Origin of the sequence: Faecalibacterium sp. DFI.5.82 (assembly GCF_029076575.1) — a bacterium.
Taxonomy (GTDB): domain Bacteria; phylum Bacillota; class Clostridia; order Oscillospirales; family Ruminococcaceae; genus Faecalibacterium; species Faecalibacterium duncaniae.
Genome location: NZ_JARFIS010000002.1, coordinates 1 through 112951 on the forward strand (window position 1 = coordinate 1; position 112951 = coordinate 112951).

General features: G+C 60.4%; 103 protein-coding genes, 6 tRNA genes, 1 rRNA gene, 1 other RNA gene and 3 riboswitches (1 of these 114 cut by a window edge). Of the genes, 35 read left to right on the forward strand and 76 right to left on the reverse strand.

Annotated features, from left to right (window positions below):
• From P0G09_RS03630 to pta, 6 genes are all read right to left on the reverse strand, one after another.
• A 16S ribosomal RNA gene (locus tag P0G09_RS03630) occupies positions 1 to 278 on the reverse strand; the annotation flags it as partial.
• A gap of 519 nt (positions 279 to 797) precedes the next feature.
• A complete protein-coding gene (gene recR, locus P0G09_RS03635; protein ID WP_005931596.1) occupies positions 798 to 1397 on the reverse strand; it encodes a recombination mediator RecR in 600 nt (199 codons plus the stop codon).
• Between the two features lie 18 nt (positions 1398 to 1415).
• Entirely contained in the window at positions 1416 to 1754 is a 339-nt protein-coding gene (locus tag P0G09_RS03640; RefSeq protein ID WP_005931599.1) for a YbaB/EbfC family nucleoid-associated protein, read from the reverse strand.
• Between the two features lie 18 nt (positions 1755 to 1772).
• Positions 1773 to 3629, reverse strand: a complete 1857-nt coding sequence (gene dnaX, locus P0G09_RS03645) for a DNA polymerase III subunit gamma/tau (protein WP_275251957.1) — start codon at positions 3627 to 3629, stop codon at positions 1773 to 1775.
• Between the two features lie 75 nt (positions 3630 to 3704).
• An RNA gene (gene ffs, locus P0G09_RS03650) (signal recognition particle sRNA small type) lies at positions 3705 to 3804 on the reverse strand.
• A 227-nt stretch (positions 3805 to 4031) separates the two neighbouring features.
• Positions 4032 to 5057, reverse strand: coding sequence for a phosphate acetyltransferase (gene pta / locus P0G09_RS03655; RefSeq protein WP_186851360.1), 1026 nt, complete (start codon positions 5055 to 5057; stop codon positions 4032 to 4034).
• A 197-nt stretch (positions 5058 to 5254) separates the two neighbouring features.
• Here pta and P0G09_RS03660 point away from each other — a divergent pair, with 197 nt between their 5' ends.
• From P0G09_RS03660 to P0G09_RS03670, 3 genes are all read left to right on the forward strand, one after another.
• Positions 5255 to 5821 (forward strand): uracil-DNA glycosylase, encoded by a 567-nt coding sequence (locus P0G09_RS03660; protein WP_156070311.1) that lies wholly within the window; start codon positions 5255 to 5257, stop codon positions 5819 to 5821.
• 208 nt (positions 5822 to 6029) lie between these two features.
• A complete protein-coding gene (locus P0G09_RS03665) occupies positions 6030 to 7115 on the forward strand; it encodes a hypothetical protein (protein WP_275251958.1) in 1086 nt (361 codons plus the stop codon).
• A 59-nt stretch (positions 7116 to 7174) separates the two neighbouring features.
• Complete coding sequence (locus P0G09_RS03670) at positions 7175 to 9679, forward strand: ATP-dependent DNA helicase (RefSeq protein ID WP_275251959.1); 2505 nt, start codon at positions 7175 to 7177, stop codon at positions 9677 to 9679.
• A gap of 63 nt (positions 9680 to 9742) precedes the next feature.
• On the opposite strand, the gene P0G09_RS03675 is transcribed toward P0G09_RS03670, so the two are convergent.
• The 3 genes from P0G09_RS03675 to yfcE all read right to left on the reverse strand — a co-directional run bounded on the left by P0G09_RS03675 (position 9743) and on the right by yfcE (position 11769).
• Positions 9743 to 10684: a 2-dehydropantoate 2-reductase N-terminal domain-containing protein gene (locus P0G09_RS03675; protein WP_275251960.1), complete on the reverse strand. Its 942-nt coding sequence runs from the start codon at positions 10682 to 10684 to the stop codon at positions 9743 to 9745.
• 52 nt (positions 10685 to 10736) lie between these two features.
• Positions 10737 to 10994, reverse strand: a complete 258-nt coding sequence (locus P0G09_RS03680; protein ID WP_117504919.1) for a cation transporter — start codon at positions 10992 to 10994, stop codon at positions 10737 to 10739.
• A 226-nt stretch (positions 10995 to 11220) separates the two neighbouring features.
• Positions 11221 to 11769, reverse strand: a complete 549-nt coding sequence (gene yfcE / locus P0G09_RS03685) for a phosphodiesterase (RefSeq protein ID WP_275251961.1) — start codon at positions 11767 to 11769, stop codon at positions 11221 to 11223.
• Positions 11770 to 12033: 264 nt separating this feature from the next.
• Here yfcE and P0G09_RS03690 point away from each other — a divergent pair, with 264 nt between their 5' ends.
• On the forward strand, positions 12034 to 13365 hold the full coding sequence (locus P0G09_RS03690; protein WP_275251962.1) for an MATE family efflux transporter: 1332 nt from the start codon (positions 12034 to 12036) through the stop codon (positions 13363 to 13365).
• 76 nt (positions 13366 to 13441) lie between these two features.
• Here the strand turns inward: P0G09_RS03690 and P0G09_RS03695 are convergent, their stop codons facing one another.
• The 11 genes from P0G09_RS03695 to P0G09_RS03745 form a co-directional block, all read right to left on the reverse strand.
• Positions 13442 to 14287, reverse strand: coding sequence for an HAD family hydrolase (locus P0G09_RS03695; RefSeq protein ID WP_275251963.1), 846 nt, complete (start codon positions 14285 to 14287; stop codon positions 13442 to 13444).
• Between the two features lie 15 nt (positions 14288 to 14302).
• The gene (locus P0G09_RS03700) at positions 14303 to 15118 is read right to left on the reverse strand and encodes a hypothetical protein (RefSeq protein WP_275251964.1); all 816 of its coding nucleotides are present in this window, start codon (positions 15116 to 15118) and stop codon (positions 14303 to 14305) included.
• 59 nt (positions 15119 to 15177) lie between these two features.
• The gene (locus P0G09_RS03705; protein WP_275251965.1) at positions 15178 to 16269 is read right to left on the reverse strand and encodes a hypothetical protein; all 1092 of its coding nucleotides are present in this window, start codon (positions 16267 to 16269) and stop codon (positions 15178 to 15180) included.
• An 18-nt stretch (positions 16270 to 16287) separates the two neighbouring features.
• On the reverse strand, positions 16288 to 18354 hold the full coding sequence (gene ftsH / locus P0G09_RS03710) for an ATP-dependent zinc metalloprotease FtsH (protein WP_275252172.1): 2067 nt from the start codon (positions 18352 to 18354) through the stop codon (positions 16288 to 16290).
• Between the two features lie 95 nt (positions 18355 to 18449).
• A complete protein-coding gene (hpt, locus tag P0G09_RS03715; protein WP_275251966.1) occupies positions 18450 to 18995 on the reverse strand; it encodes a hypoxanthine phosphoribosyltransferase in 546 nt (181 codons plus the stop codon).
• The gene (gene tilS / locus P0G09_RS03720; RefSeq protein ID WP_275251967.1) at positions 18982 to 20445 is read right to left on the reverse strand and encodes a tRNA lysidine(34) synthetase TilS; all 1464 of its coding nucleotides are present in this window, start codon (positions 20443 to 20445) and stop codon (positions 18982 to 18984) included. The genes hpt and tilS overlap by 14 nt, the downstream gene beginning before the upstream one ends.
• Complete coding sequence (gene dnaB, locus P0G09_RS03725; RefSeq protein ID WP_275251968.1) at positions 20445 to 21848, reverse strand: replicative DNA helicase; 1404 nt, start codon at positions 21846 to 21848, stop codon at positions 20445 to 20447. The genes tilS and dnaB overlap by 1 nt, the downstream gene beginning before the upstream one ends.
• Positions 21849 to 21931: 83 nt before the next feature.
• Positions 21932 to 22387, reverse strand: a complete 456-nt coding sequence (rplI, locus tag P0G09_RS03730; protein ID WP_097770524.1) for a 50S ribosomal protein L9 — start codon at positions 22385 to 22387, stop codon at positions 21932 to 21934.
• A 252-nt stretch (positions 22388 to 22639) separates the two neighbouring features.
• Positions 22640 to 23743 (reverse strand): UDP-galactopyranose mutase, encoded by a 1104-nt coding sequence (gene glf, locus P0G09_RS03735; RefSeq protein WP_275251969.1) that lies wholly within the window; start codon positions 23741 to 23743, stop codon positions 22640 to 22642.
• Complete coding sequence (locus P0G09_RS03740) at positions 23740 to 25749, reverse strand: DHH family phosphoesterase (RefSeq protein ID WP_275251970.1); 2010 nt, start codon at positions 25747 to 25749, stop codon at positions 23740 to 23742. The genes glf and P0G09_RS03740 overlap by 4 nt, the downstream gene beginning before the upstream one ends.
• Before the next feature lie 49 nt (positions 25750 to 25798).
• Positions 25799 to 27601: a ribonuclease J gene (locus P0G09_RS03745; protein ID WP_098925128.1), complete on the reverse strand. Its 1803-nt coding sequence runs from the start codon at positions 27599 to 27601 to the stop codon at positions 25799 to 25801.
• 403 nt (positions 27602 to 28004) lie between these two features.
• Here P0G09_RS03745 and rnhA point away from each other — a divergent pair, with 403 nt between their 5' ends.
• On the forward strand, positions 28005 to 28469 hold the full coding sequence (gene rnhA / locus P0G09_RS03750) for a ribonuclease HI (RefSeq protein ID WP_035393761.1): 465 nt from the start codon (positions 28005 to 28007) through the stop codon (positions 28467 to 28469).
• Complete coding sequence (locus P0G09_RS03755) at positions 28466 to 28978, forward strand: hypothetical protein (protein WP_005931873.1); 513 nt, start codon at positions 28466 to 28468, stop codon at positions 28976 to 28978. The genes rnhA and P0G09_RS03755 overlap by 4 nt, the downstream gene beginning before the upstream one ends.
• Before the next feature lie 110 nt (positions 28979 to 29088).
• On the opposite strand, the gene P0G09_RS03760 is transcribed toward P0G09_RS03755, so the two are convergent.
• The 18 genes from P0G09_RS03760 to P0G09_RS03845 all read right to left on the reverse strand — a co-directional run bounded on the left by P0G09_RS03760 (position 29089) and on the right by P0G09_RS03845 (position 46721).
• Complete coding sequence (locus P0G09_RS03760) at positions 29089 to 29958, reverse strand: CAP domain-containing protein (RefSeq protein WP_275251971.1); 870 nt, start codon at positions 29956 to 29958, stop codon at positions 29089 to 29091.
• A gap of 132 nt (positions 29959 to 30090) precedes the next feature.
• Positions 30091 to 30166, reverse strand: a riboswitch (cyclic di-GMP riboswitch).
• A 125-nt stretch (positions 30167 to 30291) separates the two neighbouring features.
• Positions 30292 to 30367: riboswitch (cyclic di-GMP riboswitch) on the reverse strand.
• 119 nt (positions 30368 to 30486) lie between these two features.
• Positions 30487 to 30990, reverse strand: a complete 504-nt coding sequence (gene bilS, locus P0G09_RS03765; RefSeq protein WP_097770529.1) for a flavodoxin family protein BilS — start codon at positions 30988 to 30990, stop codon at positions 30487 to 30489.
• A 27-nt stretch (positions 30991 to 31017) separates the two neighbouring features.
• Positions 31018 to 32145 carry a bilirubin reductase gene (bilR, locus tag P0G09_RS03770; protein WP_275251972.1) on the reverse strand — a complete coding sequence of 376 codons (1128 nt, stop codon included), beginning with the start codon at positions 32143 to 32145 and terminating at the stop codon, positions 31018 to 31020.
• A 1-nt stretch (position 32146) separates the two neighbouring features.
• Positions 32147 to 32563, reverse strand: a complete 417-nt coding sequence (bilQ, locus tag P0G09_RS03775) for a bilirubin utilization transcriptional regulator BilQ (RefSeq protein WP_099357313.1) — start codon at positions 32561 to 32563, stop codon at positions 32147 to 32149.
• 131 nt (positions 32564 to 32694) lie between these two features.
• The gene (locus tag P0G09_RS03780; protein ID WP_275251973.1) at positions 32695 to 33741 is read right to left on the reverse strand and encodes an ATP-binding cassette domain-containing protein; all 1047 of its coding nucleotides are present in this window, start codon (positions 33739 to 33741) and stop codon (positions 32695 to 32697) included.
• Positions 33738 to 34412, reverse strand: a complete 675-nt coding sequence (gene modB, locus P0G09_RS03785; protein ID WP_154277332.1) for a molybdate ABC transporter permease subunit — start codon at positions 34410 to 34412, stop codon at positions 33738 to 33740. The genes P0G09_RS03780 and modB overlap by 4 nt, the downstream gene beginning before the upstream one ends.
• A gap of 20 nt (positions 34413 to 34432) precedes the next feature.
• Positions 34433 to 35320, reverse strand: coding sequence for a molybdate ABC transporter substrate-binding protein (gene modA, locus P0G09_RS03790; protein WP_275251974.1), 888 nt, complete (start codon positions 35318 to 35320; stop codon positions 34433 to 34435).
• A gap of 88 nt (positions 35321 to 35408) precedes the next feature.
• Positions 35409 to 36341 (reverse strand): MOSC domain-containing protein, encoded by a 933-nt coding sequence (locus P0G09_RS03795; protein WP_097773733.1) that lies wholly within the window; start codon positions 36339 to 36341, stop codon positions 35409 to 35411.
• 4 nt (positions 36342 to 36345) lie between these two features.
• Complete coding sequence (gene moaA, locus P0G09_RS03800) at positions 36346 to 37326, reverse strand: GTP 3',8-cyclase MoaA (RefSeq protein WP_275251975.1); 981 nt, start codon at positions 37324 to 37326, stop codon at positions 36346 to 36348.
• Complete coding sequence (gene moaC, locus P0G09_RS03805) at positions 37319 to 37816, reverse strand: cyclic pyranopterin monophosphate synthase MoaC (RefSeq protein ID WP_275251976.1); 498 nt, start codon at positions 37814 to 37816, stop codon at positions 37319 to 37321. Before moaC ends, moaA begins: the two co-directional genes overlap by 8 nt.
• A gap of 71 nt (positions 37817 to 37887) precedes the next feature.
• Positions 37888 to 38907, reverse strand: a complete 1020-nt coding sequence (locus P0G09_RS03810) for a molybdopterin-binding protein (protein ID WP_275251977.1) — start codon at positions 38905 to 38907, stop codon at positions 37888 to 37890.
• 18 nt (positions 38908 to 38925) lie between these two features.
• Positions 38926 to 39444 carry a molybdopterin-guanine dinucleotide biosynthesis protein B gene (gene mobB / locus P0G09_RS03815; protein ID WP_005931907.1) on the reverse strand — a complete coding sequence of 173 codons (519 nt, stop codon included), beginning with the start codon at positions 39442 to 39444 and terminating at the stop codon, positions 38926 to 38928.
• Positions 39434 to 40672, reverse strand: a complete 1239-nt coding sequence (gene glp, locus P0G09_RS03820) for a gephyrin-like molybdotransferase Glp (protein ID WP_275251978.1) — start codon at positions 40670 to 40672, stop codon at positions 39434 to 39436. Before glp ends, mobB begins: the two co-directional genes overlap by 11 nt.
• Before the next feature lie 429 nt (positions 40673 to 41101).
• The gene (locus P0G09_RS03825) at positions 41102 to 42019 is read right to left on the reverse strand and encodes a hypothetical protein (RefSeq protein ID WP_275251979.1); all 918 of its coding nucleotides are present in this window, start codon (positions 42017 to 42019) and stop codon (positions 41102 to 41104) included.
• Positions 42020 to 42045: 26 nt separating this feature from the next.
• Entirely contained in the window at positions 42046 to 44202 is a 2157-nt protein-coding gene (locus tag P0G09_RS03830; protein ID WP_117476945.1) for an aldehyde ferredoxin oxidoreductase N-terminal domain-containing protein, read from the reverse strand.
• Positions 44203 to 44214: 12 nt separating this feature from the next.
• Positions 44215 to 44859, reverse strand: coding sequence for a ferredoxin-like protein (locus P0G09_RS03835; protein WP_097770542.1), 645 nt, complete (start codon positions 44857 to 44859; stop codon positions 44215 to 44217).
• A 22-nt stretch (positions 44860 to 44881) separates the two neighbouring features.
• Positions 44882 to 45793 (reverse strand): FMN-binding protein, encoded by a 912-nt coding sequence (locus tag P0G09_RS03840; protein ID WP_275251980.1) that lies wholly within the window; start codon positions 45791 to 45793, stop codon positions 44882 to 44884.
• A 190-nt stretch (positions 45794 to 45983) separates the two neighbouring features.
• Positions 45984 to 46721 carry a formate dehydrogenase accessory sulfurtransferase FdhD gene (locus P0G09_RS03845; RefSeq protein ID WP_275251981.1) on the reverse strand — a complete coding sequence of 246 codons (738 nt, stop codon included), beginning with the start codon at positions 46719 to 46721 and terminating at the stop codon, positions 45984 to 45986.
• A 181-nt stretch (positions 46722 to 46902) separates the two neighbouring features.
• Between P0G09_RS03845 and P0G09_RS03850 the strand changes: the two genes are divergently transcribed.
• Positions 46903 to 48855, forward strand: a complete 1953-nt coding sequence (locus P0G09_RS03850; protein ID WP_275251982.1) for a glycerophosphodiester phosphodiesterase family protein — start codon at positions 46903 to 46905, stop codon at positions 48853 to 48855.
• 103 nt (positions 48856 to 48958) lie between these two features.
• On the opposite strand, the gene P0G09_RS03855 is transcribed toward P0G09_RS03850, so the two are convergent.
• The 4 genes from P0G09_RS03855 to P0G09_RS03870 all read right to left on the reverse strand — a co-directional run bounded on the left by P0G09_RS03855 (position 48959) and on the right by P0G09_RS03870 (position 52609).
• A complete protein-coding gene (locus P0G09_RS03855; RefSeq protein ID WP_097773724.1) occupies positions 48959 to 49789 on the reverse strand; it encodes an energy-coupling factor transporter transmembrane component T in 831 nt (276 codons plus the stop codon).
• Positions 49779 to 51500, reverse strand: a complete 1722-nt coding sequence (locus P0G09_RS03860) for an ABC transporter ATP-binding protein (RefSeq protein WP_275251983.1) — start codon at positions 51498 to 51500, stop codon at positions 49779 to 49781. Before P0G09_RS03860 ends, P0G09_RS03855 begins: the two co-directional genes overlap by 11 nt.
• A gap of 85 nt (positions 51501 to 51585) precedes the next feature.
• Positions 51586 to 52140 (reverse strand): ECF-type riboflavin transporter substrate-binding protein, encoded by a 555-nt coding sequence (locus P0G09_RS03865; RefSeq protein ID WP_275251984.1) that lies wholly within the window; start codon positions 52138 to 52140, stop codon positions 51586 to 51588.
• Between the two features lie 226 nt (positions 52141 to 52366).
• A complete protein-coding gene (locus P0G09_RS03870) occupies positions 52367 to 52609 on the reverse strand; it encodes a hypothetical protein (protein WP_005931949.1) in 243 nt (80 codons plus the stop codon).
• Between the two features lie 466 nt (positions 52610 to 53075).
• Between P0G09_RS03870 and P0G09_RS03875 the strand changes: the two genes are divergently transcribed.
• From P0G09_RS03875 to P0G09_RS03885, 3 genes are all read left to right on the forward strand, one after another.
• The gene (locus P0G09_RS03875) at positions 53076 to 53996 is read left to right on the forward strand and encodes a MoxR family ATPase (protein WP_097770548.1); all 921 of its coding nucleotides are present in this window, start codon (positions 53076 to 53078) and stop codon (positions 53994 to 53996) included.
• Complete coding sequence (locus P0G09_RS03880; RefSeq protein WP_275251985.1) at positions 53996 to 55750, forward strand: hypothetical protein; 1755 nt, start codon at positions 53996 to 53998, stop codon at positions 55748 to 55750. The genes P0G09_RS03875 and P0G09_RS03880 overlap by 1 nt, the downstream gene beginning before the upstream one ends.
• A gap of 208 nt (positions 55751 to 55958) precedes the next feature.
• Positions 55959 to 56696, forward strand: coding sequence for a hypothetical protein (locus P0G09_RS03885; RefSeq protein ID WP_275251986.1), 738 nt, complete (start codon positions 55959 to 55961; stop codon positions 56694 to 56696).
• A gap of 50 nt (positions 56697 to 56746) precedes the next feature.
• Here P0G09_RS03885 and P0G09_RS03890 read toward each other — a convergent pair whose 3' ends face one another.
• Genes P0G09_RS03890 through P0G09_RS03900 form a run of 3 tightly spaced genes read right to left on the reverse strand, consistent with a single transcriptional unit; the run spans position 56747 to position 58790 of the window.
• The gene (locus P0G09_RS03890; RefSeq protein WP_275251987.1) at positions 56747 to 57592 is read right to left on the reverse strand and encodes a bifunctional 5,10-methylenetetrahydrofolate dehydrogenase/5,10-methenyltetrahydrofolate cyclohydrolase; all 846 of its coding nucleotides are present in this window, start codon (positions 57590 to 57592) and stop codon (positions 56747 to 56749) included.
• A 12-nt stretch (positions 57593 to 57604) separates the two neighbouring features.
• Positions 57605 to 58228: a cyclodeaminase/cyclohydrolase family protein gene (locus P0G09_RS03895; RefSeq protein ID WP_197036292.1), complete on the reverse strand. Its 624-nt coding sequence runs from the start codon at positions 58226 to 58228 to the stop codon at positions 57605 to 57607.
• Entirely contained in the window at positions 58203 to 58790 is a 588-nt protein-coding gene (locus tag P0G09_RS03900; RefSeq protein WP_275251988.1) for a 5-formyltetrahydrofolate cyclo-ligase, read from the reverse strand. Before P0G09_RS03900 ends, P0G09_RS03895 begins: the two co-directional genes overlap by 26 nt.
• Before the next feature lie 133 nt (positions 58791 to 58923).
• Between P0G09_RS03900 and P0G09_RS03905 the strand changes: the two genes are divergently transcribed.
• Together P0G09_RS03905 and P0G09_RS03910 are read left to right on the forward strand one after the other, a co-directional pair.
• Positions 58924 to 59520 carry a histidine phosphatase family protein gene (locus P0G09_RS03905; protein WP_035393775.1) on the forward strand — a complete coding sequence of 199 codons (597 nt, stop codon included), beginning with the start codon at positions 58924 to 58926 and terminating at the stop codon, positions 59518 to 59520.
• Positions 59517 to 60032 carry a cob(I)yrinic acid a,c-diamide adenosyltransferase gene (locus P0G09_RS03910; protein ID WP_275251989.1) on the forward strand — a complete coding sequence of 172 codons (516 nt, stop codon included), beginning with the start codon at positions 59517 to 59519 and terminating at the stop codon, positions 60030 to 60032. Before P0G09_RS03905 ends, P0G09_RS03910 begins: the two co-directional genes overlap by 4 nt.
• 50 nt (positions 60033 to 60082) lie before the next feature.
• Here P0G09_RS03910 and P0G09_RS03915 read toward each other — a convergent pair whose 3' ends face one another.
• Together P0G09_RS03915 and P0G09_RS03920 are read right to left on the reverse strand one after the other, a co-directional pair.
• Positions 60083 to 61411, reverse strand: coding sequence for an MATE family efflux transporter (locus P0G09_RS03915; RefSeq protein WP_275251990.1), 1329 nt, complete (start codon positions 61409 to 61411; stop codon positions 60083 to 60085).
• 225 nt (positions 61412 to 61636) lie between these two features.
• The gene (locus tag P0G09_RS03920) at positions 61637 to 62581 is read right to left on the reverse strand and encodes a phospho-N-acetylmuramoyl-pentapeptide-transferase (RefSeq protein ID WP_275251991.1); all 945 of its coding nucleotides are present in this window, start codon (positions 62579 to 62581) and stop codon (positions 61637 to 61639) included.
• A 227-nt stretch (positions 62582 to 62808) separates the two neighbouring features.
• Here P0G09_RS03920 and P0G09_RS03925 point away from each other — a divergent pair, with 227 nt between their 5' ends.
• Positions 62809 to 64215 (forward strand): MATE family efflux transporter, encoded by a 1407-nt coding sequence (locus P0G09_RS03925; RefSeq protein WP_275251992.1) that lies wholly within the window; start codon positions 62809 to 62811, stop codon positions 64213 to 64215.
• A 63-nt stretch (positions 64216 to 64278) separates the two neighbouring features.
• Here the strand turns inward: P0G09_RS03925 and P0G09_RS03930 are convergent, their stop codons facing one another.
• On the reverse strand, positions 64279 to 64878 hold the full coding sequence (locus P0G09_RS03930; RefSeq protein WP_156059873.1) for an ECF transporter S component: 600 nt from the start codon (positions 64876 to 64878) through the stop codon (positions 64279 to 64281).
• Positions 64879 to 65019: 141 nt separating this feature from the next.
• Positions 65020 to 65139, reverse strand: a riboswitch (FMN riboswitch).
• Between the two features lie 126 nt (positions 65140 to 65265).
• On the opposite strand from P0G09_RS03930, the gene P0G09_RS03935 reads away from it, so the two are divergent.
• Complete coding sequence (locus tag P0G09_RS03935) at positions 65266 to 66348, forward strand: mechanosensitive ion channel family protein (protein WP_275251993.1); 1083 nt, start codon at positions 65266 to 65268, stop codon at positions 66346 to 66348.
• 60 nt (positions 66349 to 66408) lie between these two features.
• Here P0G09_RS03935 and P0G09_RS03940 read toward each other — a convergent pair whose 3' ends face one another.
• Entirely contained in the window at positions 66409 to 68052 is a 1644-nt protein-coding gene (locus P0G09_RS03940) for an ABC transporter ATP-binding protein (RefSeq protein WP_275251994.1), read from the reverse strand.
• Positions 68049 to 69788, reverse strand: a complete 1740-nt coding sequence (locus P0G09_RS03945; RefSeq protein ID WP_275251995.1) for an ABC transporter ATP-binding protein — start codon at positions 69786 to 69788, stop codon at positions 68049 to 68051. The genes P0G09_RS03940 and P0G09_RS03945 overlap by 4 nt, the downstream gene beginning before the upstream one ends.
• A gap of 35 nt (positions 69789 to 69823) precedes the next feature.
• Between P0G09_RS03945 and P0G09_RS03950 the strand changes: the two genes are divergently transcribed.
• The gene (locus P0G09_RS03950) at positions 69824 to 70063 is read left to right on the forward strand and encodes a DUF454 family protein (protein WP_317332389.1); all 240 of its coding nucleotides are present in this window, start codon (positions 69824 to 69826) and stop codon (positions 70061 to 70063) included.
• A gap of 63 nt (positions 70064 to 70126) precedes the next feature.
• On the opposite strand, the gene P0G09_RS03955 is transcribed toward P0G09_RS03950, so the two are convergent.
• The 3 genes from P0G09_RS03955 to P0G09_RS03965 form a co-directional block, all read right to left on the reverse strand.
• A complete protein-coding gene (locus P0G09_RS03955) occupies positions 70127 to 70897 on the reverse strand; it encodes a TraX family protein (RefSeq protein WP_275251996.1) in 771 nt (256 codons plus the stop codon).
• A gap of 528 nt (positions 70898 to 71425) precedes the next feature.
• On the reverse strand, positions 71426 to 72064 hold the full coding sequence (locus P0G09_RS03960; RefSeq protein WP_207684112.1) for a hypothetical protein: 639 nt from the start codon (positions 72062 to 72064) through the stop codon (positions 71426 to 71428).
• Between the two features lie 156 nt (positions 72065 to 72220).
• Positions 72221 to 72296: transfer RNA gene (locus P0G09_RS03965), tRNA-Gly, on the reverse strand.
• Between the two features lie 142 nt (positions 72297 to 72438).
• Here P0G09_RS03965 and P0G09_RS03970 point away from each other — a divergent pair.
• From P0G09_RS03970 to P0G09_RS03985, 4 genes are read left to right on the forward strand one after another with little or no spacing between them, the layout of a single operon-like run.
• Entirely contained in the window at positions 72439 to 72813 is a 375-nt protein-coding gene (locus P0G09_RS03970) for a hypothetical protein (protein WP_097770564.1), read from the forward strand.
• A gap of 8 nt (positions 72814 to 72821) precedes the next feature.
• The gene (locus P0G09_RS03975) at positions 72822 to 73748 is read left to right on the forward strand and encodes a DnaD domain protein (protein WP_275251997.1); all 927 of its coding nucleotides are present in this window, start codon (positions 72822 to 72824) and stop codon (positions 73746 to 73748) included.
• A 9-nt stretch (positions 73749 to 73757) separates the two neighbouring features.
• Positions 73758 to 74729: an ATP-binding protein gene (locus P0G09_RS03980; protein ID WP_275251998.1), complete on the forward strand. Its 972-nt coding sequence runs from the start codon at positions 73758 to 73760 to the stop codon at positions 74727 to 74729.
• An 18-nt stretch (positions 74730 to 74747) separates the two neighbouring features.
• A complete protein-coding gene (locus P0G09_RS03985; RefSeq protein ID WP_275251999.1) occupies positions 74748 to 76106 on the forward strand; it encodes a carboxylesterase family protein in 1359 nt (452 codons plus the stop codon).
• Between the two features lie 99 nt (positions 76107 to 76205).
• On the opposite strand, the gene P0G09_RS03990 is transcribed toward P0G09_RS03985, so the two are convergent.
• Genes P0G09_RS03990 through P0G09_RS04005 form a run of 4 tightly spaced genes read right to left on the reverse strand, consistent with a single transcriptional unit; the run spans position 76206 to position 77957 of the window.
• Positions 76206 to 76400 carry a hypothetical protein gene (locus P0G09_RS03990; protein ID WP_156070624.1) on the reverse strand — a complete coding sequence of 65 codons (195 nt, stop codon included), beginning with the start codon at positions 76398 to 76400 and terminating at the stop codon, positions 76206 to 76208.
• A complete protein-coding gene (locus tag P0G09_RS03995) occupies positions 76384 to 76755 on the reverse strand; it encodes a BrnT family toxin (RefSeq protein ID WP_317393588.1) in 372 nt (123 codons plus the stop codon). The genes P0G09_RS03990 and P0G09_RS03995 overlap by 17 nt, the downstream gene beginning before the upstream one ends.
• A 51-nt stretch (positions 76756 to 76806) precedes the next feature.
• Positions 76807 to 76986, reverse strand: a complete 180-nt coding sequence (locus tag P0G09_RS04000; RefSeq protein WP_275252000.1) for a hypothetical protein — start codon at positions 76984 to 76986, stop codon at positions 76807 to 76809.
• 35 nt (positions 76987 to 77021) lie between these two features.
• Positions 77022 to 77957 carry a helix-turn-helix domain-containing protein gene (locus tag P0G09_RS04005; RefSeq protein WP_215697626.1) on the reverse strand — a complete coding sequence of 312 codons (936 nt, stop codon included), beginning with the start codon at positions 77955 to 77957 and terminating at the stop codon, positions 77022 to 77024.
• Between the two features lie 262 nt (positions 77958 to 78219).
• On the opposite strand from P0G09_RS04005, the gene P0G09_RS04010 reads away from it, so the two are divergent.
• On the forward strand, positions 78220 to 78471 hold the full coding sequence (locus tag P0G09_RS04010) for a hypothetical protein (RefSeq protein ID WP_154277306.1): 252 nt from the start codon (positions 78220 to 78222) through the stop codon (positions 78469 to 78471).
• Positions 78472 to 78564: 93 nt separating this feature from the next.
• Here P0G09_RS04010 and P0G09_RS04015 read toward each other — a convergent pair whose 3' ends face one another.
• Entirely contained in the window at positions 78565 to 78942 is a 378-nt protein-coding gene (locus P0G09_RS04015; RefSeq protein WP_035393789.1) for a PH domain-containing protein, read from the reverse strand.
• Between the two features lie 160 nt (positions 78943 to 79102).
• On the opposite strand from P0G09_RS04015, the gene P0G09_RS04020 reads away from it, so the two are divergent.
• Positions 79103 to 80092 carry a nucleoid-associated protein gene (locus tag P0G09_RS04020; protein WP_005932044.1) on the forward strand — a complete coding sequence of 330 codons (990 nt, stop codon included), beginning with the start codon at positions 79103 to 79105 and terminating at the stop codon, positions 80090 to 80092.
• 122 nt (positions 80093 to 80214) lie between these two features.
• Here P0G09_RS04020 and P0G09_RS04025 read toward each other — a convergent pair whose 3' ends face one another.
• The 8 genes from P0G09_RS04025 to P0G09_RS04060 all read right to left on the reverse strand — a co-directional run bounded on the left by P0G09_RS04025 (position 80215) and on the right by P0G09_RS04060 (position 85444).
• The gene (locus P0G09_RS04025) at positions 80215 to 81069 is read right to left on the reverse strand and encodes a GGDEF domain-containing protein (protein WP_275252001.1); all 855 of its coding nucleotides are present in this window, start codon (positions 81067 to 81069) and stop codon (positions 80215 to 80217) included.
• A gap of 185 nt (positions 81070 to 81254) precedes the next feature.
• Complete coding sequence (locus P0G09_RS04030) at positions 81255 to 83144, reverse strand: ABC transporter ATP-binding protein (RefSeq protein ID WP_275252002.1); 1890 nt, start codon at positions 83142 to 83144, stop codon at positions 81255 to 81257.
• Positions 83141 to 84925, reverse strand: a complete 1785-nt coding sequence (locus P0G09_RS04035; protein WP_275252003.1) for an ABC transporter ATP-binding protein — start codon at positions 84923 to 84925, stop codon at positions 83141 to 83143. Before P0G09_RS04035 ends, P0G09_RS04030 begins: the two co-directional genes overlap by 4 nt.
• A 99-nt stretch (positions 84926 to 85024) precedes the next feature.
• Positions 85025 to 85100: transfer RNA gene (locus P0G09_RS04040), tRNA-Gly, on the reverse strand.
• A gap of 8 nt (positions 85101 to 85108) precedes the next feature.
• Positions 85109 to 85181, reverse strand: a tRNA-Phe gene (locus P0G09_RS04045).
• A gap of 28 nt (positions 85182 to 85209) precedes the next feature.
• Positions 85210 to 85283, reverse strand: a tRNA-Asp gene (locus P0G09_RS04050).
• A gap of 3 nt (positions 85284 to 85286) precedes the next feature.
• Positions 85287 to 85362: transfer RNA gene (locus tag P0G09_RS04055), tRNA-Val, on the reverse strand.
• A 6-nt stretch (positions 85363 to 85368) separates the two neighbouring features.
• A tRNA-Gly gene (locus P0G09_RS04060) sits at positions 85369 to 85444 on the reverse strand.
• 324 nt (positions 85445 to 85768) lie between these two features.
• Between P0G09_RS04060 and P0G09_RS04065 the strand changes: the two genes are divergently transcribed.
• Positions 85769 to 86614 (forward strand): sulfide/dihydroorotate dehydrogenase-like FAD/NAD-binding protein, encoded by an 846-nt coding sequence (locus tag P0G09_RS04065; protein ID WP_035393563.1) that lies wholly within the window; start codon positions 85769 to 85771, stop codon positions 86612 to 86614.
• A gap of 1 nt (position 86615) precedes the next feature.
• Positions 86616 to 88010: an NADPH-dependent glutamate synthase gene (gene gltA, locus P0G09_RS04070; protein WP_156058277.1), complete on the forward strand. Its 1395-nt coding sequence runs from the start codon at positions 86616 to 86618 to the stop codon at positions 88008 to 88010.
• A 55-nt stretch (positions 88011 to 88065) separates the two neighbouring features.
• Here gltA and P0G09_RS04075 read toward each other — a convergent pair whose 3' ends face one another.
• Positions 88066 to 88839: a Cof-type HAD-IIB family hydrolase gene (locus P0G09_RS04075; RefSeq protein WP_117504836.1), complete on the reverse strand. Its 774-nt coding sequence runs from the start codon at positions 88837 to 88839 to the stop codon at positions 88066 to 88068.
• 221 nt (positions 88840 to 89060) lie between these two features.
• On the opposite strand from P0G09_RS04075, the gene P0G09_RS04080 reads away from it, so the two are divergent.
• From P0G09_RS04080 to P0G09_RS04090, 3 genes are all read left to right on the forward strand, one after another.
• The gene (locus tag P0G09_RS04080; protein WP_156058279.1) at positions 89061 to 89816 is read left to right on the forward strand and encodes a DeoR/GlpR family DNA-binding transcription regulator; all 756 of its coding nucleotides are present in this window, start codon (positions 89061 to 89063) and stop codon (positions 89814 to 89816) included.
• Positions 89813 to 90718, forward strand: a complete 906-nt coding sequence (gene pfkB, locus P0G09_RS04085; protein WP_156058280.1) for a 1-phosphofructokinase — start codon at positions 89813 to 89815, stop codon at positions 90716 to 90718. The genes P0G09_RS04080 and pfkB overlap by 4 nt, the downstream gene beginning before the upstream one ends.
• Before the next feature lie 169 nt (positions 90719 to 90887).
• Complete coding sequence (locus P0G09_RS04090) at positions 90888 to 92813, forward strand: fructose-specific PTS transporter subunit EIIC (protein ID WP_275252004.1); 1926 nt, start codon at positions 90888 to 90890, stop codon at positions 92811 to 92813.
• Between the two features lie 82 nt (positions 92814 to 92895).
• On the opposite strand, the gene P0G09_RS04095 is transcribed toward P0G09_RS04090, so the two are convergent.
• Positions 92896 to 93306, reverse strand: coding sequence for an SseB family protein (locus tag P0G09_RS04095; RefSeq protein WP_275252005.1), 411 nt, complete (start codon positions 93304 to 93306; stop codon positions 92896 to 92898).
• A 237-nt stretch (positions 93307 to 93543) separates the two neighbouring features.
• On the opposite strand from P0G09_RS04095, the gene P0G09_RS04100 reads away from it, so the two are divergent.
• The 3 genes from P0G09_RS04100 to P0G09_RS04110 are packed head-to-tail and all read left to right on the forward strand — an operon-like array spanning position 93544 to position 100618.
• Complete coding sequence (locus P0G09_RS04100) at positions 93544 to 94968, forward strand: extracellular solute-binding protein (protein WP_275252006.1); 1425 nt, start codon at positions 93544 to 93546, stop codon at positions 94966 to 94968.
• Positions 94969 to 95006: 38 nt separating this feature from the next.
• Entirely contained in the window at positions 95007 to 98045 is a 3039-nt protein-coding gene (locus P0G09_RS04105) for an EAL domain-containing protein (protein ID WP_275252007.1), read from the forward strand.
• A 59-nt stretch (positions 98046 to 98104) separates the two neighbouring features.
• A complete protein-coding gene (locus P0G09_RS04110) occupies positions 98105 to 100618 on the forward strand; it encodes an excinuclease ABC subunit UvrA (protein WP_275252008.1) in 2514 nt (837 codons plus the stop codon).
• Between the two features lie 55 nt (positions 100619 to 100673).
• Here the strand turns inward: P0G09_RS04110 and prfB are convergent, their stop codons facing one another.
• On the reverse strand, positions 100674 to 101795 hold the full coding sequence (gene prfB, locus P0G09_RS04115; protein WP_005930411.1) for a peptide chain release factor 2: 1122 nt from the start codon (positions 101793 to 101795) through the stop codon (positions 100674 to 100676).
• Positions 101796 to 101973: 178 nt separating this feature from the next.
• Between prfB and P0G09_RS04120 the strand changes: the two genes are divergently transcribed.
• The 6 genes from P0G09_RS04120 (at position 101974) to P0G09_RS04145 (ending at position 108863) form a co-directional block, all read left to right on the forward strand.
• Positions 101974 to 102957 carry an RING finger protein gene (locus P0G09_RS04120; protein ID WP_156060817.1) on the forward strand — a complete coding sequence of 328 codons (984 nt, stop codon included), beginning with the start codon at positions 101974 to 101976 and terminating at the stop codon, positions 102955 to 102957.
• Positions 102958 to 102997: 40 nt separating this feature from the next.
• A complete protein-coding gene (locus P0G09_RS04125) occupies positions 102998 to 103873 on the forward strand; it encodes a UTP--glucose-1-phosphate uridylyltransferase (protein WP_035393570.1) in 876 nt (291 codons plus the stop codon).
• A gap of 169 nt (positions 103874 to 104042) precedes the next feature.
• Positions 104043 to 105419: an MATE family efflux transporter gene (locus tag P0G09_RS04130; RefSeq protein ID WP_275252009.1), complete on the forward strand. Its 1377-nt coding sequence runs from the start codon at positions 104043 to 104045 to the stop codon at positions 105417 to 105419.
• A gap of 121 nt (positions 105420 to 105540) precedes the next feature.
• The gene (locus tag P0G09_RS04135; RefSeq protein ID WP_275252010.1) at positions 105541 to 107169 is read left to right on the forward strand and encodes a DUF5046 domain-containing protein; all 1629 of its coding nucleotides are present in this window, start codon (positions 105541 to 105543) and stop codon (positions 107167 to 107169) included.
• A 12-nt stretch (positions 107170 to 107181) separates the two neighbouring features.
• Positions 107182 to 108174, forward strand: a complete 993-nt coding sequence (locus P0G09_RS04140; protein WP_117504815.1) for a substrate-binding domain-containing protein — start codon at positions 107182 to 107184, stop codon at positions 108172 to 108174.
• A gap of 113 nt (positions 108175 to 108287) precedes the next feature.
• A complete protein-coding gene (locus tag P0G09_RS04145) occupies positions 108288 to 108863 on the forward strand; it encodes a transporter (protein ID WP_098924978.1) in 576 nt (191 codons plus the stop codon).
• Between the two features lie 55 nt (positions 108864 to 108918).
• Here P0G09_RS04145 and P0G09_RS04150 read toward each other — a convergent pair whose 3' ends face one another.
• From P0G09_RS04150 to P0G09_RS04180, 7 genes are all read right to left on the reverse strand, one after another.
• A complete protein-coding gene (locus P0G09_RS04150; RefSeq protein ID WP_275252011.1) occupies positions 108919 to 109182 on the reverse strand; it encodes a Txe/YoeB family addiction module toxin in 264 nt (87 codons plus the stop codon).
• Positions 109175 to 109441: a type II toxin-antitoxin system RelB/DinJ family antitoxin gene (locus tag P0G09_RS04155; protein ID WP_035393578.1), complete on the reverse strand. Its 267-nt coding sequence runs from the start codon at positions 109439 to 109441 to the stop codon at positions 109175 to 109177. The genes P0G09_RS04150 and P0G09_RS04155 overlap by 8 nt, the downstream gene beginning before the upstream one ends.
• Positions 109442 to 109582: 141 nt before the next feature.
• Positions 109583 to 110458 carry a transporter substrate-binding domain-containing protein gene (locus P0G09_RS04160; protein WP_342760519.1) on the reverse strand — a complete coding sequence of 292 codons (876 nt, stop codon included), beginning with the start codon at positions 110456 to 110458 and terminating at the stop codon, positions 109583 to 109585.
• Positions 110459 to 110577: 119 nt separating this feature from the next.
• Positions 110578 to 111336 (reverse strand): amino acid ABC transporter ATP-binding protein, encoded by a 759-nt coding sequence (locus P0G09_RS04165; RefSeq protein WP_275252013.1) that lies wholly within the window; start codon positions 111334 to 111336, stop codon positions 110578 to 110580.
• A gap of 5 nt (positions 111337 to 111341) precedes the next feature.
• Complete coding sequence (locus P0G09_RS04170; protein ID WP_097786525.1) at positions 111342 to 112016, reverse strand: amino acid ABC transporter permease; 675 nt, start codon at positions 112014 to 112016, stop codon at positions 111342 to 111344.
• Positions 111997 to 112656, reverse strand: coding sequence for an amino acid ABC transporter permease (locus P0G09_RS04175; RefSeq protein WP_275252014.1), 660 nt, complete (start codon positions 112654 to 112656; stop codon positions 111997 to 111999). Before P0G09_RS04175 ends, P0G09_RS04170 begins: the two co-directional genes overlap by 20 nt.
• Positions 112657 to 112882: 226 nt before the next feature.
• A protein-coding gene (locus tag P0G09_RS04180) for a leucine-rich repeat domain-containing protein (RefSeq protein WP_275252015.1) crosses the window boundary here: on the reverse strand, positions 112883 to 112951 show its final stretch. 738 nt of this gene lie beyond the right edge of the window; only the last 69 of its 807 coding nucleotides appear in the window; its start codon lies off the right edge, out of view; it ends in the stop codon at positions 112883 to 112885.

Here is a 112951-nt window from a genome sequence, read left to right on the forward strand (position 1 = left end):
GCCTTGGTGGGCCATTACCTCACCAACTAGCTAATCGGACGCGAGGCCATCTCAAAGCGGATTGCTCCTTTTCCCTCTGGTCGATGCCGACCTGTGGGCTTATGCGGTATTAGCAGTCGTTTCCAACTGTTGTCCCCCTCTTTGAGGCAGGTTCCTCACGCGTTACTCACCCGTTCGCCACTCGCTCGAGAAAGCAAGCTCTCTCTCGCTCGTTCGACTTGCATGTGTTAGGCGCGCCGCCAGCGTTCGTCCTGAGCCAGGATCAAACTCTTTATAAATGATATTTATCACTTAAAAAGTGTTAAATCTTCTTCGCTCAGCACGCAATCGCTTGCGTCCTGTGTGAATTACTTTGTTTGGAATTGTTTAACGTGTTTTTCCAACACGAAAATAGGTTCCGTTACAAGTTTTTCGATATTGTTCAATTTTCAAGGTCCTGTGCGCCTCAGCCTTAGCGGCTGACGACTTAATTATTTTACCACAGAAGTGATTTTTTGTCAAGCACTTTTTTTCAGAAGCTTTTCGATCTTTTCGAACTTGTGGTTCGTTTTTCAACGTATCCATATTGGTTCTTTCGTTTTGCTTCCGCCGCTTTCAGAAGTCATTCTTTTCGGCGGCCCTTGGCGCTCAAGTATAATACCACATCCCCAGCCTTCTGTCAACACTTTTTTGCATCTTTTTTGAGTTTTTTCTATATTTCTTGAATTTGTTTCATTTCCCCGGCCGGGTGTTTCTTTTTTATCCCATAAACAGCACAAAGCCCCGCGCGCAAACGCAGGGCTTTGAAATACAAATGATCACAGTTCTCCCCGGCCAGACAGCGCCCGATACAGGGTCGTCTCATCGGTATACTCCAGGCTGGCACCCACGGGCAGGCCATAGGCCAGACGGGTGGTCTTGATGCCCAGGGGCTTGATGAGCTTTGCCAGATACATGGCCGTTGCCTCACCTTCAACGGTGGGGTTCATGGCCATGATCACTTCCTTCACTTCACCATCTCCCAGACGGGCCAGCAGTTCCTTGACCGTCAGCTGTTCGGCACCGATGCCATCCATGGGGCTGATGAGACCGTGGAGCACATGGTACATTCCATGGTACTCCCGGGTGCGCTCAAACGCCTGCACATCACGGGGCGTTTCCACCACACAGATGACAGAGCGGTCCCGCTTGGCACTGGCACAGATGGGGCAGAGCTCGGCTTCGGTATAATTCTGGCAGACACGGCAGCGGTGGAGCTTGGTGTGGGCGTTCTGGATCGCACCCGCCAGTGCGGCGGCATCCTGATCCGACATGCTCAGTACCTGATAGGCCATCCGGGTCGCACCCTTCCGCCCAATGCCCGGGAACTTGCTGAATTCTTCGATCAGCTTTTCCAGCGGGGCTGCATTATAACCCATGGTGCTCCTCCACTTTGATCAAAGACCGGGAATGTTCAGGCCGCCGGTCAGTTTGCCCATTTCGGCCTCGGCAGTCTCATCCACCTGCTTGACGGTTGCATTGACAGCAGCAGCCACCAGGTCTTCCAGCATCTCGATATCATCGGGGTCCACGGCCTCAGGCTTAATGGTGATGCTCAGCACCTCGTGCTTACCGTTCATCTTTACAGTGACCATCTCACCGGATGCACTGCCGGTGTACTCAGCAGCTTCCAGCTCTGCCTGCTTGGCCTTCATATCTTCCTGCATCTTCTGGGCCTGACGCATCAGGGAGTTCATATCGGGGCGGCCGAAGCCTGCGGGCATTCTTGCTTTCATGGTTGGTTCTCCTTTTATTTATCGTTTTTTGCGTTCACTATCCTCAATCGACACCTCCAGCCCCAGCTGTTCCAGCCTGCGGAGGGATTCCTCGGCGTTGGCCGAAGCGCGATTGACCGTCTTGGATTCATAGGGGCCGATGGGCACCGCCACACCGGACACCTGCGCGATCAGCTTTTTGATGAGCTTCTGGCTTTCCTTGTTGGCGCGGATAAAATCCCGGAAGGTCTTTCCGCCATCGATGAGCACCCGGGTACCATCAAAGTAACCCTTGGACTTTTTCAGGTAGGTATAGAGCATGGGATCCTGCTCCTGCAGGAGCTTGATGACCTCTGCCCATTGCGGGAAGGGATTGATTCCCTCTGCCGCCACCTTGCGGGGCTTGTTCAGCGCCGGGTCTGCCGTATATTCCGGCTTGGGCTCCGGCTGAGGCTGGACCGCAGGCACTTCCTGCGCAGGAGCCGCAGGCGCTTCTCTCTGCGGCGGCGCAGCCGGGGCCGGCTCGTCCCAAGGGGGCGGGGCCTCCGAAGTCACCGGCGGTTCCTCCGGCAGGGGCGGCAGCTCTTCTTCCGCAGAAGCTGCTGCTTCTGCCTTGGGCGGTTCCACGGGCTGAGGTGCCGGTTCCGGCTCAGACTGCTGCATCGGTGCCGGTTCCACAGAGGGTTCCTGCACGGGAGCCGATGCCGTCGGTGCACATACAAAAGGTTTGACCGGTGCCGACGCAAACGGTCTGGGGGCCTCCTGTGCAGGGACCACAGGCCGGGCAGTGGGCACAGCCTGTACCGCCACCTGCTGGGGCGGCTCCGAAAGGCTGAACAGGGCCAGTTCCAGCTCTATCCGCTGGTCGCTGCCCCGGGTCATGTGCTCCAGAGCGTTGCCCAGAGCCCGGATGGCCCGGATCGCCTCCCGCTGCCCCATCCGGGGGCCTTTTTCCAGATAGAGCTTTTCCTCTTCCGGGGATACACCCGAGAGCAGTGCCTGCCCGCCGGGCAGGGCCACCAGCATCAGCGCACGGTAATGGGCAATGAGCTCCTCGGTCAGCCGCTTCACATCCACCGACTGCTGGCGCAGCTGAGCCAGCTGTGCCAGTGCCGCGGCGGCATCCTGCGCTTCCAGCGCATCTGAAATATGGAACAGATAGCTCCGGTCGGTCACACCTGCCATCCGGCGGACAACGTCCGCATCGATCTTTGCCGTGACACCGGCACAGGTATCCAGAATGGACAGCGCGTCTCGCATGGCACCATCGGCAAGGCGGGAGATGAGCTCCGCTCCCTCGCCGGACAGCTCCAGTCCCTCCTGCCCGGCGATGTACTCCACACGCTGGGCGATGTCCTCGGGGCCGATGCGGGTAAAATCGTACCGCTGGCACCGGGAAAGGATGGTGGCGGGAACCTTCTGGATCTCCGTGGTCGCCAGAATAAAGATGACGTGAGCGGGCGGCTCCTCCAGCGTTTTCAGCAGGGCATTGAACGCTGCCGTGGAGAGCATGTGCACCTCGTCGATGATATATACCTTATAATGACAGGCGCTGGGGGTGTAGGCTGTTTCATCACGCAGATCACGGATATCGTCCACGCCGTTGTTGGAGGCCGCGTCCATCTCCACCACGTCCAGAATGCTGCCGTTGTCGATGCCCCTGCAGATCTCGCACTCACCGCAGGGGTCACCGTTCTGGGGATGCAGGCAGTTGACTGCCTTGGCAAAGATCTTGGCACAGGTGGTCTTGCCGGTGCCGCGCACGCCGGTAAACAGATAAGCGTGGCCCACACGGCCTGTGGCGATCTGGTTGCGCAGTGCGGTCACGATGCCGCGCTGGGCCACCACATCCTCAAACCGCTGGGGCCGCCACTTGCGGTACAGGGCTCGATACATCTGCTTCTCCCCTTTCAACAAAAAAGCCGGGCAGCGCTGACGGGGTTTGACCCCCGCCTTGCGTAACTCGGCATACGGATGCAGGCTGACTGAAACGCACGGGACACACCGCTTAAGGCTGCTTGGTTCCCCACCTGACCTGGTTCACAGCGGCCCCATCGTACAGGGCCCGCATCCGTATGCCGAACCACGCAGCAGGCGCTGTCCGGCATGGCACATTTTGTGCTTGATTATTATAGCATGTTTTTGGGGAGATTGCAAGCCCCGGCAGCGGGCTCACCCTCTCAGGCGCTTTGCGCCAGCTCCCCCAAAGGGGGAGCCTTTGGCAAAACCATCAAACAACATGCAAAACAAAAGCCCCTTCCGGCATTACACCAGAAGGGGCAGAGTGCTGAATAAAAGTTAGGACTGGCAGGCAGTGATCAGGCTCATCTTGTAGACCTCGTCAGCGTTGCAGCCACGGGACAGGTCGTTGATGGGTGCGTTCAGGCCCTGCAGGATGGGGCCGTAGGCAGCGTAGCCGCCCAGACGCTGAGCGATCTTATAGCCGATGTTGCCGGCCTCGATGCAGGGGAAGATGAAGGTGTTGGCCTGGCCAGCGACCTTGCTGCCCTTGCACTTGACCTGTGCAACTTCGGGAGCAACGGCAGCGTCAAACTGCAGCTCGCCGTCCACAGCCAGCTCGGGGTCCATCTCCTGAGCCTTGATGGTAGCGTCATGGCTCAGAGCAACGGTGCCGCCCTTACCGGAACCCTTGGTGGAGAAGCTCAGAACTGCGACCTTCGGATCGATGCCGAACAGCTTTGCGGTCTTGGCAGTCTCAACGGCCACCTCAGCCAGCTTTGCGGATGCAGCGAGCTTGACCTCGCCGGTAGCCTTATCAACGGTATCGGTGTAATCAATGTTGACAGCGCAGTCGCCCATGGCAATGCGCTTCAGGCCCTCTTCGCCAAAGTCACGGTCCAGAATGAAGCAGGAGCTCACCAGGTGTGCGCCCTTCTTGGTCTTGACCAGCTGCAGAGCGGGGCGGATGGTATCGGCGGTGGAGTAAGTAGCACCGCCCAGCAGGCAGTCAGCCTTGCCCATCTTGACCAGCATGGTGCCGAAGTAGTTGGACTTCTTCAGCATTGCGGTACACTCTTCAGCGGTCTGCTTGCCCTTGCGCAGCTCGACCATGGTGTTCACCATCTCGTCGAAGCCTGCGTAGTTCTCAGGGTCAATGATCTCAGCAGCGGAAATATCAAAATTGCCTGCGGCAGCAGCAGCCTTGCACTCAGCCTCGTTGCCCACCATGACAACCTTCAGAACGCCCTCGGCCAGCAGCTTGCTGGCTGCCTCCAGGATGCGGGGGTCATTGCCCTCGGTAAAAACGATCGTCTTGGGGTTTGCCTTCAGCTGTGCTACCAGCGGTGCGAACATATCAGCCATTGTTGATTACCTCCGAATTAACTATCCAATATTCACATCCGGGTGCCTGTTGGACACAAGGATGCCTTTCTCTTTTATTCTAGCACACCCGGCAAAAAGTTCAAGACAAAATTGGCTTTTTGTGCTATTATTTTAGGAGAAAACCATTTTTTATTTGTGAATAAATTATCATTCAGCTGCAAGGAGATCGAACTGCTATGGATTGGGATACATTAAAGGCCGAGTGCCTTGCCTGCCGCAGATGTGAGCTGTGCACTGACCGCACCCATGTGGTGTTCGGGCAGGGTGTCCAGACTGCTGAGGTGCTGTTCGTGGGCGAAGGCCCGGGCCAGAGCGAGGACGAGCAGGGCCTGCCCTTTGTGGGCCGCAGCGGCCAGCTGCTGGACAAATACCTGTTTGCCATCGATCTGGACCGAAGCAAAAACTGCTACATTGCCAACATCGTCAAGTGCCGCCCGCCCCACAACCGTGACCCGCTGCCCACCGAGAGCGAGGCCTGTATGCCTTGGCTCCGGGAACAGTTCAAGCTGCTGCAGCCAAAGATCGTGGTCTGCCTGGGCCGCATCGCCTCCCAGCGGATGATCCGCACCGATTTCTCCGTGACCAAGGAGCACGGCACCTTTGTGCAAAAGAACGGCGTATGGTTCATGGGCACCTTCCACCCCGCTGCCCTGCTCCGGCAGGCACAGAACAAACCCGCCGCCTTTGCGGATTTTGTGGCCCTGCGGGAGAAGATCCACGAGGTGTGCGGGCACACATATTAACAAGCTCACCCTCTCCGTCATTGCTGTCGCAATGCCACCTCTCCCGAAGGGAGAGGCCTTGGCAGAAAGATGAAGCTCACAAAAACTGCCAAGGGCTCCCACTTTGGGGGAGCTGGCGAGCGGAGCGAGACTGAGAGGGCAAGGCCGTTTCCAAGTATCATCTTCCTTCATTTTTGCATACCCTAAAGCAAAAGTGAGGTGTTCTGATATGAAAACGATCCAAAGCCGTTCCCCCGATTTCTTTCTGGGGGCCACCACACCGGCGGGCTTCAAGGGTTATTTTGAGCCGCTGCGCCGGGAGCCCGGGATGCAGATGCTTCTCATCAAAAGCGGGCCGGGATGCGGCAAATCTACCTTAATGAAGCATCTGGCCCAGGCCGCCGAGCAGCAGGGCCAGCGCATCGAAAAGATCCACTGTGCCAGCGACCCGGACAGTCTAGACGGGGTCATCTTCCTCGACCAGAAACGCGCCATCATCGATGCCACCGCGCCCCATGTGGTGGAACCGGACGCGCCCGGGGCTGATGAGCTGGTGGTGAGCCTGTACCACACCATCGATGCCGGAAAGCTGGCTCCCCACCGGGACGAGGTCAAGGCCCTGTTTTCCCGGAATGCCGCCCTGCGGGGCCGGGCAGCCCGGTATATCGCATCGGCGGGCAGCCTGATGCTGGACAGCCGCCGGGCCGAAGCCTGCAGCGCCAACTTTGAAAAGGTGCGCCGCTACGTCAAGCGTCTCTGCACCCGGCTGCTTCCCCGCACCGAGGGCACCGCCAGCGAGGAGCTGCGGCTGCTCTCAGCCATCACCCCCAAGGGGATGGTATTCTACCGGGGCACGGTAGAAGCGCTGGCCGACCGGTATGTGGTATTCCGGGATGATTACGGGGCGGTCTCCCGCCTGCTGCTGGAACTCATCCGGGCCGAAGCACTGGCCCGGGGCTACCACATCATCACCTGCCCCTGTGCCATGCACCCTGAAGATCAGATCGACCACATCTTCATCCCGGCCCTGCGGCTGGCTTTTTTGACCGACAACCTCTGGCATCCCATCCAGCTGCCCGGCGTGCAGGCCGTGCGCTGCACCCGCTTTGTGGACCGGGAGAACCTGTCCGGCTTCCGCGCCCGCCTGCGCTTCAACGACCGTGCTGCCTCTGAGCTCATCGACCAGGCTGTAGCCCTGATGGCTCAGGCCAAGAACTGCCATGATGAGCTGGAGACTTATTACCGGACTGCCGTGGATTTTGACCAGGTGAATGCTGTTGCAGCAAATTGTCAAAAGATCCTGGGTCTCGGGTAGGCCCTGCTCTGTACAGCCTGACCGAAGCGCAGAATTTCAAGAGAAAGGAAGTGAACCCCATGCCAACCATCCGTCTCTCTGTCCGGGAGCTGGTGGAGTTCCTGCTCCGCACCGGCAGTATCGACAGCCGCTTTACCGGCTTTGACCGGGCCAACGAGGGCGCACGCATCCACCGCAGGCTCCAGAAGGCGGCGGGTGAAGGCTACTCCGCTGAGGTGTTCCTCACGGCAGAGCGGACGATGGAGGGAATCGGGTTCACCATCGAGGGCCGTGCCGACGGCATTTTTACCGATGAGGACGGCACGGTGGTCATCGACGAGATCAAGACCACCGCCGCGCCCACCGATGCCATCACGGAGGACATGAACCCCTGCCACTGGGCACAGGGCATGGTCTACGGGGCCATCTGCGCCGAACAGCGGGAGCTGGAAACACTGGATGTCCGGCTGACCTATTACCAGATTGACACCGATGAGATCATCCGCTATCCCCGGCACTTCTCCGCCGCTGAGCTGGATGCGTTTCTCAACGACCTGCTGCGGCAGTATCTTCCCTGGGCACGACGGCAGCTGGACTGGGTGGAAGCCCGGAACCGGAGCCTTGGGGCCCTGCAATTTCCGTTTCCGGCCTACCGTCCCGGGCAGCGCGCCCTTGCCGGGGAGGTCTATCGCGCCTGTGCTGCGGGCAAGGCAGAGCAGAAGGGCGGTACCCGGCTGTTCTGCCAGGCACCCACCGGCATCGGCAAAACGATGAGTGCCCTCTTCCCTGCCCTGAAAGCCATGGGCGAGGGCAAGGGGGAAAAGATCTTCTACCTGACCGCCCGCAACACGACACAGGCCGCTGCTGAGGATGCACTGGTCCGTCTGCGGGCGGCAGACCCGGCGCTTTCCCTGCGCAGCGTGACCCTTTCTGCCAAGGAGAAGGCCTGCCTGTGCAAGGATGCTGAGGGTCGTCCCTCCTGCCTGCCGGAAGCCTGTCCCTACGCCAACGGCTACTACGAGCGACTGAAGGATGCGCTGGCCGACCTGCTGGACAGCGCCGTCCCCTATGACCGGGCCGCCCTGACCGAGACTGCCCGGCGGCACAGGGTCTGCCCCTTTGAGCTGGGGCTGGACCTGAGCGAGTGGTGTGACGTAGTCATCGGGGACTACAATTATCTGTTCGACCCCACTGTGCACCTGCGGCGCTTTTTCGATGCGGCGGGCGACTACATTTTTCTCATCGACGAAGCCCACAACCTGCCGGATCGGGCCAGAGCCATGTACTCGGCGCGGTTCTGCAAGAGCAGCCTGACCGATGCCAGACGGGCCATCGGCAAAGGAAAAAGCGCACTGAAAACTGCGTTGACAAAGGCAGACAGGGGCTTTCTGGAAGCGCGCCGGGCGGTAACGAAGCTGGCCCCCCGCCGGGGTTCAGCGCCCACCGAATCGCCGGCAGAGGATCTCACCCAACAGACCAGCCTTCTGGACACCGAGCCGGCAGAAGCCGCCTTTCCGCTGCCGGAGCCTTTGCTGGCGCAGGATGGCACGGTCTTTTTGCAAGAGCTGCCGAAGGAGCTGCTCCGGCTGCTGTTCAGCCTGCAGGCCCCCCTGCAGGACTGGCTGGAGGCCAACCCGGAGGCCGATGCCCACGCCCAGCTGCTGGAGCTCTACTTTGCGGTGCAGGATATCACCCGGGCAGCAGAGCGATACGACGCGCATTTTGTCACCCAACTGACAGCCCGGGGCAGCGAGCTGGAATGGGAGCTGCTCTGCCTTGACCCTGCCCCCTTTGTGGATGCCAGCCTTGCCGCCGGGCGGGCTGTGGCACTGTTCAGCGCAACGCTCACCCCGCCGGGCTACTACCGCTCCGTGCTGGGCTGTCCCGATGCCCGGGCCGTGGCTCTGGAAAGCCCGTTTCCGCCCGAACATCTGGGGCTCTACTGCCTGCCCGGCATCTCCACCCGCTACCGGGACCGGGAGACCAGTGTGCAGGCCGTCTCGGATGCGCTGGCCGCACTGGCCCGGGCCAAGGTGGGCAACTATCTGGCCTTTTTTCCCAGCTACGCCTATCTGCGGCAGGTATATGAGGACTTCACCGCCCGTTACCCGGACATCGGGACGCTGGCCCAGGAGAGTGGTCTGGACGACGCGGCCCGGGCGGCCTTTCTGGAACAGTTCGGCCCAAGCCCCGCAAAAACGCTGCTGGGCTTCGGGGTCATGGGCGGCATCTTTGGCGAGGGCGTGGATCTGGTGGGCGACCGGCTCATCGGGTGCGCCATCGTGGGGGTAGGTCTGCCTCAGGTGAACCCCCGGCAGGAGATCCTGCGCCGCTACTATGACGAGGCGGGCGGCACCGGTTTCGACTACGCCTACCGCTTTCCGGGCATGAACAAGGTGCTGCAGGCGGCGGGCCGGGTCATCCGCACGCAGGAGGACAGGGGTGTGGTGCTCCTGCTGGATGACCGCTTTGCCCGCGCCGAATACACCCGCCTGTTCCCCCGCCACTGGCACCAGCTCCAATACCTGCGCAGCACCACAGAGCTGGAGCAGCAGCTTGCCGCCTTCTGGGCACGGAACCAATAGAAAAAAGCCTGTCAGCGCAAAAACCGACAGGCTTTTTCTCATGCTCCGGACATTTTCCGGCTCTTACTTCTTTCTGGGCAGGGATCTGCGCAGTTCATCCCAGGCAGTCATCTCCACCAATGTGGTGGCGCGCAGGGCGGCAAACGCTTCATCCAGATACTGCATCTCGCTCACCGCACGCATGGCGTGATCCGAAATGCACCACTTCCCAACGACCGTCTGCGCCATCCAGTAGACCATCCGCTCGGTCTTTTTCCGCTGTTTGGTGCCCTCGCGGTAGCGGTCGGTGTTCTCCGCATCGTTCACGGGTACACCTGCCGCTTTCAGCATCTCACAGCACTCCCAGGCGGCATCCACGATCATCCTGCGCTGTTCCACTGTGGTGCGGGAAAGTTCCCCATCCACCGCATAGCAGGCATAGGCGCAGGGCAGGATAAAGGCGATGTGGCTCTTGAGCCACTCGTCCATATCGCTGTAATAGGTCAACTTGTAGTGGGTGCCTTCAAAAGCAGCCTGCAGCCGCAGGCGGAACGCGCCGGACAGGGGTGCGGTTGCGCCGCCGACGGTCATTCCCATCCCCATGTGCACACTGACCAGCCGATCATGCTCCCGGCGGCCTGCATTGTTCTGGAAGCCAAAGGCGATCTTATCCACCGGGCGCTGCATGGCCTGCAGCATCTCCTGTGCATAGGGATCATTGCCCACAAAGATGAAGTACTGGCTCCGGTTTGCTTTGAGGATGGGCAGCACATCGGCCAGCTGCCCGGCCTGCACCGTGACAAACACAAGGTCATACACATCCTCGGGGGCCAGCGCATCTGTCGTCTGCATCCGATCCACCGTTGTTTTCCGCTGGAGCATGTGGCGGATGGTCAGGCCCTTCTGGTCAATGACCTCCTTCCACTCGCCCCGGGCCAGCAAGGTGACCACATTTTTCTTGTTCTGTGCCAGACTGTGGGCCAGCTGACAGCCCTGAACGCCTGCGCCGTACACCAAGATCCTCATAACGAGATACCTCCTGTTTTGCATGATCAGCCCGGCCAGAAACACCGGGCTGTTACTTTTTCAGGAACGAGAAGAAGCCCTTTTTCTCATAGGGCCGGGTCTGCACGCCGGTCACGGTGTAGCCCGTTTCGGCAATGGCAGCCTTCAGCGCCTCCACATCCACCGGCTGCTCCGAGATGATGACCGTCTCGCCCTTGGTGTGGGAAGAAGTCACCTTGTTCACCCGGGCGGTCTTGCGTACCACATCATTGATGTGGCTCTCGCACATACCGCACATCATGCCATCGACCCTCAGGATTGTTTCTACCATTGTTGTCCCCTCCATACTGTATCTGCGGGCACCCCTGTCAAACTGCACAAGTCCAGCCCGCTGTTTTCGTCATTTTGTTAGTTTTAGCTAACTCATTGCAGAAACAAAAAGGCTCCTGCCCCGCACAGCACTGCTCTGCGGAACTTTGCCGATTTGTTTTCAGTTTTATCATACCATACCGGTGGGCAAATTTCAAGCTGCCCGCAAAACCGGCCGGCGGACTTTATCAAAGAGTCAGTTCATGGAAAACAGCGCTGCTTTCCAGCTCTTTCCATTGCATCGTGTTTCCTTCCAGGGTCATGTAGCTGTGGGGGCTGTTCTCCTTGGGGATGCTCACAGAACCCGGATTCAGATAAAGATTTCCCTGCCCGAACTCTGTCCAGGCCGGAACATGGGTGTGCCCATGCAGCAGTACATCTCCCGGGGCCAGCGGCGGCAGATTTTTCACATGATAGATATGCCCGTGGGTCGCATAAATGAGCCGCCGCCCCACCGGAAGCACCGCATAATCGGCCATCACGGGGAATTCCAGCACCATCTGGTCCACTTCGGCATCACAGTTGCCCCGCACGCAGAGCAGCTTCTCCTTTTTCCCGTTCAGCAGGGGGATGACCTCCTTGGGAGCGTACTCTCGGGGCAGGTCGTTGCGGGGGCCGTGGTAGAGCAGGTCGCCCAACAGGAACAGCCGGTCGGCTCCCTCCCGCTCAAAGGCCTCCAGCATTTTGCGGCAGTAGTAAGCCGACCCGTGCAGGTCTGACGCGATCATCCATTTCATGGCAGATCCTCCTTTTGTGCGTTCTGTTCTTATTTTACCGCCGCCGCTCCCCTTGTCAAGGGCAAGGGCCCACTGTAAAAAGTCATACTTTTATTTTAAAAAGTCCTTGACAAGTATCCCTGTGATGTGGTATCTTTGAGCCAATAAAATATCGTGTGGATTTTTACAGCATTCTGCAACTTTTCGCCACACAATGGTACAAAAGCCATTGTGTGGCTTTTGCTTTGCCTTCAAATCCAAATCTGACCCTCAGGAGCAATGAAAATGAACGATACTTTTATGAAAACCAGACCGGTATTCCCGCTGCTGCTCTCCATGGCCCTGCCCAACGTCATCTCGATGCTGGTGAACAGCCTGTACAACATCGTGGACAGCCTCTTTGTGGCCCAGATCAGCGAGCAGGCCATGACGGCGCTTTCGCTGGTGTTTCCCATCCAGAACTTTGTCAATGCAGTGGCCATCGGCTTTGGCATCGGCATCAATGCCCAGATCGCGCTCTACCTCGGCGCAGGCGACCACGAAAACGCCAACCGGGCCGCCACCCATGGCATGATGTTTTCCCTGCTGCACGGCGTGCTGGGCATGGTCCTCTGCATTGCCATTATGCCCGGCTTCCTGCGCCGCTTCACTACCGATCCCACTCTGGTGGACATGGGTGTGACCTACTCCACCATCGTGTTCCTGTTCTCGCTGGTCAACATGGCAGACCTCGCCTTTGAGAAGACCTTCCAGTCCGTTGGCCGGATGAATGTTGCCATGGTGGCACTGATCACCGGCTGCGTGACCAACATCGTCCTCGACCCGGTCCTCATCTTCGGCCTTGGGCCGGTGCCCGCTCTGGGCATTGCCGGTGCGGCCCTTGCCACCGGCATCGGGCAGGCCGTTTCCCTTGTGGTCTACCTCTATGTCTACTGCACCACCGAAGTCGCCGTCCGCTTCTCCCGCCGCTGCCTGCGGTTCGATGCCGCCCTTGACGGCAAGCTCTATGCCATCGGCGTACCGGCCATCCTGAATCTGGCCCTGCCCAGCCTGCTGGTCACCTTCCTGAACGGCCTGCTGGCGGTCTACTCCCAGAGCTATGTGACGGTGCTGGGCATCTACTACAAACTCCAGACCTTCCTTTACCTGCCGGCCAACGGCATCGTGCAGGGGATGCGCCCGCTGGTGGGCTACAACTACGGTGCCCGGGAGCATGGCCGTGTGTCCAGGCTCTACAACCTGACACTGGGCCTGAGCGCCGGGATCATGGCCATTGGCACCCTGCTCTGCCTGACCATTGCAGGCCCGCTGATGGGTCTGTTCACCTCTAACCCCGAGACCATCGCCATCGGCCAGACCGCCCTGCGGATCATCTGCCTGGGGTTCATCGTCTCGGCAGTGTCTACCACCTCCTCCGGCGCGCTGGAGGGTCTGGGCAAGGGCGTGCCCTCGCTGGTCATCTCCCTCTGCCGCTATATCATCTTCATCATGCCCATTGCGTGGGTGCTGTGCGGCCGCATGGGCCCTACCGGTGTCTGGCACGCCTTCTGGATCACAGAGGCCCTCTCTGCCGTGATCGCCTACGCGGTATATCACAAGGCAGTCCATCAGAAATAACCCTCTCTAACAAAAATTCCCGCTCGATAGAGCGGGAATTTTTTGTTATCATCTCTTCTTTTGTGGAAGGCTGCTCTCAGATCAGGCCCAGAGTTTTGAGCTCCCTTGCCACGCCGTCCTCCGTCACAGCCGGGCAGATGCGGTCGCAGAGCTTTTTCAGGTTGTCAGAGCCATTGGCCATGCAGACGCTGATGCCTACCACATCGGTCATCTGCAGGTCATTGTCGCTGTCGCCAAAGCCGATGGTATCGGCCAGCGAACACCCCAGCTCATCACAGATGGCCTTGATGCCAGTGCCCTTGTTAAACTTGCGGTTGATGAGTTCCCCGTTGACGATGGCTGACGGGGTATCCCCCAGCCGGGACTCACAGAAGATGAACTGATCCTCGTACAGCTGCTTTGCTTCAGCAAGGCAGGCCTCGTTGGGGGCGATAAACACCACCTTGTAAACCGGCTCTCCGTGGTATTCCTCAATGGGCCGGATGGTCATGCCATACTCCATCGTTTTGCACCAGCGCTCGGCCTCGCTGTTCAGCTGCCCCGGCTTGCGAGGGAACAAATGGGCGAACCGCTCGATCATCCTGATGCCGCCGTAAGTATCGTCCCGAGCTTCCAGTGTGCACTCGGCACCGGCACGCCCCAGCACCTCCCGCAGGCCCTCGACCTGCGCAGGTTCCATGGGAAGATCCACGAGAATTTTCCCATCACAGCCTACATAGCCGCCTGCAGAGCAGACAAAGCCATCGAAGCCGTAGGCAAGCAGCGGCTTCGTCATGCGCAGGTTGCGCCCGGTGCACAGAAACACCTTGTGGCCGTTTGCCCGGGCCTGCCGGATGGCCTCCACGGCACTGGCCGGAACGGTCATCTCACCGGGCGGCAGCAAAGTACCGTCAATATCCAGAAAAATCAGTTTTTGCTTCATAGTTTCCTCACTCTTTCACTGCCAGTTCATGGTAAAGCCGCGAATCAGCAGACCCACGGCCAGGATCGCCAGCAGTACCAGCAGAACGGTGCGGTTGGCCTGTTTCTGCTTCTGCCTGGCCCGGGCACGGCTGTTCCGGCTGCCGCCCTGCTTCCGGTTCTGGGATCTGCCGCCGGAGCTGCGGCCGCTCGTGTTCTGCTTTGTGCTGCTGCGGCGGGAAGCACTGCCGGAAGTCCCCTCTTTTTTCCTGCCCGCAGTGCTCTGGCCGGACTTTACCGCGCGGGGTGTTTTCTCTTCCGGGGCCGCCGACGCAATGGGCTTTTTGGCCCCGCAGCGGCTCAGATAATCCTCAGCCAGCCGGTAATACTGGCCCAGCTCGCTGGTGCGCAGGGGCGCGCCTGCATATCCTTCTTCCAGTGCTTCCACGGCCTCGTTGAAAAGGATCGCCGCCTGCGCAGCCGCCGTGCGGTCGGAGGCATGGGCCGCTTCATTGCGGGCGGTGCGCACCGCGTTGCAGGCCCGGCGGGCAGCAGCGGGGTGCTCCGTATTGCCCAGCAGATCCAGCGGGCGGGCAGCATCCTTTTCAGGGTCCAGCAGCACCCGCATACACAGGGTGGTATCCAGCTGCTGCCAGCTGTTTCGGCCCGCCAGATCGGGCAGACGGTCATAATATTCGGGGCTCTCCTGCTGGCGGGTGCGGATGTGATCCAGCAGGGCTCCCAGGCTGTGCTCCCCGGGCTTGTTCTCCCAGTGCCAGCGCAGCAGCTTGCGGCTGATCTCATCGCAGGTAGTTTTGATCTCAAAAGCGGTTTGCAGTGCTTCGTCGGGCATAACGTTTCTCCTTCGTACAACCAAAAAACGGAGGAAGCGCAGCCTCCTCCGTCATTCATTTACATCATAAACTGATAATAGACGAAGCCCCACAGCGCAATGCCTGCGCAGACGATGGCGGTGATGGGCGGGACCCAGCGGACGAGGGTCTCAGCAATGCCGTCACGGCTCTCTTCCGCATCGTCCTCCTCATCGTACTGCTCCACCTCGGGTTCCGGCTGGCGGGCCGGGGCGGCACGGCGGGCAGCAGCAGGCATCACACGGGTGCCCTCGTCATCCACAGCCGCTGCACCGCTGCCGGGGAACGCCGCGCGGGTGGCGGCATCCAGCACCCGGGTAGGCTCTGCTTCCGGAACAGGGGTATGTTCCACCGGCGGTGCAAAGCTGGTCGGAGCGCCGACAGGCTCTGCCGGGCGGGCCGTCGGGATGACCCGGGTGGGTTCTGCCTGCACCGGCGCGCTGGCCACGATGCGGGTCGGCTCTTCCTGCGGAGCGGAACTCACCACGCGGGTGGCCTCCGCCGCCGGGGCCTGCTCTGCAGGGGCGGCCTTCTGGCCGGGCTGCAGCAGGGTGTTCAGGGCGTTCTGCAGCAGGATGCGGTCACAGCCGCACTCGGTGCAGTAGACCGTGTCCTCTTCCTTCGGGTGGAAGGAACCACAGGCACAGTACCAGCCGTTCTCGAACACCTGCGGCATATACTTAAGGCCGGTGCGGTTCATCCGGCTTTCCAGTGCCTTTTCCAGCTCCGGACTCAGGCGGCGCGGGGCCGGCAGGCGGACGCGCTTGATGGCATCCAGATGCACGACCTTTTTGCCGCTGTATACGTTCTTCAGGACCACATCCACGCTGGTGATGGCCTTCTGGGTCACAAACACGGCATCGTCCATGCCAAAGCTCTCACCGGGCTTGACCTCGATCTCGCGGTATTCAAAGGCATCCTCACACAGGATGATACCGTCCACACCCTTACACTTGAAGTGGATCTCCAGTGCAGTCAGGGTAACCTTGGAGATGTTCTTGAAGGTCAGGCAGACTGCGTTCTCGCCGCTGAGTTCGCCCTTGAGCAGTTCCACACAGACGAACTGCACCGGGCTGCCCGGGGTATAATAGTTGGCCCGGGTGCGTGCGACCGGGTTAAAATTTTCCTCCACGACACTCGCTCCCTTCGATCATTCGTTTTCCTGCGGGACATCCTGCGCCGGATCGGGCATTTCCTCGCCCAGCACGGCCTGCTCCGCCTGTTCAGCGGGCTCTGCGCTCTCGGCAGGTTCTGCGGTCTCCACAGGGGCCGCCGGTGCGGCGGGTTCCTGTGCAGGCTCGTCACCGTCACGCGGGGGCAGCTTGCCGCCAGCCATCACGGTGTTGAACTCCTGCTCGTTGAGCTTTTCGCGTTCCATCAGAGCCTGTGCCAGCGCATGGAGCTGGTCGATGTGCTCCGTCAGGGTGCGGCGGCAGGTCTCGTAAGCCTCATCGATGATATCCCGCATCTCGCCGTCGATCTCGGCAGCGGTGCTCTCGCTGTAGCCCTTGCCCTGGGTGAAATCACGGCCCAGGAAGGTCTCCTCCTGCGAGGTGCCGTAGACCACAGGGCCCAGGCGCTCGGAGAAGCCGTACTTGGTGATCATCTGGCGGGCAATGTTGGTTGCCTGCTGCAGGTCGTTGGAGGCACCGGTGGAGATATCCTCCAGGATCAGCTGCTCGGCCACACGGCCGCCCAAGCTGGAAACGATATCCTCAAACATCTCACCCTTGGTCACATAGCTGCGATCCTTTTCAGGCAGATACATGGTGTAGCCGCCAGCCTGGCCGCGGGGAATGATGGTGATCTCATGCACACGGGGATGGTGCTTGCAATAGAAGCCTGCCACGGCGTGGCCCGCCTCATGGTAGGCAGTCAGCTTCTTTTCCTCGGCAGTCACAACGCGGCTCTTCTTCTCGGGGCCTGCCATGACCTTCATGGAAGCTTCCTCGATGTCCTCCATGGTGATGGCCTTGCGGCTGCGGCGGGCAGCCAGCAGAGCGGCCTCATTGACCAGGTTCTCCAGGTCAGCACCCGCAAAGCCTGCGGTGCGCTGTGCGATGACTCTGAGGGAGACATCGGGAGCCAGCGGCTTATTCTTGGTGTGGACCTTGAGGATCTCCTCGCGGCCCTTGACATCGGGCAGGCCCACATAGACCTGACGGTCAAAGCGGCCCGGACGGAGCAGTGCCTTATCCAGAATGTCGGCACGGTTGGTGGCTGCCATCACGATGACACCATCGTTGGCCTCAAAGCCGTCCATCTCGACCAGCAGCTGGTTCAGGGTCTGCTCCCGCTCGTCGTGGCCGCCGCCCAGACCTGCGCCGCGCTGACGGCCCACGGCATCGATCTCATCGATGAAGATGATGCAGGGCATGGTCTTTTTGGCCTTATCAAACAGGTCACGCACACGGGACGCGCCGACACCCACATACATTTCCACGAAATCGGAGCCGGAAATGGAGTAGAAGGGCACCCCCGCCTCACCGGCGCAGGCACGGGCCAGCAGGGTCTTACCGGTACCCGGAGGGCCCACCAGCAGAACGCCGTGGGGGATGCGGGCACCCAGCGTGTTGAACTTGTCGGGGCTCTTGAGGAACTCCACGACCTCCTTCAGCTCTTCCTTTTCCTCGTCCTCACCGGCAACGTCGGCAAAGGTCGCGGTCTTTTTGTTCTCGTGCTCGTCCTTCACCTTGGCCTTGCCCACGTTCATAATACCGCCGCCGCCAGCGCCGCCGCGCATCATGGAGAAGAGCAGGAAGCCGGTGCAGCCCAGCATTCCCAGGTAGAACAGGATCTCCATCCAGGGGATGGACTCCTTCAGGGTGGTGTAATCGTACTCCATGGGCGCGGTCGGGTTGGCTGCGTCGTAGGAATCGATATACTGCTGGACGTTCTCGATGAACACATAGGCGTAGGGCAGCTTGTAGCGCACCGTCACCGTGCCGTCATCGTTTCTGGTCGCCCCCACGGAAGAGGTGGAGGAGGAGAACATATTGCTCAGCAGACCGCCGGAGGCCTGTGTGGCAGCGGTGGCACCTGTGGTTTCGGGCAGCTCCTGCTTGCCCTCCTTCAGCGTCAGGGTGATGATGCTGGTGTTGCGGTCCAGCGTAAAGGCTGTGACCTGATTGTTCTCAAAGTAGTGCACCACAGTCGAGTAGCTCATGGTGGAGCCGCCGGTACTGCTGTCGCTGGTGCCCAGCACCGACCAGATCATCAGAACACCGGCCAGTGCCAGCGCCAGGATCAGGGGATTAAAGCGAGGTCGTTTCGGTTGCAAAAGGGATCAACTCCAGTTCTAATTCGTTTTTGTTATGCGTAGATTTCCGGTTTCAGCACACCCACATAGGGCAGGTTGCGGTATTTCTCATCGTAGTCCAGACCATAGCCCACCACAAACTCGTCCGGCACCTGGAAGCCCTCGTAATCGGGCTGGATGTCGGCCTTGCGGCGGCTGGGCTTGTCCAGAATGGTGCAGATCTTCACGGAATTCGGGTTGCGCATCTTGAGCATGGGCACCAGCTTGGAAAGGGTGACACCGGTATCCAGAATGTCCTCCACGATCAGCACGTCCTTGCCGGAAAGGTCGCCGTCCAGATCCTTGATGATCTTGACCAGACCGCTGGTGGTGGTATTGCTGCCGCCGTAGCTGGACACGACCATAAAATCAATGCTGCAGGGGATGTTCACAGCCCGCATCAGGTCGGCCATGAAAACCACCGAACCCTTGAGGATGGAGACGAGGACAAGGTTTCTGCCCTCGTAATCCCTGCTGATCTGTGCACCCAGTTCGGCAACCTTGGCTTTCAGTGCTTCCTCACTGACCAGGATGTTCTTGATATCGTCATTCATGCTCATGGGTTGTTCCTCCATTTTCCAATTCCAACTGCAAGATCTGTGCAGTCTCCTCGTCCGGGGCCAGCCCCTCGGCAAAGCCCTCCCCACAGACCCACAGGATCTCGCTGCCCGCCGCCAGCAGCGGCAGACCCTCTCGTATTCCGGCAGGAATGCCTGCCTCATTCATCCATTTGCGCAGGGGCTTGCTCAGCCCCCGCCCCGCAGGCCGGAACCGGTCTCCCGGTTGACGGGTGCGCAGCGTAAGGGCAGAATATAACAAGGTTATTCTAGCATAATCCGCCCGATTTTTTAAGTCTTTTTTATGAACACCCTGTGTTTTTTCTCGAAAACCGCTTACAAAAAGCCGTGTTTTCAGGGTTTGGCCCCCGGGCAAAGCAAATTCTGCCCCATCGGCAGGGGCAAACGGCAGCGAAAACGCAGGAGCCGCAGCCGCTTCCGGCCGGCTCTTTTCCTGCCAGAGCATCCCGCTGCCTGCGCAGAAGCGGACCGTATCGGTCAATTGCACCGCCCCGCTCCCCTGCTCCACCAGCTCTGCCAGCAGGCGGATGTACTTTTCCTCGGCATCCCGCACCGGAGCAACAAGGCTGTGGAGCGCTGCTTCCAGAATGAGCGGGTCAGCGCCCTGCAGCGGCTCCAGCCGCCACGCTGCCTTGGCTTTCGGGGCCTTGCGGGCAGTCTGGGCTGCATCCAGACGCGCGATGGAAAGCAGCTGTTCTGCCTGCCCGGCAAAGTATGCGTCCGCGCGGGCCGCCTTTTCACAGAAGCGGGCCAGATTTTCCTCTGCCGCGGCGTTGACGCTGCGCAAGGCCGGAACAGCCCCGTGGCGCAGGCGGTTGCGGGCGTAGGCATCGGACTCGTTCGTCTCGTCCGTCACCCAGCCCTGCCCGAAAGCGGCGCAGAGCGCTTCGGTCTCGGCCCGGGTCAGGCCCAGCAGCGGGCGGCAGTAACCGGGCCGCCTGGGCCGGATGCCCCCTGCCCCGTGCAGCCCGGTGCCCCGGGCCAGCCGGAACAGCAGGGTCTCGGCCTGGTCAGTAGCAGTATGGGCCGTTGCAATGCAGTCTATCCCGCCTGCCAGCAGTTGGGCGAAGCAGGCATAGCGGAGTCTGCGGGCCCAGTCCTCCCCGGCATGGGGCGGCACAGCCATTCCCACATCTGCCGGGCGGAAGACTGTCAGCGGCACCCCCAGCCGGGCACACTCGGCCCGGACAAAGGCTTCGTCCCGGTCCGCAGTCTCGCCCCGCAGGCCGTGGTTGACGTGGCAGGCCGTAAGGGGATACCCAAAGGTTTCCCGCAGTTCCAGCAGCACCCGCAGCAGCGCCATGCTGTCGGCCCCGCCCGAAACGGCAGCGCACAGGTGCAGAGCCCGGCCCGGCTCCGCAGGCGCAAACAGCTGCTCCTGCCGGGCAAGGTGCTCTACTTTTGCGATCAATTTTGATGCTTCGTCGTTCATCAGCGTTTGAAGTCCACATCCATAAAGCGGGTGTGTGCGCCATCCCAGCCCAGCGGCACCGTGCTGGTCTCGCCGTGGCGGTTCTTTGCCACGATGCACTCCGCGGTATCGGCATCCACCTCGGCCCCATCGGGGTTCTGGCTGGCGTAGTAGGAATCACGGTAAAGGAAAAGGACGCAGTCGGCATCCTGCTCGATGGAGCCGGAGTCACGCAGGTCAGACAGCTGGGGCCGGTGAGAAGAGTTGTTGCCCTGCTTCTCCACCGCACGGGACAGCTGAGAAAGCGCGATGATGGGCACATTCATTTCCTTTGCCATGATCTTCAGGTTTCGGGTGATGGAGCTGATCTCCTGCACACGGTTCTCGCTGCGCTGGCCGGTGGTCATTAGCTGCAGGTAGTCGATAACGATCAGGCCCACATTGGGGCGGGTGGGGTCCTGATTGACCCGGCGGATTTTCGCCTTCATCTCGGTGATGGTGATGCCCGAGGTGTCGTCCATATAGATGGGGGCATCGTGGAGCTTTTCCGTTGCCAGTGCCAGATACTCCCAGTCCTCACTGCGAAGGGCACCGGTGCGGAAAGCCTGGCTGTCGATGCCTGCTTCCGCCGAAAGGATGCGGTTGGTCAGCTGCTCCTTGGTCATTTCCAGGCTGAAAATGGCCACCGGCACCTTTTGCTGCATGGCAACGCGGGTGGCAATGTTCAGCGCAAAACTGGTCTTGCCCATACCGGGGCGGGCGGCCAGAATGATGAGGTCGCCGCGGCCCAGGCCGGTCAGAACAGTATCCAACAGACGGAAGCCGGTGGGGATGCCCTTGTACTTGTCGGCATCCGGGCCGCTGATCTTCTGCAGGTTGGTCAACGTCTCCACCATGCTGGAGGAAAGCGGGGTCAACGCGCTGGAATCCCGCCCGGAGCGGATCTCGTAGATACGCTGCTCCGCATTTTCCAGCAGCAGGTCAGCGTCCGGCTCATCGCCCGCGTCCTGCAAAATGTCCTTGGCAACGCCCATCAGCTGGCGCACCAGATACTTTTCCTGCACGATCTGGGCATAGGCCTTCACATTGGAGATGCTGGGCACCGTCTCGGCCAGACCGGTCAGGTAGACCTTTGCCTCGTCCGCACTGGGGAACACGCCATCGGAGATGACGGCATCCAGCAGGGTGACGAAGTCGATGGTCTGGTCCGCCGTAAACAGGCGCAGCATCTCAGAATAGATCTGGGAGTTCTGCCGGGTGTAGAACATTTCCGGCCGGATGATCTCCACCAGGTCGGTCAGTGTCTCGGGCTTGAGCAGCACCGCGCCCAGCACGCTCTGCTCGGCCTGCATATTGTAGGGCAGATTGATGCCCACACTCTCCAGATTCAGTTCATTGGAATAATGTCGTTGTTCGTTGGGCATGGTTCATCCCTCTCCATACTGGGCCAGCTTCCCAAAACGCCAAAAACGCCCCCTGAAGGCAGGGGGCGCAGATGGCGTTTCAATCAGGCCTGTTCTACTTCCACCATGATCTTGAAGGAAGCCACGACACCGACATGCAGGCGCACCTTTGCGTTGAACACACCGGCATCCTTGATGTCCTTGGTCTCCAGCTCGATCTTCTTTTTATCAATGGGAGAACCGGCCAGCTGGGCCAGAGCCTCGGCAACTTCCTTGCCGGTGACCTTGCCGTGCAGGCGGCCGGATGCGCCGCCCTTGGCCTTGATGGTCACGGTCTTGCCCTCGATCTTTGCAGCCACAGCCTGTGCGGCGGCCACAGTTTCAGCCTCGTGGAAATCCGCAGCGGCCTCCTTGCCGCGTGCGATATTCACCGCAGAAGCATCGGCCACAGCGGCCAGCTTGCGCGGGAACAGAAAGTTGCGGGCGTAGCCGTCGGAGACCTCATGGATCTCATCCTTCTTGCCAATGCCCTTTACGTCCTGCTTCAGAATCACTTTCATGGTGTTATCCCTCACTTCTCACCGGGGAACCGGTGGATTTCTATGGTTAGTATACAGCATTCAGACCGTTGCGTCAACAGAGGATGCCCTCTCAGTCACGGCTCCGCCGTGCCAGCTCCCCCAAAGGGGGAGCCAACGCATCTGCGGGGTCAGCAACAGCTGAAGGCTGGGCCGCCATTGCCTCTCCCTTCGGGAGAGGTGGCATCGCACAAGCGATGACGGAGAGGGCTTGCCGCTGCCGGAACGCTGGCTTTATGCCAGCTCTTTCTGCGCCGCATCCAATGCTGCTTCGATCACCTTATCCATATCATAATACTTGTACTCGCCCAACCGGCCGCCAAAAATGACCTTTGTCTCGGCATCGGCCAGCGCTTTGTATTTTGCGTAAAGCGCGCCATTCTTTTCATCGTTGACGGGGTAATAGGGCTCATCGCCCTGATGCCACTCGGTGCTGTACTCCCGGCTGATCACCGTTTTGGGCTGGGTGCCGAATGCAAAATGCTTGTGCTCGATGATCCGGGTATAGGGCGTTTCCGCATCGGTATAGTTCACCACCGCGTTGCCCTGATAGTTGTCGGTATCCAGCACCTCGGTCTCAAAGCGGACGCTGCGGTACTGCAGCGCGCCCAGACGGTAGCCGAAGTAGGCATCCACCGGGCCGGTATAGACCACCTTGTCGGCCAATGCGTTCAGGTTCTCCCGGTCGGCCAGATAATCCACATTCAGCCGCACCTCGATGCCCTCCAGCATCTTTTCCACCATGGCGGTATAGCCGCCATCGGGGATGCCCTGATACAGCGCGTTGAAATAGTTGTTGTCGTAGGTAAAGCGGACCGGCAGGCGTTTGATGATGAAAGCCGGCAGTTCGGTGCAGGGGCGGCCCCACTGCTTGCCGGTGTAGCCTTTGATGAGCTTTTCGTAAATGTCCGTACCCACCAGACTGATGGCCTGCTCCTCAAGATTTTTCGGGTCGGTGATGCCCGCTTCCCGCTTCTGCTCCTCGATCTTCGCCTTGGCCTCGGCGGGGGTCACCACGCCCCACATCTTATTGAAGGTGTTCATATTGAAGGGCAGATTGTAGATCTCGCCGTGATAGTTGGCAACGGGACTGTTGGTGTAGCGGTTGAACTCCGCAAACTGGTTCACATACTGCCACACTGCCTTGCTGCTGGTGTGGAAGATGTGGGCCCCATAGCGGTGGACCTGTATGCCCTCCACTTCCTCGGTGTAGATATTCCCGGCAATGTGGCCGCGCTTATCAATCACAAGGCATGTTTTGCCCGCCTTTTTTGCTTGCTGGGCAAACACCGCACCGTAAAGGCCTGCGCCTACGATGAGATAATCGTAATGGTTCATCCCTGCTTCTCCTTTTTTCTGGATTCAGGTTCATTTTTGGAGAGCGGCTTCTTCTGGCTCTCACGGTACTGGTCGATGGCGGTCTGGATGCGTGCCCGGGCTGCCTCGGGGGTAATATGCTTGAGCTGGGCCGCCGCCATGGTCTGGTGGCCGCCGCCGCCCAGACTTTCCATGATAACCTGAACATTGACCGCTCCCAGACTGCGGGCGGAAATATTCACGCCGCTCCCCACCTGCACGGCCACAAAGCTGGCCTCCACATTCTGGATGGTCAGCAGGTCATTGGCTGCCTGTGCAATGGCCACACGGGCCTCGGGGGGCACCTCGCCGCTCACCGAGATGGCACAGCTGCGGTACATCTGGGCAGCCTCCACAAGGTCTGCCTTGGCGTTGTACTCCACCATGGTCACATCAAAGAGCTGGCGCACCCGCTCCGTCTCCGCACCGTAACGGCGCAGAGCGGCGGCGGCTTCAAACGTGCGCACGCCGGTGTGCAGGGTGAAGTCCCGGGTATCCAGCATAATGCCCGAGAGCAGACCCTCTGCCTCCACCCGGCTGGGCTTGTCGTCCCGGTCGCCCACATACTGCAAAAGCTCCGTGACCAGCTCACTGGCCGAGGAGGAGTAGGGCTCGTGGCAGACAAGGTCTGCATGCTCGATGAAGCCCACGCCCTTGCGGTGGTGGTCGATGACAGCCACCTTGCCGCACCTTTCCAGGATCTCCTTACTTTCCACAAGGCCCAGCTGGTATGTATCCACCACCACACAGAGCGTTTTCTTGGAGATAATGGGCAAAGCCCCCTTGGGGTCGATAAAATCATCCGCCTGGCCGGCCCGGCACAGGGCATCGATCAGGCTGCCCGCCAGCGTGGCATCCCGCCTGACGGCGATCACCGCCGGGACATCGCAGATCTTGCAGATGCGCAGCACGCCCTCGGCAGCGCCGATGGCATCCAGATCGCTCATCCGGTGGCCCATGATGACCACATGGTCCGCCTCCTTGACGAGCCTGACCAGCTGGTCGGCCACGATGCGGCTGCGCACCTTGCTGCGCTTTTCCACGCCGTGGCTCACGCCGCCGTAAAAGGTGAAGCCGTCCGGGGTCATCTCAGCGGCCTGATCGCCGCCGCGGCCCTGCGCCATATCCAGCGCCTGCACGGCCATATCCTGGGCTTCCCGCAGGGTTTTGGCCCCGCGCCCGATGCCAATGGAGATGGACAGGTTCACACTGGGATCCAGAGCACGGATCTTATCCAGCACATCGTAGCCGCGCTGGGCATACTGCTCCAGATGGCGCTCTTCCACCACGGCGATATAGCGGCCGCTGGCAACACGGCGCAGAAAGCCTGTGCCCCGGCCGATCATATCCTCCAGCACCCGGTTGATGCCCTCCAGCAGGCGGGCGCGCTCACTGTCCAGCATATCGCTGAACACATCGTCGTAGCCGTCCACCAGGAACACCATGTACCCCGGGCGGCTGGCCTTGTACTCCGTTTCGATCCTGCGCAGGGCAGTCTCCTCATTGAACACAAGCAGCGTCATGCTCTCGCTGCCGCCCGGCACGGTACTGCTGTGCACATTCCACACACCATCGGCCAGATTGAGCTGCTGCCCCTCCGGGGTGCGGGCCTGTGCGGTGTCCAGGCCGGGCAGCAGCTTCTGTGCCCTGCCTGCAAGCCGGTCCTCGCCGCCCAGCAGCGCCGTGCGGAAGCGGCTGTTGTACCACAGCACCGTCTCGCCAGAAAGCAGAGCCGCCGGCTGAGAGAGGGATTCCAGGCTGTATTGGGTCCTGGAATTTTCAAAGCTGCCGCCAGCCACCCACTTGGCGGTCCAGCGCCGCAGCTGATACCGGAAAACGCAGATGCCGATGCCCCACAGCACCACCAGCACTGCCAGCGCAGGCCAGCCCGCGGGCCGCCGCACCAGAAGCGCCAGCGTCAGCAGTGCACACAGCACTGCCAGCGCGGCGATCAGCATTTCTAACGTCCATCTCGGTTTTTGTTTCATGGAATCTTCTGCCTCCTGGTCTGCCTGCCCCGGCGGGGCGGCTTCCGGCTTATACCTCCATCAGAATGGGGAGGATCATCGGGCTGCGTTTGGTGCGGCGGTAGATATAGCTGCTCAGCGCCTCACGCACCCGGGTCTTGACGCTGTTCCAGTCGCGCACATGCTCTTCCACGCAGCGATCCAGCGCGTTTTCCACAATGCTCTGGGCCCCGTCCATCAGGCTCTCGTTCTCGCGCACATAGACAAAGCCGCGGCTCACAAGGTCAGGCCCCGCCAGCACCTTGCCGGTCTTGCTGTCCACGGTGGCCACGATGATGACCAGACCGTCCTCAGAGAGATGCTTGCGGTCACGCAGGACCACGTTGCCTACATCACCCACGCCCAAGCCGTCCACCATCACGGCACCGGCGGTGACAGGCTCGCCCAGCTTGATCTCGTCCCGGCTCAGGATGACGTTGGAGCCGTTTTCGGCAATGAGGATGTTGCTGGTGGGAATGCCCAGAGACGCGGCGGTCAGAGCATGCTTTTTCAGCTGCTTGTACTCGCCGTGCACGGGCAGGAAATACTTGGGTCTGGTCAGGGTGAGCATCAGCTTCTGCTCCTCCTGGCAGGCGTGGCCGGAAACATGGACATCATACATGCTCTCGTAAATGACCTCCGCGCCCAGCAGGAGCAGACCGTTGACGATCTTGGTCACGCTCTTCTCGTTGCCGGGAATGGGGTTGGCGGAGATGATGATGAAGTCGCCGGGGCCCACCCGCACCTGACGGTGGCTGCAGGAGGCCATGCGGGAAAGGGCACTCAGGGGCTCGCCCTGGCTGCCGGTGGTGATCAGCACCACCTGCTCCGGCGGGTACTGGTTCAACTCATCCACACTGATAAGGGTACCCTCGGGGATGTGCATATAACCCAGCTCCTGCGCCATGGCAGTGTTATTGACCATGCTGCGGCCGCTGAACGCCACCTTGCGGCCATCCTCCACGGCCAGATCAATGATCTGCTGGACGCGGTAGATATTGGACGCAAAGGTCGCAATGATGATGCGCTTGTTCCGGGCACGGGCAAACAGGTTGCGGACACCGGCGGCCACCTTCTGCTCCGTGGCGGTAAAGCCCGGGCGCTCGGCGTTGGTGGAATCGCTCAGCAGAGCCAGCACACCCTTCTGACCATACTCCGAAAGGGTGGTCAGGTCGGTCACGCCGCAGGCCAGCGGGGTGTAATCGATCTTGAAGTCGCCGGTCTGGATGATCGTTCCGGCGGGGCTGTCAATGGCAAAGGCCACGGAATCGGGGATGGAGTGGTTGACATGGATGGGCTCCACGGTAAAGCAGCCCAGCTTGATCTTCTGCTTGGGGGTGATCTCCACAAACTTGGTCTTGCCTGCTAGGCCAAACTCCTCCAGCTTGTTCCGGATGAGGCCGCAGGTCAGCCGGGTGCCGTAGATGGGCAGATCAAACTTCTGCAGCAGGTAGGGAATGCTGCCGATGTGGTCTTCGTGGCCGTGGGTGATGAGCAGGCCCTTGATCTTGTCCTTATTCTGCACCACAAAGGTAAAGTCGGGGATGACCATGTCCACGCCGTACATCTCACTGTCCGGGAATACAAGGCCGCAGTCCACAATGATCATATCCCCGTTGCACTCATACACGGTCATGTTCTTGCCCACTTCGCCCAGACCGCCCAGCGGGTAGATGTGGATGGGCACAGCGGCCTCCTTGGGCTGCTGAGTACGGCGGGGCCGCCGGTTATAATAAGGGCGGCGGGTGCGGGTACGCTTTTCCCCGCCGGATTCACTGTTTCTGTTCGGATTGTTCTGAGCCTGAGCCGGGTTCTGTTCTTTGACCTGTGCCATGCGGTACCTCCAAAATCAATTACAAAACGCAGGCACACCCCTTTGCGAGCGGCCTGTCTGCTGTGAAGGAGCAGCAAACGCACCGCCGCTCCCATCGAAACCATCGTATAGAATTTTTCGCTTCCATGCCCGTTTTCGGCACTGGGATGGCCAGAACGGAGTAATTTCTGCCCTGTCAGTCCATCTGTTCGATGCGACCGCGGCACTGCCCCGTTCCGGCCGGACACACCGCATCGGTGCGCCCCTATACGCATTTTGTTACAAACAGTATAGTATTTCTTGTCCACTTTGTCAATTCAAAGCTTTGCCGGAAAAGCCGGGGATGATACGTTTTCCTCTTGACAGAACCGGAAAAATAGCTCTAAATAGAGGTATCCAAAAATTCAAGTTCCGGGAGAAACAGATGAAACAAGTCGAAGTTTACACCGATGGCGCGTGCAGCGGCAACCCCGGCCCGGGCGGCTGGGGTGCAGTGCTGCGCTACCGCTTCAACGGCAAGGTCTACGAAAAAGAGCTCAGCGGCGGCGATGCTTCCACCACCAACAACCGGATGGAGCTGACCGCCTTTATCGAGGCCCTGCGCCAGCTTAAGGAGCCCTGTGAGGTGCGGCTGTGCTCTGACAGCCAGTACGTCATCAACGGGCTGGAAAAGGGCTGGGCCAGGGGCTGGAAGCGCCGGGGCTGGAAAAAGTCCGACGGCTCCCCTGCCCTGAACCCCGACCTGTGGGAACAGGCATTGGAGCAGGAAGCCCGGCACAAGATCACTTATGTCTGGGTCAAGGGCCACGCAGGCCACCCGGAAAACGAACGCTGCGACCAGCTGGCCGTGGCACAAAGTCAGGCACACGGAGGGAGACAGGGACGATGAGCGATACATTTCTGCCCGGCAGCGGGTTCGACACCTATGAACAGCAGGACAAGGTGCTGGTGGGCCTGTGCGGCGGCACGGGCTGCAAAGCAGCTGTCCGCATTTTACAGCAGCAGGGCTTTGCGGTGATGGGCGCTGTGGTGCGTCTGTGCACCGATGATCCCGTTGTGGATGCCGCCAAGGAAGCCGCCAAGGCTCTGGGCATCGAGTGCATCACCCTGAATGCCAGCGAACTGGCCAGCCAGCTGGCTGAGGAGACCGCTGCCCCGGCCGACCTGCGCTTCCCCGCCCTGCTGGCGGCGGCTGACCGGCTGGGCATCCAGTACATTGCCACCGGCCACCGCGCCCGGGTAGAGACCGGTGCGGACGGCGTGCACGTCCTCTGCCCTGCCGAAATTGCGGACGAGAGTGCCCGGCTTGCCGCCCTGCCGCAGGAAACGCTGGGCCGGCTCATCCTGCCCTTGGGCGATTTCAGCCCCGAGGATGTGGCTGAGATGGCAGCAGAATAAAAAAACAAAAGAGATGCACCCCGCTCCCTGAACCTGAATCAGGAAGGCGGGGTGCATCTCTTTTTGCTCTGTTTTATTTCATCGTACAACGCTCAATGGAAGTCCTCCGCTTACTTTGCGAAGATCTGGATCCAGTTGTGGCCCCACTGAGAATTGGCATCGTAGTTGTAGCCAAGGCACATATACTTGGCGGCGGGGTCCATGATATTGACACGGTGGCCTTCCGAAGCCATCCAGTCTGCAACGACCTTTTCGGGCGTGGTCTCGCCCCAGGCGGCATTCTCGCCGGTGGCGGTATCAGACACACCGTACTCCTTCAGCACGGTGAAGCAGTTGGTGCCATCGGGGCGGGTGTGGGAAGCGACCTTTGCCACTTCCTTTGCGCGCTCATCGGCAGCGGCCTGCAGCTTGGCATCGCCCATGGCCAGAGGTGCCAGATTTTCCTTTGCACGCTCAGCGTTGACCAGCGCCAGCACTTCCTGTGCGAAACCGTTCTCACTGGTGCCGCGGGCGTAGGTGAAGATCATCACCCAGTAATTGCCGTACTCGCCGCCCTCGTAGTAGCCAATGCCAACGGAGGTGGCATCCTTGTCCAGCATCCGCTCCTTGAAGAAATCGTAGCGATTCCAGGCGGCGACCACATCCGAAGCATTCTCAGCAGCTGCCCAGTAGTTCTCTCCCACAGAAACATCGTCCACACCGTACTCCGGCAGGATGGTGAACTCGCGGCTGCCATTGGGGCGGTTGTAGGAGTAATTGACGGTAAGTTCTTTTGCACGGGCCTGTGCGGCAGCATTCAGTGCGCTGCTGCCCATGCTCAGAGGAGCCACACCAGCCTGTGCACGCTCTGCGTTGACGAGCTGCAGCAGCTCATCGGCCTTGGAAGCTGCGTGTGCGGGCATTGCCAGAACAAGCATCAGGCAGATGAATGCGGCGCAGCAGACCAGATTCTTCAGGACTTTCATCGAAGCGTTACGCATGGTGTTGAACCTCTTTTGTGTTGCCCCATGAAAAAAGGTGTCGATTGCTGGTATACTCGGCAATCGACACCTGATGCTTCAGATGAAGGTCACTCAACACCCAATCTCCGCTGTGGAGACCCTCAGGTGATGAGAAGCAACTGGCTGCCATTTTACAGGCCCTATAGCTTTGCGTCACAGCCTTTCGACTGCTTTGCCGAGGATATTCAGTTTTGCGTGCCTTTCTTCTTTTGGGAAGAAATTTGAGAACGAAAAAAGGTGTTGTTCTGCAATACACTCAGCAAAACAACACCTAGAAAATCTAAGCAGGTCGCCCAAAGAAAGATTTCCTTGAGAAGCAGCTGGCTGCCATTTTACAGGCCCTGTAGCTTTGCGTCACAGCCTTTCGACTGCTTTGCCGAGAATATTCAATTCACCTTGAGGAGCCGTTTCCATTTCCTCGACGCTATCCTACCACATCGGACAGAACCTGTCAACTGTTTTGGAGCAGCTTTCTCAAAAAATCTTCTTTTTTGAAGAGTTCTTCCGTTATGCCTGCACCTCTGCCGCCTTTTTGCGCAGCTGGTCGAGGTCTGCGGCATCCGGGTGAGCCAGTGCCTTATCAAAGTTCTCGATCAGCATCTCGAGGTTGGGTGCATGGTTGGGCTGCTGCAGCATCTTTTCGTACTGCTGGCGCACAGTCATGGGCATCTTGCCCTGGCACATATAGGTTCCAATGACCGTGTTGCTCTCATCCAGCGATTTCTGCACCGCCGCCAGGATCTGCTCGAAATATTCCGCACTGCCGCCAAAGCCTGCGGTGCCGAACAAAAAGACCCGCTTCCCCTTCAGGGTCTGCAAAAAGGCGGTGAGGGTGTCATCGGCATGGCCCTTGTCCGTCCAGAAGCCGATGTAAAGGGTCTCAGCCTCCAGTGCTTCCGGAGCCGGTGCTCCGAAGTAGGTGCACTCATTCTGGGGCAAGCTTGCGCGAAGGGTGTCGGCCAGCAGGCGGGTGTTGCCGGTCTTGCTGCTGAAAACGATGGCGTAGCTCATGGTCATTCTCCTTTATTATGTTTGATATCAGATGCTGCCCTGTTCTTTTGCGTTCAGGGCATCATAGACACAGCGGGTGCCCTGATGGGCAATCAGGCCGCCCAGGCACTTTTTGTTGCAGCGGACACAGCGGTGGATCTTTGCCGCATTGCCGCTCTGCAGTTTGTTGACCCAGTTGGGGTCAGCCAGCAGCTGGCGGCACATTGCCGCGCACTGGATGCGGCCGCTGGCAAGCTGCTGCTCCACAAAATCGGGGTCGTTCAGGCCGCCCACACCGCAGAGCGGCACACTGGTATACCGGCGCACCTCATCGCAGAACTTGAGGAAGCAGCCGGTCTCCTTGAACTCGGGGTGGCTGGCCGGCGGGATGGTGTTTTCCAGCGCAGAGTGGTTGGCCAGTGTCACATGGAAGCTGGTCACGCCTGCCTGCACCAGCAGGGGCACGAACACGGCCAGTTCCTCCTCCACCACACCGGCGTTGCCGTAATGGGGGTTCTCCTGCCGGACAGCCAGCTTGTAGTCAATGGCCATGCCGGGCACAGCGGCGTGCACTGCCTTGACAGCTTCCACGGCAAAGCGGGCGCGGCGCTCGGCACTGCCGCCGTATTCATCGGTGCGGTGGTTGAAGATGGCGGAAGAGAAGCTGCCACACATCCGGTCGCCGTGCACCTGCACCATGTCAAAGCCCGCCTGCTTTGCCAGCACAGCGGCCTTGCCAAAGCCCGCGATGATCTGATGGATCTTTTTCTGGGACATCTTGGTGATGTAGGGGCCCACGGCATCGTTCATCCGCTCCCGCAGCTGGTCGGGGGTGATCTTTTTCATCAGCATCCCCGGGATGCACTTGATGATGGACATCATGTCGGTATCGGTCTGGTGGAGCTGGGCGCAGACCTTGCAGTCGTATTTGTGGGCAGTCTCGCAGATCTGCTGATAGAAAGCAAAGCCCTTTTTGTCAAACAGGGACTTCTCAAACCGGCTCTTGGCCACCGGCACGTCGCCGATGATGATCATGGCGCAGCCGCCCTTGGCCAGCCGCTCCATCTCTGCCAGATATTCCTCGTCCGAAAGGCCGAAGGTGGTGGGGGCAAAGATGATGCGGTTCTTCAGCTGCAATCCACCGTAATCAATGGGGCTCAGGATGGTGTCGTACATGTTACACACTCTCTTTCCTCGTCCGTGCTGCCTTTTGCAGCAGGCTCAGGAGCTGGTGCTGTTCCTCTTCGGTCAGCCCGCTCAAATTTTGCGCATCCCAATCGAAAAATACCTGGTGGCAGGTCCGGAATGCTCTCTCACCCGCCGGGGTCAGCCCCAAATGATAACTGCGGCCCTGCTTTTCCCGGGTCATAAAGCCATCTTCCACCAGCTTGATCACGCTGCGCTGGCAGTGGCCCCAGTCCAGGTGCAGTTTTTTGGTCATCTCAGCCGGGGTGCAGCCGGGATGTTTGCCCACGTAGATCACAAAATACATCATGCCAAAGCTCAGGCCGAACTCCTGCAGCTGCTGGGTGGTGTAGGCTGCGAACTGCTTGTAAAACTCCATCACGTAGAAGGATATGGTCGATTGGATCACTCTTTGCATCTCCTTTACTTGACAAGGTCTAGTATAATCACATTACTTGATAAAGTCAAGTACTTTTTTCAAAAAAATTCTCCCTGCTCCGTATTTCTGTTTCGGGAGCAGGGAGAAAACGATTTTTTGCCTCAGACCAGCGGCATGATATTTTCCGGGGCGGCAGCAAGGCAGGCGGGTGCTTTTGGCGGCGGGGCCGCCAATGTCTCCTTGGACACCTTCCACCACAGGCGGGCCTCACCGCCGGGCAGGGTGAAGATCATATTCCAGTCAAAGGGATTCTCACTGGTGGAGACAGCCTGCACCGGCAGGCTGTTGGGGGTGCCGGGAGCGCAGGGCGCAAAATCATGGGCGCGGATGCCCACGGCACGGCAGCCCTCGGGCACCGGCAGAGCCACGGTCAGCGGCTGTTCCCAGCCCGCCAGATGAACGGTATGCTCCCCCACCCGGGTGCAGGGCAGAATGTTCTTGCAGCCGGTCAGGCGGGCGGCGGCACGGGTGCGGGGGTCGGCAAAGACCTCCTTGGTCGTGCCTGCCCGGAGCACCTCGCCGCTGTCCATCACGATCATCTCCCTGCACAGGCGGTAGGCCTCGTCCCGGTTGTGGGTCACCAGCAGGGCCGTGCCCGCAAACCCGGCCAGCAGGCTGCCCACTTCCCCCTCTACCTCCTCACGCAGATAGCTGTCCAGCGCACTGAACGGCTCGTCCAGCATCAGGATGCGGGGTTTGGCCGCCAGGATGCGGGCCAGGGCGGCACGCTGCTGCTGCCCGCCCGAAAGCGCACCGGGTAGGCGCTTGGCCAGTTCTTCCAGCCGCATGGCCCGCAATGCCTCGGCACAGGCGGCCCTGCGGGCGGCAGGGTCCTTTTCCTTTTTCAGTGCGCTGAGGATATTCTGTTCCACGGTCATGTTGGGGAACAGGGCGTAGTTCTGGAACAGCAGACCCACATTGCGCTGCTGGGGCGGCAGGTCGATGCCCTGAGCGCTGTCGAACAGCACCCGGCCATCCAGCACAATGCGTCCCTCGTCCGGCCGGACGATGCCTGCAATGCAGCGCAGGGTCATGCTTTTGCCGCAGCCAGACGCGCCCAGAAGGGCGGTGGCGGTATCCCCCGCCGTGAACGCAGCGTGAAGGGTAAAGCCATCAAACCGCTTGGTCACATTTACTTCCAGGCTCATGCGCGCTTTCCTCCCTGCTTCTGCCTGCGTTCCAGCAGGTTGACTGCCAGCAGCACCACCGCCGAGATAACGATATCCACCAGCACCCACTGCATGGCCCCGGCTTCATCGTTGGTGCGCCAGAGCTGGTAGACCGTGGTTGCAATGGTGGCCGTTTTGCCCGGCGTGTAGCCTGCGATCATGCTGGTGGCACCATATTCGCCCAGCGCACGGGCAAAGGCCAGCACCGTACCGGCCAGAATGCCCTGACGGCAGCAGGGCATCCGCACCCGCCAGAAGATCCAGGTGTTGGAAAGTCCCAGCGTCTGTGCCGACCAGGCCAGCGTTTCGTCAAAACTCTCAAAGGCACCGCGGGCCGTGCGGTACATCAGCGGAAAGGCCACCACGATGGAAGCAAAGATGGCGCTGTACCAGTTCATCACCAGCTTCACGCCGAAATGTTCCATGAAAAAGATGCCCAGCGGTCTTTTTGCGCCGAACAGCAGCAGCAGGAAATATCCCACGACCGTGGGCGGCAGCACCATGGGCAGGGTGAGCACCACATCCAGCACGCCCTTGAGCACGCGCGGGAGCTTTGCAATGTAGTAGGCCGCAAAGATGCCTAAAAAGAACACTGCCGCGCAGCTGATCAGCGCAATGCGCAGGCTGTTCCATAAGGGATACCAGTCCATACCATCCCCCCAGCGGATGCTTACAGTGCGGTGAAGCCGACGCTCTCGAACACGGATGCAGCCTTGTCGGTGCGCAGGTAAGCCAGGAACTCCTTGGCAGCCTCGGTATGGAGGGCGTTCTTCATCACAGCGGCGGGGTAGATGACCTGACCGCACATTTCCTTGGTAGCCTCGTCCACGGGGGTCAGACCGGCGCTGTACGCATCGGTGCAGTAAACGACACCGGCATCCACGCTGGCCTCGCTGACCTGGGTGGTGACTTCCTTGACGTTGGAACCATAGGTGATGACACCGGCAGCAGCCAGAGCTGCCTCATCCAGATCGTAGTAAGCCAGGATCTTCTGGGTGTACTGACCCACGGGCACATCACTGTTGCCCATGCAGAACAGGATATCCTCTGCCTTCAGGTGCTCAGCCAGGCTGTCGAAGCTGTCAATCCCCTTGTTGCTGCCCTCAGGCACACAGAGCACGACCTTGTTCTCCAGCAGATCCACACGGCTTTCGGCATCCACAAAGTCCAGGCCCTCGGTGTTCACCTCAGCGGAAGCGGTGCTGTCCAGCTGGTTCATCTGCTTCTGACCGGCGGAGATGAACAGATCGCAGTCCGCGCCCTCCTGGATCTGGGTCTTGAGGGTTCCGGAAGAGTCAAAGTTGAAGCTGAAGGTCACGCCGGGGTTCTCTGCGGAGTAGGTCTCGGCAATGGCGTTCAGGGTCTCGGTCAAGGAGGCGGCAGCAAAAACGATCAGCTCCACGCTCTCGCCGGAGGCAGCCTCAGAGGAGGCGGCAGCGGAGGATGCGGTGGAAGATGCAGTGCTGCTGGAGGAGCCGCCGCAGGCGGTCAGAACAGCAGATGCGGATGCGATGCCGGCAGCACACAGGAAGCTGCGGCGGGAGATCATAGTTTTCATAGTCTTGCTCCTTACAGTGGGTATGCTTTTGTTGTACTTTTATTTTTACGCCCGGCACCAAAAGCAGCGTCGCGGCGGTGAAACAGGCTTATTTGCGGGCGCACTCGCCGTCCAGCCCGGCGGCAATGCGCACCCCGTGCTCCAGGCTGGGCAGGATGTACTCCAGATTCTCTTTCACGGCCTTGGGGCTGCCGGGCAGGTTGACGATGAGGGTCTTGCCCCGCAGCACGCTGGCGGCACGGCTGAGCATCCCGCGCGGGGTGATGCTCAGGCTGTGATAACGCATGGCCTCAGCAATGCCGGGGGCGTTGCGGTCCGCTACGGCATAGGTGGCTTCCGGGGTGATATCCCGGGGGGCAAAGCCGGTGCCGCCGGTGGTCAGGATCAGGTTGACCTGACGGCCATCGGCCAGCCGGATGAGCTGTGCTTTCAGGGCCTTTGCCTCATCGGGCAGGATCATGGTCTCCTCCACCTGATAGCCTGCAGCGGTGAGCATCTCCACGATCAGGGGGCCGCTCTTGTCCTCACGCTCACCCCGGCTGCCCTTGTCGGAAAGGGTGATGACGGCAGCGCGCAGGGGCGGGTTTTCCGGCGGGGGCAGCAGGGTCACCTCGTCCCCCACGTGGATCTCGCCGCCCTGCAGCACCCGGGCAAACACGCCCTCCCGGGGCATGATGCACTCACCGGTCTTCTGCTTGATGACGCAGTCGTTGTGGCACTCTTTGCCGATCTGGGTCATTTCCAGCACCACGTCCCCGATGGCAAAACGGCTGGTCACGGGCAGATTGCGGAAATCGTAGCCCTCCACCACCAGATTCTCGCCAAAGGCACCGTAGTCCACCCAGATCTTCTTGCGGAAGTTCTCGATCTTTTCGGCACTCAGCAGGCTGACCTGACGGTGCCAGTTCCCGCCGTGGGCATCGGTCTCAATGCCCCATTCCGGGGTCAGGCGTGCGCTTTCCACTTCGGTCTTGACCGTGCCCCGCTGGGGGCTGGTGCAGATCGCCAGAAGTTTTCCCATAGATTTATCCTCCAATTCGGTACATACCCCGGGTCGCGGGGATGTCCTGTTTCAATTCAAAATGATGTTCCTGGGGCTTTTCCCAGATGGTGGTACGGATGGCAGTCAGCAGCTCTTCGTCAGACGCGCCACTGCGCAGCAGGGCTTTCAGGTCACATCCGGCCTCACTGGCAAGGCAGGGGCGCAGAAAGCCCTGACTGGTCAGCCGCACCCGGTTGCAGGAGGCGCAGAACTTGCCGTGGACAGCGGCAATGAAGCCGATGTCCCCTTTCCAGCCCGGCACGGTGTAATAGACCGCCGGGCCATCGCCCAGCGCGGCACATGCTGCCCCGGGCAGCGGAGCCAGCTCCGGCCAGCGCCTGCGGAAGCGGGCCAGCAGCTCCGGGCCGGAGATACAGGGCATGGCCGCCCCGTAGCCGATGGGCATCATCTCGATGAACCGCACCTGCAGGGGCTTGTCCTGTGCCAGAGCGGCCAGCGCTTCCAGCTCGCCCTCGTTTATGCCCACCTGGGGCACGCAGTTCAGCTTGACCGGAATGCCGCTTTCCAGCGCGGCATGGATGCCTGCCTGCACGGCGGCAAATTCATCCCGGGCCGTGATCTTTGCAAACAGGGCGGGGTCCAGCGTATCCAGACTGATGTTCACGCTGTCCAGCCCGGCCTCCAGCAGGGCGGGCAGCTGCTGTTCCAACAGGACGGCATTGGTGGTCATGGTGACCTTCCGGATGCCGGGGATGGCTTTCAGCCCTTTGACCAGCTGCTCCACGCCCTTGCGCACCAGCGGTTCGCCGCCGGTGACCCGCACGGTATCCACCCCGCACCGGGCAAACAGAGCGGCAAGGCGCAGGAATTCTTCGTAGGTCAGGATATCCTCCCGTTCCAGCTTGTCCACGCCGTCCGGCATACAGTAGCGGCAGCGCAGGTTGCACAGGTCGGTCACGGAAAGGCGGAGATAATGGATATTGCGGCCCTTGGAATCAAACATAGCCGCCCTCCGCCCGGATATAATGTCCGCTCTTGCCGCCGGTCTTTTCCACCAGATGGATCTCGCCCAGCTCCATGCCCTTATCCACAGCCTTGCACATGTCATAGATGGTGAGCAGGGCGGTGGAAACGCCGGTCAGGGCCTCCATCTCCACGCCGGTCACGCCGCTGGTCTTGACCGTGCAGCGTGCTTCCACGGCCCGGCGCTCGGGCAGCAGGTCAAACTCGATCTGCACCTTGGTCAGCGGCAGCGGGTGGCACAGGGGGATCAGCTCGCTGGTGCGCTTGGTGGCCATGATGCCGGCTACCCGGGCCACGCCCAGCACATCGCCTTTTTTCACGGTACCGCTTTCCACAGCGGCAAAGGCATCCGCATTCATGGTAATGATGCCGTGGACCGTGGCCTCCCGGGCCGTGACTGGCTTTTCGCTCACGTCCACCATCACGGCGTTTCCGGCGGCATCAAAATGTGTCAGATTATTTTCACTCATATTTTTTCACCTTAGTTGAGCTCCCCCTTCGGGGGAGCTGGCAAAGCCGAAAGGCTTTGACTGAGAGGGTTTCAGCAGTGTCCGAAGCCGCAGTTGGGCCAGTGGCACTCGGCGCAGCCCAGGCAGAGGCCGCCCTCGCCCAGACGGGCGATATCCTCGGCGGTGATGGGGTCATCGGCCAGCAGGCGGGGCAGCAGCAGGTCAAAAATGGTGCGCTTGGCGTACATCACACAGCCGGGCAGACCGCAGACCGGCACATCGTCCAGATAGCTGACCAGGAACATGGCACCGGGCAGCACGGGCGCACCGTAGGTAATAATTTCAGCCCCGGTGTTCCTGATGGCCAGCGGGGTGCGGTCATCCGGGTCCACGCTCATGCCGCCGGTGGTAAAGATCAGCTCACAGCCTGCGGCCTTTGCTTCCAGAATAGCGGCCGTGATGCCCGCCGGGTCATCGTCGCAGACCTTGTGGAAGGCCATCTCACAGCCATACACCGCCAGCTTTTGCTCGAGGATGGGAGTAAACTTGTCCTCAATACGGCCCTTGAACACCTCGCTGCCAGTGGTGATAACGGCAAACTTCTTCTGGTGGAAGGGCAGCACGTTCAGGATGGGCTTCGGCCCGGCAGCAGCCTGCATGGCCTCCATCTTCTCCTGCTCAATGACCAGCGGGATGATGCGGGTACCAGCCAGCTTGGCTCCCTTTTTCACAGGCAGGTCGCCGTGGATCGTGGCGATCATCATCTGGGGGGTGCTGTTCACCGCCAACAGGGCCCTGCGGTCGATCTTGAGCAGACCGTCGCAGTCGGCGATCAGTTCGATCTTGCCCTCCCGGGGCTCGGTGCCGTGGATATTCTGACCGGCAGCGGCCTTGTAGAGCAGGGCGGCAGCTTCGTCCTCGTGGAGGATGCCGGGCTTTTTCTCCCAGACATAGAGGTTTTCCTTGCCGATGCTCAGCAGCACCGGAATATCCTCTGGCTGAATGATGTGGCCCTTTTTGAAGCGGGCCCCCTTGAATTCACCCGGGATGATCTGGGTGATATCGTGGCAGAGCACCTGCCCTGCCGCGTCTTCGGTACGGATCAGTTTCATGGTTTCTTCCTCCCCCTGTTACAATGCAGGCATCTGTGCAGCGATCCAGTCGGCCAGCGCTGCGGGCTCGTCCAGCGCAAAATCCGCGCCCGGAACATCCCCCACGATGGCCAGCGGCTCAAAGGAGACAGGCTCCTCCGAGACAGCCTTGCGCACCACCTCGATCTTGGGCCAGCCGCTCTCCTTGAAGCCCTCCATCAGCACCAGATCATAGCCGTGGCGCTCAAACAGGGCCAGCAGATCCTGCTCGTTCAGGCGGAATTCCTCCGTCAGCAGGTAGCGGCTGCCCGAAAAGACCGCCACGCCCTCGGCCCCGGCTTCCCGCAGGCGGAAGCTGTCGGTGCCCGGCACGTCGGGGGTGAAATCGTGGCCGTCATGCTTGATGACACCCACCTTCAGGCCCCGTGCCCGCAGCAGGGGGATGAGTTTTTCCAACAAAGTCGTTTTGCCGCTGTTGTGCGCACCGCTCACGGCCAGCACAGCCGGGCGCTTCAGGCTCAGCTCGGCAGCAAGCGCCTGTTTCTTTTCACTGTACAAAGTTCAGCACCTCCACTTCTTCGCCCGGAGCCACCGGGCCGCTGCCCGCAGGCAGCTCCACCAGGCAGTTGCAGCCCATCATGGCCGACAGACTGCCCGAGGAATGCGCCTCCGCGTTGCCCTCGCCGGGGATCTCCACCAGGCCGCCCAGCGCTCTGGCCCGCAGAAAGCGGGTTCCCTTGCTGGGCTTGGAAAAGCCGGTGGTCAGCCTTCCCCGGGTATGCACCGGGATGCAGTCCTCTTCCCGCCGCCCTGCGGCCCGCAGCAGGGCCGGAACGGCATACTGCTCCAGCGTGGCAGCAGCGGCAAAGGGATTGCCGGACAGGCAGAACACCAGCTTTTCTCCCACCTGTGCAGCGATCATGGGGCTGCCGGGCTTCTGGGCCACCCCGGCAAAAACAGGCTCCGCGTGCAGCATTTCCAGCACTGTGGGCAGGTAATCCTTCTGCCCCACCGAAACACCGCCGCTGGTGATCACCGCATCACACCGGGTGAGCAGTTCTTTCATCCGGGCGGCGATCTCTTCCGGGTCATCCGAGCAGTGGGTGCGCTCCACGGCAAAGCCCAGCTGCCGCAGGCGGGCGGCATTCTGGATCCCGTTGGCATCGTAGATCTTGCCGGGAGCCCAGGCCTCACCCGCTTCCAGCAGCTCACTGCCGGTAGCAAGCACGCCCACGGTCAGGGGGCGAAAAACCTCGGCATCCGGGATGCCCTGACCGGCCAGCACACCGATGTGCGCCGGGGTCAGCACAGTTCCGGCAGCGGCAATGGGGGCACCGGCGGCGATGTCCTCACCCCGGAACACCACATTGGCGTTGGGCTGGAGCCGGGCGTAAATGCGCACCTGCTCCTCCCCGCCGTCGGTCAGCTCCTGCATCAGAACGCAGTCCGCGCCCGGGGGCAGGGGTGCACCGGTCATAATGCGGGCAGCACACCCGGCAGGCAGGGCAACGGCGGGGGCATCCCCGGCGTAGAGCTTCATCACCACCGGCAGGGTGACAGGGGTCTTCTCCCCCGCCCCGGCCGTGTCGGCACTGTGAAGGGCATAGCCATCCAGAGGGCTCCGGTCAAAAGGGGGCTGATCCATCCGGGCACACAGGTCCCGGGCTGCGATCCGCCCACAGGCATCATCCAGCGGCACCCGCTCCGTGGCAGGCACCGGGAGAGCCGCAGCAGCATCCAGCACCCGGCGCAGGGCCTGGGCTGGCGTGCAAAAAGGCTGTTTCATTGCAAAAATCCTCCATCGCTCCCCGGGGCACAGTTTGCCCGCTATGGCCCGGACAAACTCCCGGGGAGATCTCTTTTCGATCGGCAGGTGAAAAAAAGCGGAGACGTTCTGACCGAAAATCAAAACGCCCCCGCAAAAAACCGAACATGGCCCGGAGCGGCAGCCTGCAGGCCGCCACGCCGAGGGAGCCGCTTCCTTTTCCGCTGTTGCAGCAACGGGAAGGAGGCAACGCTCCGGAACGGTGGATGGGAGGAGTTCTTTTTTTCAAATTGCAGCGTTTCTTCTGCGGGAAGGCGACCGGGTTTCCCCTGCCACCCTTGAATGCCGGCGTTGGCCCTTAGCATTGCGGCGCGGTGTCCTGCCCCCTGCGGGGTTTAGACAGCCTTGCTCAAAGAAGCTCTTGTACCCTATTCAATTGTGTATGATCTTTTAGTCGCAGAAATCATCCACGTCGCTGATTGCTTTTGCATAGCGGCGGGTGAGGTACTGGGTGGAGAAGAGGAACCGCTCGTTCTGATTGTTGGTCAGCTCTTCGATGTCGGCAAACTCCGGCCTGCCCTGCATGGTCTTCCAGGTCTGCTCGATCTCCTCCGGCGCAAGGCCGTAGGGGGAGCGCTGGAAGTACTTCAGCGGGGTAGCACTGGGGTAGACCCGTGCATTGAAGCGCACCATCTCAGCAAACATGACACAGAGGTCTTTGTCCTCAATGAGCTGGGCGATCATGGCGTAGTTGTCGCTCATGTTGGCGTTGGAGTAATAGTAGGTATCCTTTGCGCCTGCACGGACAACGATATCCTCACACTGGGGGTCCTGCGGCATCTGAGCCAACAGCTCATCGGCGTTCTCCACCTCACTGACCAGCAGTGCGTGGGGCGTGATAAGCGCGGCGGCGCTGCGGGAACGGATGTAACCGGCCAGCTCCTGCGCGGGGGTCAGCTCCGGCAGCTCCGGCGCGGTCTTGGTGGGCTGATCCGCAAAGGGATCGTTTTCAACCTCCGGCTCACCGGCCAGAAAATCCAGCAGCTGCGGCTTTGCAGCCTCTTCCTGCACAGTTTCGGCGGCTTCGGGTGCGGCCCCGGCAGCCTGCATTGCTGCAAGCTCTGCGGTCTCCCGCTCCACGGCGGCGATCACGTCCTCGCCGGTCTTGGCGGCGCTGCCGTCAAAGCTGCTGCCCGTTTCCTTCAGGCGGCGGGCCGTCTCGCTGGCGGCATTGATGTCGAACACCTCTGCCTTGGGCTTTTTCTTGGCGGCCAGCTCTGCCTTCTGCAGGTCCAGAACGGCCTGCTCCGGGTCCACGCTGCTGTCCACAGTGGTGGTGTAGCCGGGTTTACGTCTGCCAAACAACATGACGATCGTTCCTCTTTCTATGGGATTTATTCAGCTGCTGCGGTGTTCTGGGCATAGATGCCGCGCTTTTCCAGATCATCGGCCATGTCAGCCAGATCATACTTCTCCAGCGTCTCGCGGGTGGGCACACCGGTGGTGCGGTCCCAGCCGAAGATGTCGTAGAACAGATCCTTTGCCTTCTCCATGTCGGCGCGGTCCAGCTTGGTGGTGCCTTCCTCGAATGCCTTGAAGTCGGGGTCCTTATCGAACACCCAATCGCAGATGGCATCGTGCTCCTGACGCAGGTTTGCGCTGCCGCAGTTCTGCTGGAAGCTGATGGCGGTCATCGCGCGCAGCATCTGGGTAATGCGGGCACCGTCCTCCTGCAGATCGGCCTGGGTATAGGTCTCGCCGGTAACAGCAGTCATAAAGTCTGCCTGCAGATCCAGGTCACCGTGGTACTCGCGCTCCTTGGAGGGAGACTGGGTCATGGGCCACATCCAGTTGCACAGGGTGGCAGAGTCGTGGAAGTTCTTGTCGTTGACGCAGTATGCAGCCAGCTTTGCCTTGTTCTCGTTGATGGGAGTGTAGGCCTTGGCCTTATCGTAGCAGCCCTCGCCGAAGAAGTCCTCCATGACCTTCTTGGTCACCTCATAGGGAGCACCGGAGCCGGTCTCGCAGACGATCTCGTGGATCATGCAGTCGCGGTTGTAGACGAGGTTGTACAGCATGCCCACCTGCCATGCCTCAGCAGGGCCGTGGTGGTTGGGGAAGCCGTTGTAGATCAGGTTGGAGTTGGTGGCACCATCGTTGCGGTCCAGCCAGCTCTTGGGCAGGCCGAACTTCTCCATCATGGCCAGGGTGCCCTTGGCGATCACGGACAGGTCGCCCTCACCGTAAGCCATGCGGCGGATCAGCTCCACCTCCCAGCGGGGATCGCCAGCCTTCTCCCACTCCCAGGGCAGAGAGTCGTACTCAGCCTCGCTGATGTACTTGGTGGCCTCCTCGCGGGGCATCCGCAGGATCCACAGCAGGTCGCGGTTCAGGTTGCCGTAGTTGTCCCACAGGCCCATATCGTCCACAGCATGAGACCATGCCAGGTTGATGACCATGGTGCCGTCGCCCTCGTACTTGAAATCGTGCACGCCGTCCGGATAGACGCGGGTGCCGTACAGCACGGGCATACAGGTGTTGGAGTTGTGGGTGGGCAGGTCGTAATCGGCCAGCGGATCCACATCGTACTCAGTGTAGCAGCGGATGGGGCAGGAGGAGCAGCCGCCGTTCTTCACGGTGTACTCGGCAGCCGGAGCGCCGAAGTCGAAGTAGCCCTTGAAGCAGCGCAGAGCCACCTTGTTGATATCGTTGTAGGGCTGCTCGCCGGTATCCACGGGGCCGCCGGGAGCCTTCTTCCACATACGGCCGGGAGCGCCGGACCAGCGGTTCTTGCCGGAGGTGGCGCTGTACTCTGCCCAGCTCTGGGGCTGTGCGGGCACGTTGTGGTTGTTGTTGCCGCCGATCAGGTTGCCCATCATGTAGTTGGACAGCTCCAGCACCTTCTTGGGGTCAGCCACCTTGACGCTGCCGGTGCCGCGGATGGCCAGGCCCTTCAGCTTCTTGTTGCCCATGGCAGCGCCCAGACCGGCACCGCCGGAGTTGCCGAAGCTGGTGTTCAGGGTGGAGTAATCCACAAGGTTCTCACCGGCGGGGCCGATGGAAGCAGTCTCGAACTCACGGCCGTTCTGCTCCACCATCCACTTGTTGGCAGCAAAGGTACCCTTGCCCCAGATCTCGCTTGCGTCCTCCAGAGAGACTTCGCCGTCCTCGATGCGCAGGTAGACGGGCTTTTCGGAGATACCGCTGACAACAATGCCGTCATAACCGGCATACTTCAGCATGGAGCCGATGTGGCCGCCCATGTGTGCATCGATGATGGAGTGGCCCTTGGACCAGGTAGAACGGAAGGTCACGTTCATACGGCCGGAGCAGGGCACGCCGGCACCGGTCAGGGGGCCGACACCAAAGATGACCAGAGCCTTCTCGTCATAGGGGTCCAGCTCCATGGGAGCTTCCTCGTACATAATGCGGTAGGCCATGCCCATACCGCCGATATATTTATGGTATTTTGCGTCGTCCTGGGTGGTGATCTCACCGGTGGTCAGGTTGACGCGCAGGATCTTGCCTGCCCAGCCATAGGTTTCAGCCATTGTTGTTCCTCCTTACAGATCCTTGTAAGCAGCCTGTGCTGCGCTGGTAACGGCATCCCAGTCCACGATGGACAGAGCGCCGGACGGGCAGCCCGCCACGCAGGCACCGCAGGCGATGCACTTGGAGGACTTGCCGGTCTCGGGGTTGACGGTGGGCATGTGCCAGGGGCAGGCCTCCACGCAGGCACCGCAGCCGATGCACTTGTCGGTATCGACCACGCGGATGCCCTGCTCATTGGTGATAATGGCCTTCTGGGGGCATGCATTGCCGCAGGCGGGATCCTCACACTGGCGGCAGGTATCCGGGAAGTAGACAAAGCAGTTGTCGGTGCCGGACAGCAGACCGTTGCCGTCGCCGTCCAGATTCAGGCGGCGCTGGATCTTGACGCGGCTGATGTAGGAAGAGCACACACCGTCGTTGGTCAGGGTGCAGTTGATCTCGCACCGCTGGCAGCCGGTGCACAGGTCAGCATTGACCACCAGCAGACCCTGGGGCAGTGCCCAGGTCGCCACAGCACCGGCGTCCACCTGCTTCTGAGAGCAGCCGAAGAGGGACAGCATAGATGCGGAAAGGGTGAGTCCTGCAAGGCTCTTGCCCGAGATCTTCATAAATTGACGGCGGGTCATGTCAGCCGTCAGAAAATCAGTTTTTGCCATAGGTTTCCATTCCTCCGTGAGGTCACTCTGCGCAGAGCACCTCGGTTACATAGAAATAAGAATTGTTGACGATGTCCGTGACCGCCGTGGACGTAATGGTTGCACCGGAAAGCGCATCCACCTGGGTCATGTCAGCACTGACCGTGTCGGCCGCACTGCCCTGGGTGGTCAGATCAGCGGCCTGCAGCTTGTACTCGGCCTGCTTTTCAGCGGACCAGTCTGCATAAGGCACTGCCTGTTCCTCGCCGTCCTGCGCGCTCTTGCTCAGACACGCCGCGTACAGCTTGCGCCGTGCCACAGCCTCAGCACTGTTGTCCATCGGGGGGATGAGCGCGTCGTCCATCGGCTGGCCGTTCAGGGCCGAGAGGGTCAGCCCGGCTTCATACATCTTCCGGGTAGCCTCGGCCTCCGGGGAGGTATCGCCCGCACGCCATGCGGCGGGGTCGAAGGCCTCAGCGGGAGCAGCGTCGGTCTCGGCGCTGCCTGCGGCAGCAAAAGCCGTGCCGGTGGCCGGGTCGGTCACAGTGTAACCCTTGCCTGCCAGCGTGAAGGGAGCTGCGCCCTGGTACTGGGCCGTGAACTCCGGGTTCTCACACTGAGCACCCAGGCTGTCGGTCTCGGCCTGTGCCAGGATCTTCACATCCAGCACATTGCCGTCGCGGTCCAGCGTCACACCGGCCTGCACCTCGCTCTGGAAGCCCTGCTTGCTGCCCACCACATAATACGTGGTGTCATCCAGCTGGTACACCGCGCTCACACCATAGGTGGCAGCGTCGGCATCTGCCAGCGGCAGAGCCGTTCCGGCCACCGTGGTGCGGCTGTGCATCAGCCCGCCAAGGCCAAGCGCCATGGCAAGCGTTGCCGCACCCATGGCCGCATAGCCGGGCAGCCGCCTGCGCCACAAGGACTGCGGCGCATGATTTGCCTGCTTCAATTGTATCACCTGCCTGTTTGATTCAGCTGTGCCCGGAACTCCCGGGCACGAAAACAGCCGTTCCACCTGCTGCAACAGTGCGGAACGGTTTCTTCGTTATAAGAATAACACCTTTTCCATCGGTTAGTCAACGCATACGTACAAACAGTGCCCTACAATTGCTCTCAAAAGCTCTTGCCTCTTGGTGAAATCATTTCTTTTGCCGGATGAACAGTTTCAATCCATATTCCTCTGCCAGCTCCAGCGACTGTACCGTGGGCATACTCTTGCTCACCAGCGCGGGCACACCGGCCCGGATGGCCTTGCGCACCATATCCACCGGCACCCGGCCGCTGGTAAAAAGCACACACTCCGCCAGCGGCACACCCTCTGTCAGGGCGCAGCCCACGGCCTTGTCCAGCGCGTTGTGGCGGCCCAGATCCTCGCACCGGTACAAGATCTTGCCCGCACGCAGCAGCAGACAGCTGTGCACGGCATGGGTGGCACGGTAGAGCGGAAGGCCCTGCCCCATGGCATCGGCCAGCGCATCCACCCATGCGGCGGGAATCTCCCGCTGGGGCACCGGGACCAGCGGCGGCAGCCGCACCGGGCTGGCCAGCGTCAGGTTATCGGTGCAGCAGCTGGGCACCTCCTGCCCGGCCTGTTCCGCTGCCGCCAGCGGGTGGCGCAGCTGAACGCTTATCTTGAGGCCCTGCGCGCAGACGGCCACCCGCTCCACCTCGTCAGCGGAGGTGATCCAGCCCTCGGTCAGCAGGCGGCCCAGCGCCAGCTGCGGCAGCAGCTCCGGCGTGCAGACCACCCGGAAGGCTGGCTGTTCGTTGACCAGAATGGCCGCGGCGTGCTCTGCCGCCAGTGTCCGCTCGGTGCCATCGGGCATCCGGACGCTCTCTGCCCCCGGTGCTGCACCGAATTGATCCATGATCTGCATTGGGTGTTCCTCCCCTGTCTGTTTTACTCTGCCCCTATTGTAACACGCTTTTGCTCCGCTGAAAAGCGCCTGTGCCCTCTGGAACAAACTGTCGATCCGTGTCGTTTCCATTTTTCCCGGCTTTGTGATATACTACTGTAAAATGACAGAACCATATCCCAGTACCGAGGTGGAATCCAAATTGAAGCATCTCTTCCGCTCCCTCACGCGGGCACGCCGGGCCTACAAGGACACCCGGAACCATGCCCTGACTCTGCTGCACCGGGCCTCCGCTGCCGTTCTGACAGCCGTGCTGGTGTACAAAGCCCTGACCTATCTTTTGTTTCTGCCTGCCATGAATGGCATCTGGTCGCTGACACTGCGCTGCTCGCCGGTGAACTACCTGACCAACAACAATGCACATCAGATCTTTACTTCACCGACCATTTTAGGTGGGATCGTGCTCATCGTCCTTCTGGCGGCGTTCTGGAACCTGTACGGCTTTTCCATCCTCCTGCACGGGTTTGCGCTGGCCCGCCGGGGCGAAACACTGCGTCCTGTTTCCCTGTTCGTCCGGTCGCTGGGGGATATCCGCCATGTCCTGCTCCCCAAGAACTGGCCCATCCTGCTTTACTGCGCCCTGCTCATCCCCTTTACCGATGTATTCGTGGCTTACAACTATATCTCTCAGCTGGCCGTGCCGGAGTACATCCTTGGGCTTGTCCGGGCAAAGCCGCTCTATCTGGTGCTTTTTCTTCTCATTCTGGGTGCGGCGTTCCTGTTCACCCTGTTCTGGGTCCTGGTGCTCCCCCTCTTTACGCTGGAACGCAAAAACCTGTGGGAAGCCGTTCAGGAGAGCGCAGCCCATGTCAGGGCACAGCTGCCCCGGCTGGCCGGTGTGCTGCTGCGGTGGAACCTCAGTGCGCCGATCCGGTCTGTTCTGGTCTTTTTCGGAGCCTCCCTGCTGGTTTACAGTGTGGCGGCGCTGATCGGCTTACGGAGCACCCGCGCCATGCTGCTGCTCGCCCGTGCGCTGTATTTGTTGGAGATCCCCTTCTTCGGCTTTTTGCTGGACTGCAAGGTCACCACGGCCCAGTGCACCATCATCGCATTCCTCTACGATCGCTGCCGTGACTGCCCGCCGGAAGAGCTGCCGGAGGGCAAACCGCACCGCTTTGGCGGCTGGCCCCTGCTCACCGCTGCGGTGGCCGGGGTCACGCTGGCCACCGGGCTGATGGCAGTCTACCTCTACGCTCTGCCTCAGGACGATGCCCTGCTCACCGCCGTGGGCGGCGTGACCCCACTGGTCACCTTCCACCGGGGCGACTGCACCGTGGCCCCGGAAAACACCCTTCCTGCCTTCCGGTCGGCCATCCTCAAGGGCGGCGACCGCATCGAGCTGGATGTGCAGATGACCAGCGACGGCGTGGTCGTGGTGACCCACGATTCAAACCTGAAACGCTGCACCGGCAAAAACGCAAAAGTCTATGATCTGACCTACGCCGAGGTGGCACAGCTGGACGCAGGCCGCTGGTTCAGCAGCCGCTTTGCCGACACCCGGATCCCCACCCTGGAACAGGTGCTGCAGCTCTGCCGGGGCCGCATCGGCCTGAACGTGGAGATCAAGCCCAGCGCCGCCACCCCTGCTCTGGAGGCTGAGACTGTACGCCTGCTGCGGGAATACGGCTTCGACAGCTCCAACTGCGTCATCACATCCCAGAGCTACGAGACCCTGCACAAGGTCAAAGCGCTGGCCCCTGAGTACCCCACCGGCTATATTCTGGCTCTGGGCGCAGGCAACTACTACGACCTGCCCGATGCCGACTTTTTCAGCGTGGAGACCACCTTTATCACCTCCGGCATGGTCAACGCCGTCCATCTGCGGGGCAAGACCGTCTCTGCCTGGACCATCGACCGCGAAAAGGTCGCCACCCACATGCTGGAGCTGGGCGTGGACGACCTCATCACCGACAAGCCCGACATGGTGCAGGACCTGCTGGCCCGGAATCAGCAGGTGGACGACAGCCTGATCGACTTCCGTGACCTGCTCAACGCCCTGCTCCACCCGGAGCAGCCTGCTGACTCCTCCGATGACGCGGAGGAGACCATCACCGATGCCGTGGAAGACCCGGAGGAGTTCGTGGACGCGGCGTAACACAGCCCCCTCTTTCTTGCGGCATCATTGAACCAACGGTCTGTAAAAGTAAAACATCCCCGCACGGCCTGCCGAAACAGGAAGTGCGGGGATGTCTTTTTGTTCAGAGGAATGGGTTATAGAACCTTCCAAAGCGGATGGTCACGGTCAGGCTGATAAGCAGCAGAACTGCGCCCACACCCAGGGCAACGAAGTCCCGCCGGGCAAAGGGGCGCTGGGTATACCAGGTGCGCTTGCTGTTCTTGCCGAAGCCGCGCAGCTCCATCGCGTTGGAGATGGTGTCGATGCGGTTCAGACTTGTCAGGATGAGCGGCAGCAGGATGTTGACAGAGTTCTTCATCCGCTTGAAGAAAGGCTCCTTTTTGCCCAGCTCCACGCCGCGGGCCTGCTGAGCCTGGCTGATGCTGTGGTAGTCGCGCTGGATATCGGGGATGTAGCGCAGGGCAATGGCCACCGAATATCCAACCTTATACGAGATGCCGATGCTGTTCAGGCTGGCAGCAAACTCGCTGGGGTCGGTGGCAGAGATGAAGAGGATGGCCACCGGCAGGGCCACAAAATATTTCAGGCTGATGTTGACCATGTAGAACAGCTGTTCCGCTGTCAGGTCATACCGCCAGAACAGGTGGCAGAGCACCGTGCGGGTGCCGTACAGGGTGGTACCCTGATTGGGATCGAACAGGAAGATGAACAAGTTGTTCAGCAGCAGGAACACCAGCATGAAGGTCATCATAAACCGGACTTCCCGGAATTTGATCCGGCTCAGCCTGAAGGCCAGCAGGCTGACCACCAGCAGGCCCAGCAGCACCCAGGTGTTGTAGGTGATCATGCTGGCAAAGGTGAACAGCAGGAAGAACGCCAGCTTGGTGGTGCCGGTCATCTTGTGGATGACGCTCTCCCGGGGGAGATAATTCAAAACAGTCTTAGCGGCCACCCTCTCTCACCTCCCGGTCCTGCTCAATAAATCTCTCTACAAATTCCTGTGCGGGCGCAATGCCGCAGCGATTGGCCAGCGTGTACAGGCTGGTCTCCTTCAGGGCCGCCTGTTCCACCAGCGCGGGGTCACACAGAACGGCGGCCGCGGTACGGTCTGCAATGAGCCGTCCGTCGCAGAACACCAGCGCGCGGCGGGTGTATTCCAGCATCAGGTGCATGTCGTGGGTGATCATCACCACCGTCACGCCCCGGGCATTCAGGCCCCGCAGGAACTCCATGATGTCGGTATAGTGCCGGAAATCCTGCCCGGCGGTGGGCTCATCCAGAAGGATGAGCTCCGGGTCGAGCACCAGCACGCTGGCAATGGTCACCCGCTTTTTCTGGCCGAAGCTCAGTGCCGAGATGGGCCAGTTCCGGAAAGGATACAGGCCGCAGACCCTGAGGGTCGCTTCCACCTTTTCCCGGATCTGCTCCTCGGTCAGGCTGGAGCGCTGCAGACCCAGAGCCACCTCATCGTAGATCATGGTCTTGGAGATCATCTGGTTGGGGTTCTGCATCACATAGCCGATGTGCTGGGCGCGGCGGCGGATGTTCTCCTCAGCCAGCGGCTTGCCGTTCAGGAAGATCTCGCCCGCATCCGGGGTCTCGAAGCCGCAGATGAGCTTGGAGAGGGTGGATTTGCCCGCGCCGTTCCGGCCCACGATGCTCACCATCTCCCCCTTGCCGATCGAGAAGCTGACATCCCGCAGGGTCTGCTGGCCCTTCTGGTAACCAAAGCTCAGGCCCTTTACCTCCAGCAGCGGCTCCCGTTCCGGCTGCGCGGCGGGCCGGGGCCGGGCCGTGAACCAGTCCCGGAGCTTCTGGGTGTCGGTATCGTCCAGCACAAGGCTGTCCACATGGGCGGGGTGCTTGTCCGGAGTGATATCCACCCCGGCATAGCGCAGAGCCGTGACATACAGCGGCTCCCGGATGCCGTTTTCCGCCAGCAGGCTGCCCGAGAGCAGCTCGTCCGGGCGCAGGTCTGCCAGAATGGTGCCGCCGTTCACCAGCACGATGCGGTCCACGTTCCGCCAGAGCACATCCTCCAGCCGATGCTCGATGATGAGCACCGTGGTATCCGTCTTTTTCTGGATCTCGTCGATCAGCTCAATGGCCTGCTTGCCGGTGGCGGGGTCGAGGTTGGCCAGCGGCTCATCGAAGAGCAGGATCTTGACCTGATCCACCATCACGCCCGCCAGGCTCACCCGCTGCTTCTGCCCGCCCGAAAGCTCGTGCGGTGCATAGCCGAGGTGGTTCTCGATGCCCACCAGCTCGGCGGCATGGCGGGTGATGGCGTGCATCTCATCCTGCGGGGTGCAGCTGTTTTCCAGTGCAAAGGCAATGTCCTCGCCCACGGTCAGCCCAATGAACTGGCCGTCCGGGTCCTGCAGCACCGTGCCCACATGGGCCGAAAGCTCAAAGAGGCTGCTGTGGGGCGCATCCACACCGTCTACGGTCAGGGTGCCGGTGCACTTGCCGGGGTTGGAAAACGGATTCAGGCCGTTGATGCACCCCGCCAGCGTGCTCTTGCCGCTGCCGGAGGGGCCCGCAATGAGCACCCGTTCCCCCGGGTAGATCTCCAGATTGATATCGGTCAGGGTGGGGCGCTTCTGGGCGCGGTACTGGAAGGAAAAGTTGCGGAATGAGATGATGGGTTTACGTTCTGCCATGGGTATGGTACCTCAGCTGTTCATCAAAAAAGCCTTTCCAACGGGCCGGACGGCGCAGATGGAAAGGCCGGGTTTCATGCGGGGATCACTCCTGATCCAGAGAGCCCTTCTTGGCGATGGTTCTGGTGTAAGCCAGCACCAGCAGGCCGCCCACTACCACAGCGGTGATACTGTTGGACACTGCGGCAAATGCACCCTGTGCAAACACCTTCTTGACGGGCTCGGCGTAGATGGCAATATCCAGCACGGGGGCCACCAGGATCCAGGCCAGCAGATGAGCCACGATATTGGCCAGCGCAAAGAAAGCCACCTGCTTCTTGCTGAACTCGCCTTCCTGCAGGTTCAGCTTCTTGGAGAACAGGCCCACCACAACGCCCACAAAGGCGGAGGCGATGACCCAGCTCCACCAGGGGCTGCCGCCCCAGGACAGGTCGATGAGGGTGTGGCCGATGAAGCCGATCAGGCCTCCGGCCACGGGGCCGTACATGGCAGCCAGCAGGGCCAGAACGGCGTACTGCAGGCTGATGTTGGTGTTGGGCACCGGGCTGGGAATGGCCACAAAACGTCCCAGAACAAAGAACAATGCCGCGCCGATACCGACAGCGACAAAGGTCTTGATGCTGCTGTTGTTATTTTTCATATTCTCTCTCCTCTTTTATTCCGCGGATGCGGGGTTTCTTGCAAGGCACCGTTAGTATACGACACCCTCTTGAGCCTTGTCAATGGACAATCCGCCCGCTTTGCAGAAAAACGGCTGCTTTCCTGCATTTGGGGGCGAATGCCTTCCCGCCCTGTACAGCAAAAAGAGCACCCGCGCCTGCCGGAGCGGATGCCCTGTGAATGCTGATTCGGTTTTGGCCCAAACCTTAGTTCTTAGCGGTCAGGCTGAAGGTGCTCAGGGTCTGGAAGGTGGTCACGATAACATTGATGTTGTTGACGATGGAGCTGCCTGCGGAGAACACGCGGGCGATGTAGTTGAACAGCTTGCCAACGTTCAGGAACACGTCCCAAGCGGTAGCCTCGGTGGTTGCGCCACCCTGCAGGTACACCATTTCGTTCTCATCGATCGCAGCAAAGTTAGCGGGCATTTTGATCTCATTGTTCATCATATCGGGGATTCCTCTCTTTCAATTCAATCTATACTTACCGTCTGCACCAAACCAAGTGCACCGGCACCAGAACCAGACCGTGGTTCCTCCGACAGGAACGGGCAGGGGCACGAGTTCCGCATTCCCTCCGGAATTGTTCCCATATATAGGTTATACGATAAATATTCGGATTTGTCAATCGAATTTCCGGAATTTTTACCATTCTGAGCCAAAAGTGGATACCCACAACACAGAACACCTGCCATTTCGACAGCTTTCCACAAAATATCCGCTACCGCACGATCCCCGGGCACGAAAAACGCCTTCGTCTGCACGGCAGCACACAGATCCGTTCCACCCTGCGGCATTTCCCGGGCAAAAATCCGGCAAAAAATGCCCCCGCGCCCCCTACACAAACCGGAGCGGTTGTGCTATGATAAGGCTGAAAAATCGGTTTGGCAAAGCCAACCGCAAGGAGATGTCTTGGATGTCTGATCTGATGGAAACATTACGGCAGGAGGGCATCAGCCCCGACCTGCTGCGCGCTGTGGAAGAATACCGCGCCGCCCACGCTCTGCCCGAGGCCCTGCGCCCCCGCATCCCGGCTTCCGGCTTTACCTATTATGGCCGGGAGGTCTGGGAGCAGGCACTGGCGGCCCTGCTCTGCGGCGAAAACCTTCTGCTGGCTGGCGGCAAGGCCACCGGCAAAAATGTGCTGGCCGAAAATCTGGCCGCCGCTTTTGGCCGCCCCGCATGGGACATCTCGTTCCATGTGAACATGGATGCAGCCTCCCTCATCGGCATGGACACCTTTGTGGATGGGGCGGTCACCTTCCGGCCCGGGCCGGTCTACCGCTGTGCCCAGTGCGGCGGCTTCGGCGTGCTGGACGAGATCAACATGGCCAAAAACGAGGCCCTGGCCGTCCTCCACGCCGTGCTGGACTTCCGCCGCGCCATTGATGTGCCCGGCTACGAGCGCATCCCGCTGGCCGAAGAGACCCGCTTCATCGCCACCATGAACTATGGCTACGCGGGCACCCGGGAGCTGAACGAGGCCCTGACTTCCCGCTTTGCAGTCATCCAAATGCCCACCATCACGGAGGAAAACCTTGAAAAGCTGCTGCGGGCCCAGTTTGCCGACCTGACGGACAAATATGTGCACCAGTTTGCTCTGCTCTTCCTCGACCTGCAAAAGAAATGCGACAGCGCGGAGATTTCCACCAAAGCGCTGGATCTGCGCGGAATGCTGGACGCTCTGCGCCTGATGCGCCGGGGCGTGGCTGCAGGGCCTGCGCTGGACATGGGCATCACCAACAAGGCCTTTGATTCCTACGAGCAGGGGCTGATCCGGGACGTGATCGCCGCCCGCATCCCGGCCAGCCTGACGGCTGAAAAGCTGTTCCGCTGATGGATGCCCGGAGTTATACCGCCGAGGAGCGGCGGGCCGCCAATCAGGTGTGGGCGGCGGCGGGAGCCTACGGCTTTGAGCCGCTTTTCCTGGCACGCAACACCGACGGCACGATCGATTTTTATATGAACTGTGTCGTGGGGCTGGTGCACAAATACTATGGCGACGACCTGCTCCGCGACCTTTTTGCCACATGGGACGGCGATCTCCGGGAGAGCCAGCTGGACGATCTGACATGGCTCTACCTCGAAAGCGCGGTCTATCTGCTGGAACTGCCCCGCCGCCCGGTTCTTTCCGAGCTGCGCCGGGCCCACGCGGACTATTTCTTCGGCATCCAGTACAAGCTTTCGCGGCAGGAGTGGATGGCAAAAAATCAGCTGGTCTACACCATGCAGGCTGACCGCTGGCGCACCGTACAGGGCAGGCATCCGCCTGTGATGACCCCCTACGAGAGCCGGCTGGCAGAGGCACTTTCCCCAGCCCAACCGCCCCAGCCCGGCCAGCTCAAGGGTGAGCTGCTGGGCCTGTTTGCAAGGTTTGCCCTGTTTGACGGCAGGATCCGGCACAAAGTGGGGCTTCATCTGCATCTGGAGGGGCTGCTGGCCTCTCTTGCCACCAAAACGCTGCCCACCCAGATGATCAAGACCGACCGGCTGACCGTGGAGCACTCCGGTTCTGTGGAAGCGGGCGGCTCCGGCCCCACGGCAGACAAGCGGCTGGCCCACATCACCCTGCGGCAGAATGCCGCCGAGGACCGCGCCTACATTGAAAGCTGCTTTGGCCGTTCCCTCTACCCGCCCGAGCGTCTGCGCAAGGCCGAGCAGGCGCTCTGCACCGGGGCGCACCTCGGGTGCCGCCTCTGGTTTGCCTCCGGCGTGCCCAGCCCGGAACAGGCCCCCACACCGGAGGCAAAGCACCTGGCCGAGCAGGCTCAGCTGCAGGCCGACCGCAACCGCGCCTACTACGCCAAAAACCGGGCGCTTCACCGCAGCGTAGTGCTCCGGCTCACCGAGCAGATCCGCAACTGCATTCTGGTCCACCAGCAGCCCAATGCCCGGATCGCCCGCAGCGGCGCTCTGGACCCGGAGCGGGTCTGGCGCGCTCCCCTTCTGAACGACAGCCGGGTGTTCCGCTGTGCCGAGGAGGAGAATCAGCCCTCCTTCACCGTGGACCTGCTGCTGGACGCTTCGGCTTCCCGGCTCCACTGTCAGGAGGTCATTGCGGCGCAGGGCACGATCCTGGCCCAGAGCCTTGCCGCCTGCGGCATCCCGGTGCGGGTCAGCAGCTTCTGCAGCCTGCGGGGCTATACGGTTCTGCGGGTGCTCAAGGGCTTTGTGGACAAAAGCCTGCAGGGGATCGACCAGTATTTTGCATCGGGCTGGAACCGTGACGGCCTTGCCCTGCGGGCGGCAGGCGATCTGGTCAGCTTTGACCCCGGCCCCGCGCCCCGGCATCTGCTCATCCTGCTGACAGATGCTTCCCCCAACGACAGCCGCCGCGTACCGCCCAGCCCGGAACAACCGTTGGGTTGTGATTACGGCGGCTCCTACGGCGTGGACGATGCCGCCGCCGAGGTGCGCACCCTGCGGCGCAAGGGTCTGCGTGTTTCTGCCGTGTTCATGGGCGAGGACAGCTCCAGCCACGATGCAGAACGCATCTACGGCAAAAATCTCGCCCGCATCCGGGGCATGGATCAGCTGGCGCGCGCCGCTGGGCGGCTCATCCAGAATGAGATCCGGGAGCTGGGCGATTGAATCCTGCCACCACAAAAGGCTTCTCCGACGGGAGAAGCCTTTTCCATTTACAACCAATCCGTTTGTCCGCATCCCCGAATTTCCAAAATATTTTGGTTTTTGTCAAACTTATAGTTGTATTTTGTTGTCGTATATGTTATAATGCAGGTAAAGAACAACCGATGGATGGTTTCCGACACATCATCCAAAACCAGAGAGGAGACCCGCTATGGATGCCAGCCGCTATTTTGAAGAGATGCACCGTGCCATGTCCGCACAGAAAAACAATTCTTCCCTGCTCCTGACCGTCAAGGTACAGGACCTGGGCGGCGCTGATGCCTATCTGGAGCTGCGGCAGTCTCCCAATGGCCGCGCCCGGGTGTTTTACTCCACCATGGGCCGCCGCAACCTGAACTTCCAGCTGTTCCGCAAGGGCTGGCAGCTCTGCCACAACGCATCCGGCGAGATGACAGGGCAATTCCCCACTCGGGCCGAAAACCTGCTGGACAGCGCGGACTTTTCCGCCTGCATCCGGGATGACACCCTGGACGCGGGCCGTACTGAGATCATTCTGCGAGAGCTGCGCCGCGCGGCAGGCACCTTCCGTTCCTGCCTGCCTCAATCTGCCCGGGAAGGTGCCATGATCACCGTGGAGAGCTTTGTGGGCCGGGGCGGCGAGTGGAACTACTGGTCCACCCATGCCGCCGACTGCCTGCCCATTGCGGCCATTCTCTGCTGGCTGGGCGATTTTCTGGCCGGAACGGAGCGCCGCACCCTGCAATCCAGCCCTGAAGCCATGGCACTGGCCGCCCGCTGGCAGGCCGAACTCGCCTCCCCCTTTGCGCAGCCGGCTGACTGCGTCCAGCGTCCTGCCCCCACGGTTTCGCCTTCCGCGCCCCGCCGCGCCGCGCAGCAGGTACAGAACCCCCGCTGGCAGAGCATCCTTGCCGTGCTTGCAACCGTATGAAAACAACAGGCGGTGCCGAAAATTTCCGGCACCGCCTGTTGTTTTCTGTTTTACTGTGCGGATGCGGCATCCACCACATGGCCCACCAGCACAGAGGTGGTCACTGTGCCCACACCGCCGGGCACCGGGGTAACAGCCTCCACGATGGGTTCTGCCTCATCAAAGCGCACATCGCCGCAGAGCTTGCCCTCTTCATTGACGTGGATGCCCACATCCACCACGACCTGACCTTCCCGCAGGCAATCGGCCCCGATGGCTCCCCGCCTGCCCATGGCGACCACCAGCACATCGGCCTCCCGGCAGAGGGCGGGCAGGTTCTGGGTACGGGAGTTGCAGAGGGTCACGGTGGCGTTCTCCCGGTCCAGCATCATAGCGGCGGGCTTGCCCACAACCAAGCTGCGGCCCACGACCACGGCCCGTTTGCCGGACAGCGGCACGTTGTAGTATTTCAGGATCTCAAGGCAGGCCTGCGCCGTGCAGGGCGGATAGCCGATGGGCATGTTGGTAAACACGCCAGCCATCGAGCCGTCCGTAATGCCATCCACATCCTTTTCCGGGGCAAGCGCCTCCTGGACCCTGCGGTCATCGAACCGCTTTGGCAGGGGCCGGAAGATCAGGCACCCGTGAACCGATGCATCCCCATTGATCTGCCGGATCACATCCAGCAGTTCCTCCTGCGTAACATCTTCCGCCAGATGGAACTGCCGCACCTCCACGCCAACCTTACCGCACCGGGTGACGATCCCCTTTTCATAAGAAATGTCATCCTCCCGCGCGCCGACCCGTACCACAGCCAGCGTGGGCACGATGCCCTTTTCCTTCAGCGCGGCACAGCGCGCGGCGTTTGCTTCGTTCATGGCGGCCACCACGGGCGCACCCTTCAAGATCTGAGCCATTTTCTTCTCCCCTCACTCATTTGATACAGTCTGATAGACCCTGTCGGCCTGCGGCACAAACTCGGCCAGCAGCTGTTCCGCTCTGGCCTCCAGCGCATCCGCATGGGCTTTGTCTGCCATCAGGCGGGTGTTGACCTTCACGTTCAGCCCCGCCGCCTGCATGGCTGCCTTGCAGAACAGCGCCGCGCATCCGGCATCGGAACGGGCCAGCACGCTGCCCTTTTCGGCGTACTCTGCGGCCAGTGCGATGCCCTCACCGCAGGCAGTCATCACCTCCAGCGGCACGGCGCAGGCTCTGTCCAGTGCCTTTTCCAGCACCGCGGCCTTGTGGGCCTGCTGTTCCGGGGTCTCTTTCGGCAGCTTGTAGGCCGCCGCAACAGGCAGAAAGGCCTCCGCGTCGGCCTGCACCAGCGCTTCCAGCCGCTTGCGCAGGGCCTCGGCCCGGACATTCAGGGCAATGATGTCCGCTTCTACGGCAGCATATTTCTTTTTGCCCACGGTCAGGCTGCCCACCATGCTGCCCAGCGCCACACCGGCCGCGCCCACCAGCGCCGAAGCGCCGCCGCCGCCCGGAGCCGCCGCCTTGCTGGCCAGCTCCTCCAGAAAACCTTCACAGCTCAAATTCATCAGTTCCACGATATACTTTCCTCTCTGTTACAAATCCATCCAGCCGCCAGTCCTGTTCCTCTGCAGCCGCTTCCGGCACCCGCTGGGCCTCAAAGGCCACGCCCAGCGCCACGGCGTTCCGGCACCTGGGCAGATAGCGGTCATAGTAGCCCTTGCCCATGCCCACCCTGCGGCAGGCCGCATCAAAGGCAGTGCAGGGCACCAGCACCAGATCAAGCGCCTCCGGCCGGATGAGCGCTGCCCGTTCCAGAACCGGTGTGCGGATGCCGTAAGCCCCCACCTCCCAGCCGTCCGGCCCCGGTACGGCAGCGGTCAGGGTAAAGTTTTCCCCACAGACCGGATAGGCCACCGTTTTGCCCAGCCGGGCCGCCTGCTCTGCCAGCCCAGCAAGATCCACCTCCCCGCCAAAAGCGGCGTAGAGCAGCAGATTCTCTTCCTTCTGGAAGCAGGGCATGGCCAGAATGCGGGCACAGATGGCTGCATTGGCCGCCGCTCTCTCTGCCTGCGGCAGACCCCTGCGGGCCATAATGCCCGCCCGGCGCTGCGCTGCTTTCCGGTCCCGGATCTCCATTGACACTTCTCTCCCCTGAAATTTCATACCCACTCAATATATCTGAAATGCGGAAGAATTGCAAGAGCATGGCTGGAAAATAACCTCAAAATAGGCTATAATGGTGCAGAACAAACCAAAAAGGAGAACGATTATGCTCATTTATCTGCTGCGTCACGGCCAGACGGAGTACAACGCGCAAAAACGATATCAGGGCCAGCGGGACATCCCCCTTTCCGCCGCGGGCATCGCCCAGCTGCGGCAGGCTGATTTTGCACCGGAGGTGGTCTATGTCACCCCGCTGCAGCGCACCGCCCAGACGGCGCGGGTGTTCTTTCCCGGGGCAAAGCTCATTCCGGTGGACGGGCTGAAGGAGATGAACTTCGGCCGATTCGAGGGCCAGACCTTCGTACAGGTGGAGCAGGACCCGGAGTATCTGGCATGGGTGCAGGAAAACGAGCACGCCGCCCACCCGGATGGGGAACGCAGGAGCGATTTCTGCAACAGGGTGTGCAAAACGCTGGCTGACCTCATTGACAAGGCCCTTGCCGAAGGGCAGGAGCGGTTGGTCATCGTGGCCCATGGCGGCACCCAGATGGCCGCACTGGAGCGGTTTGGCGTGCCCCGCCGCAGCTTTCACGACTGGTGCGGCCCCAACGCGGGCGGCTATGTGCTGGATGCCCGGGACTGGCCGGAGCAGCACATCCTGCACCTGGTGGAGACCGTTCAGTACACCAAGGAGAACGGATGATGGAACAGGGCCTGCTGCATCTTTACTGGGGCGACGGCAAGGGGAAGACCACCGCCGCCATGGGCCTTGCCCTCCGCGCACTGGGCAGCGGCAAACGGGTTGTCATCGTGCAGTTCCTCAAGGGCGGGCAGAGCGGCGAGATCCCTCTGCTGGCCCAGCTGGGGGCCAAAATTTTCCGGGGCAAAGGCGGGCAGAAGTTCGTGTTCCAGATGAACGAAGCGGAAAAGGCCGCTGCCCGGGCCGTGCAGAACGAAAACCTGACCGCCGCACTGGCCGAGCCTGCCGACCTGCTTATTTTAGATGAAGCCGGTTCAGCCTGGGAGCTGGACATGGTGGACAAAGACCTGCTCCGGCGGGCCGTTCTGGAGCGCCCCGCCGTGCAGGAATGCGTGCTGACCGCCCACAAGGCCCCGCAGTGGATGCTGGATGCCGCCGACTACTCCACCGAGATGAAATGCCTCCGCCACCCCTACCAGAAGGGCATCAAGGCGCGCAAAGGCATCGAATACTAAAAATGCCCGGAGGACCGCAGCTTTCAGCGGCCCTCCGGGCGTTTTTGTGTTTACTGTTTTGCGATGATATCACGGCTGGCCGCCAGCAGGCCAAGGGCCAGCGCAGCGCTCAGGATGTCGGCCACAGCCTGAGCCATCAGCACGCCCTGATACTGGAACAGATGTACGCAGACCACCAGTGCCAACAGAAACACCACGCCCTGACGGCTGATGGAGAGCAGGAAGGACGGTACGATTTTACCAGTTGCCTGGAACAGCACTGTGAGCAGGAGCACCACGCCGCCAAAGGCTGCGGTGTAGACCTGCCAGCGGAGCATCTGCGCACCAGTGGCGATCATCCCGGCATCCTGCACGAAGAGCCGCATCAGCGCCCCGGAATTCAGGCAGAGGATGAGGGACAGCACCACGGCAATGGAGACGAGGAAGGTCAGACAGAAGCGGATGAGCTTGCGCATCACGTCCCGCTTTTTTGCGCCGTACAGGTAACCGAACAGTGGGATGCCGCCGAACGAGAAGCCCACCAGCACCAGCTGAGCGATCATGCTCACCTTGCTGGCAATGCCCATGGCGGCAATTTTGTCGTTGCCATAGGACAAGAGGAACTGGTTCATCACAATGACAGTCAGGCTCTGCATCAGGTTGCTCAGCGCGGCAGTAACACCCACGCCCAAAATCTGCTGCAGCTCCCTGCCCGTGACGTGGCACTGGGATAGCTTGACAGACAGGCAGCGGCTCTTTTTGTGGAGCAGCCACAGGAAGTACAGGTCGCTGCACAGGTAGCCCACAATGGTGGCAATGGCCGCCCCCCTTGCGCCCCAGCCCACTGTGGTGATGAGGATGGGATCGAGGATGATGTTGATAACCGTGCCGCCGATGCTGCCGATCATGGACTGGGTGGCCATGCCCTCACAGCGGACGAGGTTGGAATGGATAAAGTTCAGCACCGTGGCCGGGGCACCAATGGCCAGCACGGTGTAATAGGCCTGTGCGTGCGGCATCGTCTCAGCAGTCGCACCCAGAATGCCCAGCAGCGGGACGCGGAACAGCATCATCAGGGCTGCCAACACCACGCCCGTGGTCAGGGCCACATAGAAGCAGAACGAGCTGACCCGGCCGGTGCCCTCACGGTCGTCCTGTCCCAGCAGACGGGAAATGAGTGAGCTGCCGCCCTGGCCGTAGATGTTGCCAAAGGCCATGAGGGCTGTGAACACCGGCGCACAGAGCGAAACACCCGCAATCAGCGCCGTATCGTTGGACTGCGCAATGAAAAAGGTATCGGCAAGGTTATACACCACGCTCACCATCAGGCCGAACACCGAGGGCAGCGCCATCTTGAAATAGGTGCGGTACAGATGATCGAGATCAAAAATAGAATCCATTGGTTTTTCCTCCACTTTCGTCCTTATTATAAAGGTTTTGCTTGCATTTGTTTGTGACACATGGCACAATGAAACAAAAGAAATGAGGTGAATTCATGCAGGAAATTCGTGACCCAGCCTGTCTGGAAACGCTGTACCGGAAGCTGGAACTTTCCTCCCGGACCAGAACAGCAAAACGCCCGCGCAGGAGCTTTCCTGTGCGGGCGCTGCATTTCCTTTTGTGTTTTACCGCACCAACAGCAGCAGCCAGGCGGATGCCACAGCCTGCAGGATGAGCCAGCGGGCCACGACCTGCTCATCGCTCCAGCCCAGACGCTTGCGCACATGGTCGTGCAGCGGGGTCAGGGTGTTCTTGAGGATGGAGATGTGCAAAAACCGCTTGAAGCTGATTTTCAGGATGCCCAGGCTGCCGTCCACGATGAACACCAGCGCGGCCAGCAGAAAGGCGAAGGGATGGCTGCTCTTGAGGGCCAGAACGGCCAGGAAGAAGCCCATGGCGCGGCTGCCCGCGTCACCCATCAGCAGGGTGGAAGGCTTGGCGTTCTGCCACAGGTAAGCCAGCAGGGCACCAATGAACACGATGCCTGCGGTGGCGTAATCGCCCAGTTCCTCCCAGTAGGCCAGCAGGAAGGTGCCGATGCTGACCACGGCAAGGCTGGCGGAAAGGCCGTCCACGCCATCGGTGCAGTTGACCACATTGATGCTGGCCCAGATCAGGACAATGATGAGGATGAGGTAGACGGCATAGGGCAGGCTGAAGCTCCAGCTCAGGAAGTTGACCTCCGTGCCGTTGAAGTTCAGGTAGGTCACGCCCGCCACAACGGCGATGACCAGATCGATCAGGCCCTTTTTGTACTCGTTCCATGCGGTCTCGGCAGCATCGTCAAAATAGCCCGAGAGCATGGACGCAATGAGCAGGACGGTGTAGATGACGTACTCTGTCTTAAAGGGCACCACGGCCAGCGTGACCAGTGCGATGCAGAGCACAAAGATGAGGCCGGAGCCTCGGGCCTTGCCCTTGGAGAGGTCGCCGTTCACGGCAAACGCGCGGCCATGGTCGTGGGGGAGCTTATCGTGGAACACCGAGTCCATCAGCGCGGTCAGCGCAAATGCAAGCAGAAAGCCCAGCGCATCCACGGTGCGCGGGTTGCCAGAAAGCAGTTGAAGCATAGTTTTTTTCCTCTTTCCCGGAGCGGCAGAGGCCGTTCCTGTTCTTTCACTGCTGGATACAAATGAAGTGTATCACGCCCGGGCCAAAAAATCAATCTCCGAGGCAATGGCTGGCCCATGGGCTGATGGGTTGACATTTTTCGCCCCCCTGTCTATAATGAGAGAACAAACGCCCTTTCGAGGGTATTTTTTTGTCTCACAGGAAAATCGGAGAAAAAGGAGAAGACATGAAACTTTCACTTGAACGGCTTTCGGCCCGGATGCGGCAGGGTGAGACCATCCCCCTGCGGGACACTGCCGGGGTGGTGCTGATGCTGAGTATCCCGTCCATCCTAGAGCAGATCGTAGTCACGGCCATGGAGTACATCGATGCGGCCATGGTGGGCCACATCGGAGCCGAGGCCACCGCCGCCATCGGCATCGTCAGCTCCAGCACCTGGCTGCTACACGGCATTCTGGTGGGCCTGTACAATGCCTTTTCGATCCAGATTGCGCAGTATCTGGGGGCTGACCGCCAGCAGGATGCCCGGGGCGTGCTGCGGCAGGCTATGCTGTTCAACCTGGCGGCGGGCCTTGCGGCGGCGGCGTTCGGCATTGGTATCAGCGGACACCTGCCCGGGTGGCTGGGCGCTGATGTCAGCCTGCAGGCCAACGCTTCCGCCTACTTTGCCATCTGGTCAGCGGCCCTGCCCTTCACCATGGCAATGGGCATGTACACCTCCATGCTCCGGGCCAGCGGCGATGCCCTGACCCCCGGCCTCATCAGCGTGCTGGTCTGCGTGCTGGACGTAGTGTTCAACTTCTTCCTCATCAACCCCACCCGGACGCTGTGGGGCATCACCGTCTGGGGTGCCGGGCTGGGCGTGCCCGGCGCAGCTCTAGGCACCGCCCTGGCCACTGTGGTGGGCGGCCTGCTGGCCCTCTGCATCCTGCTCTTTCGTGAGGGGCCGCTCTGCATCCACAAGCCCGGTTCGTGGAAGATCACCCGCGCCTGCATCCGGAACCTGGGCAAGGTGGGCGTGCCGTTGGCCGCCGAGCGCGCGGCCCTCTCCTCGGCGCAGGTGCTCCAGGTGCGTATCGTCTCCCAGCTGGGCACGGTGGCCATTGCGGCCAACAGTCTGGGCGTGAGCGCCGAGGGCCTGTGCTACATGGCAGGCTACGGCATCCAGGGCGCGGCCATTGCATTGATCGGGCAGGCTGTGGGTGCCCACCGGAAGGATATGGCCAAACGCTTTGCCTGGCTCTGCACCCTGATGGGCATGGGCATTATGACCCTGACCGGTGCGGGCCTATTCGCCTTTGCCCCAGCCCTGATGAGCATCTTTACCGCCGATGCGGCTGTCATCGCGCTGGGCGCGCGGGTGCTGCGCATCGAAGCCTTTGCCGAGCCCATGTTCGGTGCCTCCATCGTAGCAAGCGGTGCCATGCAGGGTGCGGGTGACAGCACCGCCTGCTTTGTGCTGAACCTCGTCAGCATGTGGGGCATCCGGCTGACACTGGCGTTCCTGCTGGCTCCCCGGCTGGGCCTGATGGGCGTGTGGGGTGCGATGTGCTTCGAGCTCTGCGTGCGCGGCCTGCTGTTCCTCATCCGTCTTGCCCGGGGCAAGTGGCTGGAAAAGGGCGCGCTGTCTTAAATCAAATCGATAAAAGCAAAAAAGAAAGGACGCGAACGCGTCCTTTCTTTTTTGTTCTGTCACTCACTTCCGGCCATGCAGGATGGGAGAGAGCGGCTTATAGATCAACATGCAGAGCAGGGCATCCAGCAGGCCCTTGACCAGAGTGAAGGGCATATTGAAGATGACCAGGCACTTGATAAGGCTGTTGGCAGAGGGCAGGATAGCCTGATACATACCCAGGATGGCTTCCAGCGGCATGTGGTAGAACTTGACGTAGGCCGGGTAGGTGATGAAGTAGTTGGACGGCACACTGAACAGGGCCATGGCCACGGCACCGGCCACGGCACCGATGATGGCGTTCTTGCGGCTCTTGTGGTGCTTGTAGAGGTAACCGGCCAGTGCGGAGAACACCGCACCCAGCATGAAGTTGCACAGCTCACCCACCAGTGCGGTAGAGGTGCCCTTGATGACCACATGGAGCAGGTTCTTCATAAAGCTGATGATCACACCGTACACCGGGCCAAGGGCAAAGGCACCCAGCAGAGCGGGCAGGTCGGAGAAGTCCATCTTGACGAAGGACGGGATAAGCATCGGGAGCGGGAACTCGATGAACATCAGGATAAAGGCCACCGCGCTGAGCATGGCGGCAACGGTCAGGTTGCGGGTCGTGTTTTTCTTCATGGTAATATCCTCCCGGGGCGTTCTGGCCCCAAATCAAAGATTGGAAAGCTCCTTTCGCGTGGTTCGGAACCGGGAAGACAATCAAAAACGCGCCCTGCCGCAGCAAACACTGCAACAGGGCGCGTAGACAAATCGTATTGCCTGCCGTTTCTTGCATCCGGACTATACCGTTGGCCCCGGAGTCTCACCGGGTCAGCACCCTTGCGGGTGGTCGCGGGCTGTACCGCCAGTGGGGAATCTCACCCCGCCCTGAAACGAACTTTCTGGCCAAGAGTATAACGCGGCTGCTCCGCCTTGTCAACCCCTTTTTTATTTGCCCTGCACGGGCCGGATATGGTATACTGTGGGACAGGATGTTACAATTTTTGATACAAGGAGCTTTTTGCTATGATTTTTACCGTTCGTGACCTCGGGTTCGAGATCGGGCCTTTTTTGCTGGAGGGCTGGTGGGCGCTGGCTGCCCGGGCTGTCTGCGCCGCTGTCATCGTTTTTGCGGGGCTTCTGGTCGGCTGGCTGCTGCGCCGGAAGATCTTTCCCGCTCTGCAGGCCCGCAGCTGGCACTTTGCCGCCACGCCCATCCTCCTGCGCAGCTTACAGAGCCCTTTGGCGCGGATGGCCTTTTACAGCGGCCTGTACCTGGCCCTGACCAGCCTGCCGTGGGCCATTCCGGGCCTGACAAAGTTTCTGTTCACGGCCTATAAGATCGCAACGACCCTCCTGTTCTGTCAGGGCCTGTACAATGCTTCTGAGGTAGCCGACCTGCTGCTGGCCTCCTGCAGCCCGGAGATCCGGAGCAACAAGACCCTGCGCTCCCTGCTGGACACCACCTACAAAGTGCTGGTCATCATTCTGGGTGTTGCCACCTGCGCGCAGATCGTCGGCTTCCCCATCGGCAGCATCGTAGCCGGTGCCGGTCTTGTGGGCCTGACCATCTCGCTGGCCGCGCAGGAAAGCGCCAGCAACCTGTTCAGCGGCATCGTCATCCTGCTGGACAAACCCTTTTCCATCGGCGACTGGATCACCGTGGGCAATGTGGAGGGCGAGGTCATCGACATCAACTTCCGCTCCACCCGCATCCGCTCCATGGACCACAGCGTAATCATTATCACCAACAGCCAGATCTGCGCCTCCACTGTCCAGAACACAGCCCTGCGCACCATGCGGCCCTATAAGTTCACGCTGGGTGTCACCTACGGCACCACCCGTGCCCAGCTGGAAAAGCTAATGGCTGACCTGCAGGCCATGCTGGACAACAGCCCTTACACCAACAAGGGGACCAACATCGTCCGGCTGACCAGCTTTGGTGATTCCAGCATCAACATCCTCATCTCGGCCTACCTGACCACCAACGTCTATGCCACCTTCCTGCAGCAGCAGAATGATCTGAACTTGAACATCATGGACGTGATGCAGGCAGACGGCGTGGACTTCGCCTTCCCCTCCACCAGCGTCTACATCGAAAAGAATTGAGCATACCACAACACCCCCTGTGCGCCTGCTGCGGCGCACAGGGGGCGTTTTTATCATACGTTATTCCCGGGTCCTGATCTCGATCGTTCTGCCGCCAAGATTTTCATAGACGCGGTGGGAGACGGAGAGCACCGTGCGGCCCGCGGAGGCACGGCGCAGAGCCGCCAGCACGCGGGCCTCCGTTTCGGCATCCAGATTGGCGGTGATCTCATCCAGCAGCAGCACGGCGGGGTCTGCGGCGGCGGCACGGGCAATGGACAGCAGCTGCCACTCGCCCTGCGAGAAGATGCCCTCGGTACAGACAGTGTCATAACCCTCCGGCAGAGCCCGGATGGCAGCATCGATCCCGGCCAGTGCGGCGGCATCCTTTGCCATTTCCCCGGTGATCTGCGGGTCTCCCAGCGTGATCTGTTCCAGCACGGTGCCCGGCACGCGGGAGAAATGCTGTTCCACACAGCCGATGCAGGTGCGGCGCTCCCGGTCGGTGATATCCCCCACATTCACGCCGCCGATGGTCACCGTACCGGCCTCCGGCTGATACAGGCCCAGCAGGAGCTTGAACACGGTGCTCTTGCCCGCACCGGTGCGGCCCACCAGCGTGACCTGCTCCCCCTGTTTCACGGTCATGGAAAAATCCTTCAGAATGTGCCGCTCCCCATAGCCGAAGGTGACGTGCGCAAATTCCACATCGCCCCGGGCAGCCTCCCTGCGCGCGGGAGGGATCGTGCGCTCCGGCTGGTCGAGAAAGGCATCGATGCGCCTGACACCCGCCATGGCCGACTGGATGGTCTGGATCTCCATGCCCAGGCTCTCAATGGGGGCAAAGATGCGGGAGATGTAGTTGATGATAGCCACCGAAGTGCCCACCGACATGCCGAACAGAGTCAGGAGCTGTGCGTTCCCCGAAGCGGAGAGCAGCATCACGATGCCGACCACAGCGGCATTCAACAGCAGCACCACCGGCGAATAGACGGCATCATAAAAATTGGTGCGCTCCATGGCGGCATAGCCGTCACCGATGCACCGGTCATACCGGCGCTCCATGTAATCCTCCAGACCCAGCGCCCGGATGGTGCGGATGTTGTGCAGAGTCTCGGGCACCTGCCCGGAGACCGCGGCGACCGCGCGGCGGTTGTCCAGCTGCGCGGCCAGCATCCGCTTCTGGACATGACGGGTAAACACGGCAAACAGCGGCAGCACCAGCAGCAGGATCAGTGCAAGGCCGGTGTTTTTCACCGCAATGACCCCCATGATGGAGATGATGCGGCAGGCATCTGCTGCCATGCTGATGATGCCGGAAGTGAACAGGGCTTCCACTGTGTCCACATCGCCCGAAAAGCGGGCGGCCACCTCGCCGGGGTTCTGCTCTGCCAGTGTACCGGCGGGCAGGCGGCTCAGCTTCCGGGACATCTCCGAGCGCAGGGCATGGGTCATCCTCTGGCCAAAGAGCACCAGCAGGCTTTCCTGCGCCGAGGTGAGCACACCTTCCAGTGCAAGGCTGCCGAAGTAGAGCAGCACGGCCAGAAAGGACAGCGGGAGGCCCGCGGTCAGACGGTCGATGACCCGGGCCAGCAGCAGGGGCGGCAGCAGGGATGCCGCCACCGAAGCCGCCACACACAGCACCGTCCCCACCGTGAGAAGGTGGTGCGAGGCTGCTGCCATCCGGACGGCAGCAAACACGCCGTGATCATTTTTCTTTTTCATGCGCCCTCTCCCCCTTTCAGGCCGGTCTGGCTTTCATACAGCTGGCGGTAGACCGGAACCGCTGCCATCAGCTCCTCGTGGGTGCTAACGGTGGTTCTGCCGCCCTCCATAAAAATGATCTGCTGCATCTGCGGAAAATGGTACAGCCGGTGGGAGATCAGGAACACCACCTTATCCCTGGCATACGCCTGCAGCTCGGCAAAGATCGCATCCTCGGTGCTGCGGTCCAGTGCCGAGAAGGGGTCATCCAGCACCAGCACCGGGCGGGGATGGGCCAGCGTCCGGGCCAATGCCAGACGCTGTGCCTGCCCGCCGGAAAGGCGGGTGCCGCCGCTGCCGATGACCGTCTCCGTACCCTTTTCCATGGCCAGCACTTCCTCCTTCAGGGCAGCAGCTGCAAGCCACGGCATGGCATCCTGTTCGCTGCCGCAGAGGACATTATTCTGCACGGTGTCGGCACTCAGTTCCGGGTCATGGCCAAGATACCCGACCGTGGCGGCGATCTGGCGCGGGGTCAGGGTGGAAAGCTCCCTGCCGCCAAAGCAGACCGAGCCTTGATAGGGCGCTTCGCAGAGGAATACGCGGCCAAGGGTGGATTTTCCGCAGGCGACCGGGCCGGTGATGCCGATGATATCGCCGGGGTGGGCCGTCAGGCTCAGGCCGGAAAAGACAGGCTCTTCCCCATAGGAGAAGGCGAGTTCTTTCAGTGTTACCTCCTGTGCCGCCGGAATCTGCAGGGCATCCAGCTGCTCGGGCGTTTTCATCAGGGGTCTGATGCGCTTCCAGGAGACCTCTGCCTTTTGCACCGCGTTGAAGAGCTTGGCCACCTTGGAGGATTTGACCACCAGCTTGGTGAAACAGGAGAGGAAGGTGGTGAAGGCGGCGATATCCCAGCTGCTCCAGCCGGTGCCCAGCACATTTTTTGCGCCGAACCACAGGATGAAGAGGGTCCCTGCCTCGGATGCCGCCAGATAAAGCGGCGGCAGAGCGGACTGCCACACGTTACTCCGCACGGCAGTCTTTTCGTAAAGGCTCAGGGCCTCCTCGTATTTTTCCATCCGGGCCTCCTCGCAGCCGTAGATGCGGTAGGTCACGGCATTCCGGGCACGGTCCAGCGTGGCACTGCTCAGGGCACCGGCGGCCTTTTTATAGGCCGCACCGGCGCGCTGCACCGGCTTTTTCATCCCTGCTGCGCAGACATAGGACACGGGAGTAAAAAGCAGGCCCAGGATCGCCAGCCGCCAGTCGTACACCAGCAGCATGACCGCATAGCCCGCCAGCGCCACACCGGTGTCGAACACCTCCGTGGTGAACTTGCGCATTCCCTCCACGCAGTCGTCCACATCGGAGATGGCTTTGGTCATCAGCTCACCGGCCCCCTCTTTTTCCAGCGCGGCCCGGCTCTGCCGCACCAGATTGGCGTACAGGATGCCTTTCATCCGGCGGTTGATGTTGTTGGCGAAGCGGCGCACATAAAAACGTTTGATGAAGCGCGCCGCCTGCACCAGCAGTGTGACTGCAATGTAGGCCAGCACCAGCAGCGCCATTTGGGCTGCGGCCTCACTGCCGCCCAGAATATCCGCCAGGCACTGGGCCAACCGGCCCTCGAACCACGGCGCGGCCAGCAGACCGATGTTATAGACAAGGCCCGAAAGGGTCACAAGAAGCAGCGGGAGCCACTCCACCCTGAAATAGGAGAGGACCCGGTCCGGGCGGAACGATTTATCTTTTTTCATGGGGCATTTTACCTCCTGCGGGTGTTCCATTCAGTATACCACGGTACAAAAAGCATCTGGACAGCTTTGTTCAGAAAAAAGCCATGACAGCAGGAACAAAATGCAAGATCATTGCAATGGTCACCGCTGTCATGGCGATCGGTTTTCTTTGTATGAAAAATGCTCCCATCGGCAGGATCTGCATTGCAGTGGTGTGGGTCTGCCATCTTCTGTATTTCACCTTGCGGGTCAAGACCATCAAGCCCACAGAGCAGACTCAGGAAAGTGCAGAATAGATCCCACCCGGGATACCATCAGATTGCAGGCACCCATAGCCCGCAGGGAGAACAGTTACGTTCTTATCGGTTCACGAAATTCAGCGCCAGCACGAGCAGCAGCATGTGTACCGGGTAAAAGGCGTAGCAGGCATACTGGAACGGTTTGCTGTGGCAGCCCTGCCGCCCGCGGTACAGCCAGATGGGCACCAGCGCCAGCAGCGCCAAGCCCTGCTGGCAAAGCTCAAATTCCATGCCGAAGAGCTGGATGGGGTACATCAGCCCGCCCAGAAGCACCACGTTGATCCAGTACAGGGTCAGCACCTGCCCCAGCAGGCACCACCATTTCCGGCCCCGGAAAATGTAAAAAGCGAACACGGTCAGCACACCGGCACCGTAGTAATCCGTCATGCCCAGCGTTCCCAGCAGTGCCCCTGCTGCTGCCACTGCGGCGCACACCGGCAGCGAAACCCAGAGCTTTTGCTTTTTGCGCACCGTTTCCATCAGATGCACCCCCAGAAGCCCCAATAGCAGCGTCCAGATGACATTCTGGTGCACCGGGTAGAACCATGTCCCGCCATACATCAGATCAAAGGGCACTTCTGAAAGCAGTGCAAACAACAGCAGCCGCAGTGCATAACGCTTCAGATTTCGGGTATGAAAGTAGCCTTCCACTGTCATAAATGCAAAGATAGGGAACGCCAGCCGCCCGGCACAGGTCAGCCACTCCTGCGCCGGCAGCAGGGTCGCCCACAGGTGATCCATCAGCATCAGCGCCATGGCAAGGATATGAAGTGCTGCTGCACTCAGGTCAATGCAATTTGCGGCAGTGGGACGAATCGGTTTGGTTGACATGATCATACCTCGTCTTTGTCTAAATTCAGTTGCTTTGTCTGGAATACGAACGACTCCCTCCAAGAATTGCAGCCCCGGCAGTTTTTACCGCCGGGGCCGCAGCACTTCATCGCTTATCCCTCCGGTTTTGCACCGGCCATTTTGGATACGGCAAGCATCCAGGGCAGCTTCTGCCATTTGCTCCGCCTGCAAAATGGGGGATGCAGTGCACCCGCCCCGCAGGCGGAAAGATGCTCCCGCAGCAGTCTGCGGGGCAAATTCAGAAAGGGTGGCTTGCCTGCCTGCCCATGGAGACGTAAGCACGGTAGCAGGAATGCGGGGAATGGCAAAGGACGGTTTCGGCGGAAAAGCGTCTGGCGGTGGCGGAAAAGCCGAACGCAAGATTTTTTTCATATTATGCTGGCTCGTAGGGTGAGCCGGACCGAAGCTTCCTTGCGGAAATGTGCAGCGTTATCGTTCATCTGCACCTGAACCGGCAGCCGCGTCCCCGGCGCTTGCCGCACCCAAAATAGCCGGTGGAGCGTTCATTCAGGCATTGGTGCTTTCCAGATAGGTCTCAAACGCTTCGGCAAAGCTGGCGTTCACATCAAAGGGAACTGCATAGTCCACCCGGGAGGTCACAAGGCACAGGTCGATCCGGTTGGATGTCTCGTCCGCCTGCCGGTTCAGCTTGCCCAAAGCAGCGTGGATGACCTTGCGGTCATAGTTGATGGTGGTCACCCGCTTCACATCACAGCGGTAGGCGATCTGGTTGCCCTCCGCATTGAAACGGTAGCCGGTGCCGCCGCCGGAAAGCAGCTGCTCGGAGCTGCGCAGGTCGTTCATTCGCTTGAAGGTGCGCGCCACGCTCTGCCGCGCAGCGTTCAGACTGACCTCGCTGTCCATATCCATGTCCAGCGCATCCTTTGCCTTGCGGATGGCAGCGAACAGGCGGCCCTTCTCCTCCAGCAGATAGAGCATGAACCGGGCAATGTCGGTGATCTGCTGAGCATATTCGGTCTGGGGCAGGTCCAGAATCGTCTCGTCCTCAGCCTCTGCCATGACCTTGTGGCGCAGATAGGTGTTGGCCACATTCGTCACGTTGGAATCGCAGTCCAGAATACCCTGGGCCTCGTCCAAAAGGGCCTGCAGCTTGTTCTGATAGCGGAATGCTTCTTTCAGATTCATTGTATCCACCTCATTTTTTCTTGGTCGCTGTGCGTTCCCGCCTGTTTTCCTCTATTGAACCATATTTTCCGGCAAAGCACAAGCCGCCCGCCAAAAGTGCATCAAAATGCAAAACGCCCCAACATGTTCTTTACTACACGTTGGAGCGCTATTTTCTGGAGCAGGATACGGGACTCGAACCCGCCGCCTACTGCTTGGGAAGCAGTCGCTCTACCGGATGAGCTAACCCTGCAGGACTGCTCCATTAGTGTAGCAAAGTGCAGCGGTTTTGTCAACAGTTTTTTCTGTCGGAACGCGGCAGGCGGAAAAAACTTGCTTTTTGCGCCAGTTGCTTTATAATGAAAGATAGATTATCACAATGGAAGGAATTCTACATGATCTTTGTGCCCATGCTGCACTATCTGCAGAACAAAAACTCATTCAGCGGCAACGAGGATGGGATGCGCTACCTCATCACCCCGGGCAAGCGCTCCGTCCCCGACCCGGACGGCGGCGAGGAGGCCAAAAAAGAAGAGGCCATCCTTACGGTGGATCTCTGGCCCGAGCCGTGGACGCTGGACAAGACCGACCCGGCCCTGCGGCGGCGGGAGATCTTCCCGATGACCGAGGAGGGCCGCACCGCAGTCGCCCAATATCTGAACGATGCCTACAACGCCGAACCGGAACGCTGGAGCGCCCATCCGTCCATCCTGGACTGCGAGCCCTGGACACCGCCCGCACCGGAACCGGATGCCGAAACACAACACTGAGGTGCACCATGATCTACCGACTGAAAGAATTCAAGGGTGACACCATCCCGGTGCCGCAGCTGGTCTTTTCCAAGCTGGGCATTGCGGAGGAATATAACGTCCGGGTGGCTCTGTATGTGCTGGCCACCGGCATCACTGACCCGGAAAAGCTCTGCGCCGACTTAAAGCTCCGCAGCAAGATGACCGCCGAGAGTGCCCTGTCCTTCTGGGCCGGTGCAGGTCTGCTGGAACGGTACGAGGAGAACGCCGCCCCGGGCGAGGAGCCCACAGCCCCTGCCCCCATGACCTGGAGCGAGATCGCAGCGGCCAGCCGCACCGACCCCATGATCTCCTCCCTCATCGACTGCGCCCAGACCAGCTTTGCCCGCCCGCTGACCCACCCCGAAATGGAAAAGCTGGTAAACTTCTATGTGCAGGAGGCCTTTGCACCCGAGACTGTTATGCTCTGCGTGGCCTATGTGGCCAGCCGGGGCAAGCGGACGATGGGTGCCGTCAGCCACGAATTGAAGGTCTGGCGGGCCGAGGGTGTGGAGACCGGCGAACAGGCCGACGCACACCTCCAGCTGCTGGCCCTGCGCGCCCAGCGGGAGCAGTACGTCAGCGGCCTGCTGGGCATTGCCGACACCGAGCTGACCCTTGGCGGGCGCAAGGCCATTGCCCGCTGGTACGAGGTCTACGGCTACGATGATGCCATGGTGCAGGAGGCCGCCGTACAGGCCGGCCCCAAGCGGGATCTCTGGTACTGGAACAGCATCCTCAAGACCTGGAATGCCAAGGGCCTGCGCACCGTCCACGATGTGCGGGGCCCGGTGGCCGGGATGGGTGCCAGCCGGAACCTCCGGGTGGACCGCACCGAGCCCAGCGGAAACGATTTTCTCAAGAACGCTGCCCGCCGCCGTCCGCTCCGCAAAAAAACGGACACGCCTGCAGAATAAGGAGCTTTTATGCGTACCAAACAGGAACTTTATCAAGCCGCCCTGCGCACGGTGGCTCTGCGGCGGCAGACTGCCCGCGCCAATGCCGAGGATGCCCGGCTGGAGGCGGAGGCCGCCATCCCGGCCCTGCGCCACGCTGAGGACGAGGTGCGGGTGCGGGGCATCCGCTGCGCACTGGCAGGCGCGGCCGGAAAAGACCGCACCGAAGCTGCCGCCGCACTGAGCAAAGCCCGGCAGGAGCTCACCGCCCTGCTGGCCGCCAGCGGCCGCCCTGCGGATGCGCTGGAGCCAAAATTCACCTGCAAGCTGTGTCAGGATACCGGCAGCGTGCAGGGCCGCACCTGCACCTGCGTTCACAAGCTGATGCAGAGTCTGCGACGGGAGGAGATCGAGGCGCTGTCCAGCCTGTCCATTTCCAATTTTGACACCATGGAGCTGCGGTACTACCCCAACACCATGGACGAGAAGCTGGGCGAGCCTGTCCGCACCTACATGGGCGGCCTGCTGGAGGATCTGCGCAGCTACGCCGAGGAATTCGACCACAACAGCGAGAGCCTGATGCTTTTTGGCAACGCGGGGCTGGGCAAGACCCACGCCGCCCTTGCCATTGCGGGCATCGTGCTGCAAAAGGATTTTGACGTGATCTACGTTTCCAGTCCGGACTTCTTCGGCAAGCTGGAAAACGCCCGCTTCGACTCCTCCGAGGATGCCGAGACCCTGCTGCGTACCGCCTCAGCTGCCGACCTGCTGATCCTGGACGATCTGGGCACCGAGTTCGTCACCCCCTACTTCATCACCACTTTTTACAGCCTGCTGAACAACCGCCTGGGGGCCGGTCTGCCCACCATCGTCACCACCAACATTGCGGATGGCTCCCTGCTGGAAAAGCGATACACCGAAAAGATCTCCAGCCGCCTTTCTTCCTTTGTCCCCTGCCTGTTTGCGGGCGAGGACATCCGGGGCCTGAAAGCGGCGGAGTAAGACAAGGAGGTTTCCCCCATGAGCTTTGAGCGCACTACGCCCTGCGGCGTGATCTCCGGCACGGCTTGCCAGTGGCCGGGCATTGCCGCTTACAAGGGCATTCGCTACGCCACCGCCGGGCGGTGGGAGTTCCCTGTCCCCGTCACCCACTGGGACGGTGTCTATGATGCCGCCCAATACGGTGCCTGCTGCTACCAGCCCCGCGCCTTCTATGACGAAGCCGCCGCACCCGGAAAAGCCTTCTACTACAACGAGTTCCGCAAGGGCGAGACTTACACTTACAGCGAGGACTGCCTGTTCCTGAACATCTGGGCCCCTGCTGACGCAGCTCCCGGGGACAGACTGCCGGTCATCTTCTACATTCACGGCGGCGGCTTTACCGGCGGCTGCGGCCACGAGAAGCACTTCGACGGCCCCGTCTGGCCCACCAAAGGCTGCGTGGCTGTGACCATCAACTACCGGCTCGGTCCCATGGGCTTTGTCTGCCTGCCCGAGCTGGCTGAGGAGGCCGGATCCACCGGCAACTATGCCTTTCTGGATCAGCTGGCGGCCCTGCAGTGGGTGCGTGCCAATATCGCTGCCTTTGGCGGCGATCCCAACAACATCACTATCATGGGCCAGAGCGCCGGTGCCATGAGCGTCCAGCAGCTCGTCCTCTCCCCCATCACCAGGGGGCTGTTCTCCAAGGCTGTGATGAGCAGCGGCGGCGGCGTGAGCCAGATGCTGACGGCCAAGCCCGCTGAGGCCCACTACCCGTTCTGGAAGCAGGTCATGGAGACCGCCGGGTGCAGCACGCTGGCCGAGTTCCGTGCCCTCGCCCCCGCCAGACTGTTTGCAGCCTGGGATGCCGTCCGCACCCAGCCCCAGTTCAAGGGTATGGGCTGTGAGCCCGTGGTGGATGGCCGTTTCCAGGTCAAGACCGGCCCTGAGACGCTGGCTGCCGACGAACAGCACCATATCCCTTACCTCATCGGCTTCACCAGTGAGGATATCGTTCCGCCCTACCTCTACCAGATGGCTCAGGACTGGTGCGCCCGGAACGCCGACAGCTACGGCTGGTTCTTCGACCGCCAGCTCCCCGGTGATGACCGTGGTGCCTGGCATTCCAGCGACCTGTGGTACTGGTTTGGCACGCTGGCTCACTGCTGGCGGCCCTTCACTGAGAAGGACACCGCCCTCAGCGCTCAGATGGTGGATTACCTGACCAACTTTGCCAAGACCGGCGACCCCAACGGAGCAGACCTGCCCCAGTGGCAGACTGTTACCGCCCAGCAGACCGATTTCCTCCGTCTGGGTGAGGAGCCCACCCACATGGGCAGCGTGGATGTCCAGAAGCTCCTCTGGACGATGCAGAACATCCCCGCCGTGGGGGAATAAGCCCCCGCCCGAATCACCTCAAACCCCAGAAAAAACAATATCCCCCGCTGCAGACGTGCCATAACACGCTTTGCAGCGGGGGATATTTCCTTATTTGAGTTATGCGCCGTGGGCGTTTACGCTCCGGGGCGGGTTGACACGCCGGAACTTCAATGCACGTTCCGGAGTCGTTTCCGGGCAATCCTCATCAAAAGTAATGGGCATTTTCTTAGCCTGTTCCAGCTCTGCCAGCTCTTCTTTTGTGAAAGCCAGCTCTTTCTGCATCTCTGCGGACAATTTATTCACATTTACCATAATAGAGCCCCCTCTCAAAATTCGTTGCCAGTCTTGCTGAGATCAGCCGTGTCACATCCGTTTTTTCTCCGTTTTCTTCTACACGGATGCGCTCTGTATACACCACAAACAGGATCTCGTTTACCTTGCCGATCAGTGTATTTCCCTCCGTACAGTAAACTTTACCTGCGGAAGTATCACCGATCGTATCATAACGCGGCTCTTCATCGCTGTGTGTGTCATCATAAAACTCAATGCGGTCATAGTCAAAGAACACACGAGCCGCACTTTTAAAGGAAAGACCATGCTTGCGGATATTGATCTGGTTCTTTTGTTCGTCATACTCAAAGGCCATTCCACCCATCGTAAAACTCACCAGTCGGTTCTCCAATATCGTGCACACTCTCTTTCCATGGTGTTCTTTTCTTTATCTTACCATAGCTTCGTCATTTTTGCAAGCACTCTTCTTCAAATAATACCCAATGCCGATGGCATCTGCCAGTGCCCAGCCGATGGGCACACTGAGCCAGATGCCGGTAACACCCAGCGGCGTGGCAGAAAGCAGGATATTCTTTGTAATGGGTCCTTGGGTCAGACTGTGCTGCATGGGGATCATTTCCTCCTGTTTCTATCTCAGACATTTCAGCAGAATTTTGCGCGGTATTCCTTGGGTGTGCAGTGCTTGATCTCCCGGAAGGTCTTGATGAAGTAGCTGCCATCTGCAAAGCCGCACTCCATCCCGATCTCGCCCGTCTTGAGCCGGGTGGAACGGAGCAGCTCGGCGGCCTTCTCCACCCGGAACTGCTTGACATACTGGATGGGCGTGATGCCCAGCATCTGCCGGAAGCTGCGCAGGCAGGCGCTCTCGCTCAGGGCCACGCTGGCCGCGATGCGTTCCACGGTCAGCTCCTCGGCGTAGTGCTCCTCCACAAAGCGGAGCATCTGCTTCATCCGCTCGGCGGCGATCTGCTCCTGCTGGGAGACCTTGGTCCTGCCGCCCACGCACTGGGTGCTCAGCAGCCGCAGCGCCGCAGAGAGATAATACCGCACCCGGTTCTCGTAATCAAAGGGCTCCACGGCAACCGCCTGCCAGGCTTCCCGCAGGCAGGCAAGCACCTGCGCCTGCCAGGGCACAGCCCCATCCAGCAGAAAAAACGCCGGGGCATCCGGCTGGAGCATGGGTCGGATGAGCTTCTGCCAGAAGATGGTGTCCATTCCACCCACCAGCCGGGGGTGGAACACACCCGAGTGAAGCAGGGCCTCCCCTTTTTCCGCATGCTCCACCGCGTGGAGGATGCCGGAGTTCAGGAACACGCCCTGATTCGTCTGCAGGGTCACCCGGGTCTTGTTCACGTCCACCGTCAGGGGGCCTTTCATGGCCAGTATGTACTCAAACTCCTCGTGCCAGTGCCAGGCCACCGAATAGCTTTTCAGGTTCTCCGCGTAGCAGGCAATGGGGAACAGGGCGCTGCCATGCTGGACCATTTCCCGCCCCTCGGCATCGGCCACAACATCCTGCTGGAAGGTCAGCCCGGTAACGATATTGGCAGCAGAGACACAGCTTGTCTGAAACGCCATATTGAACAATTCCTTTCCGCAATACTTTGAATATTTTTTGTCAATGCCGATTTTATTGTACAAATCGGGTGTTTTTGTTCTATCTATCGTGCCGGTTTCGTGGTATTATTTCATCAGAACCAGCAAGCACAGTATAACACCGCAGGGGGCGGAAAACAACCCCCGGCGCGGCTTGATCCGGTTCCCGAGAAGCGTTCCCCACGGGCAGCCTGGCCCGGGGGACTCTTCCAGAATAAAACATTTCTTTGTGGGAGGTATTTTTATGCTTCGCATCCAGTATCTTGATAAAGACCGTTTCATGCAGCAGGTAGCCGCCAGCCGCGGCAGTGTGCTCCTGCACCTGGCCAATGGCGAGACCTGTGACCTGAAAAAGGACAACGCCGCCACCGAGCTGTTCCAGATGATGGACGCTCCCTCCAAGGGCTTTGACATCTCTGTCACCGACCCTGCTGATGTCACCGGCTTCCTGCACTACATGCTCGAGGCCGGCCGCAGAGAGCGCGCCGCCTGCTGACCCTTCGACATTCTCCTTTTTTCGCATATTACAGCAATGTAAAACGCCCGCTCCGGGGTCAGAAGCCGGAACGGGCGTTTTACGTTTGTTCTGTTACAGGATGCACCGGCTGATGGCCCGTGCCACCGCCAGCAGCTCATCCTGCCCGATGAAGCCGAACTTTGCCTCGTGCTCATCCGCAAAGCAGACCGTCAGCTCTGAGGTCTGCAGCGGGTCGCCAAAGCCTGCCGTCTTGATGCCGTAATGCAGGATCTTGCGGTAGGGCAGCACAAAGATCTCCTGCCGGGTACCGGTCATCCCCTGCATATCCACCATAAAAATGCGGTGGGTGGTGAACACGGCCTGATCGCGCACGGTCTTGTAAGCCCCCACGATCTGCTCACCGTCCAGCAGCAGCTCCTGCACATTTTTGCAGATCTCCTTTTCCTTGATGCGGATGAGGTTCTGCATCGGCTTGTCCCGAAATTCCATAACACACTCCCCTTTCGGCTTGTCCGGATGTTTGGTCAGCCCCATTGTAGCATCTCAGGCGGCAGTTGACAAGCCTTTGCGCTCCCTCTCGCCTTTTTGTTCCGGATGTGCTATACTGGGCAGGAACATCACAATCACCCGGGAAATGAGGTTTTGACCCATGGAGATCATCATCCATCAGGCAATTTTGCATGTGCTGGACACCACGCTGGACGCGCCGGTGCTCAGCGGCGGCGGCATGGAGCTGACTGCCGAAAAGACCGCCTACTTACAGAATCATATCGAAAAGCTGCTGGCCAGCGATGAGATCCGCCAGTGCCGCCCCCTGCCGGATTCGGCTTTCCGGAACGAGCTGGAACACAATCAGGATTTCATTGATCTGTCCTGCCGCATTGCGGGGGTGCTGTTCGATTACATGCACGCCCACACCACCATCCCCGGGGCGGACCTGGCCGTGGTGGATTTCACCCGGGACGGCGCGCCCTGGTTGGGCATCCTCAAGCTGAACTATAAAAACGGCTACACCCACTACACCGAGACCGTGGAAGGTGCCCCGGTCAACTCCATCATCCAGCAGCGGGCCTGCCTGCCCACCCAGAGCGGCAAGGTGGAGGAGGGTGCGCTCGTCAACTTGACGGACTACTCCATGCGCCTGCTGGAAAAGAAATACGACATCGACGGCCACAAGGAGTTCTACCTCTCCTCTGTTGTGTTCCAGTATACCCAGGCCGAGCCCGAGAAAAAGAAGCTGCAGGCCATTCAGGAGGCCGCCGCACAGGCTGTGAAGGATGCCTATGAGGACGAGCCCCATGCCGACGCGCAGGTGGCCATGCTCATTGCCAACCAGGCTGCCGACAACGACAATCAGGTATCGGTGGAACAGGTGCGCCAGCAGCTGGCCGAGGAATACCCACTGGCCGCTGTGCCCTTTGATGACTATGTGGAAAAGAGCGAGGTGCTGGAAGAGGCCGCTGCTCCTGTCACCGTGACCCCTGCCCGCATCCGCCGGATGGAGAGCCGGAGCATCCGCACCGCCAACGGCATCGAGGTCAAGATCCCCACCGAGCTGCTGAACTCCGATTCCGAGCTGGAATTCCTCCACGATCCGGACGGCAGCGTTTCCCTGCTCATCAAAAATGTGATCCTGTAAGCCGCCGCAGATGGCGTTTTTCTCTCTCTGCGCGCTGGTGCTCACCGCCCTGATGTAACAGATCACCAAAACAGCCTCAGCCCTTGGGAAATCGGGCTGAGGCTGTTTTTTCGTCCGTATGATCAGCGGTTTTTGCGCTTGTTCCGGTACATATCCCGGTCGGCAGCATGGTAGACTGCGGTATAATCAAAGGGGCCTTCTGTCACGGTGTGGTATCCAAAGGCAACATCCAGCTTGAGGCGGTCGTCGCTCTGGCGGGCCAGCTCCTTGTGCAGCCTCTCGATCAGCTGTTCGGCCTCTTCTGCAGAAAAATGGCTGCAGGCAATGAGGAATTCATCGCCGCCCATCCGCAGGGCCACGCTCTCCGGCGGCAGGTTTTCCCGGATCACCCGGCCCACCCGCTTGAGCAGCAGGTCGCCGTACTCGTGTCCGTAGGCATCATTCACACGCTTCAGGTAGTTACAATCGCCCATAATGATCGTGACGGGCATGACGGCTTCCTTCAGCTGCTCGGCGCCCTTTACCTTCAGGTAGTTGCGGTTATACAGACCTGTCAGGTCATCGTGGACGGCCCAGTTCTCGGCCTGTTTTTCCAGCCGCACCCGTTCGGTGATATCACCAATAAGCCCCACGATGCCGATGATCTTTCCCTCCAGCACAACGGGGTTCTTTTTGATCTGATAGTATGCCGTCCCATCCTTCCGGGGCACCTCGGTGATAAAGCTGGTTCCCTTGCCAGTGGCAAGCACCTTCTGGTCCTGCTCATAATAAAAACGGGCCTGTTCCTCGTTACCCCAGATCTCCAGATCTGTCTTGCCCAGCACATCCTCTTCCTGCCCTTCTCCGTAGGGGAAGAAAGTCCTAACGTCCGAAATAAAAAGATAACGGCATTCCGTATCCTTGAAAAAGAGGTTCGCCGGTGTACTGCGCAGAAAGGTCATCACTTCTTCATAGCCGAGCGCATCGATCCACTGCATCCTGTGGCCCCTCCTTTCCATTTCTCTTTTTTATTATTTTACCATATTCTATTATACGAGCGATGCACCTGTTTTGCAAGTGTTAATTGCGTTCCCTCAACGATCCGGAAGAGGACGACTCCACCCCTGGTGCAGACGGAAAAGGCCGCTGACCCATCTCAGGTCAGCGGCCTTTCTGTCTGCGCTTATTCAGCTGCGTTCAGCTGCGCCTTGTGGTATTGCAGGGTGTACAGCTGGTAGTAGCGGCCATGCCGGGCCAGCAGCTGCTGGTGGGTGCCCTGCTCCAGAATTTTACCGTGGGACAGCACGATGATGTTGTCCGCATGCTGGATGGTGGACAGCCGGTGGGCCACAATGAGCATGGTGCCCACGGTGCGCATCTTTTCCAGCGAATCCTGAATCAGCAGCTCCGTCTCGGTGTCGATGTTGGCGGTAGCCTCGTCCAGGATCATCACGCTGGGCTTGTGGATGATGGTGCGGGCAAAGCTGAGCAGCTGCCGCTGCCCGGCGGAGAAGTTGTTGCCGCGCTCACGCACCTCTTCGTCCAGCCCGTGATCCAGCTTGTTGATGAACTTGTCGGCGTTGACGTAGCGGCAGACCTCCATGATCTCGCTGTCGGGGATGCCCTCTTCCCGCAGAACGATGTTAGAACGGATGGTACCCGAGAACAGGAACACGTCCTGCAGCATCTGGCCGAAGTGCCTGCGCAGGGAGGAGATCTTGATCTTGCGGATGTCGATGCCGTCGATCAGGATCTGGCCCTTCTGGAACTCGTAGTTCCGGCAGATCAGGGAGAGGATGGTGCTCTTGCCGGAGCCGGTGGAACCCACAAAGGCCACCGTCTGGCGGGCATCCACATGGAAGGAAACGCCCTGCAGCACCCACTCGCCGGGAACGTAGCTGAACCACACGTCCCGGAACTCGATCTCGCCCTTCACCTCGTTCAGCTCAATGGCATCGGGGGCATCCTGCATCTTGGGCTGGATGTCCATGATGGAGAACACCTTTTCTGCCGATGCCAGCGCCGACTGCAGCCAGTTGAACTGTTCGGCCAGGTTCTGGATGGGGGTAAAGAACTTGGAGATGTACATATAAAAGGTGACGATGGTGCCGCTGGAAATGGTCTGCCCCAGAAAGCTGACATTGTTCAGGTGACCCATGCCGCCCAGATAGAACAGGCACAGGATCGAGCTGACATAGAGCATATACACCAGCGGACGGAACACGCTGAACACGAAGATCTGCTCCTGATTGGCCCGGGCCAGCTTCTGGCTCTTCTGGCGGAAGTCCTCCATCTTCTCGTCCTCCCGGCCAAAGATCTGGGTGACCTTGATGCCGGACAGGTTTTCGGACAGATAGGTATTGATATCGGTGGTCGCGTTCTTGAGCTTGCGGTTGGCGCGGCGGGAGAACTTGCGGAAGATGACCGTGAAGATCACGATGAAGGGCACAAAGCAGAGCACCATCAACGTCAGCTCGTAGTTCAGGCAGAGCATGGCCACCAGAATGCCCAGAATGACAAAGCTGTTCTTGGTCAGCTGGACCAAGAGGTTTGTGAACATCATGGAGATGGCGTTGGTATCGTTGGTCACACGGGTGACCAGCTTGCCCACGGGGATCTCGTTGAGCTGCTCGTGTGCCAAAGATTCAATGTGGCTGAACAGATCCTCGCGCAGATCGGAGATGATGCGCTGACCCACCCGCTGCAGGATCACGGCCTGCAGGTAGGTGCTGCCCATGGAGAACACCAGCACGCCTGCATACACTGACACGCCCAGGAAGAGGGTGCGGAGTTCAAACTCCCCGGCCACCAGCTCCTCGATGCGGCCCACGATGAGGGGTGAAATGATATCGTAGGCAATGGAGAAGAGCATCAGCAGGCCCACGATGAGGAATTTGCTCAGGTAGGGCCGGGCATAGCGGGCAAGGCGGCGCATGATCTCGCCGTCCTCCATGTTGCGCTCAAAGCCCATAGCGGTCTTTTTGTCCTTGGCGGCGGCATAAGCTGCCACCAGCAGGGCGGTGATCACGCCGATGACAGCGCCCACCAGAACCAACGGATTCAGATGCATCATGCGTTTTCGCCTCCCTTCGTCTCATCCTCCAGCCGCTGCAGATCGACCATCCGGCGGTACTCCGGGCAGGAAGCATACAGCTGGTCGTGGGGGCCGACGGCTTCCACCCGGCCCTCGTTGAGGAAGATGATCTTATCCAGCCGCTCCACCGTGGAAATGCGGTGGGCAATGAGCAGGGTGGTCTTGCCTGCCCGGCTGTTCTTGAGGTTATCGAGGATGATCTTCTCGGTGCTGGTATCCACCGCCGAGACGGAGTCATCCAGGATCAGGATGGGCGCGTCCTTGAGCAGGGCGCGGGCGATGGAGATGCGCTGCTTCTGGCCGCCGGACACCGTCACGCCACGCTCGCCCAGAACGGTCTCGTAGCCGTCCTTGAAATCCACGATATTATCCCTCACATCGGCCATGCTTGCCGCCCGCTCGATGTCCTCCGGGGTGGCATCGTCCACACCAAAGGCAATGTTGTGGGCGATGGTGTCCGAGAACAGGAAATTATCCTGCGGAACGTAGGCACATGCATTGCGCACCGAGTGGATGGAAAGGCTGTTCACATCCCTGCCGTCCACGAACAGGGTTCCGTCCGGCACATTATAGGTGCGCAGCAGCAGGTCCACCAGGGCGGTCTTGCCCGCACCGGTCTTGCCCACGATGCCCACACTCTCGCCGGGCGCAATGGTAAAGGAGATATCCCGCAGCACATCGTACTCGCCGTCCGGGTAGCGGAAGTTCAGGTGGCGGAACTCGATGCCGCCTTTGGGGTCGGTCAGGTCGGCCACGCCGGGGCGGTCAGCCACGTCGATGGGGGCATCCAGCAGCTCGGTGATGCGGTTCAGGGAGGCCTTGCCGCGGCTGGTCTTTTCGATCAGCATGGACACAGCCATGATGGGCCAGACGATGGCCTCAAAGTAGCCGATGTACTCCACCAGCTGGCCGGCGTTGAACCGGCCCTGATAGACCAGATAACCGCCGTAACCCAGAATGATGCAGACCACGGACTCCACGAACAGGGTCACCAGCACCTCCAGCAGGGTGGCGATCTTCGTGTAGGTCACGTTGATCTCCTCGTTTTCCTTGTTCAGCTTCCGGAAGGCCTGCAGTTCCTTGTACTCCTTGACAAAGGCCTTGATGACCGCAATGCCGGAAAAGTTCTCCTGCGCGAAATCGGAAAGGCCGGAGAAGGCCTCCTGCCGCTCCTCCCAGCGCCGGGTCATCACCTTGCTCATCTGGGTGCCGATGGCAAACATGATCAGGGCCGGGATCAGGGCCAGCAGGGTCAGCCGCACGTCCATGGTCCACATCTTATAAAGAGCCAGCAGACCCAGGGTCAGCGCGTCGAAGAACATCAGCACGCCGTCGCCGAAGCACTCCTGAATGGTGTCCAGGTCGTTGGTGTACAGGCTCATCAGGTTGCCGACCTTGTTCACCTGATAGTACTGCTGGGACAGCCTGCGGCTGTGGTCGAACATCCGCTCCCGCAGGTCTGCCGCGACCCGCACCGCCGAGCCGAAGAAACAGATGCGCCACAAAAAGCGCCCAATGACCATCAGCACCACGATCCAGATCATGGGCAGGCAGATGTGCTGCAGCAGCACCTCTTTGGTAAAGAGCAGCGTCTCACCGTTCACCACCACCTGGCCAAGGTTCACTCCGTTGATGACCAGCCGGTAGAGCTGGGGGATCAAAAGCTGGATGTAATCCACCGTCAGCAGGGCGGCAAGGCCCAGCAGCAGCACGGGAGCATGCTTGAGGTAATACCGGTTGATGTACTTGCCGAATATCACTGCGTTTTTCCCTCCTTTTTCAATTCCAAAAAAGCTTTCAACGTACAAAAAAGCCGCTGCATCACACGACGAATCATGTTTTGCAGTGGCTTGTTTGTCTGGAGCGGCCGACGAGGCTCGAACTCGCTACCTCCACCTTGGCAAGGTGGCGCTCTACCAGATGAGCTACGGCCGCATATAAAGTGCCTCCGATCGGAATCGAACCAATGACACGGGGATTTTCAGTCCCCTGCTCTACCGACTGAGCTACAGAGGCATATAAGCTGCTTCCAGAGAAGCAGCAGCGACCCGGATCGGGCTCGAACCGACGACCCCCAGCGTGACAGGCTGGTGCTCTAACCAACTGAGCTACCGGGCCACATGGTGGAAGTTAACGGGCTCGAACCGCTGACCCTCTGCTTGTAAGGCAGATGCTCTCCCAGCTGAGCTAAACTTCCACAAAATGGAGCGGCCGACGAGGCTCGAACTCGCTACCTCCACCTTGGCAAGGTGGCGCTCTACCAGATGAGCTACGGCCGCACATTTCATGTGGTCTGCCGGGGTTTCGCTCCCGGCGACGTTGGCTATTATAGCGTAAAACGCAGGCTTTGTCAACAACAAATTTCCAAAAAATCAGACTTTTTGCAAAACACGCCTGTCTGCGCCTGTTTTTCAAAAACAAAGCCGAAACCGAAATGTTTCAGCTTTGCGGCGGCAGACACAAAGAAAATTCGGTTGCGTTCCCTTCTTAAAGAGGTTATAATAAACTTGTCAAAAAGTTGCACAAAAACACGTCTGCTATGCCGCGCGGGCGGGCAGACGTGTTTTTGTGCCAAGATTTTGCCAGAAAAAGGAGCAACCGCAATGTACAAGATCACTGAAAAGGTCGCGCTGAACCCCACCGTGACAAAGATGGTCATTGAAGCCCCGCTCATTGCCAAAAAGGCAAAGCCGGGCCAGTTCATCATTGTGCGCCCGTTTGAGGACAGCGAGCGCATCCCCCTGACCGTGGCCGGTTACGACCGCGAAAAGGGCACTGTGGATATCATTTTCCAGATCGTGGGCGGCACCACCATGGAGCTGAACAGCCTGAACGCAGGCGACAGCGTCCATGACTTTGTGGGCCCCTTGGGCCGCGCCACCGAGACCGAGGGCCTGAAAAAGGTCTGTGTTGTCGGCGGCGGCGTGGGCTGCGCCATCGCCCTGCCCATTGCCAAGGAGCTGCATGACCAGGGCTGCACCGTCCACAGCGTCATCGGCTTCCGCAATAAGGATCTGCTCATCCTCGAGGACGAGTTCAACGCCTGCAGTGACGAGCTGCGCATTATGACCGATGACGGCAGCTACGGCACCAAGGGTGTGGTCACTGCCGCTCTGGACGAGCTGGTAGCCGCTGGCAACCAGTATGATCTGGTCATCACCATCGGCCCGCTGATCATGATGAAATTCGTCGTCAAGACCTGCCAGAAGCACGGGCTGAAGAGCATCGTCTCCATGAACCCCATTATGATCGACGGCACCGGCATGTGCGGCGGCTGCCGCCTGACCGTGGGCGGCGAGACCAAGTTTGCCTGCGTGGACGGCCCCGACTTTGACGGTGACCTCGTCGATTTCGACGAAGCCATGGCCCGCGGCACCATGTACCGCCCCTTTGAGGCAAAGGCCCGCGAGAAGGCCTGCAATCTGTTCAAGACTGAGGAGGCAAAGTAAGATGGCTTTCAATATGGATCCCAAAAAGTGCCCCATGCCCACCCAGGACCCCAACGTCCGCAACAAGAACTTTGAGGAAGTTGCACTGGGCTATACCGAAGAGATGGCCGTGAACGAGGCCAAGCGCTGCATCCACTGCAAGAACAAGCCCTGCCAGACCGGCTGCCCCGTGGGCATCGATATCCCCGAGTTCATCGGTCATGTGGCCGAGGGCGACTTTGAAGCCGCCTATCAGGTCATTGCCCGCTCCTCTTCCCTGCCCGCCGTCTGCGGCCGTGTCTGCCCCCAGGAGAGCCAGTGCGAGGGCAAGTGCACCCGCGGCATCAAGAACGAGCCCGTGGGCATCGGCCGCCTGGAGCGCTTTGTGGCCGACTGGCACCGTGAAAATGTCCACACCGCCCCCATCGTGCCCGCATGGAACGGCCACAAGGTCGCCATCATCGGTGCAGGCCCTGCCGGTCTGACCGCCGCAGGCGATCTGGCCAAGCTGGGCTATAAGGTCACCGTCTACGAGGCCCTGCATGTAGCCGGCGGCGTGCTGATGTACGGCATCCCCGAGTTCCGTCTGCCCAAGGCCATCGTGCAGCAGGAGATCGACGGCCTGAAGAAGATGGGCGTGGATTTTGAGTGCAACATGGTCATCGGCAAGGTGCTGACCATCGACGAGCTGATGGGCGAGTACGGCTACGAGGCCGTGTTCGTTGGCTCCGGTGCCGGTCTGCCCCGCTTCATGGGCATCCCCGGCGAGAGCCTGAAGGGTGTGTACTCTGCCAACGAGTTCCTGACCCGCTCCAACCTGATGAAGGCCTACCTGCCCACCAGCAAGACCCCCATCCGCACTGGCAAAAAGGTGGCCGTTGTGGGCGGCGGCAACGTGGCCATGGATGCTGCCCGCAGCGCCCTGCGTCTGGGTGCCGAGACCGTGTACATCGTCTACCGCCGCGGCATGGCCGAGCTGCCTGCCCGTAAGGAGGAGGTCGAGCACGCTGAGGAAGAAGGCATCATCTTCAAGACCCTGTGCAACCCCGTGGAGATCCACGCCAACGACGAAGGCTTCGTCAAGTCCATCACCTGCATTGAGATGGAGCTGGGCGAGCCCGATGCTTCCGGCCGCCGCCGTCCCATTGAAAAGAAGGGCAGCGAGTTTGAGCTGGATGTGGATACCGTGATCATGAGCCTGGGCACCAGCCCCAACCCCCTGATCCGCTCCACCACTCCTGGTCTGGAGACCAACAAGCACGGCTGCATCGTCACCGAGGGCGACGAGGGCAAGACCAGCCGTGAGGGCGTGTACGCCGGCGGCGATGCCGTGACCGGTGCCGCCACCGTCATCAAGGCCATGGGTGCCGGTAAGGCAGCCGCCAAGGCCATGGACGAGTACATTCAGAATCAGTAAGTTTCCCCTATAGAAAAAAGCCGGTGCGCCAAGAAAGTGCACCGGCTTTTTCTCTTCATATCAGGCCGTTTTCTACACAATACCAATAGATGCCGTCTTCCTTCACATCGCGGCAATGGGCGGTGGCGGCGGCTTGCAGCCGGGCAGAGGCGTTGGCCATAGCGATGCCGGTGCCGACGGCTCTGAACATTTCGATATCGTTGTTGCCGTCACCGAAGGCCATGCTGTCGGACTTGTCGATGCCGTAGAATTCCAGCATCTTTTCCACGGCGATGCCCTTGCCGCCGCTGGCCGGGATGATATCCACGGCGCGGTCCCACCATGCGGCGATCTTCGCGTTCTCCACATCCTTCAGGATGGCTGGGTACTCCGCTTCCCTGCCACTCATCAGCACCTGAAAGATCTCGCCCTGCGCCATAGCATCAAAATCGTCGGCGATCACCAGCTCGACCCCGCCGATGGCAAAATACTCCGCCAGATCAGGGTCGGAGCCGTTAGCGGCCAGCCGGTCCTTGGTGGCCAACGCCATGGGCCGCCCCAACGCTTCGGCGTTCCGGCGGAGCAGGGCAATGTCCGCTTTCGGGATGAGATTTTTGAAAACATCGCGCTCCGGCGTGAAGCAATAGGAGCCGTTGTAGGTCAGGAACGCATCGAAAGTGACCCCTTCGAACTTCGGCACTTCCATGGGAGCGCGGCCGGTGGCGATGCAGAGCTTGATGCCGTTCTGCCGCAGTTTTTGCAGCGCCTCCACCGTTCTGGGGCGGATGCCCTCCTTGAGCGGCACCAGTGTGCCGTCGATGTCAAAAAAGATGATCTTGGGCTTTGTCATAGCGTTCCTCCTGCATTTTTCTTATATCATAGCACACTTGCTGCCGTTTGCCAAATGTATCCCAGTTGTTGTGCAACCTGCTCAATTTTCCGAGGTGATTTTTGTCGGCTATTTCTGGCGCATTGTGATTGATTTTGACTGAAATCTTGCTATAATAAGGACAGGAAGCTTCATAAAGCTTCAAGTTCAATCACAAAACATCAAAGGAGTGACCTTTCCTCATGTTGGCAGAAGAACGCTTCGCCCTCATCCTTGACCTGCTGGCCCGCCAGCGCACTGCCACCGTGCAGGAGCTGTGCGAGGCGCTGAGCGCCAGCGAGTCCACCATCCGGCGCGACCTGAACGAGCTGGACAAGCAGGGCAAACTGAACAAGGTGCACGGCGGGGCCACCCTGCCGGACAGCCCCTTCCGCACCGACGAGCCCACCATGGCCACCAAGGAAGAGCTGGCGGTCAGTCAGAAGCAGAGCATCGCCCAGGCGGCGGCAGAACTGATCCTGCCGGAAGATTTCATCTATCTGGATGCAGGCTCCAGCACGCTGGCTCTGGCACGGGCGCTGAGCGGCCCGGCCCTGAACGCCAGCTATGTGACCAACGGCGTGGCCCACGCCCGCCTGCTGGCCCAGAAAGGCTGCCGGGTGTTCCTGCCCGGCGGGCTGCTGCGGCCCCAGACCGAGGCCATCATCGGGGCGGCTGCGCTGACTGCCATCCAGCAGTACAATTTCACCAAAGCCTTCATGGGGGCCAATGGCGTGGCGCTGGGTTCCGGCTTCACCACCCCAGACCCCGAGGAGGCCGCCGTCAAGGCTGCGGCTCTCCACCGGGCGCGGGAGGCGTGGTTCCTGGTGGACGACACCAAATTCGCGCAGGTCTACCCCGCCGTCATCTGTGATCTGCACAGCGGTGCCATCCTGACGAACCGGTGCCCCAACCCCAAATACCGGCAATACACTCTGATAAAGGAGACCGAGGTATGATCTACACTGTTACATTCAATCCTGCCATCGATTATGTGGTCCGTCTCGACAGGCCCCTTGAGGTGGGCGAAGTGAATCGCGCCGCCGGGGAGGACTGCGTGCTGGGCGGCAAGGGCATCAATGTTTCCGGCGTGCTCCGGGAGCTGGGCTGTGAGAGCGTGGCTCTGGGCTTTGTGGCCGGTGAGACCGGTGCCTGGCTGGAGCGTGGTCTAGCCGCGCAGGGGCTCCGAACCGATTTCATCCATCTGGCCGAGGGCATGACCCGCATCAACGTCAAGATCAAGGCAGGCACCGAGACTGAGCTGAACGGCGCAGGCCCCAGCATCCCGGAAAGTGCCATGCAGCAGCTGGAAGCCCAGCTGGACACCCTGCAGCCTGACGACATCCTCGTTCTGGCAGGCAGCATCCCCAAGAGCCTTTCCCAGAGCACCTACGAGCGGCTGCTGGCAGGGCTGGAGGGCCACGGCGTGCGGGCCGTGGTGGATGCCACCCAAGATCTGCTGGTCAACGTCCTCCCCTATCACCCCTTCCTGATCAAGCCCAACAATCACGAGCTGGGCGAGATCGTGGGCCGGGAGCTGAAAACGGACGAAGAGATCACCGCCGCCGCCCGCGCCCTGCAGGAAAAAGGTGCCCGGAACGTACTGGTGAGCATGGCCGGAAACGGCGCCCTGCTGGTGGATGAGCACGGCGAGGTGCACCGCATCGGCTGCCCCAAGGGCAAGGTTGTGAACAGCGTGGGCGCAGGCGACAGCATGGTGGCCGGTTTTGTGGCAGGTTATCTGCAAAGCGGCAGCTATGAGCAGGCCCTCAGGCTGGGCACCGCCTGCGGCAGTGCCACCGCGTTCAGCCTTGGGCTGGCAACGAAAGAAAAGATCGAAGAATTGTTTGGTCAAATTTAAGACAGCTCACCCTCTCCGTCATTGCTGACGCAATGCCACCTCCCCCAAAGTGGGAGGTCTTGACAGTCATTGCTATGTTGATGGTTTTGCCAAGGGCTCTCCCTTTGGGAGAGCTGGACGCGAAGCGGCCTGAGAGGGTGAGGACGCTACGATAGAAAGGAGAACCCTTATGCGCATTACGGAATTATTCACCGCAAAGTCCATCGAGCTGGATTCTGCGGCCTCCAACCGGGACGAGATCCTCTCCCGGCTGGTAGAACTGCAGGCCACCCACGGCAACATCACCGACACAGAAGCCTACAAGAAGGCGCTCTACGCCCGGGAGGATGAGGCTTCCACCTACGTGGACAACGGCATCACCGTTCCCCACGCCAAGACGAATGTGGTCACCCGGCCCAGCCTGGCCGCCCTGCGCCTGAGCACCCCGGTGCAGTACAACGCCGAGGATGACGGCAAGACCGACCTGCTCTTTGCCATTGCAGCCCCCGAAAACGGTAGCCTGCATGTGGATATGCTGGCCCGCATGATGCAGATGCTGATGAACGAGGACTTTGTGGAAAAACTGAAGGCCGCCAAGACCCCCGCCGAATTCCTTGCCATCATCGACGCACAGGAGGAGGCCCAGTTCGGTGAGGAGAGCTTCACCCAGCAGGCCATCCCCCAGAGCGGCTACCGCATTCTGGCCGTGACCGCCTGCCCCAACGGCATTGCCCACACCTACATGGCCGCCGAGGCGCTGGCCAAGGCCGGTGACAAGCTGGACCTGCCCACCAAGGTGGAGACCAACGGCTCCGATGGTGCCAAGAACGTGCTGACCCGCGCCGAGATCGCAGCCTGCGACGGTATCATTGTGGCAGCAGACAAGAATGTGGAGACCGCCCGCTTTGACGGCAAGCCCGTGCTGTTTGCCCGGGTGGATGACGGCATCCACAAGCCCGAGGAGCTGCTGAAAAAGGTGGCTCACGGCGAAGTTCCCGTGTATCACGCCAAGGGCGGTGCTGCCGCTGCCGAGGAGGAGACCTCCGGCGACAGCTTTGGCCGCAAGGTGTACAAAGACCTGATGAACGGCGTGTCCCACATGCTGCCCTTTGTGGTGGGCGGCGGCATTATGATCGCGCTGGCCTTCCTGCTGGACGATTACACCATCGACCCCTCCAACTTCGGCATGAACACCCCCATCGCCGCCTTCTTCAAGACGGTGGGCAGCGCCGCCTTTGGCTACATGCTTCCCATTCTGGCAGGCTTCATCGCCATGTCCATCGCAGACCGTCCCGGCCTGGCCGTGGGCTTTGCGGGCGGCGTGCTGGCCATGAACGGCACCAACTTTGCAGGCCTTGCCAACGGTGAGACCACCGGCATCTCCGGCGGTTTTCTGGCCGCTCTGCTGGCCGGTTTCGTGGCCGGTTATGTGGTCGAGTTCCTGAAAAAGATCACCGAAAAGCTCCCCGCCAGCCTGAACGGCATCCGCCCCATGCTGATCTACCCGCTGGGCGGCATCCTCATCATCGGTGCCGTGATGTGCGGCATCAACCCGGTCATGGGCATGATCAACACCGCCATGACCAACTGTCTCAACGCCATGGGCGGCACCTCCAAAGTCCTGCTGGGTGCCATCGTTGCCGGTATGATGAGTATTGACATGGGCGGCCCCTTCAACAAGGCTGCCTACGTCTTTGGCACTGCCGCACTGGCCTCCGGCAACTACGAGGTCATGGCCGCTGTCATGGTGGGCGGCATGGTTCCTCCCATCGCGATTGCCCTCTCCACCACCTTCTGCCCCAAGAAGTGGACCCCCGACGAGCGCCGCAACGGCATCGTGAACTACGTCATGGGCCTGTGCTTCGTCACCGAGGGTGCCATTCCCTACGCCGCCGCCGACCCGCTGCGCGTCCTGCCCAGCTGTGTGGCCGGTGCCGCGCTGGCCGGTGCCCTCTCCATGACCTTTGGCTGCGCCCTGCGCGCTCCCCACGGCGGCATCTTCGTGTTCCCCGTGGTCGATCATGCCCTGCTCTACTGCGTGGCTCTGGCCGCTGGCAGCGTGGTGGGTGCCGTGATCCTGAGCCTGCTCAAGAAGGACCGCACCGACGCAGCCTGATCTGCCATTCTCCTTCTTCCTTTACCATATAAAAAGGGCCCGTCTGCGCGCACCAAAATGCGGCAGGCGGGCCCTTTCTTGCTTATCCCTTGATGATCCGGAGCAGGGTCTTGTCCAGCTGGATGGTGCGGTTCCAGGGGTTCAGAATGATGCCCTGGATCTCCGGCACCTGCAGTGCGGCATCCAACAGCTTTTCAAACTCCACCAGAAAGGTGGACTGCACCGCTTCCGCACCCTTCATCTCCTCTTCAAAGCTGGTAAAGGCATACCACCAGCTGGCCCCATCGGCCGTGCGGAGGACCCGCAGCTGCATCTGCTCACTGGCCGGGTTCGGTTCCACCGCCACCACGACCTGTCCGTTTTCCCGCATCCTCCGCCGAATCACGGTCAGGGTATGCGCCAGCTGCTCCTGTGTGGGCTCCTGCTGTAACTGGCAGACCGCCTGTTCGATCTTTTCGTTGCCGTTCAGGCCCTCGTCCTTCTTCTGTGCCATAAGCTCTCCCATTCTTTTTGTTGTATTTTATGCTTGTATTATATCCGGACTTTACGAAAAATGGAAGCGCAGGCCAGAGATTCTTTCTTTTTTCGTCTGCTTTCGGGTGTTTTTTCAAAAATCAGTAGCCCCCGCCCCGAAAAAGTGTTACAATGTTTTCGTCTGGTATCATTTCAGAAACGACAGGACGCGCCGCTTTTCCGTGAGCCGTTTTGTCGGAATGGGAGAGATAAGTCAATGAAACGAATCCTTCGTTCTGCCGTCAGTCTGCTGCTGTGCGCCGCCGTGGCGCTGGGCGGCACTGCCTGCGGCCGAAGCAAGCTGCCCACCACCATCACGATCTGGACCTACTATAACGGCGATCAGCTGGAATGCTTCAACCAGCTGGTGGAGCAGTTCAACTCCACCGTGGGCAAAGAGAAGAACATCCGGGTCGAAAGCTCCAGTCAGGGCAGCGTGAACGACCTGGAGACCAGCGTGCTGGCCGCCGCCGAGGGCAAGGTGGGTGCCGAGAAGCTGCCCAACATCGTCTCCTCCTACGCAGACACCGCCTTTACGCTGGATCAGATGGGCCTTGCCGTTGACCTGAGCCCCTACCTGACCGAAAAAGAGAAGTCTGCCTATATCGCCGGTTTTCTCGAGGAGGGTGACCTGATGAACAACGGGGAGCTCAAGGTCTTTCCCATAGCAAAATCCACTGAGCTGCTCTACCTGAACGTCACCGACTTTGTCCCCTTTGCCGAGGCCACGGGCGTGACCTATGCGGATCTTTCCACCGTAGAGGGGCTGAACGAGGCCGCACACAAATACTACGACTGGACCGATGCCCAGACGGCTGCGCCCAACGACGGCAAGGCCCTGTATGGCCGCGACGCGCTGACCAATTACCTGCTCTGCGGCGCACAGGAACTGGGTACGACCATTTTTGATGCCGAGAACGGCGTGATGACCCTGCACTTTGACAAGCCGACCCTCCGCAGGCTGTGGGATAACTACTATGTCCCCTACATCAAGGGCTGGTGCAGTGCCAGCGGCAAGTTCCGCAGCGACGATATCAAGATCGGCAGCCTGCTGGCCTATGTCGGTTCCTCCTCCAGCGCTTCCTTCTTCCCCACCCAGGTGCTGACCAGCGACACCGAGAGCCACGGCATCGAGATGGCCGCGCTGCCCTGCCCCAGCTTTGCAGGCTGTGAGCCGGTGGCCGTCCAGCAGGGGGCCGGCATGGTAGTCATCCCGGGCACCGAGGACGAGATCAGCGCCTGCGTTGCCTTCCTGAAATGGTTCACCCAGCCGGAAAACAACCTGCAGTTCTCGGTGCAGTCCGGCTATATGCCCGTGACCTATGCCGCCAACAGCATATCTGCCCTTGAGAACAGCGGCCTGACGGTCTCCGAGAGTATCCACAAGGTGCTGAGCCTGTCCATTGATGCCATCGATCGCAGCAAGCTCTACACCACCCATGCCTTCCCGGCTGCCCTGCGCGCCCGCAATACCCTGCAGTACGCGCTGGAGGACCTTGTCACCGCCGACCGTGCCACGGTGCTGGAGCGGCTGGCTGCCGGGCAGACCCCCGAGGAAGCCGAAGCCGAGTTCCTGACCGATGCTTATTTTGATGCCTGGTACGACCAGACTCTGGCCGCTCTCAGCGCCTTTGCGGGCTGAGATGCCCTTGGAACAACCACAAAAGGAGAGACCCTCAGATGCAGAACCACAAGCCGCACAGCCAGAAGGCCCCTCAGACGGGCCATTCTATCTTCGGCACCATCCTTTTCTCCCTGCTGGCTGTGCTGGCGGTGGAGTTCCTGCTGTTGACCTTTGCCGTCCACGCCACCCGGCTTGGCCCCCAGCTGAACCAGAACGCCGAGGATATCCTTGCCATGCAGGTGGACAACCGCAGCCGGTATCTTCAGTCCATCTTCCACGATGCACAGGAGCTGACCAGCCTTTCCGATGCCATCAATGGCCTGACCCAGCAGCTTCTGGACGAGGGAGAGATCAGCCTGAACACGCTGGACAGCAGCAGCGACGCGGCCTATCCCCTGCTGGAAGCCACCGCGCCGGAGCTTATCAACACCCTGCGCATTAAGTCGGTGACCGGCGTGTTCCTTATCCTGAACACCCATGATCTGGACAAGCGGAAGCAGGACAGCCTCATGCCCGCCATCTACCTGCGGGATCTTGACCCGGATGCCGCTCCCTCCCAGCGCAACGCCGACCTGACCTTTGTGCGGGCACCGGCCCAGCTGGTGCAGTCCCTCTCCATTGCCACGGACAACAGCTGGTCCCCCACCATCCGCTACCGGGCACTGGGAAACCGGGGCTTCCTTTATCCCCCTTTCCAGGCCGCCTATAAAGACGGAGCCAGCCTTGCCGCCTCCGATTATGGCCACTGGACCTCACAATCCTATCTGGTGCCCGGGGACACCCACGAGGCCATTGCCTACAGCCAGCCCCTGATCCTGCCGGACGGCACCGTTTACGGCGTGATCGGCGTGGAACTGCTGGCCGACTACCTGTGGGAGAACCTGCCCTGCTCTGAGCTGCAGAACAACGGCACCTATTTCCTTGCCGTGACCGATACGGAGGAGCTCTCTGCCTCTGAACTGCAGCTGCGTCCGGTGCTCCGTTCCCACTGCGACGGGCAGCCGGGTTCTGCGGACGAAAGCCTTACGCTGCGCCTCCACAGTGCCCATACCCACCGCTACCTCTTCAGCAATGCCCTCTACATTGCTTCGGTCTCCCCCTTGAACCTCTACAGCCGGAACGCCCCTTTCTCGGGCAAGCACTGGCTTCTCGTGGGCTCCGTTCCCGCGGTGCAGCTCTTTGCTTTCGCCCAGCGGCTGCAGCAGCTGTTCTCCTTCATCATGCTGATCACGCTGGCCGTCGGCTTTGTTTGCAGCTGGCTGATCAGCAGGCGGCTGGCCCGGCCTGTTGCCAAGCTCTCGGCTGAGGTAGCCGCTGCCGAAGCGGATTCCTCCGCCATCCCGCATCTTTCCACCACCGGCATCCGGGAGCTGGATCAATTCTCCTCCGCCTTCACCCAGCTGAGCAAAGACGTGCTGGACTCCTCCACCCGCTTTTTGCGCATTATGAAATTGGCCAGCGCGGAGCTGGGCGGCTATGAGCTGCGCGATGACAGCGTTTATGTGACCGACAACTTCTTCTCCATGTTGGGCCTTGCACAGGAGCAGCCAGATCCGCTCACGCCAAAGGCTTTCCGCGCCCTGATGGGCACACTGGAGCAGCGGTGGTTCTACCGCCTGTCCCCGGCCAACAACAAGGTCTTTGCCATCCCCCAGCCCGACGGCAGCACCCACTACATCACCCTGCGCATCACCCATATCATGGGTGAAAGTGCCTCCGAGGTGGGTCTTGCTGAGGATATGACCACCACGGTGCTGGAGCAGCAGCGCATTGAGCACGAGCGCGATTACGACACCCTGACCGGCCTGTACCGCCGCCGTGCCTTTGACCGCGCCTGTGACGCGCTGTTCCAGCAGCCCGAAAAGCTGGGCTGTGCCGCCCTGCTGATGATGGATCTGGACAACCTCAAGCAGATCAACGACACCTACGGCCATGACTGGGGCGACCAGTACATCCGCCAGACCGGCCAGTGCTTTGCGGCCAACACGCCCGCCAACACCATCTGCTCCCGCCTTTCGGGCGATGAATTCCTGATCTTCTTCTATGGCTACCGGGATCAGGCACAGCTCCGCGCCCAGCTGGAGCTGCTGAGTGCTGCCCTGCAGCGCAGCGTGTCCATCCTGCCCAACGGCAGGCAGCTGCACATCAGCATCTCGGGCGGCATTGCCTGGTACCCCACGGACGGCCACGACCTGCTCACCCTGAAAAAATATGCCGACTTTGCCATGTATCAGGTCAAGCATTCCCACAAGGGCCGCATGTGTGATTTTGATATCGGCAGCTACCATCAGGAGGCATACGCCACCCAGACCCAGCAGGACTTTGAGCTCCTGCTGCAGGAGGAGCTGGTGTCCTACCACTTCCAGCCCATCTACTCTGCCCGCAGCGGCCGGGTCGCAGCCTACGAGGCCCTCATGCGGGTCGATCTGCCTACCCTGCACTCCCCCGCTCAGGTCATGCAGCTGGCCCATGAGACGGGCCGCCTGTATGAGATCGAGCGGATCACTGTGTTCCATTCCAGCGAGATCTTCCAGCGCATGCAGGCACAGGGCCTGCTCCAGAGCGATGCCCTGCTCTTCATCAACTCCATCGCCAATGTGAGCCTGACGGTTGAGGATGTGGAGGAATATGCTCAGCGCTACCCCGAGCTGCTTAAGCGGCTGGTGGTGGAGATCACCGAACAGGAAGATCTGGACCGCGCATGTCTGGAACGGAAGCGGAACGTTCCGGGCTTCTCCGGCTCCTTTGCGCTGGATGACTACGGCAGCGGCTACAGCAACGAGCTGAACCTGCTGGAGCTCTCGCCCCGGTACATCAAGATCGACATTTCCATTGTGCGCGGGATCGATAGCGACCGTGATAAGCAGCAGATCGTCTCCAACATTGTGGCTTACGCCCACGCCCGCAGTATGCAACTCATTGCCGAGGGCATTGAGACCAAGGCCCAGCTGCGCACCGTCATCGGTCTGGGCGTGGACCTGCTGCAGGGCTATTACCTCAGCCGCCCCGCCGCAGTGCCCGCCCCCATTGCACCGGCGGCGCAGGCGGTGATCGACCAGCTCGAACACCAGCGGTTCAATCCCCTCGGTTTATGATCTTTCCGGCTCCCCTGTGAGGGAGCCTTTTGTGACCCCATTCAGAGAAAGGAGACACGATGAACCACGAATCCAGTTCCGCTCTCCCCGCCGCCATCCGGGTGCGGGGCGCGCGGGTGCACAACCTGAAGAACATCGACGTAGATGTGCCGCTCCACAAGATCGTCGGCATTGCGGGCGTGTCCGGTTCCGGCAAGTCCTCGCTGGCGCTGGGTGTCCTCTACGCCGAGGGCTCCCGCCGCTATCTGGAAGCCCTTTCCACCTATACCCGCCGCCGGATGACCCAGGCCGAAAAGGCGCAGGTGGACGAGATCCGCTATGTTCCCGCCGCACTGGCCCTCCACCAGCGGCCCGGCGTGCCCGGAATGCGTTCCACCTTTGGCACCATGACCGAGCTTTTGAACAGCCTGCGGCTGATGTTCTCACGGCTCTCCCACTACCCCTGCCCCGCCTGCGGCTGCATGGTGCCGCCCAGCCTGAACATTGCGGCCGAGATCCCGCTCTACTGCCCCCGGTGCGGCGCACAGGTGCCGGTGCTGGGCGCGGAGCAGTTTGCCTTTAACAGCACCGGAGCCTGCCCAGACTGCGAGGGCACCGGCATCGTGCGGGTGGTGGACGAATCCACTCTGGTGCCGGACGAGAGCCTTTCCATCAACGAGGGCGCAGTGCTGCCCTGGCAGACCCTGATGTGGTCGCTGATGAAGGAGATCGCCGAAAAGATGGGCGTGCGCACCAACGTCCCCTTCCGGGAGCTGACCCCGGAAGAGCGTGACATAGTGTTCCACGGCCCCGCCAAAAAGGTGCACCTGCTCTACCAGAACAGCAAGACCGGCGCGGCGGGTGAAATGGATTTCACCTACTTCAACGCCGTTTATACCGTAGAGAACGCTCTTGCCAAGGTGACGGATGAAAAGGGCATGAAGCGGGTGGAGCGGTTCCTGAAGCAGGGCCCCTGCCCCGCGTGCGGCGGCTCCCGCCTGAACGCCGCGGCCCGGGCCCCCCGGCTGCGGGGCATCGGGCTGGCCGATGCCTGCCGCATGACGCTGGACACGCTGGTGCAGTGGGTAGAGGGGGTACCCGCCTCCCTGCCCGTGGAGATGCGCCCCATGGCTGAGAGCATCTGCGAGTCCTTTCAGGCCACCGCCGCCCGCCTGCTGGATCTGGGGCTGGGCTACCTCTCCCTTGACCGGGAGGCTGCCACCCTTTCCACAGGGGAGCGCCAACGGGTGCAGCTGGCCCGCTCGGTGCGCAACCGCACCACCGGCGTACTCTATGTGCTGGACGAGCCCTCCATCGGCCTGCACCCCTCCAACATCGAGGGCCTGCGGGGCGTGATGCACGATCTGATCGCGGACGGCAACTCCATCGTGCTGGTGGATCACGACACTGAGATCCTGCGGGATGCCGACTGGCTCATTGAGATGGGCCCCGGTGCCGGTGAAAACGGCGGCACCATCCTGACACAGGGCACTGTGGAGCAGGTGGCCCAAAGCCCGGCTTCCCGCATCGGGCCCTTCCTTGCCGACCTGCACACCCTCTCGGCCCGCACCCGCACCCCGGAAGCGGAGCTCTTTGCGCTGGGCACCATCACCCTGCGCACCCGGGCCATCCACACCGTCAAGCCGCTGGAAGTCCGGCTGCCCAAGGGGCGGCTCATTGCGGTGACCGGCGTGTCCGGTTCCGGCAAGACCACGCTGGTGCTGGAAAGCCTGATCCCCGCGCTGGAGGCCGCCGCCAAGGGCGAAGCTCTGCCCGCCCATGTGGAAAGCATCACTGCACCGGGCATTGCGCAGGTCAAGCTCATTGACGCAACACCCATCGGCATCAACGTGCGGTCCACGGTGGCCACCTATGCCAATGTCCACGATGAGCTGCGCAAGATCTACGCCCGCTCCCCCCTTGCCAGGGAGAAAGGCTACAAGGCGGGCGATTTTTCCTACAACACGGGCCGCCTGCGCTGTCCCGGCTGCGACGGCACCGGCACCATCAGCCTGGACATCCAGTTCCTGCCGGATGTGGAGATCACCTGCCCGGACTGCGGCGGCTCCCGCTACCAGAAGGATGCTGCCGCCCTCTACCGCACCCGGAAGGACGGCACCCAGGCCGAGAGCCTGCCCCGCCTGATGGAGATGAGCGTGGACGAAGCCCTTGCCGCCTGTGCCGACCTCAAGTTGGTGGCCAGCCGGCTGCAGACCCTTTCCAGCCTGGGGCTGGGCTACCTGACTCTGGGCGAGGCCACCCCCAGCCTTTCGGGCGGGGAGGCCCAGCGGCTCAAGCTCGCCAGCGAAATGGGCAGGGGGCAGGCCGACACCGTGTTTGTATTCGACGAGCCCACCATCGGCCTGCACCCGCTGGATGTGCGCACTCTGCTGGGCGTGTTCCAGCGTCTCATTGACAGCGGGGCCACTGTGGTGGTCATTGAGCACGATCTGGATGTGATCCGAAACGCCGACTATCTCGTGGACCTTGGCCCCGGCGGCGGCGAGAGCGGCGGACGCATCGTGGCCTGCGGCACACCGGAGCAGGTGGCCGCCGATCCCGCCAGCATCACCGGAAAATATCTGCACCTGTAACCAAAAGAGGGACCCCGCCCAACGGCGAGGTCCCTCTGACATTTTATGATAAATTTTAGGTATCCTGCAGTTCCCCGCGGCTGGCAGCCTTGAGGTAAGCAAAGATGAAGCCGTCCAGATCACCATCCATCACGGCATCGACATTGCCGGTCTCGTAGTTGGTGCGGTGATCCTTGACCATGGTGTAGGGCATGAACACATAGCTGCGGATCTGGTGGCCCCAGGCGATCTCATTCTGCACGCCCTTGATGTCATCGATCTTGTCCATGTGCTGCTGCTTTGCGATCTGATACAGCTTTGCCTTCAGCATTTCCATGGCGTAGTCACGGTTCTGGAACTGGCTGCGCTGGGTCTGGCAGCTGACCACGACACCGGTGGGCTTGTGGATCAGACGGACAGCGGAAGAGGTCTTGTTGATGTGCTGGCCGCCGGCACCGGAGGAGCGGAACACCTGCATCTCGATGTCCTCAGGGCGGATGTCCACCTGAATGGTGTTGTCCAGTTCGGGCATCACTTCCAGAGAGGCAAAGCTGGTCTGGCGGCGGGCGTTGGCATCAAAAGGAGACACGCGGACCAGACGGTGCACGCCGTTCTCGCTCTTGAGCAGGCCGTAGGCGTTGGCACCCTTGACCATCATGGAAGCGCTCTTCATGCCGGCCTCATCGCCGTCCTGATAATCCAGCACCTCCACGGTCATGCCGTGTGCCTGTGCCCACTTGTTGTACATGCGGTAGAGCATCTCGGCCCAGTCCTGCGCCTCGGTGCCGCCGGTACCGGCGTGGAAGGTCAGGATGGCGTTGCTGTGGTCGTACTCACCGTTCAGCATGGTCATCAGCTGCAGCTCGTCCACGGCCTTGCCCACGGCGTTCACGGCTTCCTCTGCCTCGGGCACCATGTCGGGGTCGTACTCCTCGTCCAGCATCACCAGCATGGTCTCGGCATCATCGTACAGGCCCTGCAGCTTTTCAAAGCGGTTCAGCTTGCCCTTCAGGTCGCCCACTTCATCAAAGACCTTCTTGCTCAGCTCAGCGTCATCGTAAAAGCCGGGGCGGCTCATGGTGTGCTCCAGCTCCTGCACGCGCTTGCGGGAAGCGTCGATGGCCAGTGCTTCCTCCAGGTCCTTCACAGCGGTGCCGTAATCGGCCAGCTGCACTTTCAGTTCGTCAGTAGTAATCATATTTTAAGAATCCCTCAAAAGATACAGTTTATACACAGATACTTCATTAGTATACCCAGAATCCATGATAAAGTAAAGAGGAAAAATACTCAACCTACTGGAATTTTGAAGATTTTTGCCTTTTCTTTTCTCTTTTAAGGGAGTATAATAAGTTCAACTAGCATACCGGGAGGATTTTATGCCCAAATATTATGGCTGCCCCTGTGAGGGCTGCGGCAAGCCGCTGACACTGCAGGACGACATCGTTGTCTGCCCCGACTGCGGCGCGCCTTATCACCGCGATTGTTATGAAAAGCTCGGCCGCTGCATCCATGCCCCGGCCCACGCCGCCGGATACGAGTGGAAGTTCCCTTATCAGGAAAGTGAGCTGTGCACCTGCCCTGCCTGCGGCGAGCGCACCCTGCGCAGTGAGTCTGTCTGCCGCTGCTGCGGTGCGGCCCTGCCCCCGGAGGGGGCACAGGAACCCGCAGACCGTGCCGATTCGGATGAGCACAGCGAGGAGTTTGATTACTCCACCTTTTACCGCCAGTTCCAGGAGACCGGAGCCCCGCAGGTAGACCCGCTGCGTCAGACCTATCAGGCGGCTTTTGGCAAGGAAGAGGTCATGGACGGCATCCCCTGCAAGGACTGGGCGGATTTCATCGGCCCGGCTTCCCCTGCCTACCTGAGCGCCTACTGCCGGATGCAGCTGTCCCACACCAAGACCTCCATGAGTTTTTCGGCCATGCTGTTCGGCCCGTTCTATTTCTTCTACCGCAAGGCGTGGAAGCCCGCGTTCGCCTTTCTGGCCGCCGAGCTGGTGCTGGCCCTGCCCACCTTCATTGACCTTTTGCAGATCACGGACAGCAGCCTGGCCCCGGGGCTTTCCACCTCCACCCTGCTCACCCTTTCCCGGGTCTGCTCGGTGCTCAGCTTCCTGCTGATGATCGTGCGCGGCCTGTACGGCAAGTGGCTCTACCGCCAGAGTGCCGCCGAAAAGATCCGCCGCATCCGCGCGGAGTTCCCGGACGCGGCACAGCGCAAAGCCGTGCTCTGCGCTCAGGGCGGCACCAGCTGGGCCGCCGTGCTCGGCTGTCTGGTCCTGCTCATGGTCATCGGCAGCGCGTTCACCCTGCTGCTTGGCCCCAATGTGGATGCCCTGATCCATCTGGTCTACGGCTGAGCGTTCAGCCTGAAATGATATGATGAAGGAGTTCCGAACCATGAAAAAAGTTACGAAGGCTGTCATCCCTGCCGCCGGTCTGGGCACCCGTGTGCTTCCCGCCACCAAGGCCATGCCCAAGGGGATGCTCCCCATCGTGGATAAGCCTGCCATCCAGTATCTGGTGGAGGAAGCCGTCAAGTCCGGCATCACGGACATTCTGATCATCCTGGGCCGCAACCAGAGCATCATCGAGGATCACTTTGACCGCAGCCCCGAGCTGGAAGAAAAGCTGGCCGCCCCCGGCAAGGAAAAGATGCTGGAGGAGTGCCTGGGCATCTCGAACCTTGCCAACATCTTCTTTGTGCGCCAGAAGCAGACGCTGGGCCTGGGCCACGCCGTGAGCATGGCAAAGGCCTTTACCGGTGACGATCCGTTCGTGGTCATCTACGGCGACGACGTGATCTGGGGCGAGGACCCTGTCTGCGCCCAGCTCATCCGCGCCTATGAGGAGTTTGGCCGCCCGGCTGCCGGTGTCTCCGCTGTGCCCTGGGCCGATGTGAGCCGCTACTGCAGCCTGAAGACCACCCCCATCCACGACAACTATTTCTTTGTGGATGACATGATCGAGAAGCCCAAGAAGGGCCAGGAGTTCAGCAACTACTCCATTCTGGGCCGTGTGCTGCTGACCCCTGAGATCTACGATATCCTCGCCCACACCAAACCCGGTGCAGGCGGCGAGATCCAGCTGACCGATGCCATGGCCGAGTATGCCCGCAACTGCGGCGGCATGACCGCCGTGGAGTTCACCGGCACCCACTACGACATGGGCAACAAGCTCCGTGTGGTGGAGGCTCAGGTGGAGCTGGCATTGCAGCATCCCGAGATCGGCGAGGCTTTCCGTGCCTACCTGAAGGAGTTCTGCAAGACCCTGTAACTGTCATTTTCCTTTCCATGACCCAAGACCGCTCTGCCGCCGGGCAGGGCGGTCTTTTGCTGCAATAACCCCGGCAAGGAATTGGTTGATACAAAACAGTTCCCGCAGTATACTGGGGACGAATGTTTTTTATGTAAAGATCGTGTCAAAGAGAAAGCGAGGTTTTTTCATGGCAAATGCCGACCGCAGCGCGGAGCAGTTCCGCAAAATGACGGAGACTCCCATCCCGAAATTGATCCTGAGTCTGGCGGCTCCCACGATATTGAGCATGCTCATCACCAGCATCTACAATTTGGCCGACACCTTTTTTGTGGGCCAGATTTCCACCAGCGCATCCGGTGCGGTGGGCATCGTTTCCAGCCTGATGGCCATTCTCCAGGCGCTGGGCTTCATGCTGGGCCACGGCTCCGGCAGCATCATCAGCCGCAGCCTGGGCAGCCAGAACACCGCTGCCGCCACCCGGTTTGCTTCCACCAGCTTCTTCACAGCGCTGGTGTTCGGCGGCATCATCACAGCGGCAGGCCTGCTCACCCTGCCCGATTTTATGATGCTGCTGGGCAGCACCGAGACCATCCTGCCCCATGCCTGCGCCTACGCGCGGTACATCCTGCTGGCCGCTCCCATTATGATGTCCAGTCTGGTGATGAACAATATCCTGCGCTATGAGGGCAAGGCCAGCTTTGCCATGATTGGCCTGGTCACCGGCGGCCTGCTGAACATTGCGCTGGACCCGCTGTTCATCTTTGGGCTGGGCATGGGCACCGCCGGTGCGGGCCTTGCCACGGCTCTAAGCCAGACCATCAGCTTCTGCATCCTGCTGTCCATGTTCCTGCGGGGCAAAACGGTCAGCCAGTTCCGGATCACGGCTGTCACCCGCAGTCCGGCGGAGTTCGGCACCATCCTGATGACCGGTATGCCCAGCTTTGGCCGTCAGGGCCTGAACAGCATTGGCGGAATGCTGCTGAACATCGCCGCCCGCGGCTATGGCGACGCTGCCGTGGCCGGCATGAGCATCGTTTCCCGCATCTTCATGTTCATCATCTCGGTGGCCATCGGCACCGGTCAGGGTTTTCAGCCGGTGGCAGGCTTCAACTATGGTGCCAAAAAGTACCACCGGGTGCAGCAGGCCTGCCTGTTCACCATGGCAGCCAGCTTCTGCTTCCTCTCTGTCATTCTCACCGCCTGCTGGTTCAATGCCGAGACCCTCATCCGCCTCTTCCGCGATGATCCCGAAGTCACCGCCGTGGCCCTGCCCGCCTTCCGCTACCAGTGCTTTGCCATGCTGCTGCAGCCCGTGATCGTGGCAGGCAACATGCTGTTCCAGTCCATCGGCAAATCGGGCCGGGCCACCTTTCTGGCCTGCTGCCGTCAGGGCGTGTTTTTCATCCCACTCATCCTCACCCTGCCCCGGGCCTTTGGACTGCTGGGTGTTGAGATCTGCCAGCCCATCGCCGATGTGCTGACCTTCTTTGTCACCGTGCCCTTCCTCTTCCCCTTCCTGCGTCAGCTGGTGCGGATGGACGAAGCCGAGGCTGCCAAGGCCTGAAGCGCCCCTGTAACAAAACTGTAACCATGACCGGACGTTCGATTGCAATTGAACGTCCGGTTTATTCGTATTATAATCAGGATAGGAAAGTTAAATTCTGCCAAACCTGTGAGGTACGCTTATGAAACGTTCTGTTCTCCGCATCGGCTGTGCAGTGCTCAGCCTGTCTGCCGCGGCAGGGCTGCTGGCCTCCTGCTCCCTGCTGCCTCCGGCCTCGCCCCTGCCCGATTCCAAGCCCGCGCAGGCTGAGGAGGTGCCCGGCACCGCTGCAGCTTCACTGGACGACGGCAAGCTGCGCATCCTGTACAGCAACGGCTCCAACGGAGGCAACACCGTGCTCTGCGGCAATACCGTGTTGTATCAGGCCGCCAGCAGTGAGACCGTGTATCTGGTGCCGGATACCCTGACCGGCACCGTGCGATACTATCTGCGACAGTGGTCAGCCCCCGGCACCCCCACCGGGCGGGCAACCGCCCTGTGTGACCGCAGCGGCAAGGAGATCCTGACCTTTGACCGTGCCTACGATGCCGTCCTGACCGGCAGCCTGCTGGTCCTGACCGCACCGGAACAGATGGCCTATGCTCCCTGCAACAACCACGCCGCAGGCGATTGCCGGGTGATCGACCTTGCCACGGGTGAGGAGCTGGCTGTGCCCAAAAACGCCTACGGATGCAGCATAGCAGGCAGCTATCTGGCCTTTGAAGTCTGCAATGTCCCGGCAGACTATGTGCCGGAAAACGAATGGGGCGATGATCTGACCGCCTACTGCGCTGTACAGGTGCAGGATCGGCAAGGCGAGGTGGTCTATCAGGCAGAGCTGTCCGGCCTTTCCAGCTTCTATGCCAGCAGCAGCGACAGCTCCGCCCCCACCGACTGGCTGGTGGTGAGCCACTACAACGAGGATGGCACGACGGGTACCGACAGCCTGTACAACCCCACCACCGGCGAGGAGCTGACCGGTTACCAGCAGTACACCGGTGCAGGCACGGTCAGCCTGTATCACGATGGCAGATATCAGCTGGTGGATCTGGTCAGCACGGAGCAAAGCGCCGTGCTCTGCGAATATGACCAGCCCATCCGGTATTATGTGCCCGGCGCAGCAGTCACGGAGCCCGAAGTTTCCACCCCCGAAATGGCGGGGCGGTATCTGTTCCACGACCTGCTCACCGGCGAGGAGAAAGACCTCTACGATGCCAATACGGATGATGCCACGTTGGCCATCTATGCCGTAGACGGCACCGTGCGGGTGTTCGACCTGCAGACCGGTGTTCTGCTGACCGATACCACCATCGACCCGGTGGAAAATCAGGTGCGTACCCATATTTACCCCGAGGGGAACGGCTGGGCCTGGGTCCAGCAGGATGATAATGACAACTATGACGCAACGGCCATCCACATCTGCGGGCCGGACGGCATCCACAAGACCCTCGATCCGGCCAAGCTGAATGAGACCTACAACTACTACTCGCCCCTGCTCTCCACTGAGGACGGCATCTACTTCTACGGCTGCTACAACGGCCCCGGCAGCAGCTGGCTCTACGATGTTCTGGACAGCGACGGCAATGTGGTGGTGAGCGGTCTGCGCACTTGTGCCGGGTACTACGCCAACAGCGTCAACGGCCTGCCTGAGGGCGTGTTCGCTGCCGTCAAGGGCTTTGAGAGCGGCTGGATGGACCTGACCGGCCAGTGGCTCTACGCCGAGAGCATCTTCGCTTCCAGCAACGACGAAATGGACAACGATTTCTTCTAAGGAGGTTTTTCCATGCGTACTGTCAAAATTTCCCGCCGCGCGTTTCTGACCGGTCTGGGTCTGGCATCCACCGCCGCCCTGCTCTCTGCCTGCAATACCGTGCCTGCCTCCTCCAATTCGGGGGCGGCACCGTCTCAGCCTGATTCTGAGGCACCCTCCTCTTCTGCCGCCAGTGAAATGCCCGCACAGCCCATCCTGAGCGTGGATGAATTCCCCATTACGGATGGCAGCACGGCCTGCATCCCGCTGATCGCACAGATCATGGCCGATACCACCGGGCTGGATCTGGAGACCGCCCGGAGCGCCGTGACCACCAACACCACGGCCCAGGCCTGGCGCAACCTGGGCCTGTACGGCAACAATTACGGCGATTCGGTCAAGCTCATCATCGCCTACGAGGCCCCGGAATCCGTCAAGGAGGAGCTGAAGGCTGACGGTGACCCGCTGGAGCAGAAGGCCATTGGCCGGGACGCGCTGGTGTTCATCGTCAACGAGGACAACCCCGTGCAGAGCCTGACCCTGCAGCAGCTCAAGGACATCTACGCCGGAACGATCACCAACTGGAAAGATGTGGGCGGCAAGGATCAGGAGATCATTGCATTCCAGCGGCGGGCGGACTCCGGCAGCCAGACCCTGTTCCAGAAGCTATTGATCCAGGGCGGCCCGCTGATGGAAGCCCCCACCGAGCTGGCCCCCACCGCCATGGGTGAGCTGGTGGACAGCATTGCAGAGTATAACAACTCTGCCAACGCCATCGGTTTCTCGGTCTACTACTACATCGACCAGATGTACTCCAAGCCCGGTCTGCGGCTGCTGGCCGTGGATGGCGTGACCCCTTCCAACGAGACGATTGCCGACCAGAGCTACCCGCTGTGCAACGAATTCTATGCCGCCATCCTGCAGGATTCCGCTGCCGACAGCCCGGAGCGCAGGATCTACGAGTGGCTCTCCACCGATGCAGGCCGTTCCTGCATTGAGCACTCCGGCTATGTAGCCGTCCAGTAATTCCCAGAAAATTCGGCACATTTCATTGACTTTGCTCAAATCCTTTGCTAAACTTAAGAAAAGTTTGTCAGCTTTTTTCGTTTCACGATTTTGAGCAAAGGAGATGCCGCACCATGTCCCATCCTTCCGACACCCCGCACTCCTCCCACGTTGAGAGCCGCAGCCGCAAGGCATTGCGCAGCTACATCATTCAGGCCTCCACCCTGCTGGAAATCGTGCTGTCCGGGCTGGTGCTCATCGGCCTGCTGCTCAGCTTCATTCCCCTGCTCAAGTGGATGCCGGGCCTGCTGTTTGATGGCAACGATGTAGAGATCCGCGGCTTCCTTGAGCGGGCGCTGGACATCGTCATCGGCGTGGAGTTCATCAAGATGCTGGCCAAGCACAGCCCCGGCAGCAGCCTGGAAGTGCTGCTCTACGCCATTGCCCGCCACATGGTGGTCGGCCACGAATCGGCTCTGGACAACCTCATCAGCGTGGGTGCCATTGCGTTGATCTTTGTCGTGCGCAAGTTCTTCTTTGTGCCAGCCTTTGGTGCCCACCTGCCTGACGGCAAGCCCGCCCCGGACCTGACCCCCAACCAGAGCGGCATCCCCGCCGAGGAGTTCCGCACCCGTCTGCGCCAGCGCATCCATGCAGAAGCTCTCGCCGACGAGGAGGACGACGACGAGGATGAGACCGAGGAAGTATAATCCCCCAGATACAGCAAAACGAGGACAGCCATTGGCCGTCCTCGTTTTTTTTGCTTCAATCGTCGTAATGTCCCTTGCACTGGTACACTTCGATCAGATCATTTTCAATGCGATAGACCAGCCGGTTCACATCATCGATCCGGCGGCTCCAATACCCGCTGAGATTTTCTTTCAGCCCTTCCGGTTTTCCAATGCCGTCATACGGGCTGCGCGAAATATCCTTGAGCAATGCGTTGATTCGTTTCAGCGTCTTTTTATCCTGAGACTGCCAATACAGATATTCCGCAAAGGCCCGCTCTGTGAAGGTGATCTTACTCATGTTCCATAGCCTCAAGCTCTTCCAGCGTTCTCGTTACAGTCTTTCCCTGACGCATTTCCTCAATGCTGTCATTCAGGGCGGCCATATTGGATGCACTATAAAAGGGATCCATCGAGACTTCAAACGGAATACGTTTTTCACGCGTCATCTTCTTGGCCAGCATGGTAATGGCTGTTGTCATCGAAAGGCCCAGTTCATTGCAGATTTCATCAAAATCCCGCTTCAGGTTCTCATCCATCCGGACACTTACCGTCGTCATACTCTCACGCTCCTTTGTTACTTTTATTATATTCACATTGTGCAACATTGTCAATACATCGTTGCACAGATTCACACAAAAGAAACACCCTGTACATTTCTGCACGGGGTGTTTCTCATTACTGCATCTTAAAATTCAGATTTATGCGTTGGTCTCGCCGCCCTCAACGACCAGCTCATCCTCATAGTCGAGACCGTAGGTATCCACCAGCGTCTCCTCGTAATCTTTGTGGAAGAAGCTTTCCTCGCCCAGGCTCTTGATCTCGTCGTTGATCCAGTCCAGCAGGGTGGTGTTGCCCTTGCTCACAGCGGGGGCGATGGTATCCTGGCTGCCCAGAGAGGGGATGCCCACCGTGTAGCCGGAATTCTGCTTTGCAAAGGCGATGACCTCGGTGTTGTCGTTGGCCCATGCAGCGCCATTGCCATTTTCCAAGGCGTTCTTGGCGGTTGCATAGGAATCATACTTCTGCAGTGGAATGTCGGGATATTCCTTGGTCAGGTAGGTCTCGGCGGTGGTGCCGGAAATGACGATCATCTGATTGTCGGCGTTCCAGTTGTCCAGACTGGTGATGACATTGCTGTCGGGAGAGATGACACCCAGTGCAACATTCATGTAGGGCAGTGCAAAGTCCACCTCCTCAGCGCGCTCGGGCGTGACGGTGAAGTTTGCCAGAATGATATCGACCTTGCCGGTCTGCAGGTACTCAATGCGGTTGGCGGCCTCTGTGGAAACGAAATTTGCCTCCACACCCAGATCCTCGGCCAGGCGGCGGGCGAAGTAGACATCATAGCCCTGATACTCGCCATTCTCGTCCACATAGCCGAACGGGTTCTTGTCGGAGAAAACGCCGATGTTCACGGTGCCGTCCGCCTTGATCTCGTCCAGCGTGCGGAACACGTCACTGTCAGCAGCTGCGGCAGAGGAGGAGGATGCGCTGCCGCCGCAGGCAGAAAGCAGGGCGGCGGTGGAAACTGCGCCCAGACCCAGCAGGAAGGCACGGCGAGAGATCTTGTTAATTTTCATGGTAGTAACTCCTTTCCTTTCTTTCCCATATAAAAATCTATCCATGATCTGTGACATCATTTCACAGCATCAGACAAAAAGGTTCAAAGTGGAAATGGGCTGCTGCACATTTCTCACTGCTTTGCAACCGTATCAAAGGTGAACGTGCGCAGGAAGCGCTGTGCACGTTCGGTCTGCGGGTGGTCGAAGAAGTCTGCCGGGGGCGCTTCCTCCACAATACGGCCATCGTCCAGAAACAGCACCCGGCTGGCAATTGCCCGGGCAAACTGCATCTCGTGGGTGACGATCACCATGGTCTTGCCCTCACGGGCCAGGTCGAGCATGACATCCAGCACCTCGCGCACCATTTCAGGGTCAAGGGCGGCGGTCACTTCGTCGAACAGCAGGATCTCGGGGTGCATACAGAGCGCACGCACAATGGCGACACGCTGTTTCTGACCACCCGAAAGCTCCCGGGGATAGCTGTTCTTTTTGGCCAGCAGGCCCACGCGGTCCAGCAGGGCCTCGGCTTCCTGCTGCACCTCAGCCCGGGGGCGCTTCTGCACCTTGGTGGGGGCCAGCAGGATATTTTCCAGCACGGTCAGGTGCGGGAAAAGCTCATAGCTCTGGAACACCATGCCGATGCGCTGGCGCAGGGCCGCCAGATTCTTGCCGCCGTAGGCGACCGTCTCACTGCCCAGCTTCACCCGGCCCGCCTGCACCGGCTCCAGACCGTTCAGACAGCGCAGCAGGGTGCTTTTGCCGCAGCCGGAAGGGCCCACCACAACGATAACCTCACCGGGCTTGACGGCAAAGCTGACATTATCCAGAACATTGGTCTTGCCATCGTAGCTTTTTACCAGATGGTCTACAGTCAGGATCGGCTCTGCCATAACAGTCACTTCCATTTCTTTTCGAGATAACCGGCCAGCAGGCTGATGGGCCAGCAGGCCAGAAAATACAGGATAAACACGGTGAGGTAGATGCCAAACGCCGCGTTGGGGCTGGCGGTGCGGTTGGCCTCAATGATCTGCTGGGCCACCTTGAGCACCTCCACCACACCGATCATCAACACCAGGCTGGTGGTCTTGATCATGCGGGTGATGAGGTTGATGGACAGCGGGATGAGCCGCCGCACCGTCTGAGGGATGATGATATACCAATAGGTCTGCGCCCGGCTCATGCCCAGCGCCTCGCTGCTCTCATACTGATGCTTCGGGATGGCGATGAGGGCACCGCGGACGAGGTCGCTCATCTCGGCCGTGCCCCAGAGCACGAACACGATGACCGCCGCCGTCTCGCCGGAAAGATCCCAGCCAAAGGCCCGCGTGGTGCCAAAATACACCAGAAAGAGCAGCACCATCTGGGGCATGATGCGGATGAATTCCAGATACACCCGGAGGATAGCTTTCAGGATGGGATTTTTGAAGGTCATCAGCACGCCCAGCAGGATGCCCAGCGGCAGGCTGAGAAGGACAGACACAGCGCTGATCTTGAGCGCCACGCCCAGACCGCCCAGCAGGCGAACCATATTTTTGCCCTTGAGCAGGACTTCAAGACCCAAATCCGGCATAGCGCAGCCTCCTTTCCAGCCAACTGCCCAGCAGGGACACCGGCAGCAGGATGATGAGGTAGAACACCACCAGCAGGAAAAGGTTCTCGGCCGTCTTATAGTACAGGCCGATGAGGTCCTTTGCCGTGAACATCAGATCCATCAGGCTGATGGCGCTGAACACGCTGGTCTCCTTGAGCAGGAAGATGATATTGGCCATAAAGGCCGGCATACTGATGGAGACCGCCTGCGGCAGCACCACATAGCGCATGGTCTGCAGCTGGCTCATGCCAAGGCTCAGGGCACTTTCTGTCTGGATGGGTTCAATGGCTTCCAGCCCGCTGCGGAAGGCCTCGGCCATGTAGCTGCCGCCCAGAAAGGCAAGGCCTGCAATGCCGCAGAGCTCGGCGTTGGTCTTGATGCCGATCTTGGGCAGGCCGTAATAAAGAAAGAACAGCTGGACCAGCAGCGGCGTGTTCCGGCTGAGCTGAATATAAGCGCCCACGATACGGCGCAGCACCGGCACTTTTTCGTACTGGAGCACGGCGCAGACAAGGCCCACAAGGATGGCCCAGAAGATACCGGCCACGCCCAGACGCAGGGTGAGCCAGGCCGCTTTTTCATACTGCGGCAGATATTGCGCCATCACATTCCAATCCATGTCTGTTCCCCTCCTTTTCTCCTGATCTTGCGGATGTTTGTTTCCGTTGGCCGTATGATATACCCATTTTCCTAGAATGTCAATAGGTTTATAGGTTTTTTGTTGCACAAATTCCGGTCAGATTGATAAACAAGCTATTCATCGCTGATTTTTCGTTTCGGTTTTTCCACGCAAAAACGCCGTCTCTTGCCTTTTTGCACAAGAGACGGCGTTTGTTTTTGGTGGCTTAACTTTGGGTTGCTGTTTTCAGCAGTTCGTTTTCTTCTCCAATTTTTAGCACAGATTTCTTTGCTTC

What these genes read in the sequence shown, in the direction of transcription:
- P0G09_RS04150 (WP_275252011.1), bottom strand. Translation starts at nt 109,182, where the DNA reads ATGAGTAAGATCACCTTCACAGAGCGGGCCTTTGCGGAATATCTGTAT.
- P0G09_RS03920 (WP_275251991.1), bottom strand. Translation starts at nt 62,581, where the DNA reads ATGCTTCAACTGCTTTCTGGCAACCCGCGCACCGTGGATGCGCTGGGC.
- P0G09_RS04135 (WP_275252010.1), top strand. Translation starts at nt 105,541, where the DNA reads ATGAAACGTTCTGTTCTCCGCATCGGCTGTGCAGTGCTCAGCCTGTCT.
- pfkB (WP_156058280.1), top strand. Translation starts at nt 89,813, where the DNA reads ATGATCTACACTGTTACATTCAATCCTGCCATCGATTATGTGGTCCGT.
- P0G09_RS03945 (WP_275251995.1), bottom strand. Translation starts at nt 69,788, where the DNA reads ATGAAAAAAGATAAATCGTTCCGCCCGGACCGGGTCCTCTCCTATTTC.
- P0G09_RS04130 (WP_275252009.1), top strand. Translation starts at nt 104,043, where the DNA reads ATGGCAAATGCCGACCGCAGCGCGGAGCAGTTCCGCAAAATGACGGAG.
- P0G09_RS04100 (WP_275252006.1), top strand. Translation starts at nt 93,544, where the DNA reads ATGAAACGAATCCTTCGTTCTGCCGTCAGTCTGCTGCTGTGCGCCGCC.
- P0G09_RS03700 (WP_275251964.1), bottom strand. Translation starts at nt 15,118, where the DNA reads ATGCCCGACGAAGCACTGCAAACCGCTTTTGAGATCAAAACTACCTGC.
- P0G09_RS04015 (WP_035393789.1), bottom strand. Translation starts at nt 78,942, where the DNA reads ATGGAATTTCGGGACAAGCCGATGCAGAACCTCATCCGCATCAAGGAA.
- P0G09_RS03680 (WP_117504919.1), bottom strand. Translation starts at nt 10,994, where the DNA reads ATGGTAGAAACAATCCTGAGGGTCGATGGCATGATGTGCGGTATGTGC.
- P0G09_RS03970 (WP_097770564.1), top strand. Translation starts at nt 72,439, where the DNA reads ATGATCTTTGTGCCCATGCTGCACTATCTGCAGAACAAAAACTCATTC.
- P0G09_RS03870 (WP_005931949.1), bottom strand. Translation starts at nt 52,609, where the DNA reads ATGATGAACAATGAGATCAAAATGCCCGCTAACTTTGCTGCGATCGAT.
- tilS (WP_275251967.1), bottom strand. Translation starts at nt 20,445, where the DNA reads ATGAACGACGAAGCATCAAAATTGATCGCAAAAGTAGAGCACCTTGCC.
- P0G09_RS03905 (WP_035393775.1), top strand. Translation starts at nt 58,924, where the DNA reads ATGCTCATTTATCTGCTGCGTCACGGCCAGACGGAGTACAACGCGCAA.
- hpt (WP_275251966.1), bottom strand. Translation starts at nt 18,995, where the DNA reads ATGAGCATGAATGACGATATCAAGAACATCCTGGTCAGTGAGGAAGCA.
- P0G09_RS04170 (WP_097786525.1), bottom strand. Translation starts at nt 112,016, where the DNA reads ATGCCGGATTTGGGTCTTGAAGTCCTGCTCAAGGGCAAAAATATGGTT.
- P0G09_RS03830 (WP_117476945.1), bottom strand. Translation starts at nt 44,202, where the DNA reads ATGGCTGAAACCTATGGCTGGGCAGGCAAGATCCTGCGCGTCAACCTG.
- P0G09_RS03935 (WP_275251993.1), top strand. Translation starts at nt 65,266, where the DNA reads ATGATTTTTACCGTTCGTGACCTCGGGTTCGAGATCGGGCCTTTTTTG.
- P0G09_RS03975 (WP_275251997.1), top strand. Translation starts at nt 72,822, where the DNA reads ATGATCTACCGACTGAAAGAATTCAAGGGTGACACCATCCCGGTGCCG.
- P0G09_RS04000 (WP_275252000.1), bottom strand. Translation starts at nt 76,986, where the DNA reads ATGCAGCACAGTCTGACCCAAGGACCCATTACAAAGAATATCCTGCTT.
- P0G09_RS03900 (WP_275251988.1), bottom strand. Translation starts at nt 58,790, where the DNA reads ATGGAGATCCGGGACCGGAAAGCAGCGCAGCGCCGGGCGGGCATTATG.
- P0G09_RS03795 (WP_097773733.1), bottom strand. Translation starts at nt 36,341, where the DNA reads ATGGGAAAACTTCTGGCGATCTGCACCAGCCCCCAGCGGGGCACGGTC.
- P0G09_RS03640 (WP_005931599.1), bottom strand. Translation starts at nt 1,754, where the DNA reads ATGAAAGCAAGAATGCCCGCAGGCTTCGGCCGCCCCGATATGAACTCC.
- P0G09_RS03985 (WP_275251999.1), top strand. Translation starts at nt 74,748, where the DNA reads ATGAGCTTTGAGCGCACTACGCCCTGCGGCGTGATCTCCGGCACGGCT.
- P0G09_RS04110 (WP_275252008.1), top strand. Translation starts at nt 98,105, where the DNA reads ATGAACCACGAATCCAGTTCCGCTCTCCCCGCCGCCATCCGGGTGCGG.
- gltA (WP_156058277.1), top strand. Translation starts at nt 86,616, where the DNA reads ATGGCTTTCAATATGGATCCCAAAAAGTGCCCCATGCCCACCCAGGAC.
- P0G09_RS03880 (WP_275251985.1), top strand. Translation starts at nt 53,996, where the DNA reads ATGGATGCCCGGAGTTATACCGCCGAGGAGCGGCGGGCCGCCAATCAG.
- P0G09_RS04090 (WP_275252004.1), top strand. Translation starts at nt 90,888, where the DNA reads ATGCGCATTACGGAATTATTCACCGCAAAGTCCATCGAGCTGGATTCT.
- P0G09_RS03980 (WP_275251998.1), top strand. Translation starts at nt 73,758, where the DNA reads ATGCGTACCAAACAGGAACTTTATCAAGCCGCCCTGCGCACGGTGGCT.
- P0G09_RS03990 (WP_156070624.1), bottom strand. Translation starts at nt 76,400, where the DNA reads ATGGTAAATGTGAATAAATTGTCCGCAGAGATGCAGAAAGAGCTGGCT.
- P0G09_RS03835 (WP_097770542.1), bottom strand. Translation starts at nt 44,859, where the DNA reads ATGGCAAAAACTGATTTTCTGACGGCTGACATGACCCGCCGTCAATTT.
- rplI (WP_097770524.1), bottom strand. Translation starts at nt 22,387, where the DNA reads ATGAAAGTGATTCTGAAGCAGGACGTAAAGGGCATTGGCAAGAAGGAT.
- P0G09_RS03930 (WP_156059873.1), bottom strand. Translation starts at nt 64,878, where the DNA reads ATGAAGAAAAACACGACCCGCAACCTGACCGTTGCCGCCATGCTCAGC.
- P0G09_RS04155 (WP_035393578.1), bottom strand. Translation starts at nt 109,441, where the DNA reads ATGACGACGGTAAGTGTCCGGATGGATGAGAACCTGAAGCGGGATTTT.
- P0G09_RS03960 (WP_207684112.1), bottom strand. Translation starts at nt 72,064, where the DNA reads ATGAATCTGAAAGAAGCATTCCGCTATCAGAACAAGCTGCAGGCCCTT.
- P0G09_RS04020 (WP_005932044.1), top strand. Translation starts at nt 79,103, where the DNA reads ATGGAGATCATCATCCATCAGGCAATTTTGCATGTGCTGGACACCACG.
- P0G09_RS03740 (WP_275251970.1), bottom strand. Translation starts at nt 25,749, where the DNA reads ATGAAACAAAAACCGAGATGGACGTTAGAAATGCTGATCGCCGCGCTG.
- P0G09_RS03860 (WP_275251983.1), bottom strand. Translation starts at nt 51,500, where the DNA reads ATGGCAGAACGTAAACCCATCATCTCATTCCGCAACTTTTCCTTCCAG.
- P0G09_RS03675 (WP_275251960.1), bottom strand. Translation starts at nt 10,684, where the DNA reads ATGAGGATCTTGGTGTACGGCGCAGGCGTTCAGGGCTGTCAGCTGGCC.
- P0G09_RS04120 (WP_156060817.1), top strand. Translation starts at nt 101,974, where the DNA reads ATGCCCAAATATTATGGCTGCCCCTGTGAGGGCTGCGGCAAGCCGCTG.
- P0G09_RS03885 (WP_275251986.1), top strand. Translation starts at nt 55,959, where the DNA reads ATGGATGCCAGCCGCTATTTTGAAGAGATGCACCGTGCCATGTCCGCA.
- pta (WP_186851360.1), bottom strand. Translation starts at nt 5,057, where the DNA reads ATGGCTGATATGTTCGCACCGCTGGTAGCACAGCTGAAGGCAAACCCC.
- P0G09_RS03660 (WP_156070311.1), top strand. Translation starts at nt 5,255, where the DNA reads ATGGATTGGGATACATTAAAGGCCGAGTGCCTTGCCTGCCGCAGATGT.
- glf (WP_275251969.1), bottom strand. Translation starts at nt 23,743, where the DNA reads ATGAACCATTACGATTATCTCATCGTAGGCGCAGGCCTTTACGGTGCG.
- P0G09_RS03865 (WP_275251984.1), bottom strand. Translation starts at nt 52,140, where the DNA reads ATGAAAAATAACAACAGCAGCATCAAGACCTTTGTCGCTGTCGGTATC.
- yfcE (WP_275251961.1), bottom strand. Translation starts at nt 11,769, where the DNA reads ATGAAATGGATGATCGCGTCAGACCTGCACGGGTCGGCTTACTACTGC.
- ftsH (WP_275252172.1), bottom strand. Translation starts at nt 18,354, where the DNA reads ATGATCTGGTCGGTGCTGGGCACCAGCGACAGCAGTACCGGCGGCTCC.
- P0G09_RS03875 (WP_097770548.1), top strand. Translation starts at nt 53,076, where the DNA reads ATGTCTGATCTGATGGAAACATTACGGCAGGAGGGCATCAGCCCCGAC.
- bilS (WP_097770529.1), bottom strand. Translation starts at nt 30,990, where the DNA reads ATGAGCTACGCCATCGTTTTCAGCAGCAAGACCGGCAACACCCGCCTG.
- P0G09_RS03665 (WP_275251958.1), top strand. Translation starts at nt 6,030, where the DNA reads ATGAAAACGATCCAAAGCCGTTCCCCCGATTTCTTTCTGGGGGCCACC.
- moaC (WP_275251976.1), bottom strand. Translation starts at nt 37,816, where the DNA reads ATGAGTGAAAATAATCTGACACATTTTGATGCCGCCGGAAACGCCGTG.
- P0G09_RS03915 (WP_275251990.1), bottom strand. Translation starts at nt 61,411, where the DNA reads ATGGATTCTATTTTTGATCTCGATCATCTGTACCGCACCTATTTCAAG.
- dnaX (WP_275251957.1), bottom strand. Translation starts at nt 3,629, where the DNA reads ATGTATCGAGCCCTGTACCGCAAGTGGCGGCCCCAGCGGTTTGAGGAT.
- P0G09_RS04010 (WP_154277306.1), top strand. Translation starts at nt 78,220, where the DNA reads ATGCTTCGCATCCAGTATCTTGATAAAGACCGTTTCATGCAGCAGGTA.
- prfB (WP_005930411.1), bottom strand. Translation starts at nt 101,795, where the DNA reads ATGATTACTACTGACGAACTGAAAGTGCAGCTGGCCGATTACGGCACC.
- P0G09_RS03760 (WP_275251971.1), bottom strand. Translation starts at nt 29,958, where the DNA reads ATGCGTAACGCTTCGATGAAAGTCCTGAAGAATCTGGTCTGCTGCGCC.
- P0G09_RS04030 (WP_275252002.1), bottom strand. Translation starts at nt 83,144, where the DNA reads ATGATGCATCTGAATCCGTTGGTTCTGGTGGGCGCTGTCATCGGCGTG.
- P0G09_RS03745 (WP_098925128.1), bottom strand. Translation starts at nt 27,601, where the DNA reads ATGGCACAGGTCAAAGAACAGAACCCGGCTCAGGCTCAGAACAATCCG.
- P0G09_RS03845 (WP_275251981.1), bottom strand. Translation starts at nt 46,721, where the DNA reads ATGCAGATCATGGATCAATTCGGTGCAGCACCGGGGGCAGAGAGCGTC.
- P0G09_RS04065 (WP_035393563.1), top strand. Translation starts at nt 85,769, where the DNA reads ATGTACAAGATCACTGAAAAGGTCGCGCTGAACCCCACCGTGACAAAG.
- modB (WP_154277332.1), bottom strand. Translation starts at nt 34,412, where the DNA reads ATGGACTGGTATCCCTTATGGAACAGCCTGCGCATTGCGCTGATCAGC.
- P0G09_RS03810 (WP_275251977.1), bottom strand. Translation starts at nt 38,907, where the DNA reads ATGAAACTGATCCGTACCGAAGACGCGGCAGGGCAGGTGCTCTGCCAC.
- P0G09_RS03755 (WP_005931873.1), top strand. Translation starts at nt 28,466, where the DNA reads ATGAGCGATACATTTCTGCCCGGCAGCGGGTTCGACACCTATGAACAG.
- rnhA (WP_035393761.1), top strand. Translation starts at nt 28,005, where the DNA reads ATGAAACAAGTCGAAGTTTACACCGATGGCGCGTGCAGCGGCAACCCC.
- P0G09_RS03825 (WP_275251979.1), bottom strand. Translation starts at nt 42,019, where the DNA reads ATGTTGTTTGGCAGACGTAAACCCGGCTACACCACCACTGTGGACAGC.
- P0G09_RS03670 (WP_275251959.1), top strand. Translation starts at nt 7,175, where the DNA reads ATGCCAACCATCCGTCTCTCTGTCCGGGAGCTGGTGGAGTTCCTGCTC.
- P0G09_RS04145 (WP_098924978.1), top strand. Translation starts at nt 108,288, where the DNA reads ATGTCCCATCCTTCCGACACCCCGCACTCCTCCCACGTTGAGAGCCGC.
- P0G09_RS03955 (WP_275251996.1), bottom strand. Translation starts at nt 70,897, where the DNA reads ATGTCAACCAAACCGATTCGTCCCACTGCCGCAAATTGCATTGACCTG.
- P0G09_RS04025 (WP_275252001.1), bottom strand. Translation starts at nt 81,069, where the DNA reads ATGCAGTGGATCGATGCGCTCGGCTATGAAGAAGTGATGACCTTTCTG.
- P0G09_RS04140 (WP_117504815.1), top strand. Translation starts at nt 107,182, where the DNA reads ATGCGTACTGTCAAAATTTCCCGCCGCGCGTTTCTGACCGGTCTGGGT.
- bilR (WP_275251972.1), bottom strand. Translation starts at nt 32,145, where the DNA reads ATGTACGACACCATCCTGAGCCCCATTGATTACGGTGGATTGCAGCTG.
- P0G09_RS03910 (WP_275251989.1), top strand. Translation starts at nt 59,517, where the DNA reads ATGATGGAACAGGGCCTGCTGCATCTTTACTGGGGCGACGGCAAGGGG.
- P0G09_RS03690 (WP_275251962.1), top strand. Translation starts at nt 12,034, where the DNA reads ATGAACGATACTTTTATGAAAACCAGACCGGTATTCCCGCTGCTGCTC.
- P0G09_RS04005 (WP_215697626.1), bottom strand. Translation starts at nt 77,957, where the DNA reads ATGGCGTTTCAGACAAGCTGTGTCTCTGCTGCCAATATCGTTACCGGG.
- P0G09_RS03940 (WP_275251994.1), bottom strand. Translation starts at nt 68,052, where the DNA reads ATGAAAAAGAAAAATGATCACGGCGTGTTTGCTGCCGTCCGGATGGCA.
- P0G09_RS03925 (WP_275251992.1), top strand. Translation starts at nt 62,809, where the DNA reads ATGAAACTTTCACTTGAACGGCTTTCGGCCCGGATGCGGCAGGGTGAG.
- P0G09_RS04075 (WP_117504836.1), bottom strand. Translation starts at nt 88,839, where the DNA reads ATGACAAAGCCCAAGATCATCTTTTTTGACATCGACGGCACACTGGTG.
- P0G09_RS04095 (WP_275252005.1), bottom strand. Translation starts at nt 93,306, where the DNA reads ATGGCACAGAAGAAGGACGAGGGCCTGAACGGCAACGAAAAGATCGAA.
- P0G09_RS04175 (WP_275252014.1), bottom strand. Translation starts at nt 112,656, where the DNA reads ATGGATTGGAATGTGATGGCGCAATATCTGCCGCAGTATGAAAAAGCG.
- P0G09_RS04165 (WP_275252013.1), bottom strand. Translation starts at nt 111,336, where the DNA reads ATGGCAGAGCCGATCCTGACTGTAGACCATCTGGTAAAAAGCTACGAT.
- P0G09_RS04080 (WP_156058279.1), top strand. Translation starts at nt 89,061, where the DNA reads ATGTTGGCAGAAGAACGCTTCGCCCTCATCCTTGACCTGCTGGCCCGC.
- modA (WP_275251974.1), bottom strand. Translation starts at nt 35,320, where the DNA reads ATGAAAACTATGATCTCCCGCCGCAGCTTCCTGTGTGCTGCCGGCATC.
- glp (WP_275251978.1), bottom strand. Translation starts at nt 40,672, where the DNA reads ATGAAACAGCCTTTTTGCACGCCAGCCCAGGCCCTGCGCCGGGTGCTG.
- P0G09_RS04125 (WP_035393570.1), top strand. Translation starts at nt 102,998, where the DNA reads ATGAAAAAAGTTACGAAGGCTGTCATCCCTGCCGCCGGTCTGGGCACC.
- P0G09_RS03695 (WP_275251963.1), bottom strand. Translation starts at nt 14,287, where the DNA reads ATGAAGCAAAAACTGATTTTTCTGGATATTGACGGTACTTTGCTGCCG.
- P0G09_RS03780 (WP_275251973.1), bottom strand. Translation starts at nt 33,741, where the DNA reads ATGAGCCTGGAAGTAAATGTGACCAAGCGGTTTGATGGCTTTACCCTT.
- recR (WP_005931596.1), bottom strand. Translation starts at nt 1,397, where the DNA reads ATGGGTTATAATGCAGCCCCGCTGGAAAAGCTGATCGAAGAATTCAGC.
- moaA (WP_275251975.1), bottom strand. Translation starts at nt 37,326, where the DNA reads ATGTTTGATTCCAAGGGCCGCAATATCCATTATCTCCGCCTTTCCGTG.
- dnaB (WP_275251968.1), bottom strand. Translation starts at nt 21,848, where the DNA reads ATGCCCAACGAACAACGACATTATTCCAATGAACTGAATCTGGAGAGT.
- P0G09_RS03890 (WP_275251987.1), bottom strand. Translation starts at nt 57,592, where the DNA reads ATGGCTCAGATCTTGAAGGGTGCGCCCGTGGTGGCCGCCATGAACGAA.
- P0G09_RS04105 (WP_275252007.1), top strand. Translation starts at nt 95,007, where the DNA reads ATGCAGAACCACAAGCCGCACAGCCAGAAGGCCCCTCAGACGGGCCAT.